This is a genomic window from Paraburkholderia sp. UCT31 (assembly GCF_014397655.1).
GTDB classification, from domain to species: Bacteria; Pseudomonadota; Gammaproteobacteria; order Burkholderiales; family Burkholderiaceae; genus Paraburkholderia; species Paraburkholderia tuberum.
Genome location: NZ_VZQP01000009.1, coordinates 54,427 through 163,290 on the forward strand (window position 1 = coordinate 54,427; position 108,864 = coordinate 163,290).

The following is a 108,864-nucleotide window of genomic DNA, read 5'->3' on the forward strand; positions in this document are numbered from 1 at the left end:
GTTGTTGGGCTGGGCGGCGAAGTATTTCGAGTTGCCGACTGAGCCTCTCCACGTTTCGGTGTTCACCCTGGTGCTCCTGGGTGTCGCTTCGTTCCTCTTGCGCGCGTTGGCGTTCCTTTTCGAGTGCAGTATCAAGCACGAAGAGAAGAAAGCGCTGCCGAAGGCGAAGAAGAAAAAAGCGACGGCTGACCTCACGAACGGAGAATAAGGCATGGATTCCAATCCGGCTAATCTCGCGTGCCTCCTTTTGGTTGGCACGTTCGTGGCCTACGCTTTCGGCTCGTTTTTCCGTCTCGCGCGCAACGGCAAAACGAAGTCGCAAGTAGTGGGTCAGTAATTTAACGGACTCCGGGCTGAAAAGCTCGGAGTTCTCTTTTTTCTGGACACTTGTGCTATATTGTGTTCGAACTACTCTGACAAGCTGGAGGATTGCAATGCTTCACATTACCTTGATGGAAGCAGTCTGCCTCGCCGCAGTCATCGCAGCTGTGGGCTACGTCGGCGCCAGTCTGCGCGTCCTGTCGTTCCATAAGCGTCGCTCGCAATCGTAAAGACGGCGCGCGGTTCTGTCGAGGTGAGTTGCCCGTCCGGCGCCGCAGCGTGATGTTTTCGTTGTACCCGCATAGAGCGTGCATGAGTCTCCCCGCTCTCAAAACCCAGAAGAGACCCGCGTAGGCACCAGCCACGGTCAGCTCGTAAAGAGCGAGTAGTGGCAGGCTAGATGAACTACTCCACCCAAGCCTCGCGCAAGCGCTACGGTTGGGAGGAGTTTCTCGCTTACGCGGCGCGCGCCGCTGCAGCGGGGACAGTTCCTGCCCCGTCTTTCCGGTTCCACCAGTCTCCCTCGTACGCGTAACGCAGCATCGTCCGGGCCGCGTTCTCGTCCCGGTCATGCTCCGCGCCGCATTTGCAGGTCCAGCGCCGCACCGAGAGCTCGTGCTTCTCAGTCGCGCCGCACAGACAGCATCGCTGCGAGGGCTTTACCTTCCTGGTGGGTATGGGATTGAACTTCGACCCGGCATCGGCCGCTTTGTATCGAAGTTTTGCAATGAGTCCGGCAGGCGCCGCATCCTGGATGCTGCGGTTCAGGCCGGCCTTCGCCGCCGCGCCATTCGGCGCGTAGGTTCCGTCTTCATTCTTTTTCGGCTTCGGCGCGCGACTCATGTTCGCGACCGACAGCTCTTCGGTCACGATAAGGCCGAAGCGCGCGACCATCGCGGCGGTGAGCTTATGGTAAAAATCATGCCGCTGCCGCGCGATTTTGCCGTGCACCGCGCGCAGGCGCCGGTACAGCCTCTCCAACCGGGCATTGACCGGGAAGCCCCGGTCCTTGCCTGATGCGAGCTTCGCGGCGGTTTCAAGCCGCGAAGTCCCTTGCTGCAGTTCGACAATCTTGCCAAGCTGCTTCTTCAGCCAGCGCGGATTTTCGACCTTCTCAATCTCACCGGTCAACGCGTCGCCGGTGACCTGCGTGAGCAACGTTGTGACGCCCCAGTCGAAGGCAGTCGACACCCGGCCGCCCTGACGGCGGATTTCGTTCTCGGTCACGTCGAACGTCACGCTCAGATACCACTTGTCGCCCCTGCGCATGACTTCGGCGGTCTTGGGCACGCCGTCGAATCCTGCGCGGCCGCGCATCGACACGGTGCCGATGCCGGACAGGCGCACCGCGCCGTATTCGTAACCTGCACACCGGCCGCCGCGCTTGAGCGCGCAGTGCGCCTGCATCAGTTTCCAGCCGTCGCCGTGCGTCTTGAAGCCGAAGCCGCTGAAACGTTTCCACGACTTGAAGCGCGGATAGCCGGGTGTTTCACCCTTCTTCACACGGCGGAAGAATGCCTCAAAGGCAAGCGCGGCGCGCTTGGCCGTCACCTGCAAACCCTGCGCGTTCAGCGTCGCAAGGCTTTTCGCGCATTCACGCCAGAGCGTCAAGGCTTTACACATCGCCTGGAAACTGAACGTCGTCTCGCCCGCTTCATACCGCCGGCGGTGCTCTTCGAGCAGCGCATTGTAAACGCGACAATGCAATGAAAGCGTCTCTTCCAGCGCGGCTTTCTCGGTCGCGTTGGGATAGAGTCGGAACGTTGCTTTGCGTTTCGGCACGTGTGGTTGTTAATATTGGGGCGGAATCAGTATAGCGGGAAACCCGTGAGTGAACAAGCCTTCAAGACGCTGTATCACTGCACCTACGCGCTGCAATATCACTTGGTTATAGTCACGAAGTACAGACGGGCTTGCCCTGACAGCGGCAATGCTTGAGTCCCTCAAGGCTATCTGCGAGAAGCAGGCCTTGAAGGAAGGAACCCTGCTGGAATTCAATGGCGAGGCCGACCACGTTCATCTGGTGATTGAGCTTCCGCCTAAGACCGCCTTGTCGTCGGCGGTGAACAGCCTCAAGACGGTCTCCGCGCGCCTGTTGCGCAGGGAGTTCGGCGCGCATCTGGCGAAGTTCTACTGGAAACCGGTGTTGTGGAGTCGAAGCTATTTCGTGGCGAGTTGCGGCGGCGCCCCTCTGGAGGTGGTGAAGCAATACATCCAGCAACAGGCAACGCCCCCTGGAGGTAGAGTTGGCGCCCTTTCACCTCCCACCAAGCCTCGAGCCTTCGGCTCTACGTTTGGAAGGAGCACTGGGGCGCATTAGTGGTAGCGGCTAGCCGCTCAATCCACCGATTGAGCATCAGATTCGTCGAAACACCCACCACCGGTCTTTCATACCGGTGTACGGCCGGTACACCTCGTTCAGCGACCGTCCCAGCCAGGTTTCAAGCAGCCAGAGCTGCTCATCCATCATTAAATTGAAAAAGTCATCCGACGCGGTGCAGCCGCCTCTTGACTCGCCCAGATACCATAGGCTCTGACCGGACTTCAGTTTGGACGCGACCTCGAAGGCAAAGGGGGAGTGGATATCGGGCCACGAGAGAATGACAGCATCGAACTCTCCAGGAAGCAGGTCTACGGCGTTGCCCCTTACATCTAGCTTCCATCGGTGAGCGGACGGCTCAACTTCCCGCGATTCATTGACGTCCACCACGTCACACGCGCAGACGTCCACACCCACCTCGGATAGCCGGTGCGCCATGTACCCGGTCCCACTACCAGCATCAAGGACGCGCGCGCCTTTGAGCGCTGCGGCCAAGGCGTCGACCGTTGCATCGGTCAGGTTTGCATAACCCGTCGTCGGGATGACCTTTTCTCGGTGGAGCAACTCGAGAATTTTGGCGCCGACGACGCCTGGGGCTGTGGCCAACATTGCACTCAGTGTTTCGAAGTCTTCGTCTCTCATGCCGGGCAGGATACCGGCGCAGTGGTATCCACGCAAGGCTCATGGCCGGTTGGTCCCTCGCGCGGCTGCCCATCCCGATTTTTTCTCTAGACGGACCAGGCCCATCCGTTTTTAGAGGAAATCAACATGGACATCAGCAGCATTGCAGGCAACGCACATCCGGGCTTTATCCGTCTTTCCGACGTCTACAAGCTCGCAAAAGAGACGGCTGAAGAAATCTGGCACATTCCGGACGAGTGGTTTCCCGAACTCTCGGGGTTCCTCGACAACAGCGTGGCGGAAGCGATAAGGGAAGAAAAGCGCCTCATCGAACGACAGGTGTTTTACAGCAGCGGTGACAGCTATCGCATCACCCAGGTCAGCACGCTCTGGTTCGACGCCAAGCCGTTCTGCATCCTGCAGGCAGGTGGGCGCTCGGGCAGGGACGCGAAGGGCCGTTTTGTCACGGACCCCTCCGTACTGGCGACAGCGCTGGCGTATCTCGTAGAAAAGATGCTTGTAACTCCGGCGGAAAATGACGTCTATCCGGCTGACTATGAGCTTCCGGTCGAGGCCGTCTTCGATTTCTATTCGAGCGGCACGGCCGCAAGTCTTGGATTCGAAGTAGCGGCCACGCGTCGAGACATCTACGAGTACGCAGGTAACCGTGACGAAATGCCGGCGCTCGAGCACGGGCACCTCGTCATCATCGCGTATGGCGTAGAACCCGCGAAACTGCTTCGCAGCGGTGACTCGTATTACGAGCTCGTCCGTGAAGTAACGCCGGCGGACAACGCAGCCTCGCCTAACCTTGCGCGATTTGTCGAAGCGGTCAGCAAGGACCGAGGCGAGCGGGGTAAAAACCCGATGACCTACGTCTATCAGGAATGCAAGCAGCGCCCCGCAGATTACCGCGATGCGGTGCCTCTTTAACCATTACAGCAAGGACAAAAAACAATGAAAACGTATTCGAAAGAAGGCACTCCGTTGGCCGAAGCGCTGTTGGCAGTTGAGAGCCTGGCGAAGGTGCTGGCGCACCCCGACCTGCAATCGGCGCTGTACGACCAGGGTATTTCGGACGCTGCGCAAAACTCTCTCGCGCTGGCTGCCCGGTTTCTCCCACAGGAGACGCTGACTGAGTTGCCGTATGACGCCTTGCAGGAGGCCTACCATGACCTTCCCGCTGGCTGCACATGGCAGGAGCTGCTGGGAGGGTGCCGCGACTCGCGCTTGAGCGATGAGGACTTCGCGCTCGCTGAGCGCCTTGCCACCGCGCTCAAGCAGGTTTCGGATGCGGCTCAGAAGGATTGAGCCGGTTGCACACCTTCTCAAGTAACTGATTTAAAGCCCGCCGTCACCGGCGGGCTTTTCCTTGGTTGGCTGAGGTCGAAAGACGCCGGCGGGCTAGAACAGGCTGGCTTGCGCCACTGTCTGGACGTTTCGGTTTTCGACGACGAGTTGCGCGTCACAGAGTAAGGTGAGGACGCAGCGCGGCGGCGCGTGCAGTCGGTAGGCAAGCATCTTTACAAAGCTTTCTACGGTGCCGGCAGGATGCACATCGTTGAATGAGTCGAGCAGCTCCTGCACAAAATCAATGGGAATACGCAGGCCGGCACGTGCTGACAGCGAGCGCAGTTGACTCGCGGACAACCGGCAAGTCGAGTTCCATGCAAAACTCGCGAGCGTATCGAGAGGATTCTGATGCGTAACGCGGTAGGCCTGAGCGCGACCCTGCGCAATGAACTCTCGGTCTACCAGTTCCTGGAGGTAGTAGTACACCGCTACCTTGTCGGAATTCGGGAAGGGTCGCTCGCCGGGGTACCGCTCCGCAAGCCAATCCACCACCATCGCGGCTGTAAAAGCCTCGGTTCGCAGCACGAATCTGCTGAAAACGTCCGCTTGCCACACGCGACGGTCGCAACCGAAAGACCGCTCACCCTTTACCGAGACGTCAACATAGTCGGGCCAGCGGTCACATCGCATTCCCATCTTTGCTTCGAGATACTCAATTTTATCGCCTAGCACCAGTTGACAGTACAACGCGTTGTCTGCGAAGACGTGCGCCGGGCTCCAGGTGGACGGCCCGATGTGTTTTGTCGCGCTCGCGGCAGTCTGGCGAAGCGCGGCGGTACGCTGTGGCGCCGGCCAGTTGAGCTTCTTTTCAAGCAACGCGCGCCCGTCTGACATGGCGGGGTGGAAAAGCCATCGTTTGTTGGTGATGGAGTGCAGCAGGAGCTCTTTTAGGTCGGCCATACCGTGAATAGTGGCGGGCTTCGCGAGGACGACCTCCAGCGCAGGCAGCTCAAGCGCACGGATTTTGTCGCGGATTTGTGTATCCAAAAGACCCGGAATCGATATCTGGATGATGAGCTGCCCCGCAAGCGTCTCCGCGACGAAGTCGACGGGAACCTGTTCGACGACGTGGTCTGCTACGCTGACCGCCCATTGTTCCAGCGCACAGCCGGTCGGCGGTCTCCTTTGTGACGCGCCCGCACTCACTCTTGGAAGGGACGGCGTTTTGATGAACCGGCTGTCGGTCAAAACCGTGAGCGCGGCCGCGCGCAACGCGAGTTGCGGCCCCAGCCGGCACTCCGCCGCCTGCGCGTGGATGAAGTACGGCCCCGCGTTCCCCCGACCTCTACGCAGTACCAAGGGTTCGTTGCAGGCAAGGCAGTGAAAAGCCGAGCGGGTAACCGCGAATGTATCGTTCGCGGCGGTTATCCTGCCGGACTCGTCTTTCGCAAATCGGATGTGAGCAGCCGTGGCCATCGAAATTCCTCTCGGTTAGCACTGCGTACGCTGCGATTACCCTGTCAACTGTTATTTTATACAGCTACCACGGAAATGTAAGGGCGACGCCGGTTGCGTTGCAACGAAAATCGACGACTAATGCGCCACACCTATCAAAAGGTGTGGCGCGAATACGACTCCGCTCTACAAATGGACGGTGCTTCACACAGCCGAAATAGAGGCGGGGAGGGGGCCGAGATTACTCGGCGGTGGACTCCCCTCCGTCTTATTGCGGGATTTGGTTGCAGGTCAAGTCAAACGTTTTGTTGCTCGCTTCCGGTGTCAGACTTTGCGAGTATTGAGTCGGGCTGCTCTTGCAAGCCCACTTCGGGTGGGAACTGTCTTTACCACGGCGGCGACACCGACACTATCTGCGCGGTCATCGCAGGGCCACTCGGGGAGGCGTGCGGGGCCGGCGCTTCAGAAGCGGAATTTCGAACTAGTTTGATGTTCCAATTCCGGTTTCCCGACCTGCCGGCTGCACCCCGGTTTTACCGCTTCGCGCTGCTGGAGCCCGGTGCAAAGAAAAGCCCCGCAGTTTCGTGGGGCTTTACAAATTAGGGGTGGTTCGTTTTCTGCTGCTTTGCTTTCATCTCTGCGATTTCTGCTTTCGTCGCAAGACGTGCTGTCAGCCGCGAACGAATAAGCACGGGTTCACAGACCCGCCACTTTGCGACATCGCCTTCATAGTATTTACGCTCCTTATTCCCGTTCCATGACGCTATCACGTAACCATCGTGAACCGAGACAACGCGCACCGGATGCACGGTTGTCGTCGATATCGTCGTGTTGCCCATCTTCGAGCGGGTTACGGTGAATAGGACTTGGTCCGCTTTCAACTTCGAAAGTGTTGCCACGTTGAGTTCCTTTGTCTGGCTTGATGCCGCGAAGTATAGCGTCAACGAAGCTCGGCGAACTTGCACAAGGAAAGCGGAGTCTCTCTGCGCTCAAAGGCGTTTCTCGCTTCACTAAGGATAGGGCTGCCGAAACACCACGTTGCGACTGCGGCACGCAAGGGTGGTTTGGCCCTCAGGGCCCTGCGGTTTTCTCGCGCCGCTGGCCAAAGGCAAAGGCGAGGTTCACCCAGACCACGCGGCTTTGACCGCGCGTAAAGGAGTCGACATGGTAAAGAGTAAGAGTTTGTGGTGTGTGCTGTCGGGCGTGGCTTTCGCGCTTGTTTCGGGGCTTGCAGCGGCACACGATTCAGTCGGTGTGTACGTCGCCGTTCCGAGCGCGGCTTACGGCGCGCCCCCTCCACCGCCGATGCTTGACCAGCCGCCCCCGATGGTTTATCAGGCGCCCCCAACTGTCGTCTACCAGCAGGGGGGAGTTGTCTATGAGACCGCCCCGGTGGTTTTTGGCCCCGGCCTGTATTACGGTGAGCCTGTGCTCGAGTATCACAATTACAGGGACCCCCGTTGGGAGCACCATGATGACCGTCGAAACTGGCACGACGGCGTGCGCCGATAGAGGCAGCGCCCGCCAAAAGGCCAGAAATGGTGCGGGAGGAGTTCAGGGCACCAACTCGGCCTTCAAAGAAAAAACGCCCGCGAGACGCGGGCGTTGAAATGATTAAAACCGGTCTAAGCCGCCTCTTTTACGCATTGAATGCCAGCAAGGCGCTCGCCGAAGACACGTACCCACGCTTCAGCGGCCCAGCGCAAGGTCCTGACTTTTTTGGCTTCCGTGTAGCCCTCCGACACATGCTCAGTCTTGGTCTTCCGAATGGACCAGTAATTCTGGCCCTCGATTTCGACAGAAAAGAAACCGGCACCTTCAATCTCCAGCGCCAACTCGTAGGGTGCTTCGAAAGCGACGTAGAACCCTGTGGGATGACCTTCGCAGGAGAAACGCGGGCGGGCACCAAGCGCTTCTAAGGCCAGCACGAAGAAGTTGACTCCGGTATCCAACGTCTCGTGATTGCCGAAAGCGCCGCTTACACGCGTCAGTTCACTTGACGCAGCGCGGTCCCAAGGGTGATTGAGCTTCTTCGTTGTTTGTTTTGTCATAGCGGTCTCTGATGGAGTTGTCCTCCGAGGTATAGCACCCCGCGTATCGCGGATAACCCTGCGTGGAACCGCTTTACGTTTACAGATGCTTTTCAAATGTTTTGTTTATGTAAAGGCCGTGGTAGACTGCGCCAGTTTTTCTCACCCACACCTGAAAAGGCACCCCTTTATGAAGAAGCTGGTCTTCGCTGTCTCGTGCTGTCTGGCTGTTTCTGCTCACGCTGCCAATATCGCTACTGCGCCGCTGGCGGCAAGCATCGCGGTCGCCGATTACCTGAAAAAGCAGGAACCACAGTCGTCTACAGTTACCGCGCCGGCCCTGCGCAAGGCCAAAGCGGTTCATGGAACTCCCACTGCGTTCCGCGCGTCGACTCACCATCTGAAATTCGTGGTGACCGACCATTCCACGGCCGGCAAAGGCACAAAACACGAAGCTCTGCTGGATGTGGGAGACCTTCCAGCTACGATAGTGGATGAAAAAGAGATGGGTTACCTTAGCGGCGTCGCTGGTAATTGCGACGGCAAATTGTCGGGGACCACCGACACCGTTACGGACGGAATCCGGATTTATGCGCAGATGTTGGAAGAGACCCGCGATGGCGTAGTAGCCCATGTGCGCGTCGACGTATCTACGTTGCTGTCAATGCAGAATTTTACCGTGGCCGCGCCTGTTTGCGAGGCTGAAGGGCAAACTGAGGGCGACCAGACGACGGGTCCAGCCTCCGATGTCGCTTCCCAGACCATGACCATCGAGCTACCGTCGCTTAAGACGAACGGTTTCGAGGAGTCCCTGCCGCTGCGTAAGGGCATTCCGAAGGTCATCGAACAAGGCGACCTGACCATCGAAATCACGCTCGTCGAGTAACTGGCTTGCGCAACAATCGCCGGACCGAATAGAAAAGCGAGCCACCGAGAGTATCGGGGCTCGCTTAATTATTTCAGCGCGTTCAGACTGCAGGCGCGCCGGTTGTATCAGTCAGATTGCGGCATGCTGAGGAAACTGCGCCACAAGAAGCGCTCGCACTGCAGCTTTCTCTGCTTCCAAAAGCTCAGCGCGCGCGACGTGGTTTCCATTCAGCTCAACGAAGTAGGCTTGCTCCATCTCCTGGGCGGGGTTTGCAGCTTCGACCACACCAATCACGTGGATTCGCAAGCCGGCGTGGCCGGGAACGTCGACGATTTGACGGGGCACCGGCGTGCCGATGTGAACGGTTGCATTCAGGGATGTAGTCATAGAGTCCTCTCTAGAAAAGTTGGTGTCTTCCTGGTGTAGCCACTCGACGGCGAGCGGGCGGCTACTCAGTGCTCACGGGCACCGATAAAGCGTGTCCCTATACAAGGCTTCATTCGTCAAAAAAGCCTTGTTTCCCGCATGAAAATCCCTCTCGGAAAGGACTATTTCGAAGCCAAGAACGGCCGGCTGTCGAAGGTCGTGATGGACACCTCGCAGCTCTACAACGCCCACGCGCTCCTTCTCGGGATGTCGGGCGTGGGAAAGTCGCACACATTCCGCAGCATGATTGCGCGCGCGGACACCGAAGGCCAGCCGGTGCGCTTTCTCGTCTATGACGTCCACGGCGACATCGACGTACCTGATGCGAGCGAGGTGCTGTTCTCAGAGCAGACGCCTTGGGGCTTGAACCCGCTTCGCGTTAATCCTGACGTCCACTTTGGGGGGGTGAACAAGTGCATCCGCAACTTCATCCGCACGGTGAACCAGGCTTCCGTCACCAGCCTTGGCTCGAAACAGGAAGCCGTCCTGCGCAAGCTGCTTCTGGACGTCTTCGCCGAGCATGGCTTCGACCCGGACGACAGCAGAACGTGGGGCATGAACGAGTACGACTCGCGCCTGATTTCCGCTGGCGCCGACAACCGCCTGTATCTGGAAGTGCCCTTCGCCGAGAAAGACGAGGCGAGCAAGAACGGCGCGCGATGGGATGGCGCGCGTAAGCTTTGGTACACGACACCCGACAAATACAAGGGAGAGCTAACCCGTTGGAAGCCGGCCTACAAGCCGCGAACCTATCCGACAGTGGCCGATGTGCTTGCGTATGCGGACCGAATTTTCGAGGAGCGGTATCTGGGCTCCGACCAGAAGGCGGTGCGCGCGCTCAACCAGGTCTACAAGACTGCGCAGGCCCGTCAGAAGAAGCTGCTCGAGTCCATCAAGATGCAGCGCTACGAAGGCATGCAGGCCGAGCTGGCCGAAGACCTCGAGGAAGCGAAGGCGAATGCCATCGAGGCATTCACTGCGTACGTCAACGGGGTGACGACGGGGCGCGAGTTCGAAATGATTCGGAACTACAACTCCCCGGAGGTGTTGAAGTCAGTCGTCGAGCGTCTGGAAAATCTGCAGGCATCGGGCCTCTTCAAGAGCATGCCGCCGCCGTTCGACGAAAGCAAACGCGTATGGCGCTACAACCTGAAGGCCCTGAACTCAGAAGATAAGAAAATGATGGTGTTCTTCCTTCTGCAGGAGCAGTTCTATGCAGCGGTTCAGGCAGGGCAGACGGACAAGGTGAGAACTGTAGTGGTCCTCGATGAATTGGGCGTTTATGTTAGTGCAAACGACAATGACGGAGGTGATGGCATCATTGGCGTCATCGCTCGAGAGGCGCGGAAGTTTGGTCTAGCGCTCTGGGCCGCAAACCAGTCGCCAAAAAACGTCCCGGAAAGCCTGATTAGCTCCGTCGCCACGAAAATCGTGCTGGGCATCGATGAGGGGCACTGGGATTCGGCCGTCACGAAGCTCAATATCGAGCGCAAGTTGCTTGATTGGATTCGCGGCAAGCAGACGATGGCGGTGCAGATGAAGGTGGCCGGCGCGACGAAGAACCGCTGGTGGTGGGTGGAGCTGCTGAAGGATTAGCGGCATGCGGGAACATTGCGTCAGAGCATGTGACCGAGGAAAGGGCGCGAGCGGGAGTCTCATCGTGACCTTCACGCACCATGAAGGGTCGACCGCCTGCCTCTTCGCAACCCTGTGCAGCACGGCAGTTCCCCGAAAGACGTTGCTTCCCGTTGACCCCGACCGGCCAGTCGGGGCAGGTCAGACGCCGGCAACGGTTTTTACCTTGGTCGCTGATGCAGCCCGGACGTCCAGTTCTGGCTCTTTTGTTCGCACAAATTACGCTTTGTAAGCGTTTGGATACAAATTGTAACGAGCGAGATTCGCTGTCATTTTCCTTCTTTTCGCGTTCCGTATAAATTCAGGACGCCGTTCTGCGGTCGTCCCCTCCTACATGGCTTGCAAAGAGTTGGTAATTGCAACCTCACAACCCATCAGGAGCTTTACAGAATGTTTTCGCTGATTATCACCATCATCTCCATCGCGCTGGTCGCACTGCTCGCACTCGCAACCCTCTACTACGGCGGCTCGGCCTTCTCGCAAGGCTCGGCTAAGGCTGCAGCTTCGACGGTGGTGTCGCAGGCTCAGCAAATCGCGGGCGCGAACACGCTGTTCGCCAACGACAACGCAGGCACGTTCTCGCCGGACGTCGCCACCCTCCAGACTGGCAACTACCTGAGCTCCGTGCCGACGCCGCCGGCAGCTGCTGCAACGGGCTCGTGGACCATCGCTGGCGCCGCAGCGAACAACGTGACGTTGTCGCTGAACGGCTCGGGCGCGCAGTCCATCTGCACGGCAATCCTGAAGAACGCCGGCCTGAACACGACGATTGCGAGCTCCGCAACCGCCGGCCGCCAGGTCGACTGCTACGGCTCTGCGGCACCGTACAGCTTCATTTTCTCCAGCAACTAAGCTGGTCCGGACGCAACAAAAGCCGCTTTCGGGCGGCTTTTGTGCTTTTTAAGGGCAGAGATACGCAGGGTAGGCCTTCGCCGCAGGCTAATACAGACGCTCAACGTCACCACGCCGCCAGCTTTCCGTTTCGGCACCAACTTCGCGCTTGTTTGCCTGACGTTCTGCGCGATGCGTGGCAATTTTTGTGGACTTCCCCAGCGTCCCACCGCAACGGTTGCCCGGACGCGCTGTCCAGTACTCGTAGCCCGGGCCTTTGCCCCCTTTTCTGGTACGACTCATCAAACCTCCGCATTCTGAAAATGACTTAACAAGCCTATAGCGACCGTCATGCGATAGGCGATGCCACGGGAAAGAAGTGACCCGCCGGTATTGTTGGCTTTGCGAGAAATTGTAAATCCTTGCGTTCAATAGTTCAATCTGGTTTAATGCGCTGCCGTCGTCTTTACAAATGGTCAAACGACTGATGTTTCCGCTGCATGCTGGACCGGTTTCGCCTACTCTGGTACAGGGATTCGGTATCTGGCAGACTTACACCCTTCGGAGCGGTATGCGCTGGCATGCGGGCCGTGTGTGGACCCGAAGTAGCACTGACGACGAACAGAAAACGGCCTGAACCGATTATTACTTGCAGGAAAGCGCATGGAAGCTCAAAAGAAAGAATTTTCAGGGGAGTACGTCCTTGGTCTGATGTTGTCCCCCGACATGACCAAAGTGGTGTTGCTGATGAAAGACCGTCCTGCGTCGCTCGCAGGCATGCTGAACGGCGTGGGCGGCCACGTCGAAGCCGGCGAGACGCCGGTTCAGGCAATGGTTCGGGAATTCGAGGAAGAAGCGGAGGTGCATACGCTGGAAGGCGACTGGCACGCGTTTGCCACGAAGGTCGGTCCAGGATTTCGACTCACCTGTTTCTTCTCGGTGCACGAGGCGTATAACAAGGTCCGCACGATGACGAGCGAGCCGGTAGCGGTCTACGAGCGCGAGTTGCTCCATGGTCAACCGGTTCTGCCGGAAATTTTCGAGCTTCTGGCGATGGTCGACCGGCAGGTGCCGATAACCGCGAGCGCATAACGCTCCGCCAAATCGTTCGACGGCGCGTCTGCGAGTTCAGCGCGGTTCCTGTGGTGCCGGTTCCCTCGACCACGCCCGGCGCGGGATACCCTGGCCTTCTGTGATGCCTCTCCAGCGCGGTGTTTGCGCCGTTCCGGCGCATCCTTATCCGCCGCGCCACGCCATCGGCTGATTTTCTTGCGGCACGAAAAAATCCCGCCGACGTGTGCCGTGGCGGGATTTCTAATCAATCAGCCCTCGTATAATTCCTCGCGGCTTCAGGGCTGCGGGTAGGCCAGCAGGATGTCCTTCATCAGGTCAAGCACCTCATCTGGAATGGAACTGTTGTGTTCGCGCAGGCAGACCCATGCCTTGCGGACGTGGTCGGGCCAGTCTGCCGGCATCGACGGATTGCCGTTTTGCGGTTCAAACGAGATGCCGAACGCCGGAGCCTCTCGCAAGAAGCCGGGCGGCACCTGGTCGACGGTAACTTTCGAGATGATTGCGGAGGTTCCGCTCAGGGTTTTGACCTTGCGGGCCACTGTTTCATCACGGTAAGCACCCACCACGCCTACCCCCGACGGGTCTTCTCGCGCATAGCCCGCTTCCGGTCGCGCAACCACATGAATTTCCATTTTTAGTTTCCTCGATGCTGTTAGCGAAGGGCGGTCGCCCACTGGTGTAGCCAGGGAGCAGCACGTTCGACGATAGCATTACTGCCGGACAAGGGGCGCCACCACGGGCGCGCCTGGGTTAAAATCTCGCCATGTCCGATAGCTCCCCTTACTTTCCGTTCCGATACCGAGCATCGCGGCCCTTTGCGAAGGCCGTGACGTCGGAGTTCGAAGAGCAGGCGCGCGCCGGAAAGCTCGCGCCGTCGTCGGCCCAGGAAATCCTGAGCCGTCACATCATCACGCAATATGCGGCTGAAGGCGTAAGCGCGCGGCAGCTCGTTGGCACCACCCGGGTGGTAACGGAGATGATGACGGGACTCGCGCTGGGGGAGTGGCAGCAAAACGGCAGCATCATTTACGACCTTGCGCCTGAACTCGTTTCGGCGTTTCTGCATTCCGACCTTGGCCAGATTTCTCTGGACAACGTCACCTTTCCTCACGACCGCGCTTACATCTCGTTCGGGCCGCAGCCGACAATGTCGCTTGGGCCGGACATCGTCGCCGACGGCGCGTTCATCCTGCGCGCTTCAATCGGTCTTCGGGTCATCTTGACGGGGCGGTACACCGGGACTGCGCCGCCGTGGAGCGAACGCGCGCGCGAGTGTTACGACCTGCGCATCCTCGCGGAGCACCACAGCAAGCCTATCAACGAGGCAATTGAAGGCGCGCTGGACGATGATATCCGCGACCTCGAGCGGGCTCGTGAGACGATGCTCCGGAATGACCCGAACGCCGACTTATCGCCTGCAAATGCCTTGCTGGAAGCGCATCGCGAGAATCGCGCGGCGTTCGCCGAAGCACTGAAGGTCGTTGTCAACGGGCTTTGCTTCATCACCTCCTACCGCGATGATGTCAAGCTTCGATGGCCTTCGGGCGCCCCTGAAAAACTCGCGGCGCAGGCGGAGTCGACCCGTTCGTCCAAGGAGGTTCGACGGGCGGAGTCCAAGCTGCTGTCCCTTGGGTTTCAACGTGTGCAGTACGTCGGCTCGAAATTCGAGGCGAGCGCCGGTGTCTCGGACCACCGCAACATCAAGGCTCACTGGCGACGCGGCCATTGGAGGAGTCAAGCCCATGGGCCGCAGTTCAGCCTGCACAAGCTCATCTGGCTGGCACCAACGCGCGTCATGGGCGAGGTGGCCGAAGGCGAGGAAACCATTGTTCGCGTGCGCGCAGACGAAACTCTGCGCTAGGCGGAGTTAGCGTTTGTGCACAGGGAGGTACGTGAGGCGCATTTCATTGGCCTGCTCCGTGGCCGCTTTGCCCGTCGACCAGCCGGCTTTCGCCAGTTCGGCACGCGTGACGAGCACGCCGAGTTTCTCGCACCGAAGTCGCGCTCCTGTTTGGCGCTCAAACGCCTGCATATCGACGGCCGGCCCGTTGAGCGGGGCCGCTACCCCGCAGCGGTCGTCGAACCCCCGGGGAGCGGCCATCAGCTTCGCGACCGCAGACGCTGCCAACGGCACGCCGGCCGCCCCGCTGGTGACTGTTCTTGGCGTTGCCTTGGCTCGATAGTCGTTCACCTTCTCCTCGATTGGTGCCTTGGCGACGGCGGCGGCCATCGCTAACCAATCCACTGCGCCTTTTCCGTCGCCGAAAGCCGTCGTGCAGACGTTGTAGTACCGCTTTCGGTATCCTGCTGTGCGGCTCTCCTTCGAACAGCCCTCATCCGTATTCGTACCGGGTGTCTCCCGCAGGCGTGCCAAGTCTGGGGTAGCGGTGCCCTGCGCCCAGTCAACGACGAACAGTTCCTGCTTCGCTGATGAGCGCTGGTAGGGCTCCTTGTTCACCTCAACGGACCAGTGATGCCACGCTAGCGGCGAGAGACGCATATACGCGACGCTCTGAGGGTGCTGCGACTGCGCGAACTGTTCAGGCTTGACGAGGCGAAACTGCGTAGGGGTTGACGTTGAGGCCAGCGACGCCGGTGAGGTCGGACGCTGGGCTGAGGGTAGGGGCGTCCCGGCGCGGTTTGGCACCGTTGACGAAGCTCCAGACGGATTCATCGGAGCAAGCGCGCCCATCTCGGCACATCCACCGAAAAGAGTGCACGCAATAAGGAGAGACATCGTTGCTTTGGACATCTGTCCAATAGCTATCCCTTTTTAGCGCGCCTGTCTGCGTGCTTTTCGCTGTCAGAGTCTAAAGTCCGTCGCTACTTTGCGTTTGGACATGAAGCAATTGTAAAGGGCACGTCGGCTCGATATAATTGTAAAGAACCTCGGCAATTTTTATGCTCAACGCACCTAAATTTGAAGTCACCCAGCAGGCGACGTGCCTGCTTATGCTCCAGCTCGGCATGACCATCGAGGATTACGGGGTGCGCCTGTCGGTACGAGAGAACAATCGCACGGGGTTTTCGGTTGCTGTTGAACCCGTGGACAGGTGCCCCCCGGACGGGCACATCGCTTACTACCGTCGCGGACTTGCATTCGTTCTGGCGAGGGGCGACGCGCAGCGTATCGCGGGTTGCACGCTGGATGCCGTGCAGGATGCGCTTGGTGAACGGCTGGTTCTGCTGCCCCCCGGCGCGGCGAGCAGCACTTCGTGTGCGGGCGCCCGGGAACTTCGTGCGGCGTAAAGGCTCACCCGTGTACGACAAGCCGTTGCCCCGGGCGGCGCAGCATAAGCTGCAGACGCTCTATCTGGCCAACACGGATTACGCCAGCGCAGCTTTTGTCGACTTCAGCCTGGAACTCCTGCGGCGTGGCATTGACCTTGCGGGCGTTTTCTTTGAGGCGGAAGAAGCCTACGCGTCCACAGTTGTCGACGGGCTGAGCGGGCATTTCGCGCGCCAGCGGGGCTTCATCTATCTGGCGACTAACCCGGTCTATAGAGGAACGGTCTATAAAGTGGGCTTGACTCGCCAACGGCCCGACGAGCGGATGCGCTCGCTTGCGACCGCAGGCGTCCTGGGGCACTTTATGCTGGTGAAGGACTGGCCGTCGCGCGATGTCCAGCGGTCAGAGATACGCGCTCATCAGGCACTTGCCGCATATAACGTCCAGGGAGAGTTCTTCGAGGCTCATTACACGGTTGCCATCGCGGCAATCGATGATGTTCTACTAGAAGAGCGCGGGGCATTTGATGAACTATACCGCCTCTGCGGAATGCCTTCACAGCCATTCCCAGACAGCGTTTTTCCACCCTCAACCACGGCTATCGCATGACGGACCTTTCCCGGGCGTACAAACTGGTCGAACTGACGCACACACTCCTGCATTGCGCCGACGAGACCGAATCGCTAAAGCTTGACGCGACTCTCGATGACATGGTCGACGAGATGCTCGATAAACGAGAGGACACAACCCTCGACCTCGCGCTCGAATCGGCGGACGATGAGGACGTGTTCCTCGGCCTGTCGGAACGGGTGGAATGGAACTCGCAGCATGTGAATGTCGCAGACGAAGACGGTTCGCGCAAACTGCGTTCGCTCTTCGTCGTGCCGGTGTCGGCTGTGTCAAACGGACTGCATCCGTTTGCAGCCGATTTGGGGGAGGGGCAAGACTGGGCGGAATTCGTCGCGAGCTTTAGCGCGAAGGGCATCGCCGGTCCGACGGCTCGCGTGCTGGTCAACCCCTATCTGTATCACCCGGCCGAGCTGTCCCATCTGGATTACAGCCACGTCACCTATCTCGGCGATGCCCTTTTTGGGAAGCTCGTGCAGCAAGCGCAGATTCCCGCGAGCGGCCTGGCACAGACCGGATGGCCTGCTGATGAGAACAAGGATGGGAAGCTCGTGTGCGAGCTTCGATACCTCGTTGGTTGCGTCATTGATGAGCCAGAGCAAACCCTGAAGTTCACCCAACCGACCGAGGAAGGCGAAGAGGCATCCGACGCATTCTTCTCGCGCGGCCGCGACTGGGCGGCGGACGTGACCGCCTGCATGGCCCGCATGCTGGGACTTGAAGACGATGCAGTGCTCGTGGTCATGCCCATGGCATTTCATCAAGGCTTCCGCCAGGGTTTGCTTACGAATATTGAGGTCTCGATGCGAGGCAATATCGAGACCACGCTCGCGGAGCGTAAATTGTCTCCGCGCGGAGTGAAAGCGGTACTCGCTCCGTTCGGCGAGGAGGGTGAGCTCAGCGATTACCGCATTTCGCTGCTGTCAATGCTCGATGGGGAGCTAATCGGCGGCGTGCAATATCACCCGTACGGATTTATGACGCTCGATGACCACCTTGACTTCCTGAAGCAGACGCTGACGTCGCTGGGCATTTCGGTCATCGAGGTGGTCGACGATATCCAGGAGGGCGAGGGCTATTTCGTGCCCGAGCAGAATATCGACCCGTACGCTGGCAGCGCGTTCCCCGGGCAATTCAAGCAATAGGGCGTCGACAAGTCATGCGCAAAGTTCTTTTTCTCGACTTCGACGGCGTACTGCATCGTTATCAGAGCGGCACCTTTACAAAAGTGCCGCTGGTGGTCGAGTTTCTTCGCGACCATCCCGATATCGACGTTGTCATCAGCTCGACATGGAGGTATGACAACTCGCTTGACGAACTCAGGCAGATTTTCCCCGTGGACATCGAGCACCGCATCATCGCCGTCACACCGGATTTGAGCGAAACGACTGGCCGAATCGCTCGGGGATTTGCGCGCATCACGGAAATCGAAGCGTGGTTACGCGGCGCCGGCGAGGACATCGTCTGGCGGGCGCTGGACGATGAGCCTGGACTATTCCCTCACGGCGCCGAGAAGGTTGTTTTCACGAATAGCGCGGAGGGTGTGACGCCGGCTGACATCGAAAGGCTGGAGCAGTCGTTTGCGGGAGCGAGCGTTTAGGGGTGCCGCCAGTTGCTCAGCAGGTCACTGGTCGATAAGAAACCGTTCAGCCTTCTGGCCTTTCTCGAGGGCATCCCGGAACCACTGCGGGCGCGGGCCTCGGCCGCTCCAGGTCTCACCCGTTTTCGCATTGCGATATTTGGGGGCAGCGGGTATCGAAACGGTAGCATCTTTGGCAGTACCCTTCGAAGACATCTTGAATCCGAGGTCCTTTGGAGAAAGTCCGTATTCGCGTATTTTCTGCTTCGTTTCCTCGATAAAAGCCGCGATTTCAGCCGCTTTTGCTTCTTCGACTTTTGCGGTCAGTGCCACGAGTTCTTGCTGCAGTTGGAGGTACGATTTGGTTGCCATGCAAAGCCTCGTTTGAAAAAACGCAATTATAGTCACGACGCGAGGCTTCGTGACTTTTTCGCAGCCGTACGTCCCTTATGTCAAGGGTTGATGTGGGGACGGTACGGCTTTATAATCGCCCATCGGTCCGAAAAGGAGTCGACTAATGACCATCAGCTATCTTGCTTGCCTGAAAGAGTCCGTCGGGAACTCTGAATTCGTCGCGCAGTTCAATCGGCTGACCGGGCTGAAACTGGGTGAGTCTGCTATGCGCTCACCGCTCGAGCGGTGTATCGACGAAGCGACCGGGCACGATGACGCAGTGGCAGCGCGGGAGGATTTCGCCTTTCGGCAATTTGCACTGTTCGTCAAGGATATTTGGGAAAGGTTGCCCCCGGATGAACGGGCAACCCGGTGCTGGGTTCCGGCCGGGTCGTTTTCATTCGTCGCGGGACAGCTTCATCCGTGAACTAGCTGTTGCGCATGCTGCCTTTCAAAGAAAATGGCCGCCCGCAACTCCCCTTTCAGAGAAACGACTTTGCCCCAAAAACGGAAGTTGCCAGCAGCACCGGCGCTCACGATTACAGATTCGGTCACGCCTCTCTTTGGCGCGCCATACAAGATTGTCGAATGGCGTTGTACCCAAGGCCGCACCCATCGTCTCGTTGTTCCCGAGAGTCTGGCGGAGGATGCGGTGAAGGCGCGGGTCGCCGCGCACACGCCCGGCGCGTTTTATCTGGTCGAAGAGGACGCTGTGCCCGATGCGGCAATCGACGCAAAACGTGCCCGCGTGCCACACGTCAACAACAATTACATGGGCGGAATCGCACCGACCAGGCTAGTGGCCGGAATCCGCTGAGGCGGATAGCCGTCGGGATAACACCGCGCTTTTCCGTGCTGCGGTCTTCTGCGAGAGCTAGCGGGCGAGAGCACGGCGCGATTCCGTGACATAACAGCGGTCAGCAGGCGCCCAATCGTTTGTAAAGGTTTTGGGAGCCGCTTTTGTTAAGCTAAGGCAGGCCGCAGACGATAGTCTCGTGGTGAGCCCGCGAGCGGTCTGCAGGTGGGGAGGAATCCACTTTGCGCAGGGAGAAGAAACAAACGCGCGGCGCACATCTGGCGCCGCGCGTTTTTGTTGGTATCAAAGAAAGAAGCGCGCAACGTCGAGCGTTTCCATCAAACCAGACGCTACGCTGACGGCAGAATCCCGGGCTCCACAGCGGACCAGCGCACGCAGCCTTCGAAGACTTTCTCCAGCGCGAGGTCCCCGGACCATGGGCTTTCTACGTGTTTTTCGCCGTAGTTAATCGCTTGCATTTCCGACAGAAGCATGTACACGAACAGATTGCTCTCGAGATGGGTGGCGAGCTGGTCGGCGTGCAGGCGAATGGCTTCACATTTAGCCTCGTGTCGATGTTTGCCAAACCCGTCTTCGCAACGGTTGACGTAGATGCGCCGGGCGCCCCGGAATCATTAATGTGCGTTGGCGCAGCATCGCCCTCAAACGAATCCACTAGTGCTTCGACCTTCCTTGCCACTTCCGACAGTGGATGCTTGTCTTGCCCGAATTGCAGAGTTGTCGTTCCCATGCTTATCGATTGTCTTGTCTGTTGATATTGCCGGCCGGGGGAGTTTAAGCGGCGAGTCGCATGCCCTCCAAAGTCTCGAGCAAGTCCCGCTATAAGTTAGCACGTAGCCGCGTTCATCGACTGTTCGCCAGCCCACATCGCTATAGGCAAGTAGGACCACTATGGAGAAATATGATGGGCGTGCCCACCGAACAGGAAATTTTCAACAAGGCGAGCCAACTGGCAAAGACCTGGATGTGGCCGGACGAAGGCGACTATGAGGCGCGAACGCCAGCGCAGGAAGAGAAGGCTAAAGTGCTTCGCTCCATGCTCCGGCACGTGCTGACAGGTCTCTCGAAGCGGCGACAAGACATCATGGTGATTGAGTCCGTGTCCGAGCTTTATCCGGATGCCAATGTGATGGGTCTCATCCTCAGCCAGAAAGGTGGCGAGGTGACGGACGAAGACATCACTGAAGCGGTGGACCATCTGGCTCTGGAGCGGCTCCTCGGACCGCGAGACAAGAGGGACTACAAGCGACAAAACCTTCATCAGGTGAACACCTCTGCGGCGTTCGAGCATGCTCTCGCTAACCGCATGTACGAACTCGTGGCGGAGGGAATCAATCCTTTGAGCAAAGGCCCCGAGGAACTGGTTCCCGGGTTCGAGGAGCGCTTCAGCGAAGCCAGTTTCATCAATTTGTAACGGATAATTCCAGCCGACGGGTCACACCGCCGGCTGTTTTTTTGGGCCTTTTCATGTCTGCTGGTTTGCACGTTTTTTCTTTGCAATATTGGAAAAACCGCTCGCCATGTCAATGTCGATTTGACCTCCTGGGCGAGAGACGGCGACCCTTTCATGAGGCGCCCACGGGGGGCGTGGATACATATTTTGTTGCATTTTCCGGGACGTTTTTGGGGACAGGGTCCCTAGACATGTAAAGCGCGCGACGCTCAACGAACCGGAGGTGATAGAACGTGAAAACATATCAGTTTGCAGGATTGGCTCTTGTCATGGCAGTACCGCTTTCGGCCTGCGCAGGTGACGCGCCGCCGTCGGCGCCGAGCCATGGCGCACCGAACGCGCAGATGTACCCGTGGCCGTCGGAGACAGCGAAGAGCCCGGAGGAGTTCGGCAAGTTCAAGCAACACGTTCTTGCGACTCAAACGGTTCAAATTGCACTCAAAAAGGCCTCGCGCGCGTGCGTCTCCGCCGCCCAGGACCCGAACGCGATTCGCGTCTGCCTCGAAAAAGAGCACGACGGAATCAAGGGCTTGCATCACGAGATGCGCGAGCAGTATCTCGACGCGCACCCCGGCATGCAGCCGCCGGCCGGCGGTCCCCAACCGGGTGGTGAACGCTACAAGCTGCGCGTTCCGCCAGAAGGTGCGCCCGGCCCCGGCGGCCCGCGTCCAGACGGTCCGCCCGGCGGCCCGGACAACCATGGCGGCCCCGGCGCGCCGCCGCCCGGAGGGCCGGCCCGTTAAGCAGGCTAGTCAGTTCGCCCTTGTCGGATGCGGCAGTAACTGAAAGAAGAATCGGCCTTCGTGGGCCGATTCTGTTTTGTTTTTTGGCTAAACCTCGCGCCTATACGGGACTTGCTTTCCCCTAGGACATCGCAATGAGCGCAACATCGAGGCAGCCCGCTTCCTTTATCCCCATCCAGATTGAACACCAGACCGAGGACGGCCGCGTCTTTATCGACATGCCGGACGACGGGCCTTGTACCTCGTGCGGCGTGTGCTGTTCGCACTATCGGGTGAGCTTCGTCGCTTTCGAGATGGATGTGTCTCCAGGCGGCACCGTTCCGTCCGAGCTCGTGAGCCAGGTCAATCCCGTGATGGCGTGCATGAAGGGCACGGAGACAGGCGGTGGCCGGTGCATCGCTTTGCGTGGCGACATCGGGCGACCCGGTATCGGCTGCGCCATTTACGATAACCGTCCCACGCCGTGCCGCGAATTTCCTGTATGGATGCCCGACGGCCAGCCAAACCCAGACTGTCAGCGCTTGCGCGCCGCCGCAGGTCTGGCGCCCCTGGCAGCTCGCGCCACCTGACGCACCCTACCGAAAAGAAAAACCCCGGGCGCAAGCGTCCGGGGTTGAATCAAGTCAAGCGGTAAGTCACTCGATATTGCGTAGCTTGCGGTTGTACACCCGGCGAATCACTGAGTCCATGTGCACCATTTGACCAGTGCTGCCGCGCAACCAGACGTTCCAGTTGTTCAACTCCACAACCGTCTCTCCTTCTTCCTGAAGCTCAAAGGCGAGCCACTCGCTGACGGCATACCATTCGAAGACATCGCGTTCATCCGGCGTGATATTGCCGGACTCGCACGCGTCCTTCCAGGCGTCGTGCTGCGTGTCGAAAAGCATATCGGAGCTAGCTCCGCCCGAATGCTCATTGCCGGCCATCCAGTAGTAGCCTGTGCCCTTGTCCTCGGCAGGGTCGGCCGGCGAGACACGAAACCCCGCTTGTTCTGCCGGACCCCGGTAATCAAGGCTGCGGAACAGGGATTGCATATCCTCGCGGTCCACGTCGAAAGCATCGCTCCGCTCCTCCGGGTCGAGCTTCTCGAGGCCGCGAACCACCCACGTGAGGCTAAGCTTGACGTCGGCCTTGACGGCCTCGCGCAGCTCATCCTGCGTCAGCGCTGCCTTGCTGCGAACTTCCTTCTGGTCGAGATTCTCGCTCACTTCTCTCTCCCTCAGGCGACTGCGCGGTTGAGGATGGAGCGGCAACGGCTCAGGAACTCCTCGAGCCGGTCCGGGTCCGCCAGATTGGCAACATAAACGTCGTTGTTGCGGCCACCGGAGTAGTCCTTGCGACCTTCGCACGAGCGGTAGGTGAGAATCACCCGGCCTCGCGAGCCAAGGCTTTCCTGCATCCACATGTACAGCCGCTCGTGGTGCAGGGTCACTTCGCCAGAAACGGCGATGCCGCCCAGGTTGGAACGTACGTCGTAACTGCCTTTCGGCAATTCCAGCTCAGCCGCGAGGGAGCGAAGAAACTTCGCGCCGTCTTTATGAAACTCTGCCTTGCGTGCGTGACCTTCCTCGCTGTAAGCGTTGAGCTCACCCTGCTGGAGCAATACCTTCGGAATCTTCATTTTTTGTCCTCGGTGAAAACAAACTACGGTTGATAACTTTGAGTATAGGACCTGCGCGCATGCGCTATACGCAGGGACGACGCACGCCGCGTCTTATTGAGGAACTTATGATGAATACCCAGGATGCAAAGCAGGTGCTGCTCAACTACCCGAACAAAACCAAGGTCGCGGACGTGTATGACACGGACCCTGACTTTCGAGAGGCAATTCCTTTGCTATTTCCGAGCTTCGAGTACCCGGACTTCTCGTACCTCACGGTCGAGCAGGTTTTGGTTCGGCTGACGGCGTCGGTCTAATCAACGTCGGCGCAACCGCCACACGTTATTCGCCCCTTGAGTTTCTGGCTCGAGGGGTTTTCTTTGGAGCCGCCGGCGGCGCGGGCGTCGTTTCGCTACACTGGACCCAACCGCAGCACTTTCAGGGCATACAATGACTCAACTTTTAGGCATCAAGGTAACCCGTTCGGGCAGTATCGCGCGCCCTTCGTCCCATGTAGTCTGGGCAGGCCTGACCGAAGCTGAGCGCGCCAGCCACAAGGACTTCATCCGCAAGAACGTCCATGACGAGGCGTATGACGGCGCGCTGACGCTCGAGGACGCCGTAACGGACGTTCTCATCGAGGCGGCGGGGTTGTACGTACTCGAGGACGGCCGGAAGGTCGATATCGTCAACGTCCGAGGCGTCACCGCATTCGGGTATATTCTGGTACGAAACAAGCGCGGCGTTCTCAAGCCGAAGACGCTTTTCCACTGCTATATCAACGGCGAGGGCTTTGGTTGTTCGAAAGGCCTGCGTCTGAAGGGCAAAGCCCGCTCGTGAGCAAGAGCGCATTCACCCGGACAATAACCCCAGAGGACCTCAGATGAGCAACTCGAAGATGACAGCCCCGGCGCCGATAGTCGAACTGCCGAATGGCATGCATGTGATGGTGGTCCGTCGACACCGTCCACCGGTCACCCCGGCGTTTGCGCTTCCCGGCGGCCATATGGGCAGCGATGTTCTGATGTCGCTGGTGGACCGACCGACGCAAACCGAATAGCCTGCCGTAGTGATTTCAACAGCGCCCCTTGGAACCTGGTTCTAAGGGGCTTTTTCATGCCGGCGGGTGGAACCGGCCCTATGCGGCGTCTGCATTTTCGAGGCATTGCTCGATGGGAAAAGACCTACGCGGAAAGGGAGGGGTGGGGAGCTGGCGCTATGCGCCGTGAAATCTGTGACGTTCGAAGTGCACGCGTCACAAAAACAAAACCGGAGCTATCTCCGGCTTCAGATGTACTTACTCGTTTTTGAGCGCCCAGACCAGCGCACCGACCCATCCTATCACCACCCACCCCAAGAAGAAGTTCAGGGCCAAAATGGCCACCTTGTTGCGATGGTCCCGCTTGAATGCAATTGCGGTAGGAATCCAATACAGGACAAGCCCTAGTAATACCAGCATCATGATAACCAGCGCGCCCATCTAACCTCTCCTTGGTATGGTAGTAGCTCGTGTAGCAATTTTCCGGGCAACCACTGTCGCGGGTCGTGGACGCCGCAAGTCAGGGTGAGGCGAGTTCGGCCTCGCACATGGCGCGGGCCGGAAACGCAGACTCGCCCAGGTCGCCGGCCGGTTTGACGGTGCCGCGAAGAGCCGCCAGCACGTCGGCAATGATGCGGTCAACCGCCTTGTCGGTCCTCACACGCTGATATGCGGGGTCGTGGGATGCGAGGATGTCCGTCACCCCCGCATGTTTCTTGAGTGACCCCGCCACGTCCTCGTAGCGGCCTTCGGTGTCGTAACTGCCGTCGGTGATATCGCGCTGGAGCAGATAGTTGAGCGTGCGCCATTTCGCCGTGCGATTGAGGATTATCGTTCGAAGCGGCGCCTTGTCTTCATCAGCGGTATGAAACAAGGTCATGAGGAGCGGCGCGTCCGTGACGATTACCTCGAGGTGGCCGTGCCCGCGCTTTAGTCGTCGATGTTGCTCGGCCAGAATTTCCATCTGGTCATAGAGATGGATAACGTTGTCGCGAACCAAATCTTTGGCGTATTCAGGCACGTAGTCTGCGCGCAGCTGCATAGCCTTCAGCGCGCCGCTGACCTGCTGGGCGACGGCGGTCTTGCCAAAATTGGAGCCGCCCCAGAGATTGATGTGTAAGGTATCGTACATTGCAGTGGGTGATATTCTTTGTTAAGCCTTATTGTAAAGCGAAAGGACACCGGCGAACGGTTTTTGTATAAACAAAAGTTTGCTTTAATCCGGTTAATCGCCACTTTTGGCTTGTTTAAACCCCGCCCGGTCTTTACAATTAGGCTTCGTTGCGACACAGCGCCGCCGGTGCGGCCCGCTTCACCCAAACCATTGATACAAAATATGACACTTGACACCCAGTCGGCGGCTGAGCGCGAACGCACGTCGCCTTTCGAATGGTTCGTACGCGGGTATGTTGCCCTGGCGTTACTGGCAGCGCTTGTTGGTGCGCTCGCGGTAATGGGCGGCGGCGCGCTGCTCGCGACGAGCTTCTTCGGCGCGGCAGTGGTTGACATGCTAGGGCCAGCCCCGGCAGACGGCGCTCTCTTTCACCTGCCGGCAGGCTGGAGTCGTTCGGCGCTGGTAGCGCTCGGCCTGCTTGTGATGTTGGGCCTGATGAGCGCGCGCCGCCGGCGCGGCTGATTACCGGGAGCCATCCGGACCCGCAAGAAAAACCGCCGAGAGCTTGCGCTGTCGGCGGAGTGAATGATTACAGGGTTTTACGCAACTTCTTTACTCTCCAGCTTGTTGATGAGTGCCTCCATCTCCTGGACGAGCGTTCTGGACGCGTCCGAGCCGATGTAGCCGGAGCAGGTATTACAGTCATCCTCCGTGGCGTCGAGTTCACCTGCTTCGCCCGAGAGCGTCATGGTCTTGATGACGGTGCCGTAACATTCGCCATTGACCCAGGCGCTGTACACCTCGCAGGCACTCCGAGCTCGCTCGCGAGCAAGGGGTTGAGCGACCGCGAAAGCTTGCTCAGGAACAAACCGGTCCCCGAGCGCAGCCTTGGCGGCTTCGACCGCAGCCTCGTGCGTCGCATGGACGCTCGTGACGCCGTCGATACACAGCGTAACGAAGCCGGGCTTTTGGAGCACGTAGCTCTGCTTGGTTCCGTTCGGCCCCGGATAGTGGCCATTCGCATCCTCAACCCACGCATACACTGCGTCGGCGGTTGCGAAAGTTACTCCTAGCGGCGCAAGTGCGGCCTCCCACAGCGCCCGAGCTGCATAGCTGTCCGGAACCCACACCGCGCCACCGCGTGCCGTGTCAAACCGGCAATTCATCCCTTCGCCGGATACCGAGTAACTGGTGCCGGAATGCTGATACACGTCGAGCTTGACGCGAAACGGATTGCCAATCTCGCCGGTGCTCAGCATCTGCGCATGGAGTGCGTCGATGTCGACCTGGGCTGCCGCCGGTACGTTCGGAAAGTCTTCGTCGAGCCAGCGATAGCTCTTCACCGGGTCCAGATACTGCGACCACAGCACATCGCGCACCTCTGACTTCGTGATTTGCTTCTTTGTGTAAAAGCTCTTCACAAACGACGGAACCGCCATCAGTGCGTCCAGATACATCTCTGCAGAACGCTGCTGTACCTTAGGCGACATCTTTTCCCACTGGTTGTCCAGACCCAGCGCCTCCTGCATTTCGGCATGAGTGTTGCCATGCCGGTGGCTGGAGTAGATTGCGCCCTGGCCGATGTTCTCCAGCGGGTTGTCGGCGGCTTCGTCGTTCTCGAGATAGCCGAGAACGAGGGTGTTGCCTACGCGCGCATACTGAAGGTCACCAACCGGGGTTGAGTCAAGCTCCACCGTAATGCTGTCGTCACCCAGGTCGAGGTCGACGCGGCTGCTGCTGATGCGGTACGAAGAAAGGGTCTTGATTTGAGCGGTCATGAAAGTTGTCCTCAGGGTTGTCCTGGGTCGTATAGGAAACTTTAGTCCACACCGTCCGAAAGAGTGCAGCGCGGGTTCACCCAAGCGCGTTGACCGGGCAGTCAGCAAGGAAGTTCGGCATCGATGCCTGTTGAGGACCGGCCGGTTGAGTTCGTCGCACAGCGGATTGCGTGCAACGGCCGCGCATAAGAAAGCCTCGCACGAATGCGAGGCTTGAAATCAGGGTGTGATGGGCCTTAGGACGCGTTACGTGGAGCGCACCTCGGGTCGAGTACCAGCTTGGCAGCCAGCGTCAACGCAACTACGGCGAGAGCGATAAGCAGCAAAGCGACCGGATAATCCGGATGAGCGACTGCAGACTCCTGCGAAGGAACCAGCTGCAGCAGTGTCATCCCGGTGGCCACGCTGAAAATGCCGAGAACCAAAGCGACGACGACGACGGCGTGGTGAAAAACTTTCGAGCGGAGTGCTTTCATGGGGTGCACCAAATAGTTGACCTACTACGTATAGCGAGTAGAGAGCGCCAACGCTACAACGACGCCGATAGCGAATCCGATGAGGCCCTTAAGGGAGAGGTAGGCCACGATTAGCCAACCCATCCCGCCAACAAGGGCAACGACCAGAATCGTCATGACAACATATGCTGCAACCAGGCTTTCACCCATGATGGCGAAGGCACCTGCCTGCGTGCGTGTCACTAGCCAAAGCGCGATTTTGAAGAGTACGTTCATATAATTAATGACCTTGGGTGGTTGACCTAAGATGTGTAGCAAAAAACCTAAACACTGGCCGGCCGCGCAGACCATCGCGGAAGGCAGTCGACGAACGGCTTAGGTGCGTCGAGGTGCGCTATAGAGGCTGTTTGCTAAATGAAACCTCACCCTTGTCTTGAGCCCCGACCACGGACCCTTAAGCCGTCAGAGGTTAGGCGGGCATGGCCGCTCGCGCCGCTACAATCAGCGGTTCGAGCACCGCACCGAAGTGCGGATTACCTAACATGACAAGGCACGGCGTGCTATCCCGCCGTTTGCGCTGCGTGAGAAGCGAGGGGTCCTCACGCAGCTTTCGCTGAACCCGCGCCAGACGCTTGCGTGTTGCGAAGCGCCCGACAATCTCGTCCAGGATAGTGCGGCGCGCACGTCTTCTTCCTGACCACTTGCGGGCATTTTGTAGAGGCCGGTTCGAAGCATGCTTCAGATGGTTATTGTTAAGGCTCCAAGCCTATCATTGTTACTTAAGATGGTAATTGTTAAGGCGTCAAGCCTATCATTGTTACTTAAACACGTAAAGCGCTGCGTCTCATCTGAATTGCAAAGAGCACCCGCGCGACGTCAGCCTCAAAGCCCGTACGTGTAAAGCACCAGTTCTTCGCCACCCGTCGCCATCTGGCCAGCCAGAGAACTGTTCGACGCGCCAGCGCGTTGGAAAGGGTTTGAATATCGTGCCCTTCGGTAGCGGAGGGGAACTCGCATCGATAGCAACGCCGTGTTCAGCCATGTCGTCCGAAAGCGGCCTCTGGCGGTACGCCTTGTCGCCGAGTACCGTTCTCAGGGAGGGGAAGCTGCGCTTCGCGGCCGGGATGACGAGACGGGCGCCTTTTGCGTCGGGCAGGTTGGCCGGCAGCACCGTGGCAGCGAGCACCGCGCTGTGCTTGCTGATAAGCACATGAACACTGTGACGGTGGCGCGCTTGTAGCCCGATGGCGCACACTCGCCGCCGCCGAAAGCGCTTTCGATGAAGGTCGAGTCGATGATGCCGACCGTAGGCTCGTGGCCCGCCGGTAGTAGCCGCGCGTGCGCAGCGGCCAGCACCCCTGAGCGCGTCCAGCGTCGACGTTGGGCGAACACCGTCTGCCATTTGGGGAAATCATGGGGCAGTGCCCGCCAGCCGCAGCCGGTCCGCATCACGTAAAGAATCGCGTTAAGAAGCTCCCGGGCACTGATGCATCTCGGGCGACCGCGCTGCCGCTGGAATGCCGGGGCCACCCGCGCCCATTGCTCATCGGTCACGTCAGATGGATATGCCTTGCGCATTACTTGTCCGCTTTAAACCTCAGTAAAGCGAACTAGCAAACAGTCTCTATACGAAGGAGGCCCACCTCGAAGGAACACAAATGGACACGCAAGCAAGAATCAAAGCTGCCGCACAACGCATGCAGGTCGTCGTCATCCGCGCGGACAAAGAAGCCTTGAAGGTCGAAATTGACGCTCGCTCGCTTCCAGGGATAGAAGAAAACCAGCCGATTATCACCTTGGTAGGCGAAGCCGCTGACAATCTTTTCAGCGAGGCCGAAGCGTACTGGGAGGGCGATGTGACGTTTGCCGAAGTGCTGGCATTCCTCGTCGAAGGTTACCTGGAAGACTTTCGCGTAATCCCTCCAAAAGCCGTGCGGGAGCGTATCGACGCCGACTTCTGGTGCGACCTGGACGCAACCCTCGCGAGCGAGGAAGGGAACTCGTGCGTTGGCGAAGCCGTCGTAAAGTTGCTGAATGACGTTCAGGCGATTTGCACGCGCATTTACGCCGAAGACGGTGGCAAGGTCGAACCCCACTACGTCGAGAAACTGAAGGCTATCGCGCTTCGCCAATGTCTTGTTTGGTACGGCGGCTAATCGTCGCGATGTAAGTCTGCCACGCGCGGAGACCCGGACCGCCGCGCATTCTCCGTCCTTCAGGGCAGAGTCAAGCGGCGAATTTGTCAGCTAAAAACACACAAGGAAACAAGATGAGAGACATCCCTGAGGGCGCAATCCTGATAGTAGGCTGCGAGGGTTCAGGCAGCACGTCGCTCGGAGCGGAAATCATCCGACGTGCGCGGGAAGCCGGGCTTGACCGTCCGATTGTTTGCGTGACGGAGGAGGAGATGGCAAGACTGGAAGTCCGTTCAGAGATGACGCCGCCCAGCTTTGACATAGTCATTGCAGCCCGCCCGATTTTCGAGGAACCGCCTCTGCCTATGGAGGACCGCCGCCGAAGACCCGCATGGCAATCGCCTTACGACATGCGTCGACGGAAGTCGCGCTGATTTGCCCCAAGCCCGCCTGGCGGGCTTTTTTCTTCTCGGCTGTGGGCTAAGCCAAGGCCTCGCGCAGAAAGCGGGAGGCCACTCGCGCGGCAGCGCGTACTCCGGCGTCTGACGGACCCTGAATATAGGCGAGCCGGGCGCGTCGTTTTTCCGCACCGGTCAGCCAAAGGTGCGCCCGGTGCTTTTGGTCCGAGCCAGTTTCAATTTTCACGGTGACCGCGACTCTTGCACCGAGCGAGGCCGGGGCGTCGTCAGGCTGTAGGTAATCAGCTTCACCACGCCAACCGCCATGGGTGAAGTCGAGAGGACCGGTCTTGCTGCGCGACAGCGCGAGCACGCGTTGTATGCGCCGCACGACGGTCAACGCGGGCAGGTCTCGGAGCGGGGTCGCATACCAGTCCTCGCGAACGGCCCGAAGGTCGGCTGGCCCGGGCTTTGTCTTCTGGCCGAGGAAGAGGGTGGCTGGGTACACCTCCAGCAGGGAGTCGAGCAGCAGATACGCATCGTAGCTGGTGTGCATCGAATGCACCTTTACGACCTCGTTCGCCTCGTTCAGGCCGGCCACGTGAAAAAGCTTTGTCATATCACCCCCTTTCGCCATTTGAGGGGTGTAGCGACCGAGCTGCCTAGAGTGCCGGCATCGATTCCGGAATTTTCCCCCAGACGGCGATGAAGTCGCGCGAGCCGTTCATGGCGCGGGAGTACAGCCAGGATGGATAAAGCTTCACGTGGGGCAAGGCCCAGATGGACTTGTCCTTGTGGACGTGGTCGTTTCCGATGAACAGGTACGTCTCACAGATTTTGATGATGTCTTCTTCGACCACGCCAAACATGTTCCCGCCGGCTTCGTGGCGCGCCTCGTCGTACTTGTGCGTCACCCAGGAGGCGACAACGACCTCTGGCTTGTAGCGTTGGACAGCCTCGAGCGCATCCAGCTTTTCGACGTTTTTGCCGTACTGAATGGTCGAGACACCTATCGAGCGGTAGTGCTCCTGGATTGCCGGTTCGGCCTGCATCCAGTTGTCTGTCGCATGAATGTCCAGCGCTGCCGCCAGACCGCCGTGTCCGGCGCCGATTTCGATAGCGCGCCGACCTTCGATGAGGCTTTTCACAAAGGCAACCAGCTCATTGGTCAGCAGGCCATACAAGGCATTTTTCGCACAAAAGACGGCACGTTCCTCACGGCTCGTCGCAGCGAAATACGAACTTGGAACGACCTTGAGCTTACCGTCAGCGTCCAGCAAATCGGTAGCGAGGTCACGCAGGTTACGAGGGTCGATGATATGAGCGTCGATAGGCATAGGTTTGTTGGGCAGAACGCCCATTTTGAATCAGTTGCCAACCGCCGTGACCACACGGCGAGCTTTGTGAAGGTTCCAACGAGACTATTTTGGTGAGCCGGCTTCGAGGTCGAGGTTCCTGACCCATTCGCCGAATGCTTCGTCTTCGAACTGGTACTCGCCGAGAGCGAGCTTTGTCACCAGATTGCCGTTCTGTAGGCGCCGTAGTGCGTGCGCAGGTGTGTTCATGGAGGGCGCCTTGTCGAGGCCCAATATGAGGCCGAGTTTCTCTCGCGCCGCCGCACTGTGAAAGTCTGACTCCCCGTTTGCCATCATGGTGAGGATGGCGCGGTCGGCGGGGAGGAGCGACTGCCAGTGTCGCGCGAAGTGCCCGTCATGGAAAACGTGCTCACGCGTGTACTCGATGGCGGCTTGCGGGCCATCGAACGGGTACGTCAGAAAGCGCTCCAGGAATCGGCGGAAGAACTCGGGCGTCTGGTTCAGTCGCTCGAAGGCGAGCATGCCGTGTTTGACCGACAGTTGATTTTTCGCGATGGCGTTCGTCTTCTCAATCATGAACTCGACGAACTCCCGGCCGAGGAGCGGGAACGGCTCGAGGGCCGCCCAGTTATAGAACGGCTCCGCCGGGCGGCCAAACATGTTGCGAAGTGTGCTTTCCGAGCTGCCGGCGAAAACGACCTTCAGCTTGTCCTTTCGGATATCGAGGGCGGCGCGCAATGCGTGCGCAAAGTTCGCATGTTCAAGGCGCGCCAGCACCTGCGCTTCGTCAATGACCAGGAGCAGGACCTTGGGCTGTTTGTCCAGCGCACGCATGACCTCCCCAAGCAAGGTGCCGACGTAGTGTTTCTCCTCCGGCGTCAGCTCTGCCTCAATCGAGCCTTCCCCCACACCTGTCAGGCGCCCTGAGGCCTTCAGGCGTTTGAGCGGACTTCTTGCCTTGTTCATGAGCCGGGCGAGCCAGTCTGGCTCGAGTGCGGTGTAGAGGGCCCCGACCAACGCGCCGGCCGGTTCGTCGCGGTCTTCCCACAGGTTGACGTATGCGGTCAGATAGCCGGCCCGCTCGGCGGCGGGCGCCAGGTCCTTCTGCAGGAACTCGGTCTTGCCCATGCGGCGGCGCGCAAAGAGCGTCCGTGCTGAAGACAGCCCGAGTTCAAGCAGCTCGAGGTAGCCGGAGGCGAGCTCCGGGCGGGGGAAGTGCCATTGGTCTGTGCGCATGTTTCAAACTATATCACCGGCCGTGACATATATCAAAGTCGATGATATAACGTGATACTTCGCATTGTGAGCGCCCCCCAGCGGAGTTCCGGCCGGGGCAGTACCGGCCGAATCTGGGGTTCCTGCGCGGTCAGGCTTCGCGCACTGAGGGGTCGATAGCCCGACAAGGGCCGGCGATGGCCCGAACAGACGAGAGTTCCACGACAAAAAGCCGCAAGCCCTTAGGGGATGCGGCTCGTGCTTTGTTCGGGGTGAGGCGAGGGGGGGCCATTACAACTAGCAATCAAGCAAGCTGCAACTGGCAACATAGGGTTCTGCGACGGGATTAAAAGACTATCGAGCCACCGCCTCAGCAATTGGGCGTCTTCTCGTGTCCCCCGAAGCGACCGTTGTCTTTAGTCGGCCACCCCTCGCCGGCGCGCTATCTGCCCAAGGGCAGACTGAAGGCTCCGAAGAGCCCCAGCGGACGCGCCACCTTCTTCCGCTTAAATCGCCACCAGCTTGACGATGTCGTCGTCCAGCTCGATGCTCAGCTTCGTAGCGTTCGCGTCGGAGACGGCGTTTGCCTTCTTCGCCAGCTCCAGCGTCAGCTCTTCCACGCGGGTGCGCAGGCGGGCGACCGTGGCCTCGTCGACGAACGTGACGAGTTGCGACGAGGCGTGATACGCGCTATTTGCCGACGCAGCCGCACGCCGCTTCTTTTCGATTTCCTGCGCGGTTTCGAACTGCAGGCCACCCTCGGTTGCCTGCACCAAAGCCTGAAGCGACGCCAGTTCCTGTTTGACCTGCTCCGTTTCGCTCAGGAGGTCGGCGACACCGTACTCCACGTTTGCACGAGCGAGTGCGCGGCGGACTGTGAAAAGGGCGGATTGCAGCTTCGCCACTGTGGCCAGGCCTTCGCTGACCGCGCGCTGTGCTTTCTCGCGCATCTTCGGGCCGAGCACTTCCAGCGTCTGCATGTCGAGGTGCTCGCTCTCAACATCGGCGAGCAGTGCCGCTTGCCGGCGTGCTGCGACGTCGCGGATGTTCGTTTGGATTTTGTGCCAGCGGGAGAGCGTATTCGAAATGCGTGCCATCTTGTGCGGTCCGGTAATGTCGTAGGGCGCTAATGTAAAGGAAATTCCGCATGTCGTCAAGTGCAAATGTAAAGGAAATATTTGTCCGGACGGCAGACGCGCGGCTTGGCGGTGTGGAAGGGTGCGCGAAAGACGTTGAAAAACCACGCAATAGCTTTACAAAGGACGGCTTTGCAAATACGCTTCTACATCTGCTGCACAATCGTTAGCTATCCGCGCGGCAGAAGACCTTCTTTTCATAAGGACATAAATGTCAAGCTATATCCTACTGGCAGGGCTGGTAGTGGCCGCTCTGGTCCTGCTGCGCCTGAGCTCGGTGGTCCGCTACATCCCGAACAACCGAGTCGGTATCGTCGAAAAGCGTTGGTCGGCGAAGGGTTCCATCAAGCGCGGCATCATCGCGCTTAACGGCGAAGCCGGCTACCAGCCCGACCTGAAACGTGGCGGCCTGCACTTCTTCCCGCCGTTTCAGTACCGCGTGCACGTCGAGCCGCTAACGACCATCTCGCAAAACAAAATCGGCTACGTTTTTTCACGTGATGGCGAGATTGCGCCTGCTCATCAGGCGCTGGCGTCCAATGCAAAGGCACATCAGTTCGAGGATGCGCGAAGCTTTCTTGTCGAGGGGGGGCAGAAGGGTCCGCAGCGGTTGGTCCTGCGTGGCGGCAACTATGCCATCAACCTGGCTTTGTTCGCAGTTATCACCGAGGACCGGGTCTTCGCTCTTGACCTGAGTGAAGCGGAGGCAACGGAATTCAAGAAGAACCAGGCGACGCTTCAGGAGCGCGACGCGTTCAACCCGGTGCTCATCAACGGCACGCAAACCATTGAGGTCACGGACGCGGACGGCCGCAAGAAGAGTACGAACGACCTTATCGGGCTGGTTTATGTGCTCGACGGCCCTGCGATGCCGCAAGGCGACATCATCGCCCCCACGGTCGGCAGTGATATGGATAACGTCGACACGTTCCATAACAGCTTCCAGGACCCGGAGCGTTTCCTCGTGGCCGGCGGCCGACGGGGCCTGCAGCACCAGGTGCTGGTGGATGGGGCTTACTACATCAACCGCCTCTTTGCGACCGTGAAGCTGGTCGCGAAGACTGAGGTTCCGGTGGGGGAAGTGGCTGTTGTGGTGTCCTCCACGGGCACCGACAAGACTGACGTTTCTGGCGACGGGTACACACACGGCGAACTCGTCGAGGTAGGCGGTCGCGGTGTGTGGCGCACGCCTCTGATGCCCGGCAAGTATCCCCTCAACACTGCCGCCGCGTCAGTCCGATTCATTCCGACCATCAACATCATGTTGAGTTGGAAGCAAGGGACAACAGGTGAATACGGCTTCGACCGTAATTTGAGTGAAATCAGCCTTATCACCAAGGATGCGTTTGAACCCTTGCTGCCCTTGTCGGTAGTCGTTCACGTGGACTACCGCAAGGGACCGGAAGTGATTCAGCGTTTTGGCGATTTCCGGCGCCTTGTAGAGCAGACGCTTGACCCGCTCGTTGCGTCATTTTTCAAAAATGTCGCTCAGGGTCGGACCTTAATCGAACTCCTGCAGAGTCGCGCGGAGATTCAAACGGAGTCCCTTACTCAGATGCAGACCCGCTTCTCGAAGTACGGTCTGGAGCTGAAGGAGGTGCTGATTGGAACGCCGCGCAGCCCTGAGGGCGATACGCAGATTGAGGAAATTCTCGCTCAGCTGCGCGACCGGCAGGTTGCAGTTGAACAGGTCGCCACTTACCAGCTGAAAGAAGGTGCTGCCAAGCAGGAACGTACGCTGCGCGAAGCCGAAGCGCGCGCTGCACAGCAGACTGATATCACCCGTTCCGAGATGGCCGTCACCATTCGCGAAAACGACGGGCGTGCAGCGCTAGCCTTCGCAAAGCAGGACGCAGAACGCGTGATGGTCGACGCAACCGCGCAGAAGAACCGCGCGTCGCTCGAAGGCGAGGGCGAGGCCGCAAAAATCACGGCTATCGGCGAAGCAACGGCGCGGGCGACCAAGGCAAAGGTCGCGGCGTACGGCGGCGCGGACTACCAGCTCACGCAGGACGTCATGGGCATGTTCACTGACGCTATTGCCAAGGGCAGCATTCCTATCGTGCCGCAGATGCAATTCGGCGGTGGCAGCGAGCAGGGCGGCTTCGCCAACAATGCCGTCGGCGCGATGATGGCCATGCTTCTTAAGGACCGGGCGAGCGGTCGCGTCGTGCCCGAGCCGGCGGCTGTTGTACCGGCAGTCGCGCAGGAATCGGCGCAAGAGGCTGACGTAGTCGCTTAAGCGCACGCTGATGGATGTGTGAAGAAGAAAGCCCCCTCTGCCTCAGCGAGGGGGCTTTTGTGTATCCGTTTTAGGACCTCGATATGACAAAAACTGTAGATGTTCCCGTCGAATCAAACGGCGTGATGATTCTCTTGGGCGACGCAAAGGCGACGCGCGCGGGCCACCGCGTAGGCAATTGAGGGGAGCAGCGATGAGCACGAAATATGTCATCTGCCCGGAGATTGGTGGTTTTTTCCTGTCGAAGGCGGCAATCAAGCGGATTTTTGAGCTGGACCCCTGCAATCCGAACATCGATGTATGGCCGGCTGAATCGCCATGGGAGGATGAAGACGATTGGGAGCATCAGCGATTCCTCGTGTCTCAGGGCGTGCGGATAACGCACGGCGTGTGGGTCCTGCGCAGCCACGCTAGTGATGCCTCTGCCCGAAGCAACCCAGTGCTGCTGCGAGTGGTCGAAGAACTGGGCGCGCGCGTCGCAGGAGAGCATCAGCCGCTGAGCATTGTCGAAGCGCTAGACGATTCGGCGGTAACAGTCTTCATCGACGACGACACGGGCCGCGAGTGGCTGGTAACATCGCGCACTGCTGCTAACTGACAGAACGGGGGAAATAGCCGTGACGCATTCAATTGAATCAAAAATTCGTGGTGGACTGTACGGACTTCTCGTCGGGGACGCTTGTGGTGTGCCGTACGAGTTCAACCAGCCGTCGAGCCTGCCCCCGTTGAACGAAATCGACATGACGCCGCCGGCGACATTCGGGCGCAGTCATCAATCGGCGCCGCCGTATGCGTATTCGGACGACGGCGCGCAGGCGCTGTGCCTTTTGGCGACGCTCAATGAAAGTCCTGACACCGTGTCGATGGACCAAGCCGCGTTCGTGCGACGCATGATTATGTGGTCTGAAAACGGCTATCTCGCCGTCGACGGCGAGGTATTCGATATCGGCATTCAGACGTCTCGTGCCTTTGACCGAATTCTTGATGGCATTCCGGTTGAGCGCGCCGCCAGCGATGATTTTCGCTCCAACGGTAATGGGTCGCTGATGCGGGTGTTGCCTCTCGCGCTGTGGCATACCGGGTCCGACGCGGAGCTTATCCGGCTCGCGGCAGAGCAGTCCGTTCCTACCCACGCTCACTCGTTGTCAAAGCTTGCCTGCGGCTTTTTCTGCCTCGTGGCGCGCCGCCTGCTCGCGCATGAACCGCTGGATAGCGCGTGGCAGGGTGCCCTGGCCACGTTGAAGGAACTCACGCTGGAGCAGGGTGAGAACTTTGACATGTTCCTCACCGCGCTTTCGCATCAAAAGCCGGGTGGCACCGGGTATGTCATCGACACGCTTGCGAGCGCACACGAGGTCCTTGTCAAATCGTCGTCCTACGACGAGACGGTACGCCGCGCCATCTCGATGGGCCACGATACCGACACGACGGCCGCCGTTGCAGGCGGACTCGCGGGCATCATCTATGGGTTTGAAGGTATCCCTGCCCGGTGGTTCCAGTTGCTCGCGGGCAAAGAGCTGGCCGAGCCGCTCGTCGCGGCTCTCGTACAGAAGCGCGCGCGATAATCGCCACGGCCGTATTCCCTTGGCGCGCGCGGATAAACGGCGTGCGCTATAGGGAGCTTCAGCCTTCGAAGCGATACAGCCATGCCCATTTCAAGTCCCTCAAATCGGCTCACCTCTAACCGGCTGGTCCGCGCCTTTGGCTTTTCCGCAAAGGGACTACGCGCGGCCTGGCGTGACGAAGCAGCGTTCCGGCAGGAAGTCTGTGTTTTTGCCGTGCTCTTGCCGCTTACCGCGTTGCTCCCCCTCTCTGCGTGCGCAAAGGTCGTGCTAGTCGGTCAGATGGCGCTCGTTCTTGTCTGCGAGCTGATGAACTCCGAGCTTGAGGCGATTGTCGACAAGGCCAGTCCTGAGCGCAACGAACTCGCTGCGAAGGCCAAAGACTGTGCAAGCGCCGCTGTTCTGGTCGCGTGTGTGACTCTTGCGGGCTGCTGGCTTTACATGGCCGCGCCGGCCTTTTGGACGTTGCTCTTGCGGATGCTTTGACCGCTTGCGGCACTAACCGAGACTTACCTGTGACCACACTTCGTTCAGAAGGGGCAGCGCGCCCCTCGACGCAAACTGCAAAGCGCTTCGTTTTCACGTGGTCCTGGACCGCAGGAAGATGGCGATGCGACGATACCCTGACCGGTGCCATCGGAGGCGGGGCGAGCCTGCAGGCGTCGTTCGACGACTGCATGACGGACCTCGAGATGATGACGTCCGACATCCACCAGTAAGGTAGTGAAGTCTAGCGGCACCACCGCGTCCAGGGTTAGAGAGGTATCGGTTGGGCGCGCGCCGCGTGAGCAATTAGAGGCGCGGCCTGGAATTCAGGGGGCGCGTTTTTTGCGCCTTTCAATGCGCGGCGGCTCGGGGCTGGTAGCGTGTATTGCACGTTTCGAACTCGCCGGTGACAGTATCGTAGGCGAGCACAACGCTCGTGCGCACATACTTCGTATTGGACACTAGCGGACTTTGATGGTCGACAGGCAGCACCACCGCCGACTGCCCGACCTTGCAGTGCAGCAGGCTGACATAGTTCACTACCGGCTTATTCGAGCGTCGCGTATCTGCGGGGCTGTTTTTGAGCGTTGTGTCTATCTTTTCACTCATTTTCTTGACCTTCTTCCCTCAATACTGATTTAAAAATTGTTAAAAGGTGTTTCTGCACGGCGTTTTTTGCACATCTGGAACATAGACTGTCTAATGGAAGGCATGCAAACGGAGGAAAACATGCAAAATTCACAAGGAGACACGCACGACGAACTGGCGGCTATGGTTTCGACGCTGTTCGAAGATACAGCCGGCTTCGGCGTCGGCACCATTACATATGCGCTGACCTCTGCGGTCCTCGGGCCGGCAGGCAAGCTGCAGGCAGTCGACTGGGCCGCTCGTAAGCTCGCGGGCGCACGACTAAGAGAAAACTTTCGCGACAAAACTGTTCGCGAAGCGTTGGCGCTCGCCCGCGAAAGGTCGTTTGCGGCAGCGGCCCACTAGTCTACTTGCCCGCGCAAACCCGGTTTGGCGCCCTGTTCCTCCCGCAAGCGTCCAAGCCGGGTTCGCACGTCGGCCCGGCAATCCGCTCGCGCGCATTTACCGTATGCCCTCGAATGTTCGCACAGCGCTGATAATTCAATGCGCCATGAAGCGCATATCGCCGCGCCAAACTCAAACGGCGCCCGGGACGGCTCACGAGGCACGCGCTGTGAGAGACTTTACAAGTCGCGATTGTTTTTGTAAAGCTCAGGCGGCCAAACCTGCTGGCAGGCGATATTCCGGGTCCCACTCCTGAAAAAACACAACGCGCAGGATGTCGTAGAGCGAGCGGTATGAGCCGTGCTCCCACAGCGCTGAGACCGCGCTGTCTCCGACCACACTCACGAGTTCCGCGACGGTATCGTAAGCGTCGCTTGGAAAACCCGGTGTCCGCGCAAATCCTGGCAGCTCACTCGATAGGGGAGGGGTCGCGCGCGCGAGCGCAGCGGAGAGAGCCGCGCACAGGCGCTGGCGATGGACAGGGAAGTCGGGTTCGACTGTCCCCAAGTGCTCCCATAGCAGGGCGTAGCCAGACAGCGCGACGAGGGTACTTTTCAGTTGAGCCTCGACGAAGGCACGCGCGTCGTCGGCCTGCGAACGCCGGCTCTGGTGGCGCAGCTGCCCATACTTCAGGGCGCTCCATGCAAGCGCGGTGCATATCGGAACCACATACAGAGCCAACACCACGACAAAGCTCCCGAGAAGAGTACGCGCCCGGCCGGAGCCGGGCGTGTGAAGGCCCGTTTAGTTGAGGGCTTTCTTGAGCGTCGAGCTCACGGAGAAGCGTGCCGAACGGCTTGCGTCGACCTTCACGGTCTCGCCCGTGCGCGGGTTGCGTGCTTCGCGCGCCGCGCGATGTTTCACGGCGAATGCGCCGAGGCCCGTCAACGAGACGGATTCGTTTGCGGCGAGCGATTCGGTCACGACCTCGACAAGGGCGTCGAAGGCTCGAGCGGTCTCGACCTTCGTTGCGCCGGTACGGGCGGCGACGCGCTCGATGAGGTCCGATTTCGTGGTCATGCTGGTCCTTGAAAAAAGGGGTGGTAAAGGGTTGCACGAACAAGTCGCGCTGTACCTGTAGAACCGCCTTTTAAATGGCCGGTTTCCACCTGTCCTAGCAGTTCTTGAGGGCTTGTGAGGAGCGCGCGCTGGCGGCCATGCCGCTGCGTTAGGCACGCGGCACTTCATCGCTCGCCTGCGCAGGCGGCTGAAATGGCGAAAGCCGAATTGTCGACGTGTGGCGCTTTGTGCTTGCATGGGCGCTTCGCGCTTACATCAGAGGACCGAATGCTTCGACGTCGAAGTGTTGGCCAGCGGCGCGCTCGACGAAGCGGCCCGACCCCTCATTGAAGTCCTCGGCGCTCGGCAGGGGGGTACTCCCGGCACCTTCGCGGTTTGACGAAGACGCGCGTCGGACGAGGTTGCTTTGCCTTCAACAAGCTGGATGCATCGGCCGCCGGTGTGATTTGCGGGCCAGCCTTACCACACTCCCTTGTGATATCCGACCGGCGTAGGGTATTGAAAATTGCTCTGCCCGAAATTAAACGTCGCGGCGGAACAGGACGTGCCCGAGTTAGTCGGGAATATTTGGCCAGAAACACCTGTGAAAGTGTCCACGAGAGTTGTACCGTCGTACACGCTTAGTTGGCCAGCGTCCATATCAAGCATATAGCGGCGGACGGTAGCCGGCCCGAGGTATTGCAGCGTGGATTGCGAGTTGTTATGGTATTCCTTCCACGTCCCGGAGTCGGGGCCTACAATGCTCCAGCCGTTGCCGTCCCTGCCCACGGGTATCCCGGCGTTCCACGTACCTATGCCCATAAATTGGTTCGTCCAGTTGCTCGAAGTCACTTCCCAATACCACTTGCCGGAGCTTTCTCCAATCTTGGCCCGTGCCCCTTCCATATAGCCGGGGACACAACTAGTCGTGAGACCGCTTGTGTCGACCTTCATACCGGATGTCAAGGCACTGAGCGTATCGCAGGTCGTCGCGAGACCTGCCGCACACGCTCCGTCGACAGCTATTCCGTCGCCGATGGCCGACGGGGCGCTTTGCGCTCCCGCGCCGGGGCCTCGCAGGCCGATGAAAGGGACGCGGTACTGATAGGTTCCCGAGGCGTACGACATCGGGGCGAGGAGGGTGAGTGCGACTGCTATCATCGCTTGACAGGTCACCTTGCGCATTGTGGGAGTGGTTCGTAGAAGAGAAACGAGGTATAGCCTCCAGTTGCGCAAGGAGCCTCAATCGCCATTGAGCCAAAAGAAAACGGCGGCTCGGTAAAGGAGCCGCCGTTTGCAATGATGGCGTAATCAGGTGCGCTCGTAACGGCGGGACTCGGTCCGTTGCAGGAACGTCCCGTCCTCCGCGATGCGCCAGGTCTCGGGCTGACCGTGGGTTGCCTCGTGGTTTTTTCCGACGCAGGTGTACGTGACCGAATCGTCCTGGTTCACGCTTCGCGGCGGCGTTGCTTTGTTGCAGCTTGGGCACTCGAGTGCCGGGAAGTCCTCTTTCTTCATTATTTCCTCGACGTGTACGCGGATAGCGGCGGCGTGCCGCGCCTCGAAAGTGTAGCAAGCTCCTGGGCGCGCGCGACGGACCGGGGCATCCTTATCGAGCACAGCGCAGTCAGCAAGATGTTGAGAGTCGCATAACCACTCAGATGGATACCGCAATCAGGGAAGGCTCACAGGTGAACGCTCTCGCGCGGCTTTTATCTAGACGGTGTTAGGCCCCCACATGGAGAAACCAGGAATGAAATTTGTTCAGGAAACGTCAAAACGCTCGACGCTTGACGGTGCGCCGCTTTGTGCAATCTGCAATTGGCCGGTGGATAGCGGAAACACCCCGATTTGCTCGGTGTGTACACCGCACGTCGAGTTGGTAGCACAGAAGGTAACCCCGCAGAGCGCACATCAAGGAGAAAACCAATGACCAAAGCTCCATTCATCGCCATTACCGACGACACCGGCGTACTGTGGTCGTCCGAAGCATCCGACGCAAAGCTCAATGCACTCGAAATTGTCCACGCGGCAGAGCAGGGCAACAAGAAGGGCTACGTCGACGCTATCGGAGAAAGCTGGACCGGCGACCTGGTGCTTGTGCAGCATGAGGAACTCGCACGCGTTCGAAGCTGTTCGCGAGGATGAACGCCCTCGACAGTCAGGCGTTCACCCGCGCCATGGTGGCGGCAGTTGAGGCAGCACGGGTGGACTGTTACTTCGAAGAAGGCGGCTGTTGGGGCATGGCGGCTGCACTCCACGCGCATTTCACCGCGCAGGGCCTGCCCGCAATCGTCAAGTACACGCCGGCCGACTTCATTCACGCATGGGTTGAGGTCAACGGCGTCGCCTATGACTACAAAGGCGCTACCGAAGCTTTACCTGACGCTGTAAGCATCTGCCCGGAAGAGCTTGAGGTGGTAGCGCGCCGCTATGGATACGACGCGGAAGAGTACTTGCACATGACTACGTATGCGGCTCCCATTGTCGCAAACGCCTGGCGCCTCATGTCGGAAAGAAGAAGCACTCTGCGCCCGTCTGCAGGCTACTTGTAAGCCATGCATCATTCGCCCGCATCCCTTATCAGGGACGCGGGCTTCATTTTGCGTTTCTCGTACCCGTCCCGGACGGATGCTCTTCCCGCCGGCTTGTGCGCCGCGCAGGGGCTTTTCCCGTGGCAAAAGCGGCATGCTCGCTCCAATGGACGACGCGGCGCTCCGTCGCGCCGGAATGTTCCGCGAGCCCTTCGATGGCGGCGCTTTCAGCGAGAAACTCCACTCCGCTTTCAACAGCCGTGGGCGTTGCGACTTGTCGGGCGAGGTCGTCGGGCACTATTCCGAAAGCGGCGAGGACCGCTTTGCCCGCGAAAATCTTCTCCAAGTTTGTGCCGTCATGGGTGAGCCGGAGACGAAAGAACGCCCGCGACCACGGTTCGTCGAGAACTCCGTCCTCGGCGGCAAACACCTCGACCGAAGAGTCCGGGTCAGCCGGCGTGCTCCAGAGCGTCTCGCAGTCGAGGCTGTCTGTCCCGATAAGGCTCGCCGCGTTGTCGAATCCGTCTCTGACTTTCTGGATGGTGCGCGCCAACGGGTCAATGAGGTAAGAAACGAACACTTTCACCTCCACGATGCAAATGCACACGAGAAGCGCGTCGACGAACGCGAACTGGTGGTTCCGGGATGGCGGCGCGTTTCACGGGGATGGCGCGCTGAACCGGATACGTACATTTTAGTCCGCAATATCCGCACCCACGCTTGCGCTAGACGTGCCCATTTGCTCTGTCGACAAGCGCGCTTGCGGGCAGGTCGGACCAGTCGAGAGGGAAGAGTTGGTCTCCTGGGGAATACAACTGGCAGGAGGAGGTTTTCGGAGGCCTGTACACCCGCGCTGTTAATTGCGCCCGGCCATCCAACTCATCGGGAGATGTGAAAATTTCGACTGCGCTAACGACCATGTCCCGAGGACGTCCACGGGAGAGCTCGAGCCTCACCGGCTCGTTCAATGTCGTGCCACTGGCCGCCTCATACCACGCGAGGCTGGCCTCAAGCAACAGCAGGCGACGCGAATCAACTGGCGCTTTATAACCCCGTTGAACGCGGGCATCAGGATTCCGGCTCAGTTTCACAGCCGCTCGCCACAGCGCCCACGCCTTTTCGGACATGCTGTTGCGTCTCGTGAGCGCTTCGTACGCGTGAGCATCGGTCATGAACTCATTGTCCAGGGCGGCTTGAGGGAATTGCGAGAGGGCGTCGGCGAGAATTTCTCGCAGCATTGTTTTCTGGGCCTGTTCGGTAATTACAAGGCTGCGTGCGCACCGTTCGGCCGTCGCATCAAGCCAGTTTTCCGTTGAGGGGAAATCGGTGCGCATAAGGACCCCTTCGATTGCGTTTCCCGAAGCTATTCTAGGCCAGCCCTGTCGCGGAATGACGAAGTTGAAGGGGTCAGGCAGGGACCTGCCCGGGCGCGCCGCCCAGGATGCGCAGCTTCTCGTCGATATCTGCGAGCGGGTGACCGGCCGCCCGGGCTTCTGCCACAAGCCGCAGGCCTGCCGACCGGCAGTTCGCGAGCGTGTCATGAAGTTGGGGATTCGCCTGAAGGGTGGTCACCGCCTTTTCGAGTTCGGCAGGAGGCTCGCTCAGAAGGGCGGCGACCACTTCTTCGGGAGGTATGAGCGAAGTGCGACTTAGCAGCTGAGACGTCCACTCGGAGGCATGCAGCGCAGCATGTCGTTCCGCGCGGAGTGCTTCCGCCTGTTCAAGGGCCGCAAGGCTACGCCGGTTCTTGCTTTTCTCGATGGCCGAACGCCACACTGCCACGATGTTGCCGCGTAGTTCGGCGATTGCGGCCGCGAGCGCCGCGCTCTGCCCGCCCGCTACAATGCGACGGTCCTCAAGTTGGTCCAGGCGCTCCCGAAAGTTGTTGAGAAAAGGGTGCCAGTCCGAGGGCAGCGCAGCCTTTTCAGAGAACTCGCGGGCTATCTCGGCAAGTTCCTGCCGAATGTCCGTAAGTGTCTGGGCGTCGGATAGACGGGCTTCGTAAACATCGTTGGACGTGACCATCCTACGATGCAGCGGAAAGAGTGGATTGTTGTAGCGTCGCTGCAGATGCCGTTCGCGTGCGCCGGGCTGAGCGCTCCACTTCCAGCTCGGCAGTGATTGGGGGTCGAACGCCACGACGTCAATCATGGGTCTGAAAACCGCGAGAGCCTGCTCCGAGGCGTGACGCAGGCAGTCCGCGAGTTTAAAGTCGTTTCCCTCGAGGTCGGCATTGTCTTGCCCAAAATATGGGGACTCGGGCGCCTGCCTTAAGAAGCCTTTCGCCACAAAAAGCTCCATAGGCAGTTCCAGCGACTGCCCATTCCGTTTGACGTTGCGCTGCTCGCCTTGCGTGGCCTCGAACGAGTGAACGAGCCTGTTCTCCAGCTCGACCAGGTTATCTAGAACGTCCCCTAGCGCCGGCTGTGCGTCGGCGGCGAGCAGGCAAAACGAGTCGCGCGTCATTTTTGCCGCCGTTCCCCCGTGTTTTTCGGCGAAAAGCCAGAACCAGAGCGCCAGTTGATAGCCTTTTGCGGCACTCTGAGCAGTGGTATCAACGCGCGGTGCGAATACGATGCCGGGGGCATTCCACGTCGAAAACGGCGGGCTGTCGGCGCGCATGAGCATGCCTAGCAGGAGCCGCAGCGCTTCGTGCGTGTCGGTCGGCCAGTTGGGCGTCGGGGCAGCAGCGCGCTTCTCTGTCTTCCAGAATTTCCAGGCCACAGTATCCTCACCGTAAGGTAGCGACGGTATCTAATCCGCGCGGCGCGGCCGCAGCTCGTTTGCAGGCGTGAGCAGAGATGAATAGTTGCACACTCCGCAGAGGCCGTAAATCAGCGCCGACCCGCCGGCGAAAGTAAAAGCGCATACGAAATCTGTTTCGACTCCCGGTTCCCGTTCGTTTTTTCAATCCCGTATGCGTCTGGCCATGGCGCTGCGGCGGTTGCCGGTTCTCCGGCTAGCTATAAGGGAGAGAAAGGTTCAGCGGAAGAACCTTGAGTCCCAAACAACGGGAATTTCCCCCTACAAATTACTCGATGAAATTTACTCCAGTTTCTCTTTTCGTGGCCTTGATGGCATTGGCTGGCGTTGCAAATGCCGAAACGGCCGAAGGACCCATCGCCAATTTCAATGCGCGTGCTACTGTCGACGTTCCACAGGACACGGCCCGTGCGGATTTGTATGCCGAGGCTTCGGCATCTACGGTGGCAGCGGCAACAGAAGAGGTTAATCGGGCGCTAAAGGAAGGATTGACCCTCGCCCGTGATGTGCACGGCGTGACGGCGAAAACGGGCAGTTTCCGGAGCTTCCCGACGTACGACCAGAAGCAGAAGGTAACCGGTTATCGCGTCCACGGGGACCTGAGCGTCGAGTCGCACGACTTCGACGCGTTCAGCCAGGTGCTCACGCGCCTGAGCTCGGGCCTGCTCGTGTCGAATGTCGCGTATTCGCTCTCAGAGCAGGAGGCGGCTACGGCAGCGTCGAAGGCAATGACGCAGGCGTCCGCGAACTTCAAGGCGCAGGCAAGCCTGGTCGCCAAATCCCTCGGATACTCGAGCTACGATATCAAGGAGATTTCGGTCAATTCGGACTCCGGCTTCGTTCCGCGACCCGTGATGGCGATGGCCAGGATGAGTGAGGCCACCCGGACCGCTGCTCAGGTCGAACCCGGCACAACGTCGGTGACGGTGACGGTCAATGGTTCGGTACGGCTGAAATAGCCCATGACCGGCGCGGTGCGAGACGCGCCAGTCGAGGCGGATTTGAGGCGTGGACGCGGGCGCCCGGTGGGCGAGGCCGACCTGCTACGCGCGGCCGTATTCGAGTTCGCTGAGAACGCTCTCGCACGCGCGCCGCCAGCTGGAATCCACTGCTGGCGCATCCTGCTGGTACAACTCGAACATTCGGCGCACGACCGGACCTAAGGACGGGGGCGACTGAACAGGACCCGCCGCAGCGTGTTCGAGCGCCGCCGAGACCAGTGCCGTGCAGAATGCCAGAAAACTTTCCTGTCCCACGACGCCCGCGCCCGTGCCGGCCCACAACGACCAGATGTGCGCCTTCGTCAGGACAGGCAGAGGGGCCGCCGACGATTGCAGGTGTTCGGTCGGCGGCGCGCCTGCCAGCCCGCCGACAGCGGAGTCCATCAGCGCCCGAAGTTCCGCCATGCGGGTGTAAGGAGCCTTGTCGGTGCCCCGCCTCGACGGCTCGGCTGGCCAGGTATCGCGCAATTTCAGGTACTCGTCCAGCAACTCGGAAAATGGCATTCGTATCGGTCCTTTACATTGAGAAGCTGTATTCGCGCCCAACCCGAACAAACGGTCCAGACGGCTATCGCCTGGAAGCTTTGGTACTCAGGGCTTCGGACCGGTGCGCGAGAGACCAGTCTGCGACGACCTTTTCGCACCGCTCTTGAGCGGCCTCCAGATTCTGCGTATATCGAATTGGCGAGGAGTCGACCTTCAGCAACTTCACGGCATTCGCACACAGGTCGACATGGCGCCCGCGCGCCGTCTTGCTTGTCGAAGCGGGCAGGCTTTCAGCCGTCGCGGCCTGGCAGGAGGCGAGGTACGCGGTGGCCTGACGGAAATGCGCCAACTCCTTCAGAAGCGCGGTTAGCTCCTCGTTGGACAGGGCTTCGTTGTTCGCCAGTTTGGCGTAATACACTTGGATATCGAGCAGCATGTCGGCGGTTCCATTTTTTTGGGGCGACGTCCGGCCGTCTATTATGGGGTGCGGCGCCGTTCGTTATCGATGATACCAGCGATTAGCGGCTCATGTGAAGGCTGCAAAAAGGGTGTGTGCCAGCCTGCTGTAAAGCTCAATTTTGTGTGAAGGCGAGAGTCCAGTGTTGTCGTGGAATCGAACCCGCGCCGCCGGCGTTCCATTGACCACACACATGCTGGACCTTTACAATAAGCGTGAGTTTACAAAAAACACATCTGCGCCACGAGGTCTCCTTTCCATGAAAGACAATCAGCTGGTTTCGCTCGATACGCTGCGAGACATCAGTCGGGTTGCCAAGCAGGCGATTCGTACCGAGCGCGCGTTGTTCGGCAAAGCCCTGAATGCTGCACGTCATCGCAAGGAGCATGCACGCGCGCGACGCCTTGCGTACCGAGCGGGTGTTCGCAACGAGCGTTTGACTGGTGTTGTGCCCTTGAAGGGGCGACCGCAGCCCGACGAGCGGGAAAACGCCCCGCCTTGCGCCCCGTCGCATCACCTCCTGGCTGCACTGGTGCCGTTGAGCCGCGACCTGGACAAGTATCTCGCCCGATACCGGGTGAAGCGGGCTGTTGGTGCGCCGGCACCGACCATCGACCCGGGCCTTGCCGACGAATCGCGGTTCGCCGACGCACCTGCGCGCTTCGTGACGGGGGTGCTATTGCATTTTGTTGCGGGCAATACGGCGGTGCCGGCCGAGCATCCGTTATGGGCCATTCCCGTCTCGGCGGCAGTCGCGTGCCAGCTTGCGCATCTTTCCTGCTGGACAGGAAAGCAGATGACGTGGCCGATGGCAGTTAGCGTGGGCGCACTTGCAGGCGCGACGCTAGGAGAACTGCGAGCTTCCTTCGAGCGTCTGGAAACCGCTGCTTCGATGACGCGGCGCGATACCACGGTACTGGCGGGCGAGTCGAATCGCACGTCACCGCGTCGCCAGACCACCTGGGCCAAGACAAAGCGGGAGCGCGCTAAATTCTCCGTGCTCAACCAAAAGTTGCAGGCCACGTTGACCGAAGAAGAATACCGGTTGCTGAAAGACTACCGCCAGTTGCTGGCTTAAGTCCAAGGCGTTGCCGACTGTTTAAGTCGCCCAAGGCAGATGCGGCGGAGATGCGCTCCCGCTCCTGACTGCCTTCTAGCCGGCCTACGCTCAGCCGGGCGGACATCCAGCGCGCCGCCCTTGGGCAGCGTCTGTGCGAATCAATTTCCACCGCGCGTGTGTGGCTTCGCGCTCGCGGCCGATGTGTAAATCTGAAAACGGGCATTCCATGGCCGAGAACCGGCGACCAATAAGCTCCCGCTCCAATGGGTCGATTCAAGCACTCGCTTCACAACTGGCCACAAGCGCCGTTACTCCTAACCAGATATCGACCGCGAGCGTAGCGTTCGCGGCGGTGGCGGCCGCCGGCCTCCTGTTCGCCAGCGCAGGAGTTGGCGCAGTGCTCGCTATCGTCGGCATCCAGATGCGCCTGCTTTGCAACGTCCTTGATGGGCTGGTTGCGGTCGAGGGCGGCAAGAAGTCCCCGCTGGGCGCCCTTTATAACGAATTTCCGGACCGCATTGCCGATTCGCTGATTCTTGTGGCAACAGGGTATGCAGCCGGCTTGCCCGTTATCGGGTGGCTCGCCGCGCTACTCGCCGCATTAACCGCGTACGTTCGGGTTTTCGGCGGCGCGCTCGGCTTCGAGCAAGAGTTCCTCGGGCCGATGGCAAAGCAGCACCGAATGGCTGCCCTGACCACAGGGTGCGTCGGGGCGCTCGTCGAAAGTTTCATCAGCAAAGGCCACACCCATTATTGCCTCGAGGTCGCGCTTCTGCTCATCACCGTGGGGTCCGCGCTTACTTGCTGGACGAGAACGCGCGCCATCGCCACCAAGCTTGGAGTTGCGCATGAGTAACCTCCTTCAGCGGGCGTTGCTTGGAGTGGTTCGGCTCGTGGTCGGTGCATACCCACGATGGGTCGCTCCGCCAGCGGCAGCCGGCCAAACCATCTACTTCGCGAATCACACAAGTCACGTCGACACGTTGGCCGTCCTTGCGGCCTTGCCGCTCGAGATGCGCGCCACCGTGCGGCCCGTCGCCGCGCGCGATTACTGGGATGCCTCGCCCCTTCGCCGCTTTATCGCGACACGGGTGCTGCGCGTCGTGTTTGTCGACAGGCAGCGACAGGAAGACCGTGACCCGCTGGAACCTCTTCGCGCCGCGCTCGCGGCAGGCTCGTCCCTCATTCTGTTTCCGGAAGGAAAGCGCAATGAGTCAGACGTGCTCGGTGAATTCAAGAGCGGCATCTTCAGGCTCGCAGAGGAATTTCCGGATGTCCATCTGGTCCCGGTGTACCTATCGAACCTGAACCGGGTTATGCCGCGCGGGAAGTTGGTGCCCATCCCGGTCATCTGCCGCGTCGGATTCGGAGAGCCGCTCGAGCGGCGCTCGGGCGAAGACAAGAAACAGTTTCTCGCACGCGCCCGTGAGGCCGTGCACACACTGCAAGGAGCCTGAGCCGTGCCACATATTTTCTGGGCGACCATAAACGGTATCGCGATATTGCTGGCCGTCTCGACGGGTATCGGCCAGGTGCTGCGACTGAAATTCGGCGTGGGGAATTCCACCATCCTGAATCTGAACCAGCGCATCTTTGCATGGTGGGCCATGGTCGCAGTGGCAACGGTCGCCATCGGGGCCGGCCCATATGCCACTGTGGGACTGTTCGCGCTGATATCCTTCTTCGCGTTCCGGGAGTTCATTACGCTGACGCCGACCAAGGCGGCCGATTACTCCTCCTTGCTCCTTGCGTTTTACGTCGCGCTGCCGGCACAGTTCATCTTGCTGGCCATGCGGTGGTACGGCCTGTTCGCGATTTTCATCCCCGTCTACGCCTTCTTCGTGATGTCCGCTGCGGGGGCTTTGGCTCAAGACACTACCGAGTTCCTCGAGCGCAATGCAAAAATCCAGTGGGCCTTGATGGTGTGCGTCTATGGGCTAAGCCACGCGCCGGCGCTGCTCATGCTGGAAATCCCGAACTACTTCTCGAACAATGGACCGCTGCTACTGTTCTTCCTCCTTGTAGTCCAGTCGAGCGACGTCTTTCAGTACGTCTGCGGAAAATTGTGGGGACGCCACAAACTCTCGCCGGCTGTCAGCCCGTCCAAGACCGTCGAAGGGCTACTGGGCGGCGGCGCGATGGCGGTTCTGCTCGGCGCAGTCCTGCACGGACTGACGCCTTTCAGTCTCTGGCAGGCGGCCGCGATGTCGCTCGTAACGGTAGCCGCTGGTTTCATCGGCGGTCTGGTGCTTTCCGGCGTCAAGCGTTCGCTGGGGGCAAAGGATTGGGGCGTCATGCTGGCGGGGCACGGCGGAATGCTCGACCGGGTAGACTCCATTTGCTTCGCGGCACCGATTTTCTTCCACCTGACGCGCTATTTCTTCGTGCCGTGACGGCGTGAGGAGGATGTCTATGGCACGGAGGGCGCCGACCATCAGCCACGTATCTCGCTGTGCATCGTCGGAGGCCCGGGATGACCGCGATGGATGGCAATATCAGCGGGGAGTGGATGGCAGGTCCGCTCTCGCTGCAGGGTTTTCGGCTTCGGACTTATCTTCGTCCCGCTCTCAACGATGGCGTTTTCTTACTTCGGCGCAGGCAATTTTTGGGAATCCGCAAGCACGAAGCTCGCACCCAAGTGACGCCGGGCAAGTTCGAGGCGCACTACAAGAGGGCAGCTTATCGTGTATTTGCTGTTCCTTTCTGAGGGTTATGTGGCCCGGACTTACCGTCCGTTAGGGCACTGATTTTCGCGGTTCCGGGTCAGGAAGCTCCGCAAGCTCGTCGTAGTCCCGAACCAGCCTCTGAAAGGTCCTGCACCTTTTATGCATCGCTGCCACCTTCGCGTAGTCACCTTCAACGATGGCCATCACAACAGCGAAAACGTCAGAGTATTTATCGCGCAGAAAATCAATTCCGTGTTGCGGAATATTCCTGAACCCAATCCGAAACGTGTCGACAGCCTCTTCAACCCGCTCAATGTAGGCGTGCACAGCCCTAAATTCGGCCCACGTCTTTGGCTCCCCCGGAAATCCATACCGGGGGAACAGCTCCTTAACCGCCGGACCCGTTTCGGCGTCTAGAGTAATTTCATCGCCGGCTGTCTGATTTGCGGCCGACATGTGGCGTGTGATTCCACCATAATTGATGTCAGTGCGCATGCAGTCGAAGCGCTCGTTGAGCTCCTTCCAGAAAGCCTTGCTTTTGAAATCAATTACGGTCATCGAATGGCCTGCCTTATCGTTGGGAGGGTTCCATTCTAATGCTTTGGTGCAGCGCAATCTTTATCGGCAACGTGAACGCTTCAGCCCTTGCGAAGACGCGCATGGCGAAGTCCGTGCTGGACGCGGGCTGGAGCACGTTCCGAACCGCCATCCGCTTTGACCGCCACGATTGACTTTGCTCAGCCTTGTCCGTCGCCCAAGGCCAACAGACGGGCGACCTCTGCCGGTTGCTTCACCAAGGTTCGTACGCAGTGTTCCCACGTCCAGCGGCTGTCCTTGCGTTCGGACAGGGCGGCCCAGTTCAGGCTGCCGTCCGCGCCGTTCAACATGCCGCATTCAGTCAAGACCTTCTGAGCGTTCTCCGTCGCGCCGAGGGCACCGTCCATCAGCAGCATTACTGCCTCGATAAGCGACGTGTTGCCGGCGCGGTAGTCGCGCACGCGGCACATCGCTTCATAGACCTCAAGGCGCAACAACTCCATCTCGGTCTTCTCATCCAGGTGCTCCGGCAACGCCATTGTTGCCTCTGTTGTCACTGTCATCTCGCGTGTGTCCTATCAAACGAAGGTTGGTGCTCTGTCGTATTTGCGCGGTAATTCTGTCGCGCCCTCTATACCTGTCCATTGGCAGTGACAGGGGCGGCAACGCGGGTGCCGGCGGCGCGCGATACGGGGTAGCCGGTAGTCAAGACAACCATGCCATCCTTTACAAATCGTTTCTGCAGACTGGTGCGGGACGGGCCGTGCTGCGAGCGCCGCGCTGCCTGCAAACTCCGAACATCCTCAAGCAGCTTTCGCACGCTTTCGGGCGATGCGCCAAGCAGGGGGACGGAGTAGATGCGGCCGAGTGAGGAATTCATCGAGCGGGCGCGGGCGCGTCTTTGGGGGATTTCGCTGCCACCACATCGCGCAGGGCGCCGACAAGGAGCGTTGCGACGGCGGCGCGCTCTTCAGCACTGGCCGTCGCTAAGACTCGCGTGAGGGCCAGTGCAGCGGGGGACCGAAGTTGCTGAATTGCGGGGCGAGAAATGCAAAGACGGCCGGTTGGACTCATAGCGAGAGAATTTTGAAAAGTATTGTTGGGCTTTACATCGAACGCGCATTTTTTAACGCTAATCAAGCTGAGCGGCACCTTCGATTATGGCGCACAGCTGGCGCGTTGTCGAGGCTCTGAAGCCGAAGGGGTCTTCGCGGCTATACGTCACAGGCACCGCGCCATCGTGGGGCGGCATTGTAATTTTGAGGACATCGATATGACATCGAGTGGCATTGAATTGGGGTTGCTGGTTGCGCAGGCCGTTAGTCGGCTCGGCGGATTCGTCAGAAAGGCCGCGCTGGAGCCGGCCGTGATGGACCGCGAAGATTTGCAGCGGCGTCTTGCGGAGGTCCATCAGCGGTTGCTTCATCGGATGGAAACGCCAGAAAGCCTGTGTGACTCGCGCGACAAGGGACTGAGTGAGGCGGTAGCACGCTGTATTGAACTGTACGGCACGAAGCCGGACAGCTATGCGCAGCTGTTTCGCGGGGTCAGTGATTGCGCCGACGAGCAGTTTCTCGACACGTACGTCGGACTGCTGCGGTTAGATACGGTTGTTCGGGGAGTCGCAGACGAGGAACTCTACGTGTTCGACGTCCTCAAGGGAACCCTCGAAATCCCATGGCAAACCGGTTACCAGGGGCTGGACGGGATGGCTTTCCGGGAACTTCTGCTGAAGTGGTCCCGCTAGGGAGCGGGCGGGGAGGGAGTTGACGCGCAGGCGCGCGATTCGCTAAGTGGTCTGATTGAGCGAGCACCCTAAACGGGTGCTCGCTTTTTTGAGGCCTAGAGAAAGTCGGTCGCCTTGCCGAACTTGCTTTCGAGAAACCGGCTGTTGACCAGCATCTTGTTTGCATCGCTCTCGAATAAGGCCTGAGTAGCGTTCTGCAGCTCAATATCCATGACGTCGAGCTGAGCGATGAGCAGCTGGCTCGGCGTCTGCCCCGTGTTGCCAACCTTATGCACGCGGGCATAGGTCGCCGGCAGCTTAAGGTAGTTGCCCAATGTCTCAGGCAGGTAATTGAGAATCACCTGCCTGAACATAAGCCATTGCTGGCCGGCCGAACCCGACGTCTCGAACAGTTCCTTGAATCGCGGGAGCGCCTGCTCGAGCGAGTCATGGATGGACTTCAGGTGCTGGACGGCGTCAGCTGGGAGCTTCGACGAGTTGTCCCGCAAGAGCTTCTGGAGGAAGCTCTGCAGGTCTTCAAGAGACATCTCGGCGCGGTGTTCGATGACCGCGTTCTGGAAGAAGAGCGACCCTGCCACCCAGCCGCAGCCATACGCGCCGGCGCTGACGGCCCACCAGCCTTTGTCGATGACGCCAGCCAGCAGCAACAGCGGGCCGATGCACGCCAGTGCCATGCCCGACAGGTTGCTCGGACCGTAGAAGAAGAGTCGCAGCTTCGACATTACTGATAGCCCCGGATTTTCTTGAACACACTCGAAAGCGAGGTGCTGCCGTCGAATACGGCCCCGCCCGTCATGGTCGCCAAACCCTGAATCTGCGTCTTGTCCGCGTCGCTGCCGAAGAGTACGCCAAAGACGCGAACATGCTTCATGTCGCTGGCGGCCGGGCTGTTGTAGAACTGCGCAAAGTCGTCCGGCGTGGGGCCCTCATTGCTCTGGCCATCGGTCATCACGACGATACTCTGCAGGTAGCCAGGCTCCTTGTCGGCGTCTGCGGCCGCGAGTGCGTACGCTTTCTCGACCGCGCCGAAGATTGCGGTGCCGCCGCCAGCATTCAGGTTACTCGCGTAGTCCTTGAAGGTTTTCAGGGTTTCTGCCATGACCTGACCGTTCTCGCCCATCGAAAAAGTCTGGATGCTCTTGATGCCGCCAGCGAATTCGATAATCGTGACCTTCTCGCGCAACCGGAAGCGCGAGAAGCGGCCTGAGAGCGAAGTGTCGTTGCCCGCGAGGTTCACGAGTGCATTGCGCAATTGCTCAATGCCGCCGTTGTCGCCCATCGAGCCTGACGTATCGAGTACAAAGTAATCGTGCGCCGGCTTGCGTTGCTTGTCGAGGTAGCTAATCAGGAGGTCGTCGAGCACGGCTGCGTTGCCGGGGAACGGGACGTCAACCAGCAGATGGGTACCGAAACGAGCGGCATCCGGTGTGACGGTGGGCGACACCGGGCGACGATACGTGTTCTCCATCAACCATTTCTGGATATCGTCGCGCTTGAAGAAAGCCACCACCTTGTCGAACTGCGCTTTCTTCGCCGGATTGAACAGCATGAGCGGGTAGTCCGCCGTGATAATGCCTTCCTTCGGGTAGATGAGCGTCAGGTTCGCGTTCTTCGTTGCATTGACCTTCAACAACTCCGACTCGTAGTTAATCATGCCGTCCGGTCCCTTCGGGTCCGACAGCGACGAGACGAAAGCCGTCGTGAGCCAGCCCGACGAGTCCGAGAACAAAATCTGGCCCTTGCCGAAACCCGACAGCTCCACTTTCTGAATAGAGGCGGGGGTGATGGCCGAGTCGGCGCCCGAGAGCGCGGACGTCACGCCGATGAGCGCGCTCATGCCCGTATTTGACGAAGCGGGGCTGGTCATCGCGAAGGTGAAGGCACCCGCCTTGGCAGCCTTGGCGACGTCAGCCCATGTCGTGTTGTCGGCCGTCCAGCCGAGCGCCTTAGCCTTTTCAGCCTTGACTCCCAGGATGACAGGGGAGCTCATGATGCGCTCGGAGGCCTTGACCTGGCTCTTGACAGCATCGTTGAGCAAGAGGTACTTGTTGTGTGAGAACCAGCCGCAGTCATACTGGCCGGCATTGGACGCCAGCGTCTCGACGCTCGCGAGCGTGCCGCTCGGGGCCAGTTTGAGCGTGACGCCCGTTTCCTTCTGCAGTTGGCCGAGCAGCGGTGCTACGTCGGCGACTTCAGAGCCGGACAGGCAGGTGAGGGTGTCCTGCGGCGCGGCCTGCGCCGCCGCTACAGCACCCGACGACGGGTCGGCCTGTTGGGCTTGTTGCTCACAGGCGGCGAGGCTGAGAAAGGAGGCTGCGGTAAGCAGCAACGCGAATAGCTTTTTCATGGTTTCTTTTCAATTAGCCTAAATGGAAAACACGTCGCCGTACTCGGCAGCGACCGGCTTGTCGAGAATGCGCATGCCGGTTTTTGCCTTGTCGTACAGGGCGTTGAGCTTCACGTTGTCGGCCTTCATCGTGTCAACGGCCGTCGAGCGGTAGTTGTTCAGAAGGTTGATGGCCTCGAGCGTCTTGTCGACGCCCGATTCAATGGCCTGGATACCGAGCAGCGGATTCGATTCGAACTCGATGACGAGCTTGGTGTGTTCGAGCACGGCGTCGCCCACGCCGGCGACCATGTCGTTGACCACCTGTTGCGCCTGACGATTCAGGTCCATGCGCTTTTTCTGGTTGTACGTCGCGATGGCCATCGTTTGTGCGATGGCGAGTGCGTCCATGCCCAGCGTGCGAACGCGGTTGGTGCCGCGCAACGTCATGCGGCCCGTGTGGCGCAGCTGGCGGATTTGGCCAATCGCAGCCACGGTCAACAGCTTCTGCTGCGTCACGTCACTCAGGTTGCCGCGAACATAGAACAACACTTCCTCGCGAACAGCCTTGGACTTCTCCGGATTCAGAGTCTGAAGAGCGCTCGACTCAGTTTCGAGCCGCTGGTCGAGCAGGCCGAGGTACTCGGTTGCGCGGTCGAGTCTCTGCAGCTTTTCGAACAGCTGCCCCTCGACGATGTCGTAGCTCGCAATCTCGCGGCGCTGCGCGTCTTCTTCACTTTCGAGGACCTGAATCAGCTCGTTGATGCGCTCGCCGACCGGCTTGAAGTCGTCCATATAACTGCGCAGTTTCGACCCAAAGGGCATGGCGATGCCCATGACCTTTACCGGGCCAAGCAGGTCCTTGCCCTTCGGATTCGCCTTGGCAAGCAATACCGACAGCTCACGCAAGGCTTTGGCGCCGTCAGTGTCGTCGTAGTCTTTGAAGGTCGTCTGACGTAGCAACGGATTGTTGCTGATGAACGTGCTCGTGTCGGTGATTTCCTTGCGGCCAGCGGCGAAGGCCCGGTCGAGCATATTGCGGAAGTCGTCGGAGTGCAGGTCGGCCGCGCTCACGCGGGCAACGAAGTCCTCGACGCTGGAGACAATTTTCGCATCGAGTTCCGAGCGGAGTTCGGGCTTCACCGGCACGATGGTCTGCTTCGCCTGCTCGACGGTGGGAAGCTGTAGGGGTGCGGGCGGCTCGAGAACGAAAGCCGCCGGCGCTTGCTGGGTAAGAACGTCGCTCACTGTTGTGGTCCCTTCAGGTTATTGGCGTGCGGCTGCGATGCGCGTCAGAATGGCTTCGAGCACGTCGAAGGTCGGCGTTTCTGCGACGTCAAGAATTTCCTTCGGTACGAACGGCATCTTGCTCACAACGGTCTTGTCAAAGAGCTCAGTGTCGTTCGTGCGGAAGCCATACTCGATTGCGATTTGGCGCAATTGGGGGTCGCTCGACAGGAGCTTGCCCAGTGCGTCCCCGCGCGCCGACAGCGGAACCAGCACGTGCTTGGTAAAGATGGTCGGGGTGGGGTAGAGCAGCACGCGGTTCTGCGTGAAGCTTGGGTTCCTGAGCGCGGCCGCAATGAACAGCGACTCGTAGGACACGACGAGCGGCGCCTTGCCCATGCCCATCGTTACGTAGTCGTCGAATGGGCCTGCCGAAGAATTCTCCATGTAGCCCTGCTCTAGCACGAGTTTGGTGAGCAGCGGCATCACGTGGTCGAGTTGGTCGGCAGACGACACCACCTTGTCACCGTTTCCGACGTAGCTCGCCAGTGCCATGTACATCTGTCCGCTGTTGGACTTGGCCGGGTCGGTCGATGACAGGAAAATGGCGCGGCTGACGGCAAACTTGTCATTGTCCGGCAGGTCTTTCCAGCGCTTGTTTTGTTGGACCATGTCAAAGAGCTTGCCCATGTCCGAGATGTAGTAGGTCGGACCCTTCTTCGACACGACGCCGGCCGCTTCCAGCGGCTTGAGGAGGTCCGTCCACGACGCTACGACCACCGGCGTGAAAAACACCGGATAGACGTCTTTAACCTTGCGTGAAGCCTTGATAGCCATTGCCGAGGGTTCGCCGGCAGGGAACGCGCAGTCGTAGGACTGAAGGTCCTTCCGGAAGGCCATCTCGCGCGAGCCTTCTTTTTGCGCTACCACCGTCAGGCCGTTGTCGGCCAGAATCTTGACCACTCGAGGGTCGTTGAAGTAATCGGCTTTTTCCGAGCCAATCAGACAGGTGACCATCTGTGACGCGGCTTGCTGCGACTGCTGAGCAATTGTGGCCTGCACCTCGCCTTGCTTGTCACGGTTCGACCACAGGACAGCGCCCATCGTAAGGACGACGAGCGACATCAGTAGCGCCATCGCGCCGGCTTTACTTTTCATTTTTCGTTCCTCGAAGACAGACCTACGGGTCAATCCTTACTTCGTTTGTTGTGTCCAGTGCGCTGTAGCGTGGTGTTGGGCGCACGGACATTTTACATTTTATTCTGAAAAGGGATAAGGATAATTTGTTCAGAGTCGTATTTGTAAAGCCGCGAAGGCGTTAGGAATGCGGAGATGTTGCGTAGGACGGCGCGTGGCCGGGAGAGCGGGAGGCAGAGAGGCGGATGGGTTCCAAATACAAAGAGACCGCCAATTGACACTGGCGGTCTCTCTCTCTTACAACGAGCGGCGCAGTCGGCGCGCCGGGTCCAGCGGCGTCTTACTTGCCGCCGTTGACCTGGTCCTTGAAGGCCTTGCCGGCCGAGAACTTGACGGTCTTCGCTGCGGCGATGGTAATGGTTTCGCCCGTCGACGGGTTGCGACCCTGACGCTCTGCGCGCTCGCCTTGGCTGAAAGCGCCGAAGCCGACAAACGTCACGTCGTTGCCAGCGGCGACTTCATCACGCACCGTTTCCAGAATCGAATCAAGGACTTCGCTGACGTGGGTCTTCGGCTTGTTCAGTTTCTCGGCAACGCGTTCGACGAATTCGGTCTTGGTGGTCATGTTTGCTCCTATGAAATAAAGGCTCCCGCGATTGCAGGGTAAGCGCAGTTTACAGGAAGGAGGGCACTCGTGTGAAGTTTTTTGCTCCGGAAGCCGCGCCAGGTCGGGGGTTGCTCCTGGAAAAACGGGTCGCGCAACGAGACTATTTCTCGTCGCGCCCGGCAGACGGGTGCTGTTTCTTTCATTTCTCCGGACTCTGCCTGCGACCGCTTGTTCTGCAGCAGTAGTTGTGCGGACGGGCTTCGGTGAAGGTATAATTTAGCCGGGTCCCGTGCAACGTGAATCTTTAGGAAGACGGGCTTTTCTGCTTTGATAACTTTACAAATGCAAAGACAATCGGGGTCGAGCCGGGCGCTGGTGATGGGCGCAATCGGCGTTGTGTTTGGCGATATTGGTACGAGCCCACTTTACACGCTGCGCGAGGGCCTGAAGGGCCTCGCGCCAAGCTCACCAAACGTCAATCGGGTGGTTGAGCTCGGCGGACGGGTGGTGATTTGAGCGACGACTCGAAATTTAAGCCAGAGATGCACGTCAAGAAGACGCTCTTCGGGCGTGGCGAGCCGACGACGGCATATGGGATAGTGCTGCGGGTAGATGAAGAGGGCGTGTGGCTCGACAACGGCGCCGGATTGCGGCCGGCCGGGCCGTATCACCCGGAAACGGGCGTTGAAATCACGCCACCCATTCCCGGGATGCATCAGGAAATCAAGCCCTACAAGCCGCGTGTGGCCAAGGCGGTTGCGGAAGGTCAGAGCGCGCCGAAGCCTCGCGCTCGTCGGGCCGGCGTGCGCCGTCGTAAGGCCGCCGCTACCCCCTAACAATTCCATTTTTTACAGACGGACCAAGGGAATGACGACATTCACAGTGGAAACGCCGGTGGCAGTACGCTGGTTCACGCGGTTTCTAGATGACCAGGAATATTTTGGCAACGGGGTCATCGACGACGAGGTGTACGAAATCGACGGCCGCGAGTACGGGATGGGCACAGTGTTGCCGGGCGACTTTCCGGACGGCGCGATGGTCGTTATCCGCTCGGGTTACGTCCACAAGGACGGTGTGGACCTCGACTATGCCGAATTCTTCACGCGCTGGCGGAACCTGCATGCGGCGAGGCAGCCTCTCGTGGTCTCGGCCCCGCCTGAACGCGAGCAGGAATTGAAGGACCTGTTGACCGCCCATGGGTTTACGTTTGAATGAACCGACGGGAAGGGGGACTGTCCAGCAGCAAGTCCCCCGCTTCCACGAGAAGCGCCGAACCGCTCTTTAAACCTTGGCCGCCTGGTAGGCGGCTCTCAGTGCGACGAGTTCTCCCCAGACGTAAGGGCGGGGGTCCCTCTCAATCGTTGATGCGAGCTGCGTGCTTTCAGGCACATGAGCAAGGAGCCACATAAGCTCCGCCGTATTCTCGGCTGGTACAGGCTCAAGCTCATGCAAGAATTTTTTGCGTTGAGAAATTGGGATTATCAACAGCACATTCGGCACCAGGAAGGCCTCTGCAAGGGCCACCAACGAAAAGGCAGCAAGAATATTGGGCTTTCCCTGGATAAACCAGGCCGCGAAGAACGCGGGTATCGTTGCGGCTACCGCTAACGCGGCGCCCAGGAGGCTGCGGTTCGCGAGCTTTTGACGGGACTTCAAGTAGGAATTGAGCGCTGAGCGTCGATTTTCCACCTGTACCTTCGTCAGAGGTTGAAGAAGATACGCGTGGGCGAAAAGGTGCAGGGATTCGGGATTTGGCTGTCTTTGCATGGGACCGGCAATGATGAACGGTCCCGGTCTAGGCCTCGAGTTTATTGCGTCGAGGGCATGTGCGAAGATTCGCGCGGCACTTCATCGTAGGCCACGGCCGGTGCCTACACTCGATAGGCATTTTTGATTAACAATGAGGATATTGACGTGAACCACACAACAGCAGCGGGCAACGAACACTTTCAACAGGCCATTACTTTTCTCAACAGCACGGGCGACGTGACTTTGACGTGGGACGAGCAGAACGAGGAGCGTATCCTCGCGATGGTCGAGGAGAAGATGAAAGCCGGGTTTTCGTTTTTCGTCTTGAAGCCGCGCATTCTCGGTATCCCTGGCAACTCCAAAAAGCGTCTCAAGAGCATCGAGCAGGCGAAGAAGGCAGGGCACGTTGTCGTTCCTGATAACGCGGTGGACCAAGTGATGAACCTGGGCGACAAGGCACTCGAACAAGCAGTGGCGTCGGGAGACGCAAAGCTGGTGTCGTCGGGTACCGCGACGGGCACGAACGTCGTATCTATCGGACGCGCGCGCAAGCCGAGCGATGTTGTCGGCAAGCAAACGTTGGCAGTGCGGCCTATCGCAGCGGGGTAAGCGCTATGGATACGGAATACTGTATCAATGGCGCGGCAGAGATGGGGGAAATCACGCCGCTCGAAGCAGAGGCGGCGTTGACGTTGCAGTCGGCATATCAGTCCATTCGCCAAAAGGTGGATGGCGACGAGTGTATGCCTGCGGGCTACCTCGAGAACGTAGCGCGGGCTGCGCTCCGGAAGGCACCACGGCTGGTCCAGTATTGGACCGCACTGAATGCTTACCGGCACGGAGACTTCGCGATGCGGCTTATCGCTGAGCGCGCCGAATATCTGGTCCAGAAGCGCATCCAGAAGGCGTTGGGCGTGGGAGACGAGGACAGCCGCATTCCTGGACTTGGCGACCCGCAGCCGTCGACGCAGCCTATCGCAGTCGTATCCGAGGCGGACGTGACCGAGGTTGTCGTTCGGCAGGTGCTAAATCAGGAGATGGGTGGGCTGATGGCGCGTTTGCGGGAAGACGTCGACCTGCTCGAGGAGGCGGCGCTGTGGTTCCGTAAGGACGCGGGCAAAGCCTATCGAGAACTTGACACAGCCTTAAAGCTGGACCGACCTCGGTGGGGGCGAACGCACCCAGCGCGGGCAACTGACGGTCAGCCTATGCGAGGAAGACCGACTGAGGATGCAGGGATTACGATGGAAGAAGCCCTGCAGCTTGTGCGTGCGAATCGCCGGATTGAGTCTATGAAGCAGAAGAAGGCGCGCGGGGCCATCAAGAAGGTGACGAAGCTCTTCAAGATTTTCGGGCAGGAAGAAAATCTTCGGATGTTCGTGAGCGGACAGGAGGTGGAGATGTCGCACCCCGACTCGAAGCTCAAGTTGGTGGTTCGTCCTCTGAGTGAGCCGGGATGGCTGGAACGACGCAGTGTTCCGGGCATGTCGCACACGCCGTTCAACCTGTCGGTCCTGACGAAGGACAACGTGCACGTCACGAATCTTTGCGTCTACGTGTCGGACTCGCCGGTGCTGGACCAGGTCTTGGCGCTGTCGATGTTCGTTCACAACGGCGACGAGCTCGAAATTCTCGAGAAAGCGAACTGGTTTGGCATCAACTATGACGCTGAACGCGCAGTAGTCGATGCGTACCCGTCGCTTGCGAAGAAGATGAAGCGTTTCGACTCAATTGCCCGTGAAGATGGCACTTTCAGGGTCGTGCTCCCAAGGGCCTTCCTTGAAGCGGAGAACCACTGGGAACCCTTCAAAGGCCGGGCAGAGGCTTGGATTCGGTCGTGGATGTTGCCGGTCACCGAACGACTTCTCCCGATACAGGCAGCTATAGCATTACCCGCTTGATGTAATTCGGACCCCGCCACTCGCTGGCGGGGTTTTCTTTTGGCGCACCGAGGGCAGGCTCCCTCGCGCGCCTACGCCGAAGCAAGGCTGGACTCACAAGGGCATGTCGTCCGCAAGTCCCGCCTGGTATTCTTCGAGTGGCAGCAATGCGCGGTGCACAACGGACGGCTCCACTCCATCGCGCACCATCATGTGCACCGCCTCAATGAATACCAGTGCCTTACGGTCTGCTTCGCTCATCTGCCGGACGTCGCGATAGCACGCGCCCGACGTAAAGGCACCGGCTACCCGGTCGCAAACGTCCGGCCACTTCTGCAACCAAGCCTCGCCTTGCGGCTTCCAGCAAATCATCGTGTTGGTCAAATTCGGCATGTTCCCTCGCTTTTTCGGTTGGTTCGATGCCTTGATTTTACGGGACTCAACCGATTTGTAAATGATGTTTGATTTGCATTCCGAAGCAATGACCGATGTTCTGAAGCGTTGATTTGCGTTGCCCTCTCCCTTCCATTTTGGCGCTGGTCGCTGCACAATCGTGGGCGCTACGCGCCCCGGGGATGTCGCCCGGAGCCAGAGGGTTCCATTGCCGGATTTGCGGTCTCCCGGGGATTCCCCGGTTTTACCGCTTCGCGCTTTCCGCTTTCCGCTACACGTATGGTAGGACAACCTGTTGAAAGGAATTATGGACGAACACCTCTACAAGGCGTCGCCGTGCGTGGGTTCCGGGATGTGTTGCAAGCACTCGGCCTGTGCTTTCGGCGAGTACGACGTCACGCTGAAGCAGTGCAAGTATCTCGAGGTCGTAAAACAAGTGGAAGGAGTTGAGATTTATGGCTGCGGCCGATACGAGTATATCCAGCAACAACCAGGGGCAGAGTGGAACCCCGCCTTCGGCGCCGGCTGCTGCTCCGCGCTCTTTAATGAGCATCGACAACGCATCATCGCTTTCATCGGACAGGGCAGTGCTACTCGTGCTGCTGTCGCTATTGGACGGGCTGAGCAGTAACGTTATGTCCGGCGACGTGTGGTGGCTCGCAGAGCATCAGGCGATGCGGCAGTGCTGTCAGCGCTTTGGCATGACCGAGGAGCAGTTTTCCGAGGTGATGGTCGATGTCCGACAGCTGCAACAGGCGGCACGCCGCGCCAATCCGATGAGTTCGATGTTCGATTGACAATCCGGCGGCTGAACCTGCCATCAAGACAGACAAAAAGCAAAGAGGACACAAAGTGGAATTCAACAAGACCATCTACGAAAAAATGCATCTCGGCGACAAGCTGACGGATAACGAACTGGAAGTGGCATGGGCTCATTTCGGAGCGCTCGAGCGAATGCTGCGGCGTTGCGGCTCCGAATGGATGCTCGCTTCGCAAGCGGCCTGGCGGGAGTTCCTCCGGCTAGACGACGTCCGCCAGGTTCGTCAACGCAATGGGGGCTATCGGCCTACCGTTGAGGCGGCGTTCGCGGTAGTGAAGGAAGGCGAGGGCTTTCGCGTCAGCCGGAGCGACTACGCGGGAGGCTTCGTGGTTCCCGTGGAGCAGTTCGAGAGGGCGGTCGAGGAAGCGCGTAGTGAGGGACGTGAGCAGGAACGTGAAGCCCAGCGCAAGCAGCGCACCGGGAGCTGACCAGGAACCATCCCGACGTGGACAACCTGCTGGCAGCGCTGCAGTGACGCGAAGCTGGCCCCGCAGCACCAGCGGGACAGACCACCGAGGCCAAACTCGCTGAGGGGTTTCTGGCTGCCGCCTGAGCTGCTCGACACCGATTGATTTTCTCCTTAAGCCCCGTGACCGCAACGTCCGGGGCTTTTCCTTTGGCTCAATAGGTCGGAGGGCCACGGTGCTCGCGACCCAGTCCTTAAACCGCTCACGCGCGCGTCATTGGTAGTGGATGACGACTCTTCCATTTCCTGTGCCTCCGCCAACCGCGATTCCTGAGGCATAGTCGGGGCTGCCCATCATCGGGGCGGTTGCCCCACTCCCTGCAACAGTCGAAGCGTTCGTTCCTGAGGCATCGATGTACGACTGCCCGCCTTGTCCGCCCCCAACATCGAGGATGTATCGGCCGTTACTCGTATAGCCGACCACGCTCCCCGCGATACCTCCGAAATGTCCACCACCACCGCCACCGCCACCACTGCCGCCTCCTCCCGCGTCGGTACCGGTTGTTCCACCGGTGCCTGCTGCCGCTTGTCCGGGGTTTCCGGGGTTTCCCCACGTGGGGTATGTGGTTTCCCATCCCCATCCGCCGCCGCCACCGCCGCCGGCCGCCAGCAGTTCCGTGCTGCCTTTCAGCAGGAAGGAACCGCCGCCACCGCCGCCTGAGTATTCGGAGTATGACGAATTGTAGTAGCCGGAGCCACCGCCGCCATAAGCGGCATTCGAGCTATTCACCCCACCGGCTTGCCCCACCACAACGGTCAGCTTATCGCCGCCAGCGACGCTGAAAGTAGCAGTTGCGTAGGCACCGGCTCCGCCTGTGCCCAAACTCGCGCCACCGCCCGCCCCCCACGCGGAAACCGCCACGGTCGAGCAACCGCCCGGAACGCTAAAGGACTGGTCTGCGCCGGTGTACACGAAGGTAGCGGTGCCGGGTACGCAGGGACCCGACGAAGCTCCCGAGGAAGCCTGCGAAGTCCCGCCGCCACGAAGGCCCGGGACCCTTACGACGAAGGTGTAGCTGGTGGCGAATGCCGCGCCAGTCCCGAGGACAAGGCTGGCCGCCAGCGCCAATTTAACGAGTTTCAGTTTCATCATCTCTCATGTCTAATCTGAACAGGAATCCAAAGCAACAGCCGACCGTCCGCTGTTCTTATCCGATGCGGCAACCCTGCGTTCGGGTGTTTGGTCGTATAGGGAAGGGGTTTGGAGCGTTCCCCGGAACGGTCACGAGCCGAAGCGCCGATACCGAATAAGGGGTATAATTGTAAAGTCGCACAAGCTTTTCAAATCGTGTGAAATATAAGGAAAATAGCCAATGCTCTATCCGACCGTGACCGTATTCGATGAACAGCATCTGCTGACCGCAATCGCCACCGTTTTCTTCGCAGAGCGTTTCCAGCTTCCAGCCCATTTCAAGGGTGCGCAGCTGGTCTCAATTGATGGCCCGGTTTTCGAGCGGGAACTGGATAAGGAAGAAATCCTCGCCGCGCAGTCGCCGCTTCTGCGAGTGTATTGCTGGCTCCAGGTCGCGGCGGCGCAACTGGCGACCCACGGGTACCGGTTGGACAGAATTACCAAATACGGCCCGATGTTTGTCACGCCGAAGACGGCGCCTGACGGAGCAGCGACCGGGCAGGGACCGCTTGGCGAGTATCCCGCCTTCGCGCAGGCCGTGGAAGAAGCGTTTTTTGACGAGCGGAAGGTTGTTCGTACGGCATTCGACCAGGCGGCGGTTGCCGCCGTCCAGAAGCATGCAGGGCACCTGTTCAAGGCGCTTGGTTTGACGGCAGGGGCGTCGGATGTTCCGCGCGAAGGTTCACAGGGCGAGCGCGAAGCCGAGGAGACGGCCGCAGAGGTCGCTCCAACGAACTGAGCGGTTAGCGCGTCGGGCGCGCTGCACGAGGTGCGGCAGCCGGCGTGTTCGACGGCACCCATTTCCTCGAGCACGGTTTAACGGAACGATGCGCCTCGGTGTGACGCCCGGTCGCACCGCACAGTGAGCGTTGAACCGCAACCTCTGTTTGCAGGGGACAAGAAAGAAAAAGCGTCCCGGCACGAAGGCGGGGACGCGAAGAATTACGCAAGCGTAGACAGTATTGCGCCCGACGTTTGGCAGAGTCGAACGTGCCGGGCCTCAGGCAAAGAACCCGGTTCGCTCGGACGGCATCCAAGAAGCTGCAGGGCCGCCGGCGCGCACTGAAGGTTGATGCTGGTGAACGTCTGTACGCCGTTGTCGCCCATATTTTCGCCGTCAAACTCGTTCTCCCCGCGCGCAACGACTCCATGCGGGTTCGCTGCGTCGAAAAGGACGATGACGCCCGGTTTGAGCTCAATGCGCACACCGCTGTAAGGGAAGACCAAATCCCAGCAGTCAGTCTCCTCGAGCCATAGGACGCAAAAGACGCGGTCCGGATAGTCCTCAGCGTCGTGATGAAACGTCGCTCCTTCGCAGGCGAGAAGCCGGACTTCGTCATCGACAACCGCATCACGGAGGCCGTGGGTGGCAAGCCAATCTAGCGCCGGCGACAAAAATTCATCGGGCACGTGCTCGCTGACACCCAGGATGTCGCCTGGCCACCACGCACAACTGTTCACTGCTTCCTCCAACCAGCCCATGACGTCCTTGGTGAGAGGCGGAACAGGCACCCGGCCAGAGACGACTTTCGTTCCGGTGGTCCGACAGGGTGTGGACCCAACCTGGTAGTCAAAGCGCCTGCTGCTGGTTTCGGTACGTCTGTCCAGTACCTCCTCAATGCCTTTCACACTCCACCTCTCAAATTGCCCTAGTGCCTCGTGTAGAGAACGGCGTGCCGGCGCGAGAGAAAGACACGCTCGGTCGCGCGCTTGTGCATTCGCTGGTCTTGAATCAGGGCAGTCTTGCCGTTCGCTAGATTTAGCAGGTCAGTGACAAGTCACCGTCACGAAGATGTCCAACAGCTCACCCAACTTGATTGACGCGACGGTGAGCCATTCTAGAGGAAACACGATGAAACGCGAACATTTCCATGTCACGATGAACGGCGAGGCTATCGATGTCAAATACGCCTACAATTCGGCGCTTCGGACAATCGAGGCGACGGTGCGAACAGTGGCACAAAAACGCAACGAGGAGTTCAACCTGCATGCGAGTGAGGGAACGAAAGACGAGGGAGGCCGATACGTCACCGGAATGCGTGTCTGGCGTTCTCCGACCACCACGCTCGTCTTCAACGTTCAGAAAATCGGCTAAACGAGACGGTAAATCCGGTTCCGTAAGCCTGTGATTTAACCAGATGCCCCGCGAGTCGTCGTCGACTTCCGGGGCATTTTCCCGAGACAGTGCGATGGTTCGCATAGCATTGCCGGCCTCGCGGTGCTGTCGGCCGTCGGCTCAGTGTTCGCGATACCAGCAACGACAACCTTTCTACGCATCCAAGTGTCCTTATAACCGGTGTTACCGGTCCAGCGGTGACTGGAGCGGCGTGTCTACTCGTGAGGTAACAGGCGGCGCGTCGATGCGGCAATGGACTGCCACACTGCCTCGCTGAATTCGCTGTCAGCCTCGCCTCGGAGGCTGAGAGAGCTTGCCGGGCTGTTCGTCACGTACTCGGGCGGGTCTGCGGCCTGCTCCTGTCGCACGAAAGCGGCGACCGGACCGTTTTGCGTGTCATGGAGCGAGAGCAGGAACCACTCCGGACCCGGCGGCGTCGGATTCCAGTCGCTGACATTGGCGTCGCCCCCTTCAAAATAGCGGTCCGCTATTGCTGAGGCACACGTCTCGTACTCGAGGTATTTCAGGCACGCGGTAAGTTGGTGTGCGGCGAGCCAGATTTGCCATTCACGCGGGGTTTCCACATCAGCGTTGGCGAACAGCGGATGAGTCCAATAGCCGTTCTTGTCGCGATGGACCGTCGCAGGCTCGACGAGAGGCACGGGTGCGGCCTCCCGGCGCACACTCATCGGCCGCGCACAATACGGGCAGGCATTCGAGGCCAGCGCGCGTCGAAAGTTTTCGACCTCCTGGGCGTCGCGCGCCTCGGGCGTGGGTGCCTTCTCGGTGAGACCGAGGAGAGCCAGCACTGCATCCAGCGGGACGACGGCGAGGGTGTCCCGGCCTTCGGCCGTCTCGACAAATGTTCCAGGCGCATCGGGCAGTTGGCGCACATGCATCGCAAGCTTGCGAAGGTTATCGATGCCGGACGTCGACGTCGAGGAGGGGCGGAGAATGTCCAAATCGCGCATAGTGGGTAAGGGGGCGTTAGTCGGGTTGCTGCGACGTCGGAAACTGGAAGCAGATGCGGTCAGCCACTTCGGGCGGGTTTTCGATGGAATATGCCTGCGCTATTCCCGCATTGCGCGGCAGTACGACAACTACCGCACTGGACTTTCGTCGTTCGACAATCTTTTCCGGGTTCTGCTCTTTCCATGCAAGCCAGTCAGCCTCTGTGAAGCCGTGCGCACTCAATTTGCCCGAGCAATTCGCGCCGCCAAGACAGGCGCACAACGAGGCCTGACACCAGCGGCCGCGCCAGCTTTCAGGCATGTCGACCATGAGGCTGTCCAGAAGGGCGGCGCGGTCGGCGGAAAGGCCTCGGCTCTCTTCGTCTCGGCCCCGTTTTGTCCCCCCGATGCTGACTGTCACACCTTTCGATTGCGATGGCAGAAGTTTGTCGGGGTTGTTTGCGACCCATTGCTCCCACTCTGCCTTGGTGAAAGAACGTGACAGACCGCCGCTGCAGTTCGCAGCGCCCCTGCATGCGCACAACGTGCTCTCGCACCAGCGGGCGCGCCACGTTGGGGGCATCGCATCCATAGTTGCGTCAAGGCGTGATGCACGTTCGTTGGGTGATGACGCGGTCATGGAAATGTCCGAAGGAGAGGAAAGGGGGAGGCAAGCCGCAATTGTAAAATAAAAACCACAGGCTATACAAAGAATTGAGGCGGTCGCCTCGTTCTTTGTAAAGGTCTGTATGACACCTCGGTTTATCCGCTCGCCGTTGAACACGAAGGGCAGGGATTTCGCTGTCGGGGACATCCACGGGTGCTTCGACCTGGTGCAAAGCGCGCTGGATGCGGTCAAATTTGACCCGGCGGGCGACCGACTGTTCTGCGTCGGCGATTACATCGACCGAGGGCCTGACTCGTCACGCGTCGTCCCGTTTCTGAAGAACGAATGGGTGTATGGGGTCCTCGGCAATCACGAAGTGATGCTGCTCGACCTGTATGAACACGGCGACCCGGGGGAACGCGCTGTGCGCCGGGCCTGCAGCTCGAACGGTTTTGACTGGTGGTTGAACACACCGGATTCCGTTCGGCAGGACGTTCTCGATGCTGTCAAAGCACTCCCGTATGTCCGCGAGGTTGATACGGCACAAGGGACCGTCGGCATCCTGCACGCGGATGTGCCGAGCGGGTGGCACTGGGACGAATTTGTGGAGGCAGTGATGGAGGAGCACCCGCACGTGTTGCATGACGCCGTCTGGAGCCGGGAGGGGTGGGCGGAGGGCGATAGGTCCGGTATCGAAGGGATAGGCCGTATTTTCGTCGGCCACACGCCAGTGCGGAAGGTTGTCGCGATGGGCAACATTTTCCCGATTGATACCGGTGCGGTTTTTTCGGTTACGGGCCAGGCGCCGGAGTTGCGGCTGACACTGGCCGATATCGCGGCGCCGCACGACGTGCTCACGCGAGAGCAATTCAATTCGCCCGTCCCGCTTATCGACATCCGCGCTTAGCCGCCAATTAAGGGACCGCAGGGCGGCGCGCCGCCTGCCGTCTCCATTGACGACGGGGCGCGCACTTACGCGCGTTTCGGTGGGCTCAGAAGGCTCGAGTGCAGCATCAGGCCCACCCCAGTGCCGACGAGCGCGCCAGCAGCATGCCAGTCGGGTTGTGGGATGTGCGCGGCCCGGCAGAAAAGCAGGCTCAAAACGCCGGCGAGGGCTGAACCCAGAAGGGCGAAAGAGGCGATGATGCGAGCGGATTCAAATAGGCTTTTCACGAACAATGTTCTTCCCCAGAGCACAAATTTGCATTGTAAAGCTCTTTGCGGCTGTGCAGGGATTCTCGGGCAATCAAGCCACTCCGTACGCAGCGGTAGCCAGCTTCGCGCGCGTTCCTGCCCGAGGCACCGTCCGACGCGGTTCGGTCGGCTGCGCAATCTAAGCGGAAACGCTACACCGATACACCTTTTTAAGAAAGACGCCGATGAAGCTGAATCTGTTGCCGACAATTGTTGCTCTCTCACTCGCCACCGCATGTGTTCCGGCACTTGCAGGCGGGACACCGCCGCTCGATGAGCTGGTTCGTTCGGCGGCCACGCTCGGCGCATACGCGAAGCGGTGTGAGCCTATCGAGCGGAACTTCGCACCGTCGCCTTCACTGCTGCGCGCGCTGGTGCTGAGCGGCCTCGACTCAAAAGACACCGCACAACAGCAAACGGCGGTCGGCACCTATAAGGCTGCTCTAGCGGCCAGCGTGACGGAGCTTGGCTCGGCAGCATGTGACGCGCCGCCAGCCTCGGTCATGAAGGCGGTCGATACTAACAATCAGGTTCTTTTCAAAGGAATCGCACGGGCCCAACTCTCCGGCAGATTCGTTCCGAATATGCCTTTCGAGAAACGTGACGACTTGCAGGCAAAGCTCGTGGCCTCTGCCGAGAACATCGCTGCGGTGTTTGCGTTTGAGGAGAAGTGCGCGCCGCCTACGGCCGAAATCATCGATGCAAGCGCGCCGCTGCTCGCGTTTGATTGGGTCGGGATGAACTCGGAGCGCGATGACGATGCAACACACGGCGCCGTCACGTTGTTCGATACAAGCTACGCGGCGGCAAAAGAACGAATGCGTTTACTGGTGCGACAGGGTCCAGCGACTTGCGACAAGCCCGAACCAATTTACGAGGAAGCCGCGAAAGCGATTGGCGGCTGGCCCAAGCAAAAATTCACCGAGGACAACGTCGAGCAAGCCAGGAATGCCCTAGCCGAAGTTCGGGCGCTGCGAGACGTAGCGGCAAACACCGAGACCGGCACTGTTCTCGATGCCGACCGGATGTAGTCGGCCGGCAGGAATCGAAAAGACCGCGAGCGAAAACGTTCAGTATCTTGGCAATTGGCCAAGGAGCGAGGAGGCGATTCCTCTTTGCCCTACCGCGACATCTCCGCCACAACCTCCGCTTTTGCCTGCGCACGGGCTTGCGGCTCGGCACTTTTCTCGGACTCGTTTTTGGCTGCTTCGAACGTGCTTTTCTGCTCTCCGCGAGCACTGTCTCGGTCGGCCATCGGCAGTGTGTCAAACCCTGCGACGGGTTCCTGCTTGGCTGCGTTTAGTAGCGAAGCCCCCGCGTTGCGGTAGTCGGTATGCTGGTAGCCCTCGACCACGGTGATTGACTGCGCCTTCGCCTCGATTTCGTTGTACCGCTCGTGCGTGCTCGAGGCGGCGGGCAGCGCGACGTGGTCTTTGCTACCGACCGTCATGTGAAAGTCCATGTTCGCGGGCCAATCTTGCGCAAGACTTTTCATATACGGACTTCCCGGACCGATGTCTGGACCCATTGGAAATCCGACAGCATTCGAGATAGCTGCGCCCCCGGGCATCAGATGCGCCGGTTCGGCGAGAGCGAATCCTCCGAACGGTGTGCCAAACGTGTGGAGGTCGATGTGCTTGAAGTCGGCCGCCTGTCCATCCCGTGCGAGCTCGTCAAGTGCACCTTTTGCGACGAGGCCACCCATGCTGTGAGCAACCACTGTCACCTCTGTGATGCCTTTTTCTTTTAGTCCGTCGATGAGATGAGCGAGTTCATGCGCCGAATTCGGCATCGTGTCTTTTGTATGGTCATGGTTGTAGCCGATAACTACGTTGTCCGGCCCGTTCAAATTCTCTTTCCATGAATCCCAATAGTGGTACGTGTCGTGGATACCGCCCACAAGAATGACTGCGTGAGTCGGATTTTCTCCAGATGACTGCACCTGAAATTTATCGCCTTCGGCTTCGCCGGGGGTAAAGGTTGGCATGGCAAAGCTCCCGTTGCGCTGAAAGCCCGTATAGCCACGGTGAGCCACCCATTAGGTGGCTTGGAAACATGTCAGTTACGACCCGCGAATAGGGGACCCGTAATCGACACCGGATACACAGTCTCCGCGCAATCCAGGAGTATCGACACGTCTGCAGGCAAATCAATCACGACGACGCCTTTCCAGAATAACTTGCCCATCTGGACGTTCCACAAAGCCAACGCGAGCGGCACTTGATAGCAGTCGCTCTGCGTGACCAGCCATCCCCGTTCTGCAAATCCCTTCAGCAGCGCAAGGGTGACCGGTTTTAATGCTCCGACGCGGGTTCCTGCGACAGATGCTAGAACGTTGGGGGGCAGGCGCCCAGTAATCCACTCGCGGAATTTGATTTCAAGGAGGTAAAGCCGGTTGCCAACTCGCCAGCCCATCTTTTGCATACCGTTTTTTGAGGTATCCGCCATAAAAGGCGCCATCTCGGGTAATGCCCGCATGAACTCCGCCCAGACGGCACTCTCTGCATCTTCAACTGGAACAGGCCGCGCTGCGGGCGTGATATCGCCTGCCCGGGTAGCGACGGAACGCAAAGCACAACGCCCTTCTTCCAAGTTCGTGAGTGGCGGGGACGCGGGAGCGCCGTTCCCCAAAGGCGCAGACGGTGCCGGCATTCCGGCCGGCAGGTTGCTGGCGTCCGACTGCTCGGCGATTAGCGTGTTCCAGTTCCGTAAACCATGGAGGGCAGCGATGGCCTCCAGGCTACTAGCGTGTTTAAGGCGGAACTTGTGGTTTTCAGCCAGAAACTTCACAAGCCGTGCGGCCTGTGCTTTGTACAGCTCTTTAGACATTGCGTTCTCCACGGGCGATACCAATGTGAGGCCCGCGTTGTCAAATCGGCCACATGGGTTGGCATCGAGACAAGAGGAATTGCAATGCTTTCGCCGGGCTCCAAAGGAGTGCGGGCGGCGGGCAGTCTCACCCGGTCTTCGCGCGAAACGAAGAGTGATTGATGTAGCGTCCAGTTTTATACGGGCGGCCCAAGGGAATAGATGGCTTAGAATTCGTTGAGTCGCATCCGATGGTCGCGTCTGTGCGGAGGAGAGAGGCGCGGCGGGCGCAACCGGCCGCCTGAGGGTGCAGCAATCCGTGGAATGAAAAGAGCCTCCGGACAATCGGAGGCTCTGAAAGAATGACGAGGCCGGGAACAGCGTCTTGCGCGAGGATTCGCGACGAACGCTTACCGGTGCAAAAAGTCGGTCATCTCTTGCGAGAACGAACCGTCCTCGGCGAACACTTCAATTTCCTCGTCGTTTTCATCAACGAGGTAAAGCGGCCATGCGTCTCGGCTATTGAGCGGTCGGTACAGCCGATAGAACTTGCCTCTTACCTTGAACTTGATATTGGCCACCGTGAGACCTCCTGAACCGAGGTCCTGCTGCACATCGAACGGAGCTCCATCGTGCTCGAACTCGGCATCCGGCTGTTCGGCAGTTTCCAGGTTGATGTAGATTCGGCCATAGCACTTCAGCAGGCTGGCTTCGTTGAAGAGGTCGCGGGGGATGACTCGGTTGTAAGACATATATTGTCCCTTGAGATATCGAATTATAGCGGCGGCAGTCCACTGTTTTGACCAGTGCCTGCCATGCTTTCCTCATGCGTATAGAGAAAAAAGGCTGACACCGCGCGCGCCGACTGAAATGAAAAGAGCCTCCGGACAACCGGAGGCTCTGAAAAATTACGAAGCGGCTGCTTACCGTGGCCGCTTGCTTATGCGGCGGCTTTCAGGTCCTCTAGCGCGCGCCTCTTGACTCCCAGGTCGTTCCATTTCTCCGGCTCGCAGCTGAGAACAATGATTTGATGCCGGGTCGCGGCGTCGAGCAGCGCCTTCTTGATAGCGGAAAGGCGCCCGGGGTCGCTGTTGACCGTCGCGTCGTCGAACATCAGCAGCGTCGGCCGGCCGGCTGCCTGAAGCATGTCGGCGTATGCCAGCCGCGTCAGGATGCCAATTTGCTCGCGGGTCCCGCCGCTCAGCGCGTCGAGCATGTTCAGGCGGTCACCTCGTTGCAAGGCCACCGGCCCCAGGTCGTCAGCAACCGACATCTGCGCTTGCGGGAAGACGTATTTGAGGTAGTGTTCGAGTCTCTTGGTGAGGGGTGCCCGCAGTTCCCGAATCGAAGCGTCACGCTCATCCCGCAGCAGTTTTTCAAGCAACGTCAAGGCATCCGCGCGCGCCGTCAACTCCTCTTTGCGGCGCTGAGCCTGTTCAATGCTTGCGTTCACCGTCGCAAGCTTCTCGCCAACGCCGGACGCGCCGACAGTTTCGAGCCGCACGCGCAGCTTGGTGATTCGCGTCGCACGTTCCTGCTGCTCTTCGCGCGCCATCGCAGCGGACTTTTTCAGGCGCAACACTTCCGCAACTGGGTCACCGTTTCTGGCGACCTCAATCTCTGCCTCGGCAGCCCCGACCTGCTTTTCGAGCACTTCGACCTGATTTCGCTTTTCGACGAGCGCGGTCTGCCGCTCCGAACGCTCAGCGACGAAAGCGGGGTCGCTTACCCGCGCGTGCTGCTGCGCTACCGCATCGGACAAGGAATCGACGCTCGATTTGTCGCCCGACATCTTTGCTGATGCCTCGGCCAATGCGTGGCGTGCGGCCTCAAAGCGCGCGAGCGTCTCGGCGGCTTCGCGCTTCGCCTGAGCAAGAGGAATGGCGTTTGAGACATCGGGCAGCGTCCCGAGCCGGCCTTCAGCCGTGGAAAGCCGCGTGGCGTCCTGAGCGAGTTGTGCCTTGAGCGCTTCGATGCCATGCGGGGCATGAAGCGACAAGATTTGCTCATGGCTCTTCTTTTCCGACACCAGCCCTTTCCAGCGTTCATTGCGAGCGTCGGCTTCTGCCGGCGACGCGACCCCGAGGGCTTGCAGCAGAGAGTGCTGCTCGGCTTCGAGCGCTTCGAGTTGGGACGTGATTTCAGAAACGTTTGACACGCCGGGGATGACAGTCAGTTCACCGAGGCCAGGCAGGCCGAATACGGCCTGCGTTTCCAGGGACAAGGAGCCCGTTCCGGAAACGGCTTCGCCGTTGAGGGTGATGCCACCCGTCAGCCGGTACTCGAGCCGCGTGAGCGCCGCGTCCTTTTGCGCACGCAAAGGTACGATGTCCCGCGCTACGATTTTGAGTCGCTTAAGCTTTGCCGCATCGACCTCCTCGGCGGCGGCGTCCCGGGTGGCGACCTGAACAGCGGTGCTAGCAGCTTCCGCCGCCGCAATCGCCTTTTCTAGTCGGGCGATTTCGCCCCGAAGCATACCGATTTGGTTTGCGAGGTCGCTAGCATTGACCGCAGCGTTGGCGGTGTCCAGGGCTTTCGTCGCGACTTCGTGTGCGTTCTTTGTGAGCGCCACTTCATTCGTCGCATGCTGATAGGCTTCTTGCGTAGCCACGAGCGCAGCCTTGGCTTGTTCCAGCTGGACCCGTTGCTTCTCGAGGTTGGCTTCAGCGGTCGCGGCGGTTTGCTCCTTGTCGAGCAGCAACTTCAACTCCACACGGGCGAGGGCGAGTGTCTGCTGCAGCTGGGCGAACTGGGACTCGAGCTGCTTTACGGCGTCGGCACGGGCCTGGGCCTCTGCAGCTTGCACGTCAAGCGCCTCCCATGGCTTTTTGAGTTCGGTCTCGTTGAAAGCCGCCTGCTGTGTTGCCAGGTGACCGAGGTCCGCCTCATATTCCGCTCGCTGAGCCTCAAGCTCGGTGCGTTCGGTCTCAAGTTCGGCGAGGCGATTAATCGCGGCGAGAAGGGGGCCGGTCGGGCGACGCTGCTTGTCGGTCAGAAGCTCGAGCAGGGTGCGTTCGACTGTCGCGATGAGTGCATCTTCACCCCCTGACATCGTGCTCCCCGACAGCTGGCCGAGCGCGTCTCGCAGATAGCTCGCCGCGTGCCCGCTCGCGTCGCCGACTTGCTGCGCCTCGCCTTGGCGAACCCATAGCAGGCCGGGCACGCCCGCCTGGTCCGCACGGATGCCACCGGACTTTGAAGGCGAAAATCCGAACAGCTCAGAGAGGCGTTCTTCGGCTTCGTCGCCGCTCAGGGCCGTCTTGTTGCCGTCGATAAGCAATTCGCAGCGCTGGCCCTTGATGAACTGCTTCTTCAGAACCATTGACGTTCCGTCGACCTCGAACACGGCTTCGCCACTCGGCTGTGCGCTGGGCTTCGTGTCAGGAAGGATGTCGAGTTTGCTGGTCTTGTACCGCTCGAGGAACAGGGTGCGCACCGCTTGAACAAGCGTGCTCTTTCCCGATTCGTTTTGGCCGGTGAAAACGTTCAGGCCCGGCTCGAGACCGTCGACGACCAGCTCACCAGTAAACTGCTTGAAGTCGCGGACTGTGACGCTTTTAAGAAAAAATGTCATGCGGTTGCTCCCACAACGTCCCGTTGGAATTTCGCAAGCATCAGAAGCGCCTCGGCGGCCACTCTGCCCTGGCTGACATCGGCTTGCAGCTCGCGCAACTGGGCAACAACTTTCGCAACGTAACCACCCTGGGCGCCGAGCGCGGCAAGTTCGTCGTCTGTCGGCAGCACTTGCAGCCCGGTCGTGTCTGCGCGCAATGCTCGCACACGAGCGCGCGTTTCTTCGACTGCGAGATTGATGGATTCTGCTTCAGAGAGGGACATCGCGCCAGTGACGATAACGCGCAGGACGTCGGCGTCGGAGAGCTCGGCGAGGTTCGCTTTAAGCTGGTCGACGTCGGTCGGCAGCGAGACCTCCGGTTCCCAGCGATGCCAGGTGTATTTTCCCACTCGCTCCGGCGTCACTGCCGGTACCGCACCGGGTTCGCTCAGTGTCACATGGAGGACAAAGCCAGAGCCGTTGTTCTTGAATCGGTCTTGCTCGTGCGTCCCCGCGTACCACGTCCGCTCGTCGACCGATTTCATGCCGTGCCAGTCCCCGAGCGCGAGATAGTCGAGCCTCGCGGTAGCGGCGCGGTCGGCAGCAATCGGGTTTGTGGAGTCCACCAGTTCTTGCAGTTGGCCAGTGACGCTCCCATGCGCGAGGCCGACGCGGACATAACCATCAGGAGATTCTGCCTGGTCGAAGAAAGCAGTCGTGTCTTCGTACGTATTTCGCTGGGTGAGGGGCGCGCAGAGCAGGGCAAGCTTCAGGTCGTCAAAGACGCGGACGCCGGGTTCGAGAACGACGTGCACGTTCGCGGGAACGCAATTCAGGCGCTGTGCGCGTTTCCAAACAGACTCGGCAAGCGCCGCGTCGTGATTTCCCGGGAGAAGGACCCACGACCCGGTGAAACCAGCCAAGGCGCCGAAAAGCCGGCGGATGACGGTGTCAGTGACAGTCTGCTGGTCGAAGACATCACCTGCGACGAGAACTGCGTCGACCTGTCTCTCGGTCGCAAGCGCCGCGATTCTTCTGACCGTCTCGAACCGCGCCTCGGCCAGATGAGCCGCTTCCTCAGGTTCAAACTGACCAAACTGCGTGCCGATTTGCCAATCTGCCGAATGCAAGAATGAAAACAAGATGGACCCCCGATTTTTCAGGCTTTTGTTGGACGCGCGGACTCGCGCGAGGGTATATTATCGCACGCAAGTGACGCCAATCGTTAGAGCAATAAATGGGTTTGAGAGGCGTGTTGACAGGCGCTATACGGAATAGGACAACCCGTTAAAGGACACCTTTACAAATGAGCACAATTCAACCGACCCAATTGCAGATGTTCTACCAGGAACAGCGGAAAATCGCTGACGGAAACGCAACGTTTCTCGACCTCGTGCGTGACGGCATGACGCGTGAGGAGCTCGCGACCAACATCGCGCGCCGCCCGAGCCTGTGGGGCCGTTTTGCGAACTGGCTCGAGGTTCTGCCGAGCACGGCGCTCCCGACTAACGCCCAGCCCGTCTAACCTGAAGGCTTTGCGCCCTCAGTCATTCGAAGCCCTCCGATGAATTCGGAGGGCTTTCTTTTGGGCGGGCAGTCTTGTGACGGAGTTACCCCTTCAGCCTTTTGGCCGGCCTGTCCGGGTGTGCTGCTGTTCCGCTTGGTTCCACAAAGGGCTGTGTCGACTCGTTGCGCGCGCCAAGCGCTCATCCATCCCATTATCTTGTTCGCGATTCGGATTCGCATTCTTCATTGCGCCGGGCCACCACTTCATAATTGCTACACGAAGGAGGAACTCTAACCCTTCGAGGCCATCTGTGACCAAACCTGAAATCCTTTACCACTATTCGGCGCCCGACAACAGGGAAAGCATTTTGACCCTCGGCTTGAGCACGCTGTTCGACCAGACCGGCTATGACGCCATATTCCTTACGGATGTGCTACGTCCGCAACCGGCGATGGATTGCTGGGAAGTCGACGTCAGGGGGCTGTGCTTCGAGCCCGACGAAACCGGTGGAGAAGTAAGCGGCGAGGCGTGGTGGCAGTTCGACGAAAGCATCAGCCCGTGCCGCCTACGCCTCGTGAACCCGAACGGAGAAGCCGCAACGCCGAGTCCGCGAAAACGGGTCTACGGCATGTTCGCTTCAGCGACCGACCGGCCGAAGCTTCCATGGAATCACATCTACGGAAATCGGTTTCAGGTCGACATGTGCGGAGCAGACCCGATTGCAATCGAGGTTCGCATCATCGATGCTCCAGACCCCGGTTGCTACTTCGCGTGGCACGACTTCAAGCGCGACGCACTCTCGCACGTGTACCCCACGGAGTTGATGGTTCGGATGTGCGACCCGGGCGGCTTCGGCCCCGCCACGGCTCGCGGCGAAGGTAACGTCGTCGCCGTGACCATTGCCGCGCACAAAGGATGACGCGATTCCACCATGATTTATCTAAGCGACAAAGGACTGAAGGTCCTCAACCGGACAATCATCAATCAGGCTTGCAGTCAGACGACGTAATTCGAAGCCGCCCACTCGGGCGGCTTTTTGTTGTGTACCGAGCATGCTCAACAACTCGAGGGTGAAAGTCCCTTATCACGCCAGATGGCGGCGAAGGATTAGTGAAGCGCAAGGGCGTCGTCGCGAGGCGGGGTCTGAAAGAAGCGTGGAGCAACGCCATGACCTGACGGGCAGAAACCCGATACGAGGCTTACCCAGCCGGACGAGCCAGCAAGTGATTGCGAAGTCCATAGCCATCCAGAATTGGCGCGCGTCTTGGCGGGGTCCTACACTGCGTGTCTCCAATCAATCTGGTCGCGTTCTGATGCTCAATCGTCTTGCTGTTGCCGTCGCCCTCACGGTATTGTCCGCTCCGTGTTTCGCGTCGGGACCCCTTTACACATACCGCGTACCCGTCGCTGGCCTTATTGCCCAGGCACCGGCAGGTGCGTCGGCGCCAAGCACCGGACATGCCTATTCGACGCTGACAGGCGGAGCGGGCTGCTGGACCGTTTCGAGCGATGGCTTGACGGCAAGTACGACCGGCAGCAGTTCCTCCGCCTGTACTCTCCTCGGGGGCGGGTACCCATACCAGTCCTCGAAGCTCGGGGTTTCGTCAGGAAAGTGGTACGCCGAGTTCTATTTCACGACCGGCGGCCCGTTAACCTACGCCGGCATTACGAACAGCTCGGAACTCGACGAAAACGGGGCGTTTCCGACTGGGTCCTACGCAGGCGTAATGCTGGATATGGATAACAAGACGTACACCGTAACACGCAACTGCCTCCAGCTCACAGTCACGCCGTCGCCGACGGCTCCTGCCGGGCCAGTCGCAATCGGCGTTGCGGTCAAAGCGGGGGCATCCGCAACCGTGGTCGCCAATTTTGGTCAGTCACCCTTCCACTGCGCGGTCCCCGCAGGGTACAACAGCGGCTTGTATCAAGGACCTTGAACTGGAAAGGCCCCCGTTCTGTCGAGCAGGGGCCTTTTTTCTTTGGCCGGGAAAATGCAGGCAGGGCGTTTAAAGACACGCCTGGCGTGCGACGTGGGAAATTCGGCCTCATGCCCGGACGGAAGCCACGAGGCGAATACTACGCTTGGCCGTACCCACCTTCCTTACCGTCCAAACGTATCGGCATACCACCGCTCGTAGCAGAACAGAAGCGGAAAATGGGGGATTACCGACTGGACGTGCCAACGGTTAAGCTAGCTCAGCAAAGTAAAGTCAGTGGACGACGGGCCTCAGCTTGACGGTGTCGTAGACCGTACGCGCCAGGTCGCCGATTTCCTTTTCGGCATCTTCGACGCTTTCGTACGTGGTCGCGAAACGCATCACGTCGCTCAGCTTGCGGACTGAGTCACGGAGGCTTTCGTGAAGCTCCGGCCGAGGCGTGAGCGTAAGCACCGGCTTTTCTTCGGCAGCATCTTCGATGGAGATGGTGCCCTCGCTGTCGAGGAAGTACACAGAAGACTTGAACGCGGCGTGAATGAGTGTTTCGGTCAGAGCGGTTAGTTCGTCTTTCATCACAGTCCCCTTGAGTTTCGTACCCAGTGTAGCTAGCGCGGCGGCGCGCCTTTGGTTCATTGGCGCGCGTGCCGAGCAGTTCAGCTCGCTTGAATTCAGGCTGGGGCAAGCCCGAATGGATAGTGGCGTTGGGACCGCTCTTCCTCGGGCATGTACTGGAGGTAGGTGCCGTTAGCCAAGGCTTCAGCCTTCAGGTCGCGCGCGGACAGGCCCTGCGCTCTGACTTTCCGAAAGAACTGAACAACAGTGGGCCAGTCCGGAGCGTCCGGCGAGCCGAAGTGCACCAGATAGCCGGCAAAGGCGTGAGCATTCGCGTGTCCCGGCCGGTCTTCAATGAGCCAGTCATCCGGCGTACCGACAGCGCCCTTGTCCGGGGTGATGACAATGCGCTCATTGAAGGCCTGAAAGGACTCTCGCGTCCAAAGCAGCTTCTCCGTCGCGGAGAATGGATTGCTGTCGGGAATTTTCGTGAGCGCCCACGTGGGCCAGCCGTCCCTGCGCAGTTCGTGTACCGCCTCCTGAGCATGTGCAACGAGCGGAAGGTCCCGATAGAAACCGACCTTTCGCTTCGCCTCCGACGGGGGAAGACCGTGGTGCTTCGCACCGCTCTCCAGGTCCGCGAGGACTCCGTCGAGGTCGAAATAGAGGCGCGGTAAGCGCGGGTAGTTCTTGATGCTCATGTCGGTTCCGGGGCGAGAGGAGATGAAAACGTTCTCCTCCTATAGCGGGCGCTCTTATACGAGAGGGGGAACGACGAAAGCGGTCAGCCCAGGTAAATGTTCAGGACGCTTTCGATGTTCGTGGCGGAGGTCTTGACGCGAAGCAGGGGGGTATTCGCTGAAACCTGCAGGTAGGGCGCGTCATTCGCACTCAGAAGGCTGGCCGGAGGTTTCTGCCCGCCGACCACGTAATGCTCTTCCACAGTCGCGAGGCCCTCGAGCAGCGGCTCAAACGCAGCACCTTGGCGGGTACGAGCGCGGAGATACATGGAAAGCTTCTCCTTGTTCATCCGCACAGCGACCTGCGCGTCACCGTGGCGGGGCAGCGTGTAAATCCAGGTGGGTGCCGTGGGCTTGAGCGCCGGCGAGTCGTCGCGGCCGTGGCCCGAGTCGTGCGTCAACTGGGCACCAAATTTCGACTTCAAGACATCTATCGCCGCGCGCACGTCGGCGCCGACATGGATATCCCGTTCCTCAATAGCGGTCAATGGCATCAGATTTTCCCCCGTTCAGAAATTGTTTTTACGTCGTGCGATTGTACCGCGACAAGCTCATGCTCCGCAGGCCGTCTCACATTGAACCCTATTTTATCTTTCGGGGCATGTTTTGTAAAGGTTGTATAATCCTTTACATTTGCTAAATGGAAGGCGCGTAGAAACGCGCTTTTGCTCCCTGGGAAGTTCTATGGAAGACGACTTTACACAGCAGCCCAACCCGGCGGCGCGCGCACTCGGACGTCGTTATCTGGTCGCTGTTGACGCGGCCGCAGAGGCTAAGCGCGAACTGCAGGCGGCGAGCGAGGCGCTTGCGGCTGCAGCATGCCCGCACAAACGAGGCGAAACGGCGGTGTCGAATGGCTTCACGTTCGAAGGCAAGACCTTCCTGGTTGAACAGGTCTCTATTGAGACTGAGGCGCGTTCCAGGAACCCGTCTCGGCTCAGATGGCGCGCGGAAGGGCGGGTTTTGAAGCGCGATGGCACGCCGTCGCTGAGCTGGGCTTACTGCGAAGGTGAGTTTGACCCGCTGGGTGAATGGACCACGGAGTCGAAATGAGAAGGGTTGTCGGCGTTTTTTCGCAGGTCAAACACACCCTTTCGGTAGAGGCGGCCACGGCGGGTGAAGCGGCGCAGCTTGCTCTGGAGCGTGTCCAGGATGCGGTTGACCAGGCTTTACACCGCTCTGAGCTGCTTTGCCTGTGCGTACATGACACAAGGTACGTAGCCGTCGGAATCGATAGCGGTCGGGGAGGGAACTGGCGTTTCGTCGAGGTCACAACGCGTATTCATGACGCGCTCATCTCCAGCGCAGGGACAGACGATGCAGCCCGCGCGGAATGCGTCGCTCTCGTGCGCAGAGAACTCGAGGAGGGGCAGTGGAACGCGCAAGGGCTACTCAGCGCGCGAATCGACTTCGTCAGGTCTTACTCAGTAGACCACGTGGACGTCAACGCCGAGGCCTTTGAAGTGTCGGCGAAGCGGCAGCTAACAGGTTGGACTGCGACTTCGAATTAACAGGTGCCGGGTGCCGGTGGCAGTTTTGGAAAGGAGGGGTTGATGGAAGTTTTACTCAAACTGAATGAGATGCATGCGGATGTCCTGGAGGATGCGTTGAACCTTTGGTTCCGTGTGGGCATGGGGCATCTGGAAGAAGTCGAGGCCGCGCTGCGCTTGCGCCTGCAGACGGATAGAAAACCGGACTTCGAGGCTCTGGCTGGACTGGCGACTGCTTTGAAGGAAGCGAAGCCGGCGCTTTTTGGCATCGACACTCATGCGCATTACGGAGTTGCTTCGCACCGAACGCCCGAAAGCGCAAAGGTCGCGTGCGACATCCACGACGCGCTCCGTCATGCGCAGGCGTGGGCGCGCCGCCCAGAAGGGGGTATTACGGTCGATTTTGACCCGCCTATGCATTACTCGAGGCAGCCGCTTCCTGAAGTGCAAGTCATTCAAGCTCCCGCCGCGCCCGGCTAATCCGCGAGCCACACCACAAACATGAACTTTTCAGTGCTCCACGGAGTGCCATTTCTTACTGCTGCGCCGGCTCTACAAAGGCTACCCGCCTTCAAGGTCGATACAACCGCCATCACCGTATCTGGCATATCGGCCGGCGCCTTTATGGCCCAGCAGCTGCAGGTCGCCTATTCCGACGTGTTTTCAGGGATGGGCAGCGTTGCTGGCGGCCCGTTCCTATGCGCTGACGGTTCTGTTATCGGCGCCTTCGCGGGCATGCGCGCAGAACCTGCGCCACAAGCTGACTACCTCATCCATCGGACAGAAACGCTGGCAGAGCACGGCCTTATTGCGCCGCTGACGAACCTAAAAAGGGCGCGCTTCTGGCTATTCCACGGCGCGAAGGACCGGGTCGTCTCTCGCGCGACGGTCGATGCCCAATATGCGTACAACAGCCATTTCGCCCAGCCGGATGCAGTCAAGCTCGTCGGCGAAGTTGACGTCGAGCATGCAATGCCGACAGACGGGTTTCACGACGTTCCTGCGCGCCCCGGACTCGAGACCTGCATTACCAACGCGGGCTATGACGCAGCGGGTGAACTGCTGACGCACCTATACGGGCCGCTTCGCACGCGTGTCGCACCGACGTCGCCCGTCGTGGCATTTGACCAGCGCGATTTCGTTGGCGGCGCGCCGTGGCATGGGATGTCGACGACGGGGTACGTCTATATCCCGAGTGGCGCGCGCGAAGGGCGCACATGCCGGTTACACGTTGCGCTGCACGGCTGCGGCCAGCAGGAGGCGAGAATCGGCCGGGCGTTTGCGGAGGGCGCGGGCTACAACGGATGGGCCGAAGCGAACGACATCATCGTTCTTTACCCTCAAGCGCACGCGATTTCTCACATGTTCTTCATGAACACGAAAGGAAGCTTCGACTGGTTCGGGTACGACTCGGTGCGTTACTACGGCCGCGAGGCCCGGCAGCAGAAGGGCATCGTCGGGATGGTGGATTGCCTGTCAGGTGGGCGAATCTTTGCGGGGAACGACTCGCCGGTCCTTGCAGCGGCCTGAGCGGGCCACAGTCGCGCGTCCGGACATGCGCTTGCCCGCCAAAAGAAAAACGGCTCGCCAGAGAAGGGCAAGCCGTTTTTCCACAGTGCGGAATCTCTCAGCGAATTTCGTGCTTAGGCCGCGACGTGGTGCGCGTGATGGTGCTTCTGGTGGTGCTGAGTGTGGTGTTTGGTAGTGTTCGCGAACGATACAGCGGGAACAGCGACTGCGGCCAGAAGAAGCAGGGCGAAGCAATTCTTGACAACGTTTTTCATGTCGGGCGTTTCTCGAAAGGGGTATCGATAGGTTCTCAGGACGGGCACCGAGTCACAGCGCCCGTTGCATTATACCGACTCCTCGCGCCGGCACGACTATCGCAACTCCCAATGTCGCTCCGACTCGATATCGGTTGCGCACTGCATGCGTGGCTGACCGAAGCCCGCAGTGCGCCGGACCCGCCCCCAGCTAACCCGGGAAGGCGCTTTGGTCGACTGAACCTCCGTCCTCAGCTTGCTGGCGCCTCAACTGTGCCGGCTTCGGCCCCCGATGTTTCGCCGCCGCAGTCTCGCGTGCCTGAGCCTGATGCCGGTCTTCGACGGGAACGACACTTGTCACCGCGCGCTTTTCGACCACGAGCAGCATTCCTTCGCCGAAAGGCAATTTGCATGTCTGCAGCGTGTCAATCGCCTGTATTGTGCGCGATGTCAAAATCTCGTCACGAATAGCCTGTAGGTCGACGCCCTTGACCCGTTCGAGGTAACGAAGGAGCGCGTGTTCAGTGACCACCGGCTTGGTGGCCGTCGCCTTCAGGTTCGCAATGCTCTGTTCCACCGCCTGAATTTTCGAGTGCACGCTGGCATAGGCGGCCTGCGCCTCTTTCCGGGCGGCGTCGCGCTCGGACAATTCGACCTTGAGTTTCTGAAGGCGGGATTCGAGATGTTTGAGCTCGTGAGCAGCCTTAAGCGACATTGTTCGTTGCACCGGTCGACGCTGCGGTCGTTGCAGCCGCGAGCGCTGCCCTGCGCGCCGCCCGCTCGCGATGCGAGCCTATCACCGCATCGGCGTCTGGCCAGCTTCCGTCGACGACCGCGCGCAGATACTCGAGGTCCATACTCATGTTCAGCATCCCGTCGTACAGGTCCGAGAAAAACGCCCGCTGCTCTTCCGGTAGCGCTTTGAGATGGCTGGAGACAAGTCGGTTTTGTTGGCACAGTTTGCAATCACACATCGTTGTTCTCCTTGAGGAACCACCGGAGTGCCGCGTGCGCCGACACTCCGTGTCAAGCCTAGAAATCCGAGCCGCCGCCGGTGAAGTCAATGCTGGGCGAGGTGTCGCTAGTAGAAGACGATGACGACCACGAAGAATCGTCGGTTCGGCTGGTGGACGGTTCGTAGGCGGTACGCGGACTTTCATACGCGGCACGGTTTATTGCGCTATTGACAACGTAGCCTGTGACGAAGTCCGCGCCGGAACTGGAATCCGAGTCACTTCGGCGGCTCGACTCGCCGCGACTCGCGCTCGAGGTGCCCGTCGTGCGGGGCGTGCGCGGGGAGTCGCCGGCCCCACTGCGAGTGCTCGGCACGCGGCGGCGCGCTTCGGACACTGAGCTGTGCTGCCGCACGGAGGTCTTTTCTCTTTCTCGCGCTTCTTGTTCGCGGGCCGACCGGGCACTGCCACGGAAGCGGAACAGCACTCCCACGAGGAACACGGAGCTGATGACCAACACGCCGTATGCAACGTCAGCACCGGACAGGGGCGAACTGGCCCGGGCGACAGCGAGGGCGGCAGTAGGTTGTGAAACGTTCGGCGTGCTGTCGGAGCTGCTGACGGGGTTCGCCGCTGCTATCGTCTGGCCCAGGCGGTCAACGCCCGCATTGAGACCCCCGGCATAGTCGCCCCGGTGCAGGTTCGGGCCAATGGTCTCTTTCGCTATCGCTGTTGCGACGTCGCTTGTGATGACCTCCTGAAGGCCGCGACCGATTTGCAGAAAAATCTTGCGGTCGTTCTTGGCGACCAGTACGACGACGCCTTTTTCCATTCCGGCTTTGCCCGTCGGTCGCCACGCTCTGGCGACCCGGAGAGAATAGGCCTGCGCGCTCTCGGTGCCCGTGCTCGGCACCATGAGAATTTCAATCTGCGCGTCGGTGGCCCGCTCAACAGCATCGAGCTTGGCTGCAAGACCGCTCTTGTCCTGTTCCGAGAGCGTGTCAGTCAGGTCGACGACCTGACCCGCGATTGGAATGTCGACGACCGCAAACGAAGTCGATGCGAGAAACGATAACAGCAGTCCCATGGCGGCTTTGGCGAGCCGCGCGGGGCGTGACACTTGGGTCATGAAACAGGCCTTTTATCTGGTGTTTCCTGCATTGTAAAGTGCTTCGACGCTTTACAAAACATTTTTTGCTACACACCTCAAGGTCATCAGCTACCCGTCGTTTCCGGGCCGCGAAAGCGGTGTGGCAAAAGGCGTTTGCAGTGCTTTTCTCGTTTCTTTCTCTCTTTTCCCCTAGGGCAGATGGATAATGCTCACAACTCGAGGGACATCCATGACACAGCCGGAAATTAAAAAGCTGCACATCGGCGAGGACGAGTTCTCGTTCTGGACGAGTCGGCAGCTTGCGAAGTTACACGCTCAGCACATGACGGAGGCGTTTCGCAATCTTGCGTATGAACCTCGCTGCCTCACCGGTCACACGGAGGAATGGTACATCCGGGTTCAGGATGTGCGGGGGGAGGGGATTGACGCTGAAGGCCGTACGATAGGGCGCCAAGCACTTCAGTACATCGAGGACCTCGCGCACTCGCGCCTGCTTGCTGCCGATTATCAGCGTGACGAGCTGTTTTCGCAGCATTGTGCGACTTGGTACATGCTGGACCCGCTGGCTGTCGTCGAAGACGGAGTGCCCGCAGACGAATACGCGACGTGGGCGGCGATGACAACCCAGTTGGTGAAGCAGCATGCCTCGGAAGAGGACATCGCTGCGGCCATCAAACGGCGATATCACGACGGCGCGGGTAAGGAACTCAACGACGAACAGGCCGCGAGCCTGACGGAATTGTTTAAGCCAGTGTAATACAGTTTTGCTATGACTTTACCGACGCCCGTCGCGCATCTGCGACCGGGCGTTTTTCTTTAATATTTGCAGATTTTGACGAAGCCGCATGGGTCACCCCTTCTTGCAGCCGTGTGTCCGATAGTCGCTATACGATTTATCTCAACTCTAGTAGGAGTGCGAGGGATGGTCGAAAAGATTATGGGTAAGGTCTTTGTGAAGGTTTCGGGGTACCGCGACATCCGGCAAGGCGATATTTTCCGCGCTGCCGATTTCCGTGGCGGCAAGGGTCCGATTCTCCGTGCGCTCACGGACGCCATCCGGCTTCCTAGCACGCAAAACCCGGAACACCACATCTGGCGCGTCGACGTCGAGTCATACGAGGGCGCAAATATGCTCGGGACTGCGCACTGACGCTCTCCAACGGCGGCCCCTGGAACGACAGGGGCCGTCCTTTTTTGGGCGAGAGTCAGGCGGCACGCAACAGGCGATAATGGCCGACATCGAGTCGCATAAGACGAGAACGCTACACGAAATTACTTCCCCGCAAAGAGACCTAAACATGGCTGAGAGTCCGAATTTTCCACTCGGCGGACGCACCCCTGAAGAAGTGGCCCAGGATGTCCAGCGGCGACATAGCATCGAAACGCGCATCCGGGCGATACTTAAGGATATGGACAACTGGCCGGAACTCGCGGAAGCCTTGGCGAGGTCCCACGAAGAAACCCGCGCCGCCATCACCAATCCGACCGCGATTGACCCGGGCACTCCGCCCGAATTGTTGGAGCTCTTGAAAAAAGACCCCTTCGCGCTGTCTCGCTTCTGCTGAGCCGCGCTATCCGGTAAAGTGTCCGGGCACGGAACGACTCGGGCAGGGCGGCCGGGAAATTTGCGGCGCTGCCTTGCTTTTACCCTAGCTTCGCGCGAAAAGCCTCGGCCTTAGGCCGGGGTTGGATAGCGCATTGTTAACAAGCGCCTTCACTTTTGTGTAAAGGCGCGCTAATATAAGGGTTCAAACACACTTTGACTCATGGCCGCCCGTAAAAAGTCCGACCCTACACTTTCAACACGCACGCTCCGCATGCGTATGAAGGACCGGCACGCACCAGAGCTGCGGGAGTCGGCTTTTCACGTCAACCAGGTCTGGAACTTTTCAAACGAACTCAGTTTCAAGGTGTGGGAGCGCGAGCGCCGGTTTATCAGCTCCAACGAAATCGACGGGTACACGAAGGGTGCGACGAAAGAAGGCCTGCCGCTGCACTCGCAGACCGTGCAGGCCGTCAGCCAGGAGCTGGTCGCGCGCCGCATCCAGCACAAGAAAGTGAAGCTGCGCTGGCGCGTGTCGAAAGGCTCGCGTCGCTCGCTCGGCTGGATTCCGTTCAAGGCGAGCGCCCTCCGCTATCGAAACGGCCAGGTGTTCCTGTCGGGTTTCGACAAGCCGCTTTCGCTGTGGGAAAGCTACGACCTCTCCAAGTACGAACTCGGCTCGGGCAACATCAGCGAAGACGCGCGCGGGCGCTGGTACCTGAACGTCACGGTCAAGCTCAAAAAGACACCAAAGGCGTCTCTCGGTGCGGTCGAGAAGTCGGTCGGCATCGACCTGAACCTCAAGGAATTCGCCGCGCTCAGCGATGGTTACGTCGTCGAGCTCGAGAAGAACTATCGCAAGCTCGAGTCCGAGCTTGCGAAGGCGCAGCGCGCCCGCAAGAAAGCGCGCGTAAAGGCAATTCACGCGAAAATCAGGAATCGTCGGAAAGACCAGCTGCACAAGCTTTCCACTGCGCTCGTAGAAGAGTACGGCGCAATTTTCATCGGCAACGTGAACGCTTCAGCCCTTGCGAAGACGCGCATGGCGAAGTCCGTGCTGGACGCGGGCTGGAGCACGTTCCGAACCATGCTGCAATACAAAAGCGATGACGCGGGCGTGTGGTTCGATGAGGTCGATGAAGCGTTTTCAACCCAGACCTGTAGCTGCTGTAACACGCGCACAGGCCCGAAGGGCCTGGACGGTCTGCGAATAAGAGAATGGGCGTGTTCGCACTGTGGCGCGTGGCATCACCGCGACATCAATGCGGCAACAAACATTCTCGCGGCGGGACGTCGCCGTCTAGCAGTAGGAATCCCCGTCCTTTAGGGCGGGGAGGACGTCAAGAATTACGGACTCAATCTGCAAGTCACGGGACTCGACACGTTCAACTGTGTTCGAATTTCCTCAAGCGCAAATTGCTAGACTTGGAACTCAACCAAAGGGAGAAGAAGAATGAAGCGCAAAGCGTCACTTGCAGTACTGGCCCTCACCTTGGCCATGGTCGCCGGGCAGGCTCAGGCAGCCGGCTGTTTGAAGGGCGCGGCTGCTGGCGCCGTAGCGGGGCACTTCGTCGGAAAAGGCCACGCCGTGCTCGGCGCGGTCGGAGGCTGCGTGGTGGGTCGCCATCTTGCGAACAAGAAGGCAAAGGAAGACGCGGCAGCGCGCAGAGGCGCACAGCAGCAGCTGCAAGGCTAGACAAGCGGCAGCGCGCCGCCGAACGTTAGGCAGCCGGCAATCGATGACGGCTGCCTTTTTACTCGCAAAAACTGTAGGACCGTATGTCTGCGCCATCCCTCTCTTCGTTCAACGCGCCAAAAACTCCGCCGCGCCTTTACGTCTTCTCAGGCGCGGGCCTGTCCGCCGAAAGCGGCATCTCTACGTTCCGTACCGGCGACGGCATCTGGACCAAAGCTAAAATCGGAGAGGTTTGCGACTTCAACACATGGCGCCGCAACCGTGACGCGGTGTTTTCGTTCTACAACGGGCTGGTGGAGCACAAGCTCGACGCGAAGCCGAATGCGGCTCACCGCATCCTGGCGAAATGGCAGGAGATGTGGGGCGCTGACCGGGTCCGGCTGCTGACTCAGAACGTCGACGATTTGCTCGAGCAGGCCGGCGCGACGGATGTTGTCCACCTGCATGGAGACATGCACTCGCTGCTCTGCACGGACTGTGACCACCGTTTTCCGAAGAATAATGAGTATTACGACCCGGCGGCGGCCTGTCCAACCTGCGGACAGGTGGAACCCGTCAAGCCGGGGGTGGTGTTCTTCAATGAGTCAGCCCCAAACTATCGGTTCCTTCAGCATATGCGCCGCGACCTCACTGAGGACGACATCGTCATCGCGGTCGGGACATCATTCGAGGTGCTGTCGCCAGTCGACCTGTTACCGCCACCGCGCTGGAACGATGTTGACCGGAACATGCTCGTCGACCCGGCGCCGACCGGCACGGAGTTCTTTGGAGTGGTGGAGGCGCATCCGGCTACCATCGGGCTGCGCAATCTGCATGAACGGGTGATGGACCTGATGGGTGACAGCCCTGACTCGCCCCTGTGGCGCGAGTTGCGGCGCGCGCAAGAACGGTGAGTCCTGCGTGCTAAAGCAGCGTTAGTGACCGTGGCGGGTCATATGTTTCCCAAAACGTAGCCGAGTGACCCCGAGCGACCAGTCCGTTTTCCAACGACGCATGCGCTCGCATAGTCCTCAAGTTCTTCTTCCCACATTGGCCAGTGCGAAATTGTGAACACCTCGCCGTTGCGAAGGGTAATCCTGAACAGGATGTCATCGCCGGCATCCCGGTCAATGGGTTCAATGCGTTCAATGCGCCTTCCGGTCAAGACGGCAGGAAGACGCACCGCGCCAATCAAGGCTCCGAGTCCCCAGCCCACGACGAGCAGCATCAAAACTGGTGGTACCAAAAGAGTGGCCGGGATAGCTGCCAGCACCCCCATAAATTCCAGCCCCAGCGCCCGAAAAACGTAACTCAAAAGCAAAGACCCAACCGCAAAACCGCCGACCAGTTCCAGACCACTCCGACCAGTAAAGAACCACACTGCGAACAGCACGGGAAGCGCTATCGCCATCAAGGCCAACGGAAACGTCGCTTTTTCTACGACGTAGCTGACCCATGCTTTACGCAGCACGCTCAATGCCGCCTTGCTTTGCTTTTCCACTTCTTTTCCTTGCGAAGGACCTTTCAGGGTCTGCGTTGTAGAACCGGGTATAGCCTATAGCCCCATGGCGCCGGCCATGTGTTCGACCCGAAGGCGAATGGACTGGGCGGTGACGAGAAGGAGAATGTCCGGCTCCTGGTTCAGGTCAGGCGGCTACCGCACTGGCGGCGGTAAGCGCTCGAAGGCGGTCAAGTGAGACGCTCTCCTGCGGAATCCAGTGGGCGCTTTCGAAGAGTTCGACGACCGCCGGCGCGAGCGACCTGAGCCACGCCAGCGGGTCACCGTTGTAGGCCTTCTTTTTCTCGGTCATTGGCCGGCGCACGCCGTCGCGAACCGCAATCTCATACAGCATCGCCGCTGGCCGCACGGCGGGGCCGCCCCGTTCCTGCAGGCGGGCGCTCAACTGGGTGGCGATTTCCACCCCCTTCGGGTCCAGGTCGCCGAAGTATTCGATGCACGAGGCGCCGGCCGCATCCGCCGCCTTGATGAGGCCGAGCGGCGCGTTGAGGATTGCATTGCCTACGCCGTACGCGACTGCTGCGTACACGCTGGCGCGGTGGTTCCACTGGACGCAGGACCAGTACGTGTGGTGGTTCTCAACGAGAAGGATGGGCGCACCGCGCGCAGCGAAGGATTTGTTGTCGATAACGAGGGGCGCTTCTGGTTCAAGCGCAGCAATCGCCGCGAGGTCGAGCTCGCCGAATAGCTTACCGGCAACCAGCACGCGGTCGAGCGCCTTCTCGTCGCCGAAAATCTGCAGCGACCGCTCCCGGTACGGAATGCATTCCTGCAGCTGGGCACGTTGCTCGATGAGGAACTGGTTGATGGTCGCAAGCTTTTTGAGCTGCGCGGGGTTCGTCTTCTTCGCGGCGAACGCGAGCTCAGGCACCCACACCACGTCCTTTGGCGCGGACTCGCGCGCTGCCGGCTGTTCCCGCGTGAGCATCACATACATCGGAAGCCGAGGGCTCCCGAGATTGTCGTAATGCTTCAGGTCCTTCGGCAGCCGCAGCTTCTGCGCGACCTCAAGGTTCTTCAACGCATGAAAGACCCGCGCACGGAAGTCACCTTCGCGCGCCCACTCCGGGTTGGCCAGCGCGAAGCCACGCAGATAATCGTCCTGCGTGACCCGCGCCTTCGGGCGTTGTGCAAGCCAGTCTTCGATGTTGGTCGGGGTGAGATGCATCATGCGGCTGCCCGTTCTTCCTGGTCGTACGTGAACTGATAGTCCGAAATCTGGACATGCAGACGGTTGGTCGCCGGATTCATCTTCGACTTGGCCAGACGGATGTGGCGCTTGAAGAGCGACAGCGGCTCATAGTCCTGCGCACCGGTGAATACCAGCAACTGCATGCCGACGGCATCCGCCAGACGCAAAATTGCGTCCCACATCTGGCGATTGGTCGCTTTCGACAACGGGTTGTCGAGAACCACCGGCATGCCCTCGGCGGTCTTGCTGTCTGCTCGCACTTCGTAGCGCAGCTTCGCCATCACGAAGTAGAGGAAGAGCGCAGTCGAGATGCTCTCGCCACCCGAGTGCGAAATCTTGGCCATTGGCACGTACCGCTGCGACTCGAGCGTCGTCATCTTCAGGAACTGGACGCCGAGATAGCCGTTCGCGAGCCGCATGATGGCTTGTGCCGCCAGCGCCGCGCCGCTCTGGGGAATGCGCTCGGGTTCAGCGGCCAGCTCCTCGAGGAACGGCCGCAGGTTGGTGTGGCGCTGCTCGGCGGTGAGGCGCACGACCGCCTGCGCGAACTTGAACACGGGCAGACCGCCGACCATCGGTGCGCCCTTGGGCAGCACGAGACCATTCACCGCCCGGTCAAGCAGACCCAGGCTCGTCTTGACCAGGCCGCCCAGCTCGAGGACAGCGCGGTCGAAGTCGCCTTCGAGCGACTCGATGTCGCTCACAAGCGCGTCGGTCCGATTCTTGATGGCAATCTCAAGGCGTGCGCAGTCCTCGGCAGCACGCTCGGCGGTGTTATCCCGCAGTGCCACTGCCAGCTGCAGGTCGACCTTCACGAAGCTCTCGTCGCGAGCGAGGCGTTGTACCTGGTCATACGTACGGCGCACGGCGAGCTCCGCCTGTCCGAGGAGGTCGTTCGCCTTGTTGACCTGCTGGCGAACCTTGCGGACTTCGGCGGCGAGCGCATTGATGTCGCCGAACCGGGTCATGTCCGCCTCCGCATCAACCGCCGCGCCACGCAACTCCGCTTCAAAGTTCTCTGCATGCTCGCCAAAACGCGTCGCGTCGGCCTGCGCCCGCTCAGCGCATGCCTGTGCCTCGTCTGCGCGCGCCTGCGCCGCTGCCTGGTCGTCGGCATGACCCTCAGCACGCGCCGCCGCTTCCTGGGCCTGTTGCTCGAGGTCGGCGTCACACCACTCTCGCGCCGCCACATCCTCAAAGTCAGGGAACCGTCGGGCTTTCACGAACGAAGCCAACTCGCCGGCGGCGACACGCTTTTCGCTGTTAGCGTCGGCGGCGCGGGATACGGCTTCGTCGCGCTCGCGCTTCGCATCAGTAAGCGCGCGGGTGAAGTCCGAATCGAGGAACGCTGCAACTTCGTGGGCAGGAAAGCGGGACTCCGGGTACCGTGCGCGGAGCTTCTCCGATTCGGAGGCTCGTTCTCGTTCGGCGCTCTCACGCGAGGCCAGGAGGTCGGCCGCTTTGCCATGGATTGCAAGGTTCAGCGTTTCGCGCGCGCTGGCGTCAGCCAGTTTGAGAGCATCGAGTGACTGAGGGTGTTTCGCCAGTTCGGTCGCAGCATCGAGGTCGGTCTGCGCGTCGCGAACGTTGGCGCTCGCATCCAGGAGAATGCGTGCCTGGTCGATGTGGACCAGTTGCTTTTCGCGCAGGGTATCGATGCTCTCTGCCAGTGACTGCTGCTGCGCCATCACCGCATCAAGGGCTTCGGTGTGTGTCGACGCTGCAAGCGCGGCCGCGTCGCGTTGCTGGACCCAGCCGGACATCGCCGCGTGCTCGCCGGCGACGCCAACGATTTCGCGCAGGAACGCATCAACCTGACGGCGCGATGTCTCGATGTCCCGGGACTGGCCACGCGCGGCGATTTCAGCGCTGCGGTGCTCCTGAGCCGAGGCGCGCAGGCGTGCGATTTCCGCTGTCTCGCGGTCGACGGCTTCGACGGCGGCGTTCAGGGCCGATTCCATTTCGGTCAGCTGCGCGCCGCCATACGTGGCCAGATATTGCTCGAGCTGCGCTTTCGCGCGACAGGCTTCCTCGTAGGCGTGGCGGGCCAGTTCAACCTGTTCCGAGGCCGAATCGATATTGGCGTCGAGAGCCTCGGCTTTTTGTTGGGCCTGCCCACGGTTGAACGCGCTGTCATCTGTCGGACCGACAACGTAGCGGGCGTCGGGCAGCTGCTGGACCGACAGTGAGTAGGCCGAGATGGTGACCGGGCGGGACAGCTTGAGCCCCTCGGTCGCGCGGCGCGCGGCATCGATGTCGCTGTCCAGAGCGATAGCCACGCCCAGATAGCGCGACGGGTCGCTCAGCACCAGCGCACGTGCTTCGTCAGCCGACGGAACCGTCTGCGACAGATAGTCGCCGTATGCCATTGCACCAGAGATGTTTGCCTGGACGAGCTTTTCGACGACTGCGTTGACGTTCGGGTCACGCGCCGCCAGTCCGGTGTCGGCGATATCGCGCCGAGCCTGATTCAGGTCGTGCAGCTCGCGTTCCGCGTCACGCAGAGCGGCGTAGAGGGCTGCAATGTAGGCATCGAGCGCCTCGGGCAGTGCTGCGTTGTCTGCGTCGGCACGAGGGGCCTTGGCGGCGCGGCAAAGCGCAGGCAGACCGGCAAGCCGTTCCTGTGTGTCACGGCCGGCGGCCACGCGCGTGCCCAGGTCGCGTTGCTGAGCTTCGGCGGAGGCTTTGCGCCCGGCAGCGCCTGATTCGAGCTGCTGGCTTTCTACCGCGCTAGCAGCATGGTCCTGAGCGCGAGCCTCGCACTCTTCAATTTCGCGCGAGAGCGCCTCGGCCGTAGCAACCAAACGTTCCTCGGCTTGCGCCGGGGTTTCGTCTGCGGATGCGAGCGCGCCCGACTTCACCAACCGGTCGATTCGAGCTTGCGCTTGACGCAACTGCGCCGTGAGGGTGCCGAGTTCGGTGTTCGCGGTCTCGCGCGCCGTGCGCAGGTCCTTTTCCTTCTCGCCAAGTTCGCGCTGTTTAGCACGGAGCTCATCGAGCTGGCGCCCTAGTGCGGCGGCTTCTTCTGTCTGGGCAGCACTTGCCTGACTTAGCGCCTCACGATACAGCGCGGCGGCGCGCCCGAGGGCGTCGCGCAACGGTGTGATTTCACGGTCGGTTTCTTCGATTAGCTTGTTGAGCGAATCGATGCGCGTCTGGACCGACTGAATTTTCGAGGTGATTTCGGCTGCTTCAATCAGCTCCACCCGGCGGCCGGCCGCGTCCTTCTGCGTATCAGCTGCACGCGCCGTTTCGGTTGCGCGGTCAAGCACACGGCTCGCGAGCACGTAGCCGTAAAACTCGGCGGCGCGCGACTGCTCTTGCGCCGCATTCGCGTGCTCGTCGGCAGCGCGCTGCTCATCACCTGCGAGCATCGAGTTGTCTTCGGCGACAGCACGGCGTTCGGCCTCACGGGCGCGCAGTGTGGCGACGGCAACGGCGACTTCGCTTTTGACGGCGGCGCGCTCATCAAACGCGGTGCGATGCGCGAGGGCCGCTTCGCTGAAAGGCTGGAACCGGGCCGCGAGCCGTTCCATCTGGGCGTGCGACTCCTTCAGGCTCTTGCGCGAGCCAAACTTGCGGCACAGGTCCGCAATGACGTCGCGCGCGCCCTCGGACGTTTCGGGGCTGAGCGTGCCGGCGAGAAACTTCTGCACGAAGTCCGTTTCGCTTTTGAAGTTCAGCAGCGTGTCGTCCTGCTGGCCTTCTGTGCGGTTCATTTCTACCTGCTGGCGGAACATGTCGACGTCGATGCCCTTGCCAATCAGGTTTTCCTTCCACTGTTGCTGCTGCTGGAAGTACTGGAAGTTGCCGGCATAATCCTTCTGGCAGGTCCCGAGCCATTTCAGGCAATCCTCGCGATTGCGAAGCGGCGTCTCGCCGAGGGTCGGTGCGGGCAGCTGGTCCAGAGAGAGGGTGTCGGTGGCGACAAACGAGAAAAAGAAGCGTTCGGCTTCCGCCGCGTCACCGGTGCCACGCATCACCACCAGCTGGCCCGTCACAAGGCGCTGGGCAGGGCCGCCGGCCACGCCGGGCAATGCCCACTCGAGCACCACGAAGCCCGGGGTGCCGTTCTTGTCGAAGTATTCCTCGAAGCGCTGTTTGTTCTTGCCCAGATACTGGAGGAAGCGGCTCTTGTCGGTATCGAGCGTGGAGAAGATAAGCGAGATGATGGTGGTCTTGCCGCCGCCGTTGGTCAGGTTGTAGACCGTATGCGTGGGCGCGCCGGTCACGAGGTCCGTGAACGGGATGAGCTGGCCGTCGTACCAGGCGCCCGGGGCACCCGTGTTTGCAACGTAGATTCGGGAGATTTTGTGCATGATGAGTCCGCTTTATTCGGCTACCGCGTCTTGGGGGTTGAGTGCTTCGCGCGCGGCGATGAAAAGTCGCTCGACGATGAGCTCGCGCAGCTGGACGGTCAGACGCCAGGTGGCCGTGTAGCGCGGCGCGCCGGCGGTGGTGTCCTGCGCGACCAGACCACTTTCGAGCAGCTGGCGCAGAACAAGCGCGACGAGGCCGGTGAGCGACGACGAATTCTGGCGTTGCAGCTCTGCGCGTGTTTCCGGCTTGACCAGCACCGAGTTCCAACCCGGCTCCAGCTCCGGCGAAATGCCTTCGAGGTCCTGCTCCGACTTGTGCTTGAGGGTCTGGCAGATGGAGCGCAGGGCGCTTACGACCATCTCATCGGAGATGCGCGGCGAGTGCCACGCGTCGTCGGCGAGATTCTCAGCGGTCGGATAAAAAAGCGCTGCGATGGCCGTGTAGGTCAGCACGTGAAGCGCCTTTTCCTCGCGCTTCATGCCTGATTTGATGTCGCCGATGTTGATGGCGAACATGCTATCGGCGTTTGCTGGCACGACCGCGATGCCGCGCGGCGTCACTGACAGGACCCTCAGTTGCATCCCGTTGGCAAACTCTTCCACCATATCGCGGAAGTCCCGCTCGGCCTCGTAGAGCGCGAGCAGGCGTTTGTAGTGCGGGTCGGTCACAGTAGGGGAAATGCGCTGCAGGCCTTTGTACAGCAGTTCGCCGGCGTGGAGCGGGGTTGGGCGCAACTCAGTCATTGTTTTTTCGACGTAAAGATGAGGCGCGAGCCTCGTGCAAAGGGGATATCAAACCGGCCTTCGGCTCGCACAGTCACCGGCAGTGTGGATTCATCCTCGGCCAGTGCGCGGTAGCAGGTAAATGTCATGTGCTGGCGCGCTTCTTCGGAAAGGCCCTCGTCCTCGGCCGCGTTGAGCAGCTGCTCGATATCGCAGAGGGGGTGTTCGGCAAAGAAGCGCTCGAGGAAACGGTCGCCCGCGTCGATGTCTTCCTGTGAGAACTTCGGCGCGAAGGTCGGCACCTCGACGAGCTGCGGCGGCCCAGCGTCGACGACCGGCGCAACTTCCTGTCGCTGACATAGCAGGTCTATGACGTGCGCGAGATGGAACGCCTTGTTCCGTTTCACTGCGGCGAACACATGCAGTTCGTTGTCGGCAATGTCCGCCAACTGGCCCACGGGAAGGTTGAGCAGCGAGGGCAACACGGTGTCCTCGATGTCCGGGAGAATCTGGCGAGAGCGCGCGCGGAAGAGCGAGTTATTGGCCTCCCGGAATTTCTCGCCCGCGCTGACCACGACGCGCAGCAGGTTCTGATGCAGCGCGTTCTCGCGCTCGACCATTTCCTTCAGGCGCAGCATGCGGTCGCGCGTGCTCGCGTCGAAGGTGTCACGCAGCCGCTGAGTCAGAAGCTCAATGAGTCGCTGCTCATCGGCCTGCCGGCTATCAATGTGGGTGCGCGACTGGGTGAGAACCGGCTGCACGTCCTGCTCGAAGTTGAGCGTGTCCGGGCGGCGTTGCGCGCTACGGAGCCGCTCCTTGAGCTGCGCCTGGTAGCGGCCGGCCTGATGGAAGGCCTGCTTGGAAACCTCAAGCGCCTTGTCCACGTGCCCGCGACTGACCAGCTCAGCCAGCATCTTTTGCATGAGCACCTGCATGTCCTCGGCGCCCAGGTCCAGCATGCCGAGGTAGACAAGCTGCCCCTCGTCGGTGACCGAGTAGCGCGGCACATCATCGTCGCCCCGGCCGTATTGCAGCAGGGAGAAAGCGTGGCGGCACATCTCCCCGGCTTCGGCATCGAAGTACTCGTACTCGAAGCGCACAGAGCGATTCGGCATGTTGTGAAGCGTCTCGACCACTTCGGACGCAACTTTCTTGGCCAGTTCGTCGCTCAGCGCCGGTTTCATGCGCTGGACGTCGACACACAGGAAGTCGACCAGTTCCGCGTGTGTCGGCCCAGAACCGAAAGCGCAGTCGGACATGACCTTGTCCAGCAGCGCGAGCGCCAGATAGCTGGTGTCCAGCCCTGTGAAGGGCGTTTCGCCATCGACGCCACGGCGAGTGCGAAGCGCAAGCTCGAAGACCGGGCGCATCAGCAACAGATTCTTGAGCTGGCGGGAGAGGTTCAGCCGAGCATGCGAGCCGTCCGCCGGCGCGGGAGCTTCGTCGAGGGCAGGGAGCGGGGGGGATGCAGACATGCGTTGGTTACCCTCGAAGCTTCGCAGCGGAACTCACCGCGCCGCCGAACTTGCCATTCGCGCGGCGAACCGCTTCCTCCAGGGTTGCCGTGAGCGAGTGGACCACGGGGGCATGATGGCGTTCAGCCAGCTTGTGGAGGTACGTCATCTTTGGCGCGTCGTGGGGGTAGCCGAGCACCACCTTGCCCGTCGCAATCATGTAACCGAATTCGACGTTGGTCGTGAAAGCAGGGAACACGGCGAGGTCGCGAGGAACCCAGACCACCACCACAGTCGCGCGGTTCAGCGCTTCCCACTCCCAGTGAATCTGCGCGTCGTAAGTTGCTTGCGACGTGTATGAGGCATTCTCGGGGACGAGCACCTCGCCGTCGAATCCGAGCTCCTTGTCGAGCATCTCGATAGCCCCCGGGCGCCAGGACGGCGTGTTCGCGTCACGCGGGGTCGGTCCGGCGAGGAAAATGGACTTCTCAAACGGCTCTAGAGCGAAATGAACTTTCACGGGGCGGTTGCTTTGTAAAGGTGTTGTCCTGAATGCACGAAAAGCCGCGCAGTACAAGGCGAAACTTTACATTACCGTCCGCGTTTATACAAATGCTTTTTATATGTGACTGTTTTGTAAAGCGGCACTCTCCCGGGTCCCGGGTCCGACGAGCAGGGCGTCCAGCAGCGGCGCGGGCGGGCGCCAGCTACTGTCGGTGCTACACTCACGCTGGACTTTACAAAGGAGCGTTCATGCGCCGAAGACCCGACAACTAGTTTCCCTTAACCTGGAGACTGAATATGTCACGATTTATCGAGGAGCCGACGCGCAAGCTCAACAGGCTCAAGCGCCGGATGCCGACGAAAGGCCGGTTCTGGTGCTGGCGCTGCGACCACAACGTGGTCGGCCGCAACGAGCGCTGCAGCGTGTGCGGATACGTCCACACGCCGGGGCTGCTCCACCGGCGAGAAATACCCTAACGGACCACGCCCCTCACCTAGCGAGTTCTGCCCCGTGCTTAGCGTGTTGATGAGGGGCCTCTGATTCGACTATGATGCCCCGCAGGTCAAGGACTTGCGGGGCATCATCATCAGTGCCGAACCGATATGACAGGCCGTTGAGATGGACTAGGCGCCCACGAAAAGCTTGGTGCCTGTCTGGGAGACCAGTATTCCGCCTGTCACCGGGTCCCCGTTGTGAATGCTCTGCAGGTCCGATTCGAACGCGACCACGGCGACCCTTGCCGCCTGCGCGACCTCCAGAAGTAACTGTACCTCGGGCGTCAGGTATAGGTTGATATCGTCCACGACCAACAGAAAGGGCGGCTCATCAGTCTCTCTGTTCTGGGCTGCCCGCTTTGCGATTGCGAAGAACAGGTCTGAAACAAACATCCGGCCAAGCGCGATGGCCGCTGCATCCCTCCCCATGAGGGGCAATACCATAAAGAGCCCAAGGTTCTGCCGCAAAACGTCGTCCAGTGACACCTCCGGGCGAGCGACATCGAGCACCTCTCCGAACTTTCCATTCGCGAATAGCCGAAGCTGTGCCGCAACCCGTTGAAGCGCATCGCTTGAGTCCGACGGAATCGCATCAGCCACCCGGGAAAAGGTGAGCTCGCCTTCCTCCTGTTGAACGGCCTGAACGAAGTTCTCGAGTGACTTCTTCTCGACGTCCGTGAGTTGCACGGCGTTGGCACGCCCCGTGACGTACCGCGTGTGCAGTAGCCGGGTGACGCTCGAAGAAGGGGCCCCGGACTGGAGGGGATTATAGGTGTGGCTTGTCTGCGGATGGTCGACGTTCACCACCCGGAAGTCGTCGCCCCTGTCGCCAATCTTCATGAGGTGGGCAAGCTTGTCCCCCATCTCCCGGTCCGGGAAGCCATGGAGCACAATGAAACCCCCACCTCGAGCAATTTGCTGGGCGACAAGACGGGGTATTAGATAATCGGATTCGCTCTTTTTACCAACGACCAGCGTGTGCCGGCGCAGCGCTTCCTCGTCAAGATAGATGGGGCCTGCCGTTCCTTCTCCGATACAGAGGCCCCGTGCACTGTCGTATGCAGTGTCGTGTGAGCTTTTTACTTTTGAAATCACGGCGTACCTTTAATGAGACAGTTCAACAAGTCACGTATAGGAAGGTCCCCACGTTGCCTATTGATGTAACGCTTCTGCGCGACCCTTGCGGTCTGACGGATTCGCCGAAATTCCAGTCGCGGTGCGAGCGCTGCGACCGCAATGTGGTCGGCCGCAACGAACGCTGTGGCGTGTGCGGATACGTTCACACCCCGGGGCTGCTGAGATACCCTGATGTACGAAACCGCCCTCCGACGGGCTTTTTCAGCCTGACAGCACGGGGCACGCCTTTAGCCTCGAGACTTAGAGTCTTTCGCTGGGCAACGGTCGGACCGAGGTATCTCGTGTTGTACCGCGCAGCGTCACCCTAACAAATGAATGACGTGCCTAGACTGTTTGCAGATGCAACCCAGCAGTTCACTACAAGCACAGGACAGTCATGAGAATTCTGAACACGTTGAAGCAGGCCTTGGCGGCCGCGACCACCGGCACATGGACTTCGTCGGAACGGACAGTGGAAGTCGACAAGCGCGCGATTGCGACGTTTGACCCAGGCTACTCGCTGATAAATGGCGAAATGATAAACACCGGCAATGGCAACGCCGCCTTCGTTGCCCTCGCGCACGAACACATGCGGGCGCTGCTCGCGTGCGCGGAGGGCCTGGCCGACGCGATGCCCGGCATTGAGGCTTACGCTAACAGCCTGACGAACGAGAACTATCGCACCATGTGGTTCACCCAGCTTGCGAAATACAAGGCTGCGCTGCAGGCGCTCGACGCGTCGGCTGAATAAGACCCGAAAAGCACCGTTTGGTAGATGATTCGAAGAGCCCTGTGGTCGATGACCGCAGAGGCTCTTTTTCTATGCAAGGACCCTTTTGGACCAGGCCATCTGTCGGCGCCCGACGAATCACCAGCCGGCGATTGGCTTCCCTTCCGCACGCCCACGGTCCCGCAGGCGCCGGTCAGCGTACCCGTGCCTGCGACCAGAGAGTCATGTGTTGCGCCGAGCTTTTCGCAAAGGGGTGACAAGCCCGTAGAGCCGGCCAAATCGACTCTTTTTGACCCCTTTCGTATAAAATCTCACGGGACATAAGAACTCGAAGCAGCTTACGGGGGTTTCATGCAGCCGCGATTGACAGACCTGCTCAAGGCCGTAAGACCTGAGCGCGCTCTCTTTACCACCTTTACACTGAGCCTCAACTGGTTCGAATCGTTCTGCCTTCCTCTGCTGAAGCTCGAAGGTTGTGAGCACATTGACCTGCTCGTCGACTCGCGGGAAGCTTGCAAACTCAGTGCCGAGACTTCCAGCGCGTATGCCGGCAACACGTACCGGGTCATGCCGGTCTACATGAACAACTCGGGGATTTTTCATCCGAAGGTCGCGTACCTGCAGGGCACGGACGACGATACGCTGGTGGTAGGCAGCGGCAACCTCACGGCGCCAGGGCAGGGCGGAAACCTTGAGGTCATCGATGCGGTGAACGCTGCGGACCATCCTCACGTCTTCGAGCAATTCGCGACTTTCCTCGACCTCTTCGCGAAACGGCCGGGCCTCGCGGAGGACACGCTGGCGGTCTTGCGCACTTATGCGCTTCGCGCGCGGTACGCGGCGGCGCGAGCGAGTGAAGAGGTCCGCGCCGCCGCACCTACCGCGTGGCTCATTCACACGCTGGTCGACCCGGCCCACATCCAACTCGGGAAGTTGGTCGAGGACGAACTGGACAATCCCTCCCAACTCACTATCTTTTCTCCGTACCATACCGGCTCGGGTAAGGCGGTGGCTGCCGTAACCGACGCCTGTGGGGTCATCCGCACCCGCATCGGTCTTCAGCCCGAACGCTCGCCTGAGTCGGGCGAGCTTATTCTCGTTGCACCCTTTCAACCGGATGCCCGGTATCTGCCGAAGAACCACGGCTTCGTCACTGCCGAAACAACCTTCGCGCCGCGCCGGCTACATGCCAAGTGCTTTGAGGTGTTGGGCAGCTCTGGGTGCGTGGTCATGACGGGTTCTGTGAATGCGACGTGGCAGAGCCTTTGCGACACGCGTAACGTGGAAATTTCGCTGGCCCGGAAACTCGAGCACTCACCGTTTTCGTGGAAAGCGGCTAAGCCCGACGTGGCGGTGCCGTGCGAATACGCGGCGCAAGACTACAGCGGACCGGCCGTCGCCTTGCAGGCGTCGTGGAACGAAGAGGAGATTACGGGGACGATTGCGCCCGCGCCGGAGGCGGGGCAAGTGCGGCTGGAGGTCTGGTCGAGGCTGAAAATGGAGTTTCCCGTCGACGCGGTAGTGCTGAACGCAGATGGCACCTTCCGCGTAAAGACCGCTCAAACATGCGACACGGTCCGCGCGCTGCGGCTCAAGGTCCTTCGTCACGACGAAGTGCTCGCAATCGGTTGGCTCAACGTGGAGCGCGAGCTGGCATGTCCCGCCTACGAGCGCGACGTCTCGCGCGCCGCCGCCAGCATCGTCGCGGGCAAACCCAAGGAGGGCGACCTCCGGCGAATTCTGGACTATTTCAAGCGCATCCTGCGCAGAGAACGTGCACTCGCGGAGCAGGCAACGGCGCAAGCAGCATCGACGGCTTCGGTTGATGTCGGCAAACGCGCGGATGCCTGGACTAAAACAGACCAGGAGCGGCTTGGTGTTACCCCAGGTACGGCGGAGCAGGTGCTCGCCGCTGCGTTCGCAACGCTGCGCGAGCGAGCGCGGCAGCCAACGGAGGGCGCGGGTAGCACGCCGGCCGAATTCGACCCGGCTCACGGCGATGATGAAGCCGCGAGACCGGCCGGAGGGCAGCAGCAAGGACGCAAGCCCCCGCAAAGGAAGCGCCGACCAGTCGATGACCCGTTCAGCGAAATGCTGAAGACGCTGCCCGCTATTCTTGCCGTGAACGCGACTGGGCCGTGGATGTCGGGACTCATTTCACGTAGTGCCGGCGCGCTGCTCCATCAAGTCCCGCGTGAAGCCGAAGACCCGGACGCGGACGGCCCGCTCGCGGGCGATGAAGAGCGTGTCGTGTTCGGGCGCGCGCTTCGTCAGTGGGTCGGCATGTACAGCCAGTTTGCATACAGCGCGGAGAACAGGACCCGGCTGCTTCCGCTCGTCTGCGCCGTCGCCGGCTGCGCGATTGTTTTCGGCGGCACGGAGGTTAGCGTTCCACGCCTGAAGGAAAATCTCGAGACGCTCGCCCAGCGGCCGATTCTTGACCATGAGCTGCTCGACTGGGTCGACGATGCACTTGGCACGCCGCCTTTCGCGACGCTGGACCCAGGTGAACGAAGCCTCGCTCTTGAGGCGGCGCTCACGCTCGGCTCCTCGGGTACCACGCAACAGGACCTGGAGGCGCTTGTCCTGGCCGTCATGACCGGCGCGGCGGCAGAGCCGGGCGGTCCGGAGGACGCCCGTTTCGAACGGTATGCAGGCGTCAGGAAAGTTCTGGCGGACTTGTGGACAATACGCGAACGTACGGGCAAGGGCCGTGTCTTTGGGGTTATCAGCGCGGCGGTCAAACCGCTCACGCGGAGAACCCGGTGTCCGGCCTGCGATACCCCGCTGGAAAGCCGGGACATGATTGCGCGCCTCCAGCGCGACGGCGCCTCGCTGCACGATGGCGGCTGCAACATGCCGGTCTTCGTCGGTCTGTCTTGGAAGGTTCTTGCGGCCGCGCAGGTGCCCAGAACCGCATATGACTATGAAGGGCCTCGGGAGGCCGCGTAATGTTCGACTTTCCTCAATATGTGCCTTTGCCGAAGACGAGCAGAAGCGCCGACCCGCTCGGTCTGCAGTCCTCTAACATGGCGCGTTATCGCAGCGTCTTTTCCGGTATGAACAACGGGGTGCGGTACATCCGCGTCTACTCGGCAATCTGCTGGATGGTGAAACAGGTGTGGCTATCGCTTCCGGAGGACAGTGACGACGACGAGGTGAAGGCCGCGTTCGAAGCAGGGCTACCGAAAATCCAGCTCCTGCTGGTTTGGGGAAACAAGCGATGGGGTACGTCTTTGCCCGGCACTGACCGCAAATGGCCGGAAGAGACTGACGACGGGATGTTGACGTACGCCGAGAGGCCAACGGCGGCAGCCTACGAGGCGCAGGAAGACGAAGACGGGGATGCAAAAAACGGCACCACCTTGCTGGCTTCTGACTGGTACCTACCGAGCGCCACGTGGGGCTTCGGGTTTCTTGACCGGCATGAGCGGCTTGACTCGGCCTTCCGCCTCACGGCGGGAGGTGAAAGGCTGGCTGACGCCTATCAGGCACTCCTGGATGACCTTGTCGCACGTGCAAAGCTGAAACGGGCGCAAGTGGAGTGGCTGCGCTCGCGGCAGGAACTGACAATCAACGCGGCCGGAGTCGAGCAACTGCGGGAGGTGCTTAGACTCGACGCGCCGACAAGGCTCGAGCAGGAGCGTTTCGTCGCCCAGTTTTATCCCCTCGACCCGGATGCAGGTTTTCCAGCGCTTTTTTCGGCCCGTTGTCGGGCACTCACGCTTGCGCTGCGCGCAATAGCGGTAGAAGAGGAAGCGGCCACCATGCCCGGACAGTTTGTGCCGGTCGAGCGGATTCGCCACACGATGGCGCGGGGACGGGCAACCAACGGCAAAAAGCTCGTTCTCGAAGACCTCGGCGATACGCCATGCACCTGGCAAAACCTGCAGGTCAGGCAATACATGAAGCTCGCGCTGGAAACGCTGTTTCGCGCAAGCCAACATGAGATACACCATGCGGTCGTAAAGGGCTACTCGGTCGACAGCGCCGGACACCGCACAGCGCGGCCCCGCGACATCGAGTCGATAGCGGCGCGGGTTGGGGCACTCGCGCAAGCAAGTCCGACGTGGGTGGGTCATCAAACAGTTGGGCAAAGGCTCGCGGCCATCGACGATGAGCGCGGCGATGCTCCTTCGCTCTATTGCGCTGGTGCAACCAACCCCCGGCTCGACATCGACGGGAAATTTGCGGAACTCGAACGGCTCCGTCGCTTTACGACGACGACCGGAAACGTCAGGGAGGCGGTCGGCGGCGCGCTGTTCGCATTGCTTTGGTGTGCGAGCGAGGCGCGGCTCATGGCATGCGACAGCCTGGATGGCGACCGCCTGACGTTACAGGAACTGCGCGAGTTCACGGTGGCGCACGCAAACGACTCGGTCGAAGCATACGTCGCCACGCTGGTTCGGGACTACGTCATTAACCAGCATTTCGAGGTTGTCCGGGACCGCACGGAGGACGATATCAACGCAAGAAAGCCTCCAAAGGACCGGAACCGGATTGTGGTGGGCGATGAGGGACTCGAGCTGAACCTGTCAGGCAGCGAAGTCCTGTCGACCGTCCCCGTGTTGTCGGACACGCTCCTGCACGCACTCTATCTGTCGGCACAAGCGGGCCTCATCACACAGGAGCGCGATAAGGATGCGTTCAAGCTAACCACCCTGGGACGCCGCCGCGCGATGCAGCCAGTGACGCTCGGGGATAGGACGGCCGCTTTCAACGCGGCGCCCGTAGCCGCCTAGGAGTCCGTTACTGCACGGCTCGGCAGACTCACCCTGCGGTAGGCTCGGGCACACCGAGTGAAACTCCGGTAACAGGGTGCGGGAGAGGGGCGGCCGTCCGTGGCGCGTCAAACGCGGCTGAGGCGGCCGCAACCGCTTATGCGCCGCTAAATCTAAAATACACGACTATAGTTGGGGCTTCGTACAATAAATCCGACAAACCTTGGCTGATTAGGGCGCGCAGCTCAAAAAATCCGACGAGCTCGCTTGGCGCGCTATCGGTTCGCGACGCTCCCCTAACAAAAATGACAAATGCCCGCCTGTAATTCGAACAACAGCGACACTTCACCTCTGAGCATGCACGGAACTCGAAAAATGACGACAGGTGACGAGTCCCTGCTGCTTTACGCGGAGTTATTCCCGGCCGAGATTCGCTCGGTGCAGCGCCGGGTGCGCGAAGGCACATTGAAGCGCATCGCGCCCGGTGTAGTCACCGGCCTGCCCGAAGAAGCGTGGCCGTCGCTGATAGCTCGTGAGCGCATTCGAGTGCTGGCCGCCCTCTACCCGAAGGCGGTCATTGGCCCCCGCAGCGCCTTTTATGGGGGTGCGCCCAACGAAGGAGTGATGTACCTGTCTTACACCTATTCAAAGAGGGTAGCGCTCCCCGGTTTGACTGTCCAACTACTTGACGGGCACGGCCCCGCTCAAGGCGATGCTCCCATGATGGGACGCGAGCTGTATTTCCCGTCCATGCCTCGGGTGTTGCTCGAGAACCTCACCGTCTCACGTGGGAAGTTCAAGAAGTCCGTTGGGCAAGCGGCGGTAGAACAGCGCCTCATAGAGACGTATGAAGCGCGCGGTGAGGAAGCGCTGGGCGCGCTTCGAGACCAAGCACGCGTGCTGGCCCCAACACTCGGCCTCGAACGGGAGTTCGCAATACTCGACGGCCTCATCGGCGGCGTCCTGGGCACCAGAAAGTCCGCGATGTTGACCGCAGCCGGAAAGGCATTGGTAGCGGCGATTCCCCACGACGCCAACCGACTGGCGCTGTTTGAAAAGCTCGCCGAGGAACTGCGCTCCGTGCCGTTAAAGCAACCAGCGGCAGTCGCAGAGAGTGAGCAGGGCCGTCTTCACGCTGCTTTTCTGGAGTCATACTTCAGCAACTTCATTGAAGGCACGGAGTTCGGTATCGAAGAAGCTAGAGGTTTCGTTCTGGAGGGCAAGCCCATCACAGCGCGACCTAAGGACTCTCACGACCTCATCGGGGTGTTTCGCCAGGCGCTAAATCCCGGGTGGGCGAACCAGACCCTCAGCTTCGGGGAACCCGTTCTGAACCAGCTTCGCGACCGACACGCGGACCAGATGAAGGAGAGGCCGGAGGTTGGGCCGGGGGAATTCAAGGCCCAGGCCAATCGAGCGGGGAGTATCGAGTTCGTGGTTCCCCGCTTGGTGCGGGGCACCTTGGTCGAAGGCTCGAAGTTGCTGCCGACTGTGCCTCCAGGAACCGCCAGAGCCCTCTTTGCGATGTTTCTCGTCTCCGAGGTTCATCCCTTTGCCGATGGCAACGGGCGGCTGGCGCGACTTGTGATGAATGCCGAACTCTCAGTTGTCGACAGCTGTCGGATTATCGTACCAACGCTGTTTCAAGAGGAATACCTCGACTGCCTTCGCGTTCTGACACGGGAGGGCAATCCGAAACCCTTTCTTAGTGCAATGCAGAGAATTCACGAATGGACGGCTGCTTTCGACTACGAGGACCTCGACAAAGTCATAGCGGACATGAGAGCGTGTAACGCATTCGAAAAGTCGCGCACCTTCCACAAGTTGCTGTTCCCTGCAAAGGACCTTTTGTGAACGACCGAACCCTTGCTGACCTGCAGGTCAACTCGTACCTGCTGGACGAAACAGACGTTTTCCGCCCCATCCTGCTGGAGCGCGTGAGTGCGCGAGGCGGCAGCTTTTCGTGGAAGGTCTCCCGGGCGAATGACGTGCTCAACCGCGACGGGGAATGGGAATGGGAGCCTTCTCCGAGCGGCCGAACGGCGGAGTTCCTCGCGCGATGCCGATTTGGTTCCGCTGAGGACGCTTTGGCGTTCTACGAGTCGTGGCGCGCGCGGGTGAACTCTGATTGACGACTTGGCCGAACGGGCAAGACTGCTCGGGCTGTCGCGGAAGGACCGCGCTAAAGAGAAAGGCCCGCGTTGCGGGCCTTTGTGCCTTTCGGCGGATAAAGCACATCATTGCGTTTTTCGACGCGTGCCTTTCGGCGAACCATCGGGACCGAGTCCTCTTACCCAGCGATTGCTGGACCGGCTCACAAGCTTACGCAAGGAGAGGTGGGCGACCTTCTCACTTCTTTCGGCTGGGAGAGGTCCATTG

Annotated in this window: 124 protein-coding genes and 2 pseudogenes (1 of these 126 only partly in view); 66 read left to right on the plus strand and 60 right to left on the minus strand. The window is 60.1% G+C overall.

All coding sequences use genetic code 11. The annotated features are described in order from the left end of the window. Positions 1-208, plus strand: partial view of a hypothetical protein gene (locus F6X40_RS09430; RefSeq protein WP_187627556.1) — the 3' portion only. Its footprint begins 143 nt before the window's first position; 208 of the gene's 351 nt are visible here — the last part of the coding sequence; its start codon lies off the left edge, out of view; its stop codon occupies positions 206-208. 569 nt (positions 209-777) lie between these two features. Here the strand turns inward: F6X40_RS09430 and F6X40_RS09435 are convergent. Next, on the minus strand, positions 778-2,103 hold the full coding sequence (locus F6X40_RS09435; RefSeq protein ID WP_187627557.1) for an RNA-guided endonuclease InsQ/TnpB family protein: 1,326 nt from the start codon (positions 2,101-2,103) through the stop codon (positions 778-780). A 45-nt stretch (positions 2,104-2,148) separates the two neighbouring features. On the opposite strand from F6X40_RS09435, the pseudogene tnpA reads away from it, so the two are divergent. Beyond that, positions 2,149-2,554 (plus strand): annotated as a pseudogene (gene tnpA, locus F6X40_RS09440) (IS200/IS605 family transposase); the annotation flags it as partial. 123 nt (positions 2,555-2,677) lie between these two features. On the opposite strand, the gene F6X40_RS09445 reads toward tnpA, so the two are convergent. Beyond that, positions 2,678-3,283 carry a class I SAM-dependent methyltransferase gene (locus tag F6X40_RS09445; protein WP_187627558.1) on the minus strand — a complete coding sequence of 202 codons (606 nt, stop codon included), beginning with the start codon at positions 3,281-3,283 and terminating at the stop codon, positions 2,678-2,680. A gap of 126 nt (positions 3,284-3,409) precedes the next feature. Between F6X40_RS09445 and F6X40_RS09450 the strand changes: the two genes are divergently transcribed. Together F6X40_RS09450 and F6X40_RS09455 are read left to right on the plus strand one after the other, a co-directional pair. Then, entirely contained in the window at positions 3,410-4,195 is a 786-nt protein-coding gene (locus F6X40_RS09450; RefSeq protein WP_187627559.1) for a hypothetical protein, read from the plus strand. A 24-nt stretch (positions 4,196-4,219) separates the two neighbouring features. Continuing rightward, positions 4,220-4,573 (plus strand): hypothetical protein, encoded by a 354-nt coding sequence (locus F6X40_RS09455; RefSeq protein WP_187627560.1) that lies wholly within the window; start codon positions 4,220-4,222, stop codon positions 4,571-4,573. 93 nt (positions 4,574-4,666) lie between these two features. On the opposite strand, the gene F6X40_RS09460 is transcribed toward F6X40_RS09455, so the two are convergent. From F6X40_RS09460 to F6X40_RS09470, 3 genes are all read right to left on the minus strand, one after another. Continuing rightward, positions 4,667-6,031, minus strand: coding sequence for a hypothetical protein (locus F6X40_RS09460; protein WP_187627561.1), 1,365 nt, complete (start codon positions 6,029-6,031; stop codon positions 4,667-4,669). Positions 6,032-6,609: 578 nt separating this feature from the next. After that, complete coding sequence (locus tag F6X40_RS09465; protein ID WP_222946034.1) at positions 6,610-6,909, minus strand: hypothetical protein; 300 nt, start codon at positions 6,907-6,909, stop codon at positions 6,610-6,612. Between the two features lie 726 nt (positions 6,910-7,635). Continuing rightward, positions 7,636-8,061 carry a hypothetical protein gene (locus F6X40_RS09470; RefSeq protein WP_187627562.1) on the minus strand — a complete coding sequence of 142 codons (426 nt, stop codon included), beginning with the start codon at positions 8,059-8,061 and terminating at the stop codon, positions 7,636-7,638. A gap of 169 nt (positions 8,062-8,230) precedes the next feature. Between F6X40_RS09470 and F6X40_RS09475 the strand changes: the two genes are divergently transcribed. Then, positions 8,231-8,926, plus strand: coding sequence for a hypothetical protein (locus F6X40_RS09475; protein WP_187627563.1), 696 nt, complete (start codon positions 8,231-8,233; stop codon positions 8,924-8,926). A gap of 111 nt (positions 8,927-9,037) precedes the next feature. On the opposite strand, the gene F6X40_RS09480 is transcribed toward F6X40_RS09475, so the two are convergent. After that, complete coding sequence (locus F6X40_RS09480; protein WP_187627564.1) at positions 9,038-9,295, minus strand: hypothetical protein; 258 nt, start codon at positions 9,293-9,295, stop codon at positions 9,038-9,040. A gap of 138 nt (positions 9,296-9,433) precedes the next feature. On the opposite strand from F6X40_RS09480, the gene F6X40_RS09485 reads away from it, so the two are divergent. The 3 genes from F6X40_RS09485 to F6X40_RS09495 all read left to right on the plus strand — a co-directional run bounded on the left by F6X40_RS09485 (position 9,434) and on the right by F6X40_RS09495 (position 12,892). Continuing rightward, the gene (locus tag F6X40_RS09485; protein ID WP_187627565.1) at positions 9,434-10,930 is read left to right on the plus strand and encodes a DUF5710 domain-containing protein; all 1,497 of its coding nucleotides are present in this window, start codon (positions 9,434-9,436) and stop codon (positions 10,928-10,930) included. Positions 10,931-11,359: 429 nt separating this feature from the next. Next, the gene (locus F6X40_RS09490; protein ID WP_187627566.1) at positions 11,360-11,821 is read left to right on the plus strand and encodes a hypothetical protein; all 462 of its coding nucleotides are present in this window, start codon (positions 11,360-11,362) and stop codon (positions 11,819-11,821) included. A gap of 642 nt (positions 11,822-12,463) precedes the next feature. Beyond that, positions 12,464-12,892 (plus strand): NUDIX domain-containing protein, encoded by a 429-nt coding sequence (locus F6X40_RS09495; protein ID WP_187627567.1) that lies wholly within the window; start codon positions 12,464-12,466, stop codon positions 12,890-12,892. 257 nt (positions 12,893-13,149) lie between these two features. Here F6X40_RS09495 and F6X40_RS09500 read toward each other — a convergent pair whose 3' ends face one another. After that, positions 13,150-13,506 (minus strand): hypothetical protein, encoded by a 357-nt coding sequence (locus F6X40_RS09500; protein WP_187627568.1) that lies wholly within the window; start codon positions 13,504-13,506, stop codon positions 13,150-13,152. A 131-nt stretch (positions 13,507-13,637) separates the two neighbouring features. On the opposite strand from F6X40_RS09500, the gene F6X40_RS09505 reads away from it, so the two are divergent. Further along, positions 13,638-14,735, plus strand: coding sequence for a hypothetical protein (locus tag F6X40_RS09505; RefSeq protein ID WP_187627569.1), 1,098 nt, complete (start codon positions 13,638-13,640; stop codon positions 14,733-14,735). A gap of 6 nt (positions 14,736-14,741) precedes the next feature. On the opposite strand, the gene F6X40_RS09510 is transcribed toward F6X40_RS09505, so the two are convergent. After that, the gene (locus F6X40_RS09510) at positions 14,742-15,332 is read right to left on the minus strand and encodes a hypothetical protein (protein WP_187627570.1); all 591 of its coding nucleotides are present in this window, start codon (positions 15,330-15,332) and stop codon (positions 14,742-14,744) included. Positions 15,333-15,775: 443 nt separating this feature from the next. Between F6X40_RS09510 and F6X40_RS09515 the strand changes: the two genes are divergently transcribed. Genes F6X40_RS09515 through F6X40_RS09530 form a run of 4 tightly spaced genes read left to right on the plus strand, consistent with a single transcriptional unit; the run spans position 15,776 to position 18,330 of the window. Next, entirely contained in the window at positions 15,776-16,123 is a 348-nt protein-coding gene (locus tag F6X40_RS09515) for a hypothetical protein (protein WP_187627571.1), read from the plus strand. Positions 16,124-16,133: 10 nt separating this feature from the next. Next, complete coding sequence (locus F6X40_RS09520; RefSeq protein WP_187627572.1) at positions 16,134-16,712, plus strand: GIY-YIG nuclease family protein; 579 nt, start codon at positions 16,134-16,136, stop codon at positions 16,710-16,712. Next, a complete protein-coding gene (locus F6X40_RS09525) occupies positions 16,709-17,875 on the plus strand; it encodes a DUF2863 family protein (protein ID WP_187627573.1) in 1,167 nt (388 codons plus the stop codon). The genes F6X40_RS09520 and F6X40_RS09525 overlap by 4 nt, the downstream gene beginning before the upstream one ends. Positions 17,876-17,889: 14 nt before the next feature. Next, entirely contained in the window at positions 17,890-18,330 is a 441-nt protein-coding gene (locus F6X40_RS09530) for an HAD domain-containing protein (RefSeq protein WP_187627574.1), read from the plus strand. 24 nt (positions 18,331-18,354) lie between these two features. Here the strand turns inward: F6X40_RS09530 and F6X40_RS09535 are convergent, their stop codons facing one another. Further along, positions 18,355-18,681, minus strand: coding sequence for an H-NS family nucleoid-associated regulatory protein (locus F6X40_RS09535; RefSeq protein WP_187627575.1), 327 nt, complete (start codon positions 18,679-18,681; stop codon positions 18,355-18,357). 145 nt (positions 18,682-18,826) lie between these two features. On the opposite strand from F6X40_RS09535, the gene F6X40_RS09540 reads away from it, so the two are divergent. From F6X40_RS09540 to F6X40_RS09560, 5 genes are all read left to right on the plus strand, one after another. After that, positions 18,827-19,129 carry a hypothetical protein gene (locus F6X40_RS09540; RefSeq protein ID WP_187627576.1) on the plus strand — a complete coding sequence of 101 codons (303 nt, stop codon included), beginning with the start codon at positions 18,827-18,829 and terminating at the stop codon, positions 19,127-19,129. Positions 19,130-19,162: 33 nt separating this feature from the next. Continuing rightward, positions 19,163-19,519, plus strand: coding sequence for a DUF2866 domain-containing protein (locus tag F6X40_RS09545; RefSeq protein WP_187627577.1), 357 nt, complete (start codon positions 19,163-19,165; stop codon positions 19,517-19,519). 901 nt (positions 19,520-20,420) lie between these two features. Next, positions 20,421-20,933: a hypothetical protein gene (locus F6X40_RS09550; RefSeq protein WP_187627578.1), complete on the plus strand. Its 513-nt coding sequence runs from the start codon at positions 20,421-20,423 to the stop codon at positions 20,931-20,933. A 308-nt stretch (positions 20,934-21,241) separates the two neighbouring features. Beyond that, positions 21,242-21,715 carry a hypothetical protein gene (locus tag F6X40_RS09555; protein WP_187627579.1) on the plus strand — a complete coding sequence of 158 codons (474 nt, stop codon included), beginning with the start codon at positions 21,242-21,244 and terminating at the stop codon, positions 21,713-21,715. 218 nt (positions 21,716-21,933) lie between these two features. Beyond that, on the plus strand, positions 21,934-22,284 hold the full coding sequence (locus F6X40_RS09560) for a YkgJ family cysteine cluster protein (RefSeq protein ID WP_187627731.1): 351 nt from the start codon (positions 21,934-21,936) through the stop codon (positions 22,282-22,284). 66 nt (positions 22,285-22,350) lie between these two features. On the opposite strand, the gene F6X40_RS09565 is transcribed toward F6X40_RS09560, so the two are convergent. Then, complete coding sequence (locus tag F6X40_RS09565; RefSeq protein ID WP_187627580.1) at positions 22,351-22,923, minus strand: hypothetical protein; 573 nt, start codon at positions 22,921-22,923, stop codon at positions 22,351-22,353. Between the two features lie 11 nt (positions 22,924-22,934). Next, positions 22,935-23,336, minus strand: a complete 402-nt coding sequence (locus tag F6X40_RS09570; protein WP_187627581.1) for a hypothetical protein — start codon at positions 23,334-23,336, stop codon at positions 22,935-22,937. 59 nt (positions 23,337-23,395) lie between these two features. Here F6X40_RS09570 and F6X40_RS09575 point away from each other — a divergent pair, with 59 nt between their 5' ends. The 3 genes from F6X40_RS09575 (at position 23,396) to F6X40_RS09585 (ending at position 24,375) form a co-directional block, all read left to right on the plus strand. Next, positions 23,396-23,632 carry a hypothetical protein gene (locus tag F6X40_RS09575; protein WP_187627582.1) on the plus strand — a complete coding sequence of 79 codons (237 nt, stop codon included), beginning with the start codon at positions 23,396-23,398 and terminating at the stop codon, positions 23,630-23,632. A 133-nt stretch (positions 23,633-23,765) separates the two neighbouring features. After that, the gene (locus F6X40_RS09580) at positions 23,766-24,155 is read left to right on the plus strand and encodes a hypothetical protein (protein ID WP_187627583.1); all 390 of its coding nucleotides are present in this window, start codon (positions 23,766-23,768) and stop codon (positions 24,153-24,155) included. A gap of 43 nt (positions 24,156-24,198) precedes the next feature. Continuing rightward, entirely contained in the window at positions 24,199-24,375 is a 177-nt protein-coding gene (locus tag F6X40_RS09585) for a hypothetical protein (RefSeq protein WP_187627584.1), read from the plus strand. 237 nt (positions 24,376-24,612) lie between these two features. Here F6X40_RS09585 and F6X40_RS09590 read toward each other — a convergent pair whose 3' ends face one another. Together F6X40_RS09590 and F6X40_RS09595 are read right to left on the minus strand one after the other, a co-directional pair. Further along, positions 24,613-24,795 carry a superinfection immunity protein gene (locus F6X40_RS09590; protein WP_187627585.1) on the minus strand — a complete coding sequence of 61 codons (183 nt, stop codon included), beginning with the start codon at positions 24,793-24,795 and terminating at the stop codon, positions 24,613-24,615. A 79-nt stretch (positions 24,796-24,874) separates the two neighbouring features. Continuing rightward, positions 24,875-25,486: a hypothetical protein gene (locus F6X40_RS09595; RefSeq protein WP_187627586.1), complete on the minus strand. Its 612-nt coding sequence runs from the start codon at positions 25,484-25,486 to the stop codon at positions 24,875-24,877. Between the two features lie 204 nt (positions 25,487-25,690). On the opposite strand from F6X40_RS09595, the gene F6X40_RS09600 reads away from it, so the two are divergent. Next, the gene (locus F6X40_RS09600; RefSeq protein ID WP_187627587.1) at positions 25,691-25,990 is read left to right on the plus strand and encodes a hypothetical protein; all 300 of its coding nucleotides are present in this window, start codon (positions 25,691-25,693) and stop codon (positions 25,988-25,990) included. Between the two features lie 77 nt (positions 25,991-26,067). Here F6X40_RS09600 and F6X40_RS09605 read toward each other — a convergent pair whose 3' ends face one another. The 4 genes from F6X40_RS09605 to F6X40_RS43470 all read right to left on the minus strand — a co-directional run bounded on the left by F6X40_RS09605 (position 26,068) and on the right by F6X40_RS43470 (position 29,279). Further along, positions 26,068-27,246, minus strand: a complete 1,179-nt coding sequence (locus F6X40_RS09605; protein ID WP_187627588.1) for a hypothetical protein — start codon at positions 27,244-27,246, stop codon at positions 26,068-26,070. 236 nt (positions 27,247-27,482) lie between these two features. Continuing rightward, positions 27,483-27,722: a hypothetical protein gene (locus tag F6X40_RS09610; RefSeq protein WP_187627589.1), complete on the minus strand. Its 240-nt coding sequence runs from the start codon at positions 27,720-27,722 to the stop codon at positions 27,483-27,485. A gap of 24 nt (positions 27,723-27,746) precedes the next feature. Then, on the minus strand, positions 27,747-27,977 hold the full coding sequence (locus F6X40_RS09615) for a hypothetical protein (protein WP_187627590.1): 231 nt from the start codon (positions 27,975-27,977) through the stop codon (positions 27,747-27,749). Positions 27,978-28,793: 816 nt separating this feature from the next. Further along, complete coding sequence (locus tag F6X40_RS43470) at positions 28,794-29,279, minus strand: transposase (protein WP_187627591.1); 486 nt, start codon at positions 29,277-29,279, stop codon at positions 28,794-28,796. 80 nt (positions 29,280-29,359) lie between these two features. On the opposite strand from F6X40_RS43470, the gene F6X40_RS09625 reads away from it, so the two are divergent. Continuing rightward, entirely contained in the window at positions 29,360-29,857 is a 498-nt protein-coding gene (locus tag F6X40_RS09625) for a hypothetical protein (protein WP_187627592.1), read from the plus strand. A gap of 459 nt (positions 29,858-30,316) precedes the next feature. Here the strand turns inward: F6X40_RS09625 and F6X40_RS09630 are convergent, their stop codons facing one another. The 4 genes from F6X40_RS09630 to F6X40_RS09645 all read right to left on the minus strand — a co-directional run bounded on the left by F6X40_RS09630 (position 30,317) and on the right by F6X40_RS09645 (position 34,009). After that, positions 30,317-30,853, minus strand: coding sequence for a hypothetical protein (locus tag F6X40_RS09630; RefSeq protein WP_187627593.1), 537 nt, complete (start codon positions 30,851-30,853; stop codon positions 30,317-30,319). A gap of 43 nt (positions 30,854-30,896) precedes the next feature. Next, the gene (locus F6X40_RS09635) at positions 30,897-31,595 is read right to left on the minus strand and encodes a hypothetical protein (RefSeq protein WP_187627594.1); all 699 of its coding nucleotides are present in this window, start codon (positions 31,593-31,595) and stop codon (positions 30,897-30,899) included. A gap of 60 nt (positions 31,596-31,655) precedes the next feature. Continuing rightward, on the minus strand, positions 31,656-32,786 hold the full coding sequence (locus tag F6X40_RS09640; RefSeq protein ID WP_187627595.1) for a hypothetical protein: 1,131 nt from the start codon (positions 32,784-32,786) through the stop codon (positions 31,656-31,658). A gap of 485 nt (positions 32,787-33,271) precedes the next feature. Then, positions 33,272-34,009 carry a hypothetical protein gene (locus tag F6X40_RS09645; RefSeq protein ID WP_187627596.1) on the minus strand — a complete coding sequence of 246 codons (738 nt, stop codon included), beginning with the start codon at positions 34,007-34,009 and terminating at the stop codon, positions 33,272-33,274. Positions 34,010-34,112: 103 nt separating this feature from the next. On the opposite strand from F6X40_RS09645, the gene F6X40_RS09650 reads away from it, so the two are divergent. The 4 genes from F6X40_RS09650 (at position 34,113) to F6X40_RS09665 (ending at position 38,191) form a co-directional block, all read left to right on the plus strand. Continuing rightward, on the plus strand, positions 34,113-36,143 hold the full coding sequence (locus tag F6X40_RS09650; RefSeq protein ID WP_187627597.1) for an SPFH domain-containing protein: 2,031 nt from the start codon (positions 34,113-34,115) through the stop codon (positions 36,141-36,143). Between the two features lie 193 nt (positions 36,144-36,336). After that, a complete protein-coding gene (locus tag F6X40_RS09655; RefSeq protein WP_187627598.1) occupies positions 36,337-36,741 on the plus strand; it encodes a hypothetical protein in 405 nt (134 codons plus the stop codon). A 19-nt stretch (positions 36,742-36,760) separates the two neighbouring features. Beyond that, positions 36,761-37,708 carry an ADP-ribosylglycohydrolase family protein gene (locus tag F6X40_RS09660; RefSeq protein WP_316251800.1) on the plus strand — a complete coding sequence of 316 codons (948 nt, stop codon included), beginning with the start codon at positions 36,761-36,763 and terminating at the stop codon, positions 37,706-37,708. Positions 37,709-37,789: 81 nt separating this feature from the next. Further along, entirely contained in the window at positions 37,790-38,191 is a 402-nt protein-coding gene (locus tag F6X40_RS09665) for a diacylglycerol kinase (protein ID WP_187627599.1), read from the plus strand. A 351-nt stretch (positions 38,192-38,542) separates the two neighbouring features. On the opposite strand, the gene F6X40_RS09670 is transcribed toward F6X40_RS09665, so the two are convergent. Then, complete coding sequence (locus F6X40_RS09670) at positions 38,543-38,800, minus strand: hypothetical protein (protein WP_187627600.1); 258 nt, start codon at positions 38,798-38,800, stop codon at positions 38,543-38,545. Between the two features lie 93 nt (positions 38,801-38,893). Here F6X40_RS09670 and F6X40_RS09675 point away from each other — a divergent pair, with 93 nt between their 5' ends. Further along, complete coding sequence (locus tag F6X40_RS09675) at positions 38,894-39,184, plus strand: hypothetical protein (RefSeq protein ID WP_187627601.1); 291 nt, start codon at positions 38,894-38,896, stop codon at positions 39,182-39,184. A 246-nt stretch (positions 39,185-39,430) separates the two neighbouring features. Here the strand turns inward: F6X40_RS09675 and F6X40_RS09680 are convergent, their stop codons facing one another. The 3 genes from F6X40_RS09680 to F6X40_RS09690 form a co-directional block, all read right to left on the minus strand. Beyond that, positions 39,431-39,910: a hypothetical protein gene (locus F6X40_RS09680; protein WP_187627602.1), complete on the minus strand. Its 480-nt coding sequence runs from the start codon at positions 39,908-39,910 to the stop codon at positions 39,431-39,433. Between the two features lie 57 nt (positions 39,911-39,967). After that, positions 39,968-40,243: an HU family DNA-binding protein gene (locus tag F6X40_RS09685; RefSeq protein ID WP_187627603.1), complete on the minus strand. Its 276-nt coding sequence runs from the start codon at positions 40,241-40,243 to the stop codon at positions 39,968-39,970. 1,290 nt (positions 40,244-41,533) lie between these two features. Then, positions 41,534-41,740 (minus strand): hypothetical protein, encoded by a 207-nt coding sequence (locus F6X40_RS09690; RefSeq protein WP_187627604.1) that lies wholly within the window; start codon positions 41,738-41,740, stop codon positions 41,534-41,536. A 411-nt stretch (positions 41,741-42,151) separates the two neighbouring features. On the opposite strand from F6X40_RS09690, the gene F6X40_RS09695 reads away from it, so the two are divergent. Then, the gene (locus F6X40_RS09695) at positions 42,152-42,370 is read left to right on the plus strand and encodes a hypothetical protein (RefSeq protein ID WP_187627605.1); all 219 of its coding nucleotides are present in this window, start codon (positions 42,152-42,154) and stop codon (positions 42,368-42,370) included. Next, the gene (locus tag F6X40_RS09700) at positions 42,367-42,777 is read left to right on the plus strand and encodes a hypothetical protein (RefSeq protein ID WP_187627606.1); all 411 of its coding nucleotides are present in this window, start codon (positions 42,367-42,369) and stop codon (positions 42,775-42,777) included. The genes F6X40_RS09695 and F6X40_RS09700 overlap by 4 nt, the downstream gene beginning before the upstream one ends. Before the next feature lie 43 nt (positions 42,778-42,820). On the opposite strand, the gene F6X40_RS09705 is transcribed toward F6X40_RS09700, so the two are convergent. The 3 genes from F6X40_RS09705 to F6X40_RS09715 form a co-directional block, all read right to left on the minus strand. Further along, positions 42,821-43,342: a hypothetical protein gene (locus F6X40_RS09705; RefSeq protein WP_222946035.1), complete on the minus strand. Its 522-nt coding sequence runs from the start codon at positions 43,340-43,342 to the stop codon at positions 42,821-42,823. A gap of 139 nt (positions 43,343-43,481) precedes the next feature. Beyond that, positions 43,482-44,090, minus strand: coding sequence for a hypothetical protein (locus F6X40_RS09710; RefSeq protein ID WP_187627608.1), 609 nt, complete (start codon positions 44,088-44,090; stop codon positions 43,482-43,484). 73 nt (positions 44,091-44,163) lie between these two features. Next, positions 44,164-45,480 carry a tryptophan leader peptide gene (locus F6X40_RS09715; protein ID WP_187627609.1) on the minus strand — a complete coding sequence of 439 codons (1,317 nt, stop codon included), beginning with the start codon at positions 45,478-45,480 and terminating at the stop codon, positions 44,164-44,166. Between the two features lie 314 nt (positions 45,481-45,794). Between F6X40_RS09715 and F6X40_RS09720 the strand changes: the two genes are divergently transcribed. Beyond that, entirely contained in the window at positions 45,795-46,478 is a 684-nt protein-coding gene (locus tag F6X40_RS09720; RefSeq protein ID WP_187627610.1) for an SIMPL domain-containing protein, read from the plus strand. 84 nt (positions 46,479-46,562) lie between these two features. Here the strand turns inward: F6X40_RS09720 and F6X40_RS09725 are convergent, their stop codons facing one another. Together F6X40_RS09725 and F6X40_RS09730 are read right to left on the minus strand one after the other, a co-directional pair. After that, on the minus strand, positions 46,563-47,024 hold the full coding sequence (locus F6X40_RS09725) for a hypothetical protein (protein ID WP_187627611.1): 462 nt from the start codon (positions 47,022-47,024) through the stop codon (positions 46,563-46,565). A 64-nt stretch (positions 47,025-47,088) separates the two neighbouring features. Beyond that, positions 47,089-47,442 (minus strand): hypothetical protein, encoded by a 354-nt coding sequence (locus F6X40_RS09730; protein ID WP_187627612.1) that lies wholly within the window; start codon positions 47,440-47,442, stop codon positions 47,089-47,091. Between the two features lie 280 nt (positions 47,443-47,722). Here F6X40_RS09730 and F6X40_RS09735 point away from each other — a divergent pair, with 280 nt between their 5' ends. The 5 genes from F6X40_RS09735 (at position 47,723) to F6X40_RS09755 (ending at position 51,230) form a co-directional block, all read left to right on the plus strand. Continuing rightward, positions 47,723-48,541, plus strand: coding sequence for a hypothetical protein (locus tag F6X40_RS09735; protein WP_187627613.1), 819 nt, complete (start codon positions 47,723-47,725; stop codon positions 48,539-48,541). 379 nt (positions 48,542-48,920) lie between these two features. Beyond that, complete coding sequence (locus F6X40_RS09740; RefSeq protein WP_262421414.1) at positions 48,921-49,379, plus strand: hypothetical protein; 459 nt, start codon at positions 48,921-48,923, stop codon at positions 49,377-49,379. Continuing rightward, positions 49,366-49,980 (plus strand): lysophospholipid acyltransferase family protein, encoded by a 615-nt coding sequence (locus F6X40_RS09745; RefSeq protein ID WP_187627615.1) that lies wholly within the window; start codon positions 49,366-49,368, stop codon positions 49,978-49,980. Before F6X40_RS09740 ends, F6X40_RS09745 begins: the two co-directional genes overlap by 14 nt. Before the next feature lie 3 nt (positions 49,981-49,983). Continuing rightward, complete coding sequence (locus F6X40_RS09750; RefSeq protein ID WP_187627616.1) at positions 49,984-50,916, plus strand: phosphatidate cytidylyltransferase; 933 nt, start codon at positions 49,984-49,986, stop codon at positions 50,914-50,916. Positions 50,917-50,996: 80 nt separating this feature from the next. Further along, complete coding sequence (locus tag F6X40_RS09755; RefSeq protein WP_187627617.1) at positions 50,997-51,230, plus strand: hypothetical protein; 234 nt, start codon at positions 50,997-50,999, stop codon at positions 51,228-51,230. A gap of 28 nt (positions 51,231-51,258) precedes the next feature. Here F6X40_RS09755 and F6X40_RS09760 read toward each other — a convergent pair whose 3' ends face one another. Further along, entirely contained in the window at positions 51,259-51,747 is a 489-nt protein-coding gene (locus tag F6X40_RS09760) for a hypothetical protein (protein WP_187627618.1), read from the minus strand. A gap of 179 nt (positions 51,748-51,926) precedes the next feature. After that, complete coding sequence (locus F6X40_RS09765) at positions 51,927-52,289, minus strand: hypothetical protein (RefSeq protein ID WP_187627619.1); 363 nt, start codon at positions 52,287-52,289, stop codon at positions 51,927-51,929. A gap of 536 nt (positions 52,290-52,825) precedes the next feature. Here F6X40_RS09765 and F6X40_RS09770 point away from each other — a divergent pair. Continuing rightward, the gene (locus F6X40_RS09770) at positions 52,826-53,473 is read left to right on the plus strand and encodes a hypothetical protein (RefSeq protein ID WP_187627620.1); all 648 of its coding nucleotides are present in this window, start codon (positions 52,826-52,828) and stop codon (positions 53,471-53,473) included. Between the two features lie 95 nt (positions 53,474-53,568). Here the strand turns inward: F6X40_RS09770 and F6X40_RS09775 are convergent, their stop codons facing one another. The 5 genes from F6X40_RS09775 to F6X40_RS09795 form a co-directional block, all read right to left on the minus strand. Further along, positions 53,569-54,195, minus strand: a complete 627-nt coding sequence (locus F6X40_RS09775) for a hypothetical protein (protein ID WP_187627621.1) — start codon at positions 54,193-54,195, stop codon at positions 53,569-53,571. Further along, positions 54,195-55,820 carry a VWA domain-containing protein gene (locus F6X40_RS09780; RefSeq protein WP_187627622.1) on the minus strand — a complete coding sequence of 542 codons (1,626 nt, stop codon included), beginning with the start codon at positions 55,818-55,820 and terminating at the stop codon, positions 54,195-54,197. Before F6X40_RS09780 ends, F6X40_RS09775 begins: the two co-directional genes overlap by 1 nt. 18 nt (positions 55,821-55,838) lie before the next feature. Next, positions 55,839-57,047 (minus strand): toxic anion resistance protein, encoded by a 1,209-nt coding sequence (locus F6X40_RS09785; protein WP_187627623.1) that lies wholly within the window; start codon positions 57,045-57,047, stop codon positions 55,839-55,841. Between the two features lie 18 nt (positions 57,048-57,065). Further along, positions 57,066-58,184: a hypothetical protein gene (locus F6X40_RS09790; protein WP_187627624.1), complete on the minus strand. Its 1,119-nt coding sequence runs from the start codon at positions 58,182-58,184 to the stop codon at positions 57,066-57,068. A 319-nt stretch (positions 58,185-58,503) separates the two neighbouring features. Then, positions 58,504-58,788: an HU family DNA-binding protein gene (locus F6X40_RS09795; RefSeq protein ID WP_187627625.1), complete on the minus strand. Its 285-nt coding sequence runs from the start codon at positions 58,786-58,788 to the stop codon at positions 58,504-58,506. 324 nt (positions 58,789-59,112) lie between these two features. Here F6X40_RS09795 and F6X40_RS42240 point away from each other — a divergent pair. From F6X40_RS42240 to F6X40_RS09810, 3 genes and pseudogenes are all read left to right on the plus strand, one after another. Then, positions 59,113-59,241, plus strand: a pseudogene (locus F6X40_RS42240) (KUP/HAK/KT family potassium transporter); the annotation flags it as partial. 41 nt (positions 59,242-59,282) lie between these two features. Then, the gene (locus tag F6X40_RS09805) at positions 59,283-59,606 is read left to right on the plus strand and encodes a hypothetical protein (RefSeq protein ID WP_187627626.1); all 324 of its coding nucleotides are present in this window, start codon (positions 59,283-59,285) and stop codon (positions 59,604-59,606) included. Positions 59,607-59,637: 31 nt separating this feature from the next. Next, positions 59,638-59,985, plus strand: a complete 348-nt coding sequence (locus F6X40_RS09810; protein ID WP_187627627.1) for a hypothetical protein — start codon at positions 59,638-59,640, stop codon at positions 59,983-59,985. Positions 59,986-60,051: 66 nt separating this feature from the next. Here the strand turns inward: F6X40_RS09810 and F6X40_RS09815 are convergent, their stop codons facing one another. Next, the gene (locus F6X40_RS09815) at positions 60,052-60,459 is read right to left on the minus strand and encodes a hypothetical protein (RefSeq protein WP_187627628.1); all 408 of its coding nucleotides are present in this window, start codon (positions 60,457-60,459) and stop codon (positions 60,052-60,054) included. A gap of 201 nt (positions 60,460-60,660) precedes the next feature. Here F6X40_RS09815 and F6X40_RS09820 point away from each other — a divergent pair, with 201 nt between their 5' ends. Both F6X40_RS09820 and F6X40_RS09825 read left to right on the plus strand, forming a co-directional pair. Continuing rightward, positions 60,661-61,128, plus strand: a complete 468-nt coding sequence (locus tag F6X40_RS09820) for a hypothetical protein (protein WP_187627629.1) — start codon at positions 60,661-60,663, stop codon at positions 61,126-61,128. Between the two features lie 5 nt (positions 61,129-61,133). Further along, positions 61,134-62,420: a hypothetical protein gene (locus F6X40_RS09825; RefSeq protein ID WP_187627630.1), complete on the plus strand. Its 1,287-nt coding sequence runs from the start codon at positions 61,134-61,136 to the stop codon at positions 62,418-62,420. Between the two features lie 93 nt (positions 62,421-62,513). On the opposite strand, the gene F6X40_RS09830 is transcribed toward F6X40_RS09825, so the two are convergent. Further along, a complete protein-coding gene (locus F6X40_RS09830; protein WP_187627631.1) occupies positions 62,514-62,792 on the minus strand; it encodes a hypothetical protein in 279 nt (92 codons plus the stop codon). A gap of 545 nt (positions 62,793-63,337) precedes the next feature. Here F6X40_RS09830 and F6X40_RS09835 point away from each other — a divergent pair. The 3 genes from F6X40_RS09835 to F6X40_RS09845 all read left to right on the plus strand — a co-directional run bounded on the left by F6X40_RS09835 (position 63,338) and on the right by F6X40_RS09845 (position 65,949). Further along, positions 63,338-63,589: a hypothetical protein gene (locus F6X40_RS09835; protein ID WP_187627632.1), complete on the plus strand. Its 252-nt coding sequence runs from the start codon at positions 63,338-63,340 to the stop codon at positions 63,587-63,589. 55 nt (positions 63,590-63,644) lie between these two features. Next, the gene (locus tag F6X40_RS09840; RefSeq protein ID WP_187627633.1) at positions 63,645-64,040 is read left to right on the plus strand and encodes a hypothetical protein; all 396 of its coding nucleotides are present in this window, start codon (positions 63,645-63,647) and stop codon (positions 64,038-64,040) included. A 1,351-nt stretch (positions 64,041-65,391) separates the two neighbouring features. Then, positions 65,392-65,949, plus strand: coding sequence for a hypothetical protein (locus F6X40_RS09845; protein WP_187627634.1), 558 nt, complete (start codon positions 65,392-65,394; stop codon positions 65,947-65,949). A 203-nt stretch (positions 65,950-66,152) separates the two neighbouring features. Here the strand turns inward: F6X40_RS09845 and F6X40_RS09850 are convergent, their stop codons facing one another. Beyond that, positions 66,153-66,692, minus strand: coding sequence for a hypothetical protein (locus F6X40_RS09850; RefSeq protein WP_187627635.1), 540 nt, complete (start codon positions 66,690-66,692; stop codon positions 66,153-66,155). 370 nt (positions 66,693-67,062) lie between these two features. Here F6X40_RS09850 and F6X40_RS09855 point away from each other — a divergent pair, with 370 nt between their 5' ends. Beyond that, entirely contained in the window at positions 67,063-67,305 is a 243-nt protein-coding gene (locus F6X40_RS09855) for a hypothetical protein (protein WP_187627636.1), read from the plus strand. Positions 67,306-67,541: 236 nt separating this feature from the next. On the opposite strand, the gene F6X40_RS09860 is transcribed toward F6X40_RS09855, so the two are convergent. Both F6X40_RS09860 and F6X40_RS09865 read right to left on the minus strand, forming a co-directional pair. Further along, on the minus strand, positions 67,542-68,297 hold the full coding sequence (locus F6X40_RS09860; RefSeq protein ID WP_187627637.1) for a hypothetical protein: 756 nt from the start codon (positions 68,295-68,297) through the stop codon (positions 67,542-67,544). A gap of 16 nt (positions 68,298-68,313) precedes the next feature. After that, a complete protein-coding gene (locus F6X40_RS09865) occupies positions 68,314-68,607 on the minus strand; it encodes a hypothetical protein (protein ID WP_187627638.1) in 294 nt (97 codons plus the stop codon). Positions 68,608-69,052: 445 nt separating this feature from the next. Here F6X40_RS09865 and F6X40_RS09870 point away from each other — a divergent pair, with 445 nt between their 5' ends. Together F6X40_RS09870 and F6X40_RS09875 are read left to right on the plus strand one after the other, a co-directional pair. Beyond that, a complete protein-coding gene (locus F6X40_RS09870) occupies positions 69,053-69,790 on the plus strand; it encodes a metallophosphoesterase (protein ID WP_187627639.1) in 738 nt (245 codons plus the stop codon). A 472-nt stretch (positions 69,791-70,262) separates the two neighbouring features. Then, on the plus strand, positions 70,263-71,108 hold the full coding sequence (locus F6X40_RS09875) for a hypothetical protein (RefSeq protein WP_187627640.1): 846 nt from the start codon (positions 70,263-70,265) through the stop codon (positions 71,106-71,108). An 89-nt stretch (positions 71,109-71,197) separates the two neighbouring features. Here the strand turns inward: F6X40_RS09875 and F6X40_RS09880 are convergent, their stop codons facing one another. The 5 genes from F6X40_RS09880 to F6X40_RS09900 form a co-directional block, all read right to left on the minus strand. After that, on the minus strand, positions 71,198-72,064 hold the full coding sequence (locus F6X40_RS09880; RefSeq protein WP_187627641.1) for an esterase/lipase family protein: 867 nt from the start codon (positions 72,062-72,064) through the stop codon (positions 71,198-71,200). 71 nt (positions 72,065-72,135) lie between these two features. Beyond that, a complete protein-coding gene (locus tag F6X40_RS09885; protein ID WP_187627642.1) occupies positions 72,136-72,906 on the minus strand; it encodes a glyoxalase superfamily protein in 771 nt (256 codons plus the stop codon). Between the two features lie 389 nt (positions 72,907-73,295). After that, positions 73,296-73,637 carry a hypothetical protein gene (locus F6X40_RS09890; RefSeq protein WP_187627643.1) on the minus strand — a complete coding sequence of 114 codons (342 nt, stop codon included), beginning with the start codon at positions 73,635-73,637 and terminating at the stop codon, positions 73,296-73,298. Positions 73,638-73,825: 188 nt separating this feature from the next. Next, complete coding sequence (locus tag F6X40_RS09895; protein WP_187627644.1) at positions 73,826-76,459, minus strand: AAA family ATPase; 2,634 nt, start codon at positions 76,457-76,459, stop codon at positions 73,826-73,828. Next, positions 76,456-77,580 (minus strand): exonuclease SbcCD subunit D, encoded by a 1,125-nt coding sequence (locus tag F6X40_RS09900; protein ID WP_187627645.1) that lies wholly within the window; start codon positions 77,578-77,580, stop codon positions 76,456-76,458. Before F6X40_RS09900 ends, F6X40_RS09895 begins: the two co-directional genes overlap by 4 nt. 164 nt (positions 77,581-77,744) lie before the next feature. Between F6X40_RS09900 and F6X40_RS09905 the strand changes: the two genes are divergently transcribed. Both F6X40_RS09905 and F6X40_RS09910 read left to right on the plus strand, forming a co-directional pair. Further along, positions 77,745-77,963, plus strand: coding sequence for a hypothetical protein (locus tag F6X40_RS09905; protein WP_222946036.1), 219 nt, complete (start codon positions 77,745-77,747; stop codon positions 77,961-77,963). Between the two features lie 292 nt (positions 77,964-78,255). Then, a complete protein-coding gene (locus tag F6X40_RS09910) occupies positions 78,256-78,864 on the plus strand; it encodes a hypothetical protein (RefSeq protein ID WP_187627646.1) in 609 nt (202 codons plus the stop codon). A 1,294-nt stretch (positions 78,865-80,158) separates the two neighbouring features. On the opposite strand, the gene F6X40_RS09915 is transcribed toward F6X40_RS09910, so the two are convergent. The 3 genes from F6X40_RS09915 to F6X40_RS09925 form a co-directional block, all read right to left on the minus strand. Next, positions 80,159-80,458, minus strand: a complete 300-nt coding sequence (locus F6X40_RS09915) for a hypothetical protein (RefSeq protein ID WP_187627647.1) — start codon at positions 80,456-80,458, stop codon at positions 80,159-80,161. Between the two features lie 95 nt (positions 80,459-80,553). Next, entirely contained in the window at positions 80,554-81,138 is a 585-nt protein-coding gene (locus F6X40_RS09920; protein ID WP_187627648.1) for a hypothetical protein, read from the minus strand. A gap of 83 nt (positions 81,139-81,221) precedes the next feature. Next, positions 81,222-81,671: a hypothetical protein gene (locus F6X40_RS09925; RefSeq protein ID WP_187627649.1), complete on the minus strand. Its 450-nt coding sequence runs from the start codon at positions 81,669-81,671 to the stop codon at positions 81,222-81,224. Between the two features lie 190 nt (positions 81,672-81,861). On the opposite strand from F6X40_RS09925, the gene F6X40_RS09930 reads away from it, so the two are divergent. From F6X40_RS09930 to F6X40_RS09945, 4 genes are all read left to right on the plus strand, one after another. After that, complete coding sequence (locus F6X40_RS09930; RefSeq protein WP_187627650.1) at positions 81,862-82,230, plus strand: hypothetical protein; 369 nt, start codon at positions 81,862-81,864, stop codon at positions 82,228-82,230. Beyond that, positions 82,227-82,688: a hypothetical protein gene (locus F6X40_RS09935; RefSeq protein WP_187627651.1), complete on the plus strand. Its 462-nt coding sequence runs from the start codon at positions 82,227-82,229 to the stop codon at positions 82,686-82,688. The genes F6X40_RS09930 and F6X40_RS09935 overlap by 4 nt, the downstream gene beginning before the upstream one ends. Before the next feature lie 42 nt (positions 82,689-82,730). Beyond that, entirely contained in the window at positions 82,731-83,147 is a 417-nt protein-coding gene (locus F6X40_RS09940) for a hypothetical protein (RefSeq protein WP_187627652.1), read from the plus strand. Between the two features lie 144 nt (positions 83,148-83,291). Beyond that, positions 83,292-84,197, plus strand: coding sequence for a hypothetical protein (locus tag F6X40_RS09945; RefSeq protein ID WP_410452392.1), 906 nt, complete (start codon positions 83,292-83,294; stop codon positions 84,195-84,197). A 444-nt stretch (positions 84,198-84,641) separates the two neighbouring features. Here F6X40_RS09945 and F6X40_RS09950 read toward each other — a convergent pair whose 3' ends face one another. The 3 genes from F6X40_RS09950 to F6X40_RS09960 all read right to left on the minus strand — a co-directional run bounded on the left by F6X40_RS09950 (position 84,642) and on the right by F6X40_RS09960 (position 86,512). After that, positions 84,642-85,145, minus strand: coding sequence for a hypothetical protein (locus F6X40_RS09950; protein WP_187627654.1), 504 nt, complete (start codon positions 85,143-85,145; stop codon positions 84,642-84,644). After that, a complete protein-coding gene (locus F6X40_RS09955; RefSeq protein ID WP_187627655.1) occupies positions 85,135-85,293 on the minus strand; it encodes a hypothetical protein in 159 nt (52 codons plus the stop codon). Before F6X40_RS09955 ends, F6X40_RS09950 begins: the two co-directional genes overlap by 11 nt. Before the next feature lie 169 nt (positions 85,294-85,462). After that, complete coding sequence (locus F6X40_RS09960; RefSeq protein ID WP_187627656.1) at positions 85,463-86,512, minus strand: TPM domain-containing protein; 1,050 nt, start codon at positions 86,510-86,512, stop codon at positions 85,463-85,465. 211 nt (positions 86,513-86,723) lie between these two features. Here F6X40_RS09960 and F6X40_RS09965 point away from each other — a divergent pair, with 211 nt between their 5' ends. The 6 genes from F6X40_RS09965 (at position 86,724) to F6X40_RS09990 (ending at position 90,626) form a co-directional block, all read left to right on the plus strand. Continuing rightward, positions 86,724-87,251, plus strand: a complete 528-nt coding sequence (locus F6X40_RS09965; RefSeq protein WP_187627657.1) for a hypothetical protein — start codon at positions 86,724-86,726, stop codon at positions 87,249-87,251. A 165-nt stretch (positions 87,252-87,416) separates the two neighbouring features. Beyond that, on the plus strand, positions 87,417-87,644 hold the full coding sequence (locus tag F6X40_RS09970; RefSeq protein WP_187627658.1) for a hypothetical protein: 228 nt from the start codon (positions 87,417-87,419) through the stop codon (positions 87,642-87,644). A 148-nt stretch (positions 87,645-87,792) separates the two neighbouring features. Continuing rightward, complete coding sequence (locus F6X40_RS09975) at positions 87,793-88,059, plus strand: hypothetical protein (RefSeq protein ID WP_187627659.1); 267 nt, start codon at positions 87,793-87,795, stop codon at positions 88,057-88,059. Between the two features lie 252 nt (positions 88,060-88,311). Next, positions 88,312-89,364: an RNA-guided endonuclease InsQ/TnpB family protein gene (locus F6X40_RS09980; protein ID WP_262421416.1), complete on the plus strand. Its 1,053-nt coding sequence runs from the start codon at positions 88,312-88,314 to the stop codon at positions 89,362-89,364. A 126-nt stretch (positions 89,365-89,490) separates the two neighbouring features. Beyond that, the gene (locus F6X40_RS09985; RefSeq protein WP_187627660.1) at positions 89,491-89,733 is read left to right on the plus strand and encodes a hypothetical protein; all 243 of its coding nucleotides are present in this window, start codon (positions 89,491-89,493) and stop codon (positions 89,731-89,733) included. 83 nt (positions 89,734-89,816) lie between these two features. Further along, positions 89,817-90,626: an SIR2 family NAD-dependent protein deacylase gene (locus tag F6X40_RS09990; RefSeq protein WP_187627661.1), complete on the plus strand. Its 810-nt coding sequence runs from the start codon at positions 89,817-89,819 to the stop codon at positions 90,624-90,626. Between the two features lie 38 nt (positions 90,627-90,664). Here the strand turns inward: F6X40_RS09990 and F6X40_RS09995 are convergent, their stop codons facing one another. From F6X40_RS09995 to F6X40_RS10020, 6 genes are all read right to left on the minus strand, one after another. Beyond that, entirely contained in the window at positions 90,665-91,213 is a 549-nt protein-coding gene (locus F6X40_RS09995) for a hypothetical protein (protein WP_187627662.1), read from the minus strand. Positions 91,214-91,358: 145 nt separating this feature from the next. Beyond that, positions 91,359-92,399, minus strand: a complete 1,041-nt coding sequence (locus F6X40_RS10000) for a DUF2399 domain-containing protein (RefSeq protein WP_187627663.1) — start codon at positions 92,397-92,399, stop codon at positions 91,359-91,361. Continuing rightward, positions 92,399-96,742 carry a hypothetical protein gene (locus F6X40_RS10005; RefSeq protein WP_187627664.1) on the minus strand — a complete coding sequence of 1,448 codons (4,344 nt, stop codon included), beginning with the start codon at positions 96,740-96,742 and terminating at the stop codon, positions 92,399-92,401. The genes F6X40_RS10000 and F6X40_RS10005 overlap by 1 nt, the downstream gene beginning before the upstream one ends. A gap of 12 nt (positions 96,743-96,754) precedes the next feature. Next, positions 96,755-97,486: a hypothetical protein gene (locus tag F6X40_RS10010; RefSeq protein WP_187627665.1), complete on the minus strand. Its 732-nt coding sequence runs from the start codon at positions 97,484-97,486 to the stop codon at positions 96,755-96,757. Next, positions 97,483-98,940: a hypothetical protein gene (locus F6X40_RS10015; RefSeq protein ID WP_187627666.1), complete on the minus strand. Its 1,458-nt coding sequence runs from the start codon at positions 98,938-98,940 to the stop codon at positions 97,483-97,485. The genes F6X40_RS10010 and F6X40_RS10015 overlap by 4 nt, the downstream gene beginning before the upstream one ends. A gap of 7 nt (positions 98,941-98,947) precedes the next feature. Next, positions 98,948-99,439, minus strand: a complete 492-nt coding sequence (locus F6X40_RS10020) for a nucleoside 2-deoxyribosyltransferase domain-containing protein (protein ID WP_187627667.1) — start codon at positions 99,437-99,439, stop codon at positions 98,948-98,950. 281 nt (positions 99,440-99,720) lie between these two features. On the opposite strand from F6X40_RS10020, the gene F6X40_RS10025 reads away from it, so the two are divergent. After that, the gene (locus F6X40_RS10025) at positions 99,721-99,900 is read left to right on the plus strand and encodes a hypothetical protein (RefSeq protein ID WP_187627668.1); all 180 of its coding nucleotides are present in this window, start codon (positions 99,721-99,723) and stop codon (positions 99,898-99,900) included. A 147-nt stretch (positions 99,901-100,047) separates the two neighbouring features. On the opposite strand, the gene F6X40_RS10030 is transcribed toward F6X40_RS10025, so the two are convergent. Further along, positions 100,048-101,013 (minus strand): hypothetical protein, encoded by a 966-nt coding sequence (locus F6X40_RS10030; RefSeq protein WP_187627669.1) that lies wholly within the window; start codon positions 101,011-101,013, stop codon positions 100,048-100,050. A gap of 493 nt (positions 101,014-101,506) precedes the next feature. Here F6X40_RS10030 and F6X40_RS10035 point away from each other — a divergent pair, with 493 nt between their 5' ends. The 5 genes from F6X40_RS10035 (at position 101,507) to F6X40_RS10055 (ending at position 108,617) form a co-directional block, all read left to right on the plus strand. Then, positions 101,507-101,785: a hypothetical protein gene (locus F6X40_RS10035; protein ID WP_187627670.1), complete on the plus strand. Its 279-nt coding sequence runs from the start codon at positions 101,507-101,509 to the stop codon at positions 101,783-101,785. 342 nt (positions 101,786-102,127) lie between these two features. Then, a complete protein-coding gene (locus tag F6X40_RS10040) occupies positions 102,128-104,716 on the plus strand; it encodes a hypothetical protein (RefSeq protein WP_187627671.1) in 2,589 nt (862 codons plus the stop codon). Further along, positions 104,716-106,506 carry a hypothetical protein gene (locus F6X40_RS10045; protein WP_187627672.1) on the plus strand — a complete coding sequence of 597 codons (1,791 nt, stop codon included), beginning with the start codon at positions 104,716-104,718 and terminating at the stop codon, positions 106,504-106,506. Before F6X40_RS10040 ends, F6X40_RS10045 begins: the two co-directional genes overlap by 1 nt. Before the next feature lie 354 nt (positions 106,507-106,860). After that, positions 106,861-108,339 carry a Fic family protein gene (locus F6X40_RS10050; protein ID WP_222946038.1) on the plus strand — a complete coding sequence of 493 codons (1,479 nt, stop codon included), beginning with the start codon at positions 106,861-106,863 and terminating at the stop codon, positions 108,337-108,339. Next, positions 108,336-108,617, plus strand: coding sequence for a hypothetical protein (locus F6X40_RS10055; RefSeq protein ID WP_187627673.1), 282 nt, complete (start codon positions 108,336-108,338; stop codon positions 108,615-108,617). Before F6X40_RS10050 ends, F6X40_RS10055 begins: the two co-directional genes overlap by 4 nt. Positions 108,618-108,864: the final 247 nt, after the last annotated feature.

Coding starts and splice junctions, on each gene's coding strand:
- F6X40_RS09445 (WP_187627558.1), bottom strand. CDS start 3,283: ATGAGAGACGAAGACTTCGAAACACTGAGTGCAATGTTGGCCACAGCC.
- F6X40_RS09450 (WP_187627559.1), top strand. CDS start 3,410: ATGGACATCAGCAGCATTGCAGGCAACGCACATCCGGGCTTTATCCGT.
- F6X40_RS09455 (WP_187627560.1), top strand. CDS start 4,220: ATGAAAACGTATTCGAAAGAAGGCACTCCGTTGGCCGAAGCGCTGTTG.
- F6X40_RS09460 (WP_187627561.1), bottom strand. CDS start 6,031: ATGGCCACGGCTGCTCACATCCGATTTGCGAAAGACGAGTCCGGCAGG.
- F6X40_RS09470 (WP_187627562.1), bottom strand. CDS start 8,061: ATGACAAAACAAACAACGAAGAAGCTCAATCACCCTTGGGACCGCGCT.
- F6X40_RS09475 (WP_187627563.1), top strand. CDS start 8,231: ATGAAGAAGCTGGTCTTCGCTGTCTCGTGCTGTCTGGCTGTTTCTGCT.
- F6X40_RS09480 (WP_187627564.1), bottom strand. CDS start 9,295: ATGACTACATCCCTGAATGCAACCGTTCACATCGGCACGCCGGTGCCC.
- F6X40_RS09485 (WP_187627565.1), top strand. CDS start 9,434: ATGAAAATCCCTCTCGGAAAGGACTATTTCGAAGCCAAGAACGGCCGG.
- F6X40_RS09490 (WP_187627566.1), top strand. CDS start 11,360: ATGTTTTCGCTGATTATCACCATCATCTCCATCGCGCTGGTCGCACTG.
- F6X40_RS09495 (WP_187627567.1), top strand. CDS start 12,464: ATGGAAGCTCAAAAGAAAGAATTTTCAGGGGAGTACGTCCTTGGTCTG.
- F6X40_RS09500 (WP_187627568.1), bottom strand. CDS start 13,506: ATGGAAATTCATGTGGTTGCGCGACCGGAAGCGGGCTATGCGCGAGAA.
- F6X40_RS09505 (WP_187627569.1), top strand. CDS start 13,638: ATGTCCGATAGCTCCCCTTACTTTCCGTTCCGATACCGAGCATCGCGG.
- F6X40_RS09515 (WP_187627571.1), top strand. CDS start 15,776: ATGCTCAACGCACCTAAATTTGAAGTCACCCAGCAGGCGACGTGCCTG.
- F6X40_RS09525 (WP_187627573.1), top strand. CDS start 16,709: ATGACGGACCTTTCCCGGGCGTACAAACTGGTCGAACTGACGCACACA.
- F6X40_RS09530 (WP_187627574.1), top strand. CDS start 17,890: ATGCGCAAAGTTCTTTTTCTCGACTTCGACGGCGTACTGCATCGTTAT.
- F6X40_RS09535 (WP_187627575.1), bottom strand. CDS start 18,681: ATGGCAACCAAATCGTACCTCCAACTGCAGCAAGAACTCGTGGCACTG.
- F6X40_RS09540 (WP_187627576.1), top strand. CDS start 18,827: ATGACCATCAGCTATCTTGCTTGCCTGAAAGAGTCCGTCGGGAACTCT.
- F6X40_RS09545 (WP_187627577.1), top strand. CDS start 19,163: ATGGCCGCCCGCAACTCCCCTTTCAGAGAAACGACTTTGCCCCAAAAA.
- F6X40_RS09550 (WP_187627578.1), top strand. CDS start 20,421: ATGATGGGCGTGCCCACCGAACAGGAAATTTTCAACAAGGCGAGCCAA.
- F6X40_RS09555 (WP_187627579.1), top strand. CDS start 21,242: ATGGCAGTACCGCTTTCGGCCTGCGCAGGTGACGCGCCGCCGTCGGCG.
- F6X40_RS09560 (WP_187627731.1), top strand. CDS start 21,934: ATGCCGGACGACGGGCCTTGTACCTCGTGCGGCGTGTGCTGTTCGCAC.
- F6X40_RS09570 (WP_187627581.1), bottom strand. CDS start 23,336: ATGAAGATTCCGAAGGTATTGCTCCAGCAGGGTGAGCTCAACGCTTAC.
- F6X40_RS09575 (WP_187627582.1), top strand. CDS start 23,396: ATGCGCTATACGCAGGGACGACGCACGCCGCGTCTTATTGAGGAACTT.
- F6X40_RS09580 (WP_187627583.1), top strand. CDS start 23,766: ATGACTCAACTTTTAGGCATCAAGGTAACCCGTTCGGGCAGTATCGCG.
- F6X40_RS09585 (WP_187627584.1), top strand. CDS start 24,199: ATGAGCAACTCGAAGATGACAGCCCCGGCGCCGATAGTCGAACTGCCG.
- F6X40_RS09590 (WP_187627585.1), bottom strand. CDS start 24,795: ATGGGCGCGCTGGTTATCATGATGCTGGTATTACTAGGGCTTGTCCTG.
- F6X40_RS09595 (WP_187627586.1), bottom strand. CDS start 25,486: ATGTACGATACCTTACACATCAATCTCTGGGGCGGCTCCAATTTTGGC.
- F6X40_RS09600 (WP_187627587.1), top strand. CDS start 25,691: ATGACACTTGACACCCAGTCGGCGGCTGAGCGCGAACGCACGTCGCCT.
- F6X40_RS09605 (WP_187627588.1), bottom strand. CDS start 27,246: ATGACCGCTCAAATCAAGACCCTTTCTTCGTACCGCATCAGCAGCAGC.
- F6X40_RS09610 (WP_187627589.1), bottom strand. CDS start 27,722: ATGAAAGCACTCCGCTCGAAAGTTTTTCACCACGCCGTCGTCGTCGTC.
- F6X40_RS09615 (WP_187627590.1), bottom strand. CDS start 27,977: ATGAACGTACTCTTCAAAATCGCGCTTTGGCTAGTGACACGCACGCAG.
- F6X40_RS43470 (WP_187627591.1), bottom strand. CDS start 29,279: ATGCGCAAGGCATATCCATCTGACGTGACCGATGAGCAATGGGCGCGG.
- F6X40_RS09625 (WP_187627592.1), top strand. CDS start 29,360: ATGGACACGCAAGCAAGAATCAAAGCTGCCGCACAACGCATGCAGGTC.
- F6X40_RS09630 (WP_187627593.1), bottom strand. CDS start 30,853: ATGACAAAGCTTTTTCACGTGGCCGGCCTGAACGAGGCGAACGAGGTC.
- F6X40_RS09635 (WP_187627594.1), bottom strand. CDS start 31,595: ATGGGCGTTCTGCCCAACAAACCTATGCCTATCGACGCTCATATCATC.
- F6X40_RS09640 (WP_187627595.1), bottom strand. CDS start 32,786: ATGCGCACAGACCAATGGCACTTCCCCCGCCCGGAGCTCGCCTCCGGC.
- F6X40_RS09650 (WP_187627597.1), top strand. CDS start 34,113: ATGTCAAGCTATATCCTACTGGCAGGGCTGGTAGTGGCCGCTCTGGTC.
- F6X40_RS09655 (WP_187627598.1), top strand. CDS start 36,337: ATGAGCACGAAATATGTCATCTGCCCGGAGATTGGTGGTTTTTTCCTG.
- F6X40_RS09665 (WP_187627599.1), top strand. CDS start 37,790: ATGCCCATTTCAAGTCCCTCAAATCGGCTCACCTCTAACCGGCTGGTC.
- F6X40_RS09670 (WP_187627600.1), bottom strand. CDS start 38,800: ATGAGTGAAAAGATAGACACAACGCTCAAAAACAGCCCCGCAGATACG.
- F6X40_RS09675 (WP_187627601.1), top strand. CDS start 38,894: ATGGAAGGCATGCAAACGGAGGAAAACATGCAAAATTCACAAGGAGAC.
- F6X40_RS09685 (WP_187627603.1), bottom strand. CDS start 40,243: ATGACCACGAAATCGGACCTCATCGAGCGCGTCGCCGCCCGTACCGGC.
- F6X40_RS09690 (WP_187627604.1), bottom strand. CDS start 41,740: ATGAAGAAAGAGGACTTCCCGGCACTCGAGTGCCCAAGCTGCAACAAA.
- F6X40_RS09695 (WP_187627605.1), top strand. CDS start 42,152: ATGACCAAAGCTCCATTCATCGCCATTACCGACGACACCGGCGTACTG.
- F6X40_RS09700 (WP_187627606.1), top strand. CDS start 42,367: ATGAACGCCCTCGACAGTCAGGCGTTCACCCGCGCCATGGTGGCGGCA.
- F6X40_RS09710 (WP_187627608.1), bottom strand. CDS start 44,090: ATGCGCACCGATTTCCCCTCAACGGAAAACTGGCTTGATGCGACGGCC.
- F6X40_RS09720 (WP_187627610.1), top strand. CDS start 45,795: ATGAAATTTACTCCAGTTTCTCTTTTCGTGGCCTTGATGGCATTGGCT.
- F6X40_RS09725 (WP_187627611.1), bottom strand. CDS start 47,024: ATGCCATTTTCCGAGTTGCTGGACGAGTACCTGAAATTGCGCGATACC.
- F6X40_RS09730 (WP_187627612.1), bottom strand. CDS start 47,442: ATGCTGCTCGATATCCAAGTGTATTACGCCAAACTGGCGAACAACGAA.
- F6X40_RS09735 (WP_187627613.1), top strand. CDS start 47,723: ATGAAAGACAATCAGCTGGTTTCGCTCGATACGCTGCGAGACATCAGT.
- F6X40_RS09755 (WP_187627617.1), top strand. CDS start 50,997: ATGACCGCGATGGATGGCAATATCAGCGGGGAGTGGATGGCAGGTCCG.
- F6X40_RS09760 (WP_187627618.1), bottom strand. CDS start 51,747: ATGACCGTAATTGATTTCAAAAGCAAGGCTTTCTGGAAGGAGCTCAAC.
- F6X40_RS09765 (WP_187627619.1), bottom strand. CDS start 52,289: ATGACAGTGACAACAGAGGCAACAATGGCGTTGCCGGAGCACCTGGAT.
- F6X40_RS09775 (WP_187627621.1), bottom strand. CDS start 54,195: ATGTCGAAGCTGCGACTCTTCTTCTACGGTCCGAGCAACCTGTCGGGC.
- F6X40_RS09780 (WP_187627622.1), bottom strand. CDS start 55,820: ATGAAAAAGCTATTCGCGTTGCTGCTTACCGCAGCCTCCTTTCTCAGC.
- F6X40_RS09790 (WP_187627624.1), bottom strand. CDS start 58,184: ATGAAAAGTAAAGCCGGCGCGATGGCGCTACTGATGTCGCTCGTCGTC.
- F6X40_RS09795 (WP_187627625.1), bottom strand. CDS start 58,788: ATGACCACCAAGACCGAATTCGTCGAACGCGTTGCCGAGAAACTGAAC.
- F6X40_RS09810 (WP_187627627.1), top strand. CDS start 59,638: ATGACGACATTCACAGTGGAAACGCCGGTGGCAGTACGCTGGTTCACG.
- F6X40_RS09825 (WP_187627630.1), top strand. CDS start 61,134: ATGGATACGGAATACTGTATCAATGGCGCGGCAGAGATGGGGGAAATC.
- F6X40_RS09830 (WP_187627631.1), bottom strand. CDS start 62,792: ATGCCGAATTTGACCAACACGATGATTTGCTGGAAGCCGCAAGGCGAG.
- F6X40_RS09835 (WP_187627632.1), top strand. CDS start 63,338: ATGAGCATCGACAACGCATCATCGCTTTCATCGGACAGGGCAGTGCTA.
- F6X40_RS09845 (WP_187627634.1), top strand. CDS start 65,392: ATGCTCTATCCGACCGTGACCGTATTCGATGAACAGCATCTGCTGACC.
- F6X40_RS09850 (WP_187627635.1), bottom strand. CDS start 66,692: ATGGGCTGGTTGGAGGAAGCAGTGAACAGTTGTGCGTGGTGGCCAGGC.
- F6X40_RS09855 (WP_187627636.1), top strand. CDS start 67,063: ATGAAACGCGAACATTTCCATGTCACGATGAACGGCGAGGCTATCGAT.
- F6X40_RS09860 (WP_187627637.1), bottom strand. CDS start 68,297: ATGCGCGATTTGGACATTCTCCGCCCCTCCTCGACGTCGACGTCCGGC.
- F6X40_RS09865 (WP_187627638.1), bottom strand. CDS start 68,607: ATGGTCGACATGCCTGAAAGCTGGCGCGGCCGCTGGTGTCAGGCCTCG.
- F6X40_RS09875 (WP_187627640.1), top strand. CDS start 70,263: ATGAAGCTGAATCTGTTGCCGACAATTGTTGCTCTCTCACTCGCCACC.
- F6X40_RS09880 (WP_187627641.1), bottom strand. CDS start 72,064: ATGCCAACCTTTACCCCCGGCGAAGCCGAAGGCGATAAATTTCAGGTG.
- F6X40_RS09885 (WP_187627642.1), bottom strand. CDS start 72,906: ATGTCTAAAGAGCTGTACAAAGCACAGGCCGCACGGCTTGTGAAGTTT.
- F6X40_RS09890 (WP_187627643.1), bottom strand. CDS start 73,637: ATGTCTTACAACCGAGTCATCCCCCGCGACCTCTTCAACGAAGCCAGC.
- F6X40_RS09895 (WP_187627644.1), bottom strand. CDS start 76,459: ATGACATTTTTTCTTAAAAGCGTCACAGTCCGCGACTTCAAGCAGTTT.
- F6X40_RS09905 (WP_222946036.1), top strand. CDS start 77,745: ATGAGCACAATTCAACCGACCCAATTGCAGATGTTCTACCAGGAACAG.
- F6X40_RS09915 (WP_187627647.1), bottom strand. CDS start 80,458: ATGAAAGACGAACTAACCGCTCTGACCGAAACACTCATTCACGCCGCG.
- F6X40_RS09920 (WP_187627648.1), bottom strand. CDS start 81,138: ATGAGCATCAAGAACTACCCGCGCTTACCGCGCCTCTATTTCGACCTC.
- F6X40_RS09925 (WP_187627649.1), bottom strand. CDS start 81,671: ATGCCATTGACCGCTATTGAGGAACGGGATATCCATGTCGGCGCCGAC.
- F6X40_RS09930 (WP_187627650.1), top strand. CDS start 81,862: ATGGAAGACGACTTTACACAGCAGCCCAACCCGGCGGCGCGCGCACTC.
- F6X40_RS09935 (WP_187627651.1), top strand. CDS start 82,227: ATGAGAAGGGTTGTCGGCGTTTTTTCGCAGGTCAAACACACCCTTTCG.
- F6X40_RS09940 (WP_187627652.1), top strand. CDS start 82,731: ATGGAAGTTTTACTCAAACTGAATGAGATGCATGCGGATGTCCTGGAG.
- F6X40_RS09945 (WP_410452392.1), top strand. CDS start 83,292: ATGGCCCAGCAGCTGCAGGTCGCCTATTCCGACGTGTTTTCAGGGATG.
- F6X40_RS09950 (WP_187627654.1), bottom strand. CDS start 85,145: ATGTCGCTTAAGGCTGCTCACGAGCTCAAACATCTCGAATCCCGCCTT.
- F6X40_RS09955 (WP_187627655.1), bottom strand. CDS start 85,293: ATGAGTATGGACCTCGAGTATCTGCGCGCGGTCGTCGACGGAAGCTGG.
- F6X40_RS09960 (WP_187627656.1), bottom strand. CDS start 86,512: ATGACCCAAGTGTCACGCCCCGCGCGGCTCGCCAAAGCCGCCATGGGA.
- F6X40_RS09965 (WP_187627657.1), top strand. CDS start 86,724: ATGACACAGCCGGAAATTAAAAAGCTGCACATCGGCGAGGACGAGTTC.
- F6X40_RS09970 (WP_187627658.1), top strand. CDS start 87,417: ATGGTCGAAAAGATTATGGGTAAGGTCTTTGTGAAGGTTTCGGGGTAC.
- F6X40_RS09975 (WP_187627659.1), top strand. CDS start 87,793: ATGGCTGAGAGTCCGAATTTTCCACTCGGCGGACGCACCCCTGAAGAA.
- F6X40_RS09980 (WP_262421416.1), top strand. CDS start 88,312: ATGCGTATGAAGGACCGGCACGCACCAGAGCTGCGGGAGTCGGCTTTT.
- F6X40_RS09985 (WP_187627660.1), top strand. CDS start 89,491: ATGAAGCGCAAAGCGTCACTTGCAGTACTGGCCCTCACCTTGGCCATG.
- F6X40_RS09990 (WP_187627661.1), top strand. CDS start 89,817: ATGTCTGCGCCATCCCTCTCTTCGTTCAACGCGCCAAAAACTCCGCCG.
- F6X40_RS10000 (WP_187627663.1), bottom strand. CDS start 92,399: ATGCATCTCACCCCGACCAACATCGAAGACTGGCTTGCACAACGCCCG.
- F6X40_RS10005 (WP_187627664.1), bottom strand. CDS start 96,742: ATGCACAAAATCTCCCGAATCTACGTTGCAAACACGGGTGCCCCGGGC.
- F6X40_RS10010 (WP_187627665.1), bottom strand. CDS start 97,486: ATGACTGAGTTGCGCCCAACCCCGCTCCACGCCGGCGAACTGCTGTAC.
- F6X40_RS10015 (WP_187627666.1), bottom strand. CDS start 98,940: ATGTCTGCATCCCCCCCGCTCCCTGCCCTCGACGAAGCTCCCGCGCCG.
- F6X40_RS10025 (WP_187627668.1), top strand. CDS start 99,721: ATGTCACGATTTATCGAGGAGCCGACGCGCAAGCTCAACAGGCTCAAG.
- F6X40_RS10045 (WP_187627672.1), top strand. CDS start 104,716: ATGTTCGACTTTCCTCAATATGTGCCTTTGCCGAAGACGAGCAGAAGC.
- F6X40_RS10050 (WP_222946038.1), top strand. CDS start 106,861: ATGACGACAGGTGACGAGTCCCTGCTGCTTTACGCGGAGTTATTCCCG.